Origin of the sequence: Amycolatopsis sp. lyj-90 (genome assembly GCF_046549035.1) — a bacterium.
Taxonomy (GTDB): Bacteria; Actinomycetota; Actinomycetes; order Mycobacteriales; family Pseudonocardiaceae; genus Amycolatopsis.
Map to the genome: position 1 here is coordinate 277,391 of NZ_JAJPWP010000012.1, position 83,686 is coordinate 361,076.

79 protein-coding genes and 4 pseudogenes (1 of these 83 only partly in view) are annotated in these 83,686 nt (G+C 68.4%); 55 read left to right on the forward strand and 28 right to left on the reverse strand.

Features of this window, described 5'->3' with window-relative positions:
* A protein-coding gene (locus ACLJPX_RS37335; protein WP_410605010.1) for a helix-turn-helix domain-containing protein crosses the window boundary here: on the reverse strand, window positions 1–109 show its 5' portion. The gene continues 164 nt to the left of window position 1, outside the view; the window shows 109 of its 273 coding nt (coding positions 1–109); its start codon is at window positions 107–109; its stop codon lies beyond the left edge, outside the window.
* A gap of 165 nt (window positions 110–274) precedes the next feature.
* Between ACLJPX_RS37335 and ACLJPX_RS37340 the strand changes: the two genes are divergently transcribed.
* The 3 genes from ACLJPX_RS37340 (at window position 275) to ACLJPX_RS37350 (ending at window position 1,891) form a co-directional block, all read left to right on the forward strand.
* On the forward strand, window positions 275–703 hold the full coding sequence (locus ACLJPX_RS37340) for a helix-turn-helix domain-containing protein (protein ID WP_410605011.1): 429 nt from the start codon (window positions 275–277) through the stop codon (window positions 701–703).
* Window positions 704–897: 194 nt separating this feature from the next.
* A complete protein-coding gene (locus tag ACLJPX_RS37345) occupies window positions 898–1,494 on the forward strand; it encodes an NUDIX hydrolase (RefSeq protein ID WP_410605012.1) in 597 nt (198 codons plus the stop codon).
* Entirely contained in the window at window positions 1,487–1,891 is a 405-nt protein-coding gene (locus ACLJPX_RS37350) for an NUDIX hydrolase (protein WP_410605013.1), read from the forward strand. Before ACLJPX_RS37345 ends, ACLJPX_RS37350 begins: the two co-directional genes overlap by 8 nt.
* Window positions 1,892–1,950: 59 nt before the next feature.
* Here the strand turns inward: ACLJPX_RS37350 and ACLJPX_RS37355 are convergent, their stop codons facing one another.
* The 5 genes from ACLJPX_RS37355 to ACLJPX_RS37375 form a co-directional block, all read right to left on the reverse strand.
* Entirely contained in the window at window positions 1,951–2,262 is a 312-nt protein-coding gene (locus tag ACLJPX_RS37355) for a hypothetical protein (protein WP_410605014.1), read from the reverse strand.
* 11 nt (window positions 2,263–2,273) lie between these two features.
* Window positions 2,274–2,783: a nucleoside-diphosphate kinase gene (locus ACLJPX_RS37360; RefSeq protein WP_410605015.1), complete on the reverse strand. Its 510-nt coding sequence runs from the start codon at window positions 2,781–2,783 to the stop codon at window positions 2,274–2,276.
* Window positions 2,776–4,119: a hypothetical protein gene (locus ACLJPX_RS37365; protein WP_410605016.1), complete on the reverse strand. Its 1,344-nt coding sequence runs from the start codon at window positions 4,117–4,119 to the stop codon at window positions 2,776–2,778. Before ACLJPX_RS37365 ends, ACLJPX_RS37360 begins: the two co-directional genes overlap by 8 nt.
* Window positions 4,120–4,639: 520 nt before the next feature.
* Window positions 4,640–5,146: a hypothetical protein gene (locus ACLJPX_RS37370; protein ID WP_410605017.1), complete on the reverse strand. Its 507-nt coding sequence runs from the start codon at window positions 5,144–5,146 to the stop codon at window positions 4,640–4,642.
* A gap of 67 nt (window positions 5,147–5,213) precedes the next feature.
* On the reverse strand, window positions 5,214–5,867 hold the full coding sequence (locus ACLJPX_RS37375; protein WP_410605018.1) for a TetR/AcrR family transcriptional regulator: 654 nt from the start codon (window positions 5,865–5,867) through the stop codon (window positions 5,214–5,216).
* A 44-nt stretch (window positions 5,868–5,911) separates the two neighbouring features.
* On the opposite strand from ACLJPX_RS37375, the gene ACLJPX_RS37380 reads away from it, so the two are divergent.
* The 6 genes from ACLJPX_RS37380 to ACLJPX_RS37405 all read left to right on the forward strand — a co-directional run bounded on the left by ACLJPX_RS37380 (window position 5,912) and on the right by ACLJPX_RS37405 (window position 12,166).
* Entirely contained in the window at window positions 5,912–6,838 is a 927-nt protein-coding gene (locus tag ACLJPX_RS37380) for an alpha/beta hydrolase (protein ID WP_410605019.1), read from the forward strand.
* The gene (locus tag ACLJPX_RS37385; RefSeq protein ID WP_410605020.1) at window positions 6,838–7,662 is read left to right on the forward strand and encodes an SDR family NAD(P)-dependent oxidoreductase; all 825 of its coding nucleotides are present in this window, start codon (window positions 6,838–6,840) and stop codon (window positions 7,660–7,662) included. Before ACLJPX_RS37380 ends, ACLJPX_RS37385 begins: the two co-directional genes overlap by 1 nt.
* Window positions 7,662–8,591 carry a ferritin-like domain-containing protein gene (locus ACLJPX_RS37390; RefSeq protein ID WP_410605021.1) on the forward strand — a complete coding sequence of 310 codons (930 nt, stop codon included), beginning with the start codon at window positions 7,662–7,664 and terminating at the stop codon, window positions 8,589–8,591. The genes ACLJPX_RS37385 and ACLJPX_RS37390 overlap by 1 nt, the downstream gene beginning before the upstream one ends.
* Complete coding sequence (locus tag ACLJPX_RS37395; protein WP_410605022.1) at window positions 8,588–9,073, forward strand: FAD-dependent oxidoreductase; 486 nt, start codon at window positions 8,588–8,590, stop codon at window positions 9,071–9,073. Before ACLJPX_RS37390 ends, ACLJPX_RS37395 begins: the two co-directional genes overlap by 4 nt.
* Window positions 9,070–10,557, forward strand: a complete 1,488-nt coding sequence (locus ACLJPX_RS37400) for a flavin-containing monooxygenase (protein WP_410605023.1) — start codon at window positions 9,070–9,072, stop codon at window positions 10,555–10,557. Before ACLJPX_RS37395 ends, ACLJPX_RS37400 begins: the two co-directional genes overlap by 4 nt.
* A gap of 76 nt (window positions 10,558–10,633) precedes the next feature.
* Window positions 10,634–12,166 carry a PstS family phosphate ABC transporter substrate-binding protein gene (locus ACLJPX_RS37405; protein WP_410605024.1) on the forward strand — a complete coding sequence of 511 codons (1,533 nt, stop codon included), beginning with the start codon at window positions 10,634–10,636 and terminating at the stop codon, window positions 12,164–12,166.
* A 42-nt stretch (window positions 12,167–12,208) separates the two neighbouring features.
* Here ACLJPX_RS37405 and ACLJPX_RS37410 read toward each other — a convergent pair whose 3' ends face one another.
* The gene (locus tag ACLJPX_RS37410) at window positions 12,209–12,673 is read right to left on the reverse strand and encodes a GreA/GreB family elongation factor (protein ID WP_101611087.1); all 465 of its coding nucleotides are present in this window, start codon (window positions 12,671–12,673) and stop codon (window positions 12,209–12,211) included.
* A gap of 123 nt (window positions 12,674–12,796) precedes the next feature.
* Here ACLJPX_RS37410 and ACLJPX_RS37415 point away from each other — a divergent pair, with 123 nt between their 5' ends.
* The 5 genes from ACLJPX_RS37415 (at window position 12,797) to glyA (ending at window position 17,106) form a co-directional block, all read left to right on the forward strand.
* Window positions 12,797–13,384, forward strand: a complete 588-nt coding sequence (locus tag ACLJPX_RS37415; RefSeq protein ID WP_101611086.1) for a TetR/AcrR family transcriptional regulator — start codon at window positions 12,797–12,799, stop codon at window positions 13,382–13,384.
* A gap of 116 nt (window positions 13,385–13,500) precedes the next feature.
* Window positions 13,501–14,727 (forward strand): M14 family metallopeptidase, encoded by a 1,227-nt coding sequence (locus ACLJPX_RS37420; protein WP_410605080.1) that lies wholly within the window; start codon window positions 13,501–13,503, stop codon window positions 14,725–14,727.
* 110 nt (window positions 14,728–14,837) lie between these two features.
* Window positions 14,838–15,359, forward strand: coding sequence for a gamma carbonic anhydrase family protein (locus tag ACLJPX_RS37425; RefSeq protein ID WP_410605025.1), 522 nt, complete (start codon window positions 14,838–14,840; stop codon window positions 15,357–15,359).
* 117 nt (window positions 15,360–15,476) lie between these two features.
* Window positions 15,477–15,728 carry a hypothetical protein gene (locus ACLJPX_RS37430; RefSeq protein WP_410605026.1) on the forward strand — a complete coding sequence of 84 codons (252 nt, stop codon included), beginning with the start codon at window positions 15,477–15,479 and terminating at the stop codon, window positions 15,726–15,728.
* 109 nt (window positions 15,729–15,837) lie between these two features.
* Entirely contained in the window at window positions 15,838–17,106 is a 1,269-nt protein-coding gene (glyA, locus tag ACLJPX_RS37435) for a serine hydroxymethyltransferase (RefSeq protein ID WP_101611082.1), read from the forward strand.
* A gap of 96 nt (window positions 17,107–17,202) precedes the next feature.
* Here the strand turns inward: glyA and ACLJPX_RS37440 are convergent, their stop codons facing one another.
* Window positions 17,203–17,721, reverse strand: coding sequence for an inorganic diphosphatase (locus ACLJPX_RS37440; RefSeq protein ID WP_101611081.1), 519 nt, complete (start codon window positions 17,719–17,721; stop codon window positions 17,203–17,205).
* Between the two features lie 151 nt (window positions 17,722–17,872).
* Here ACLJPX_RS37440 and dacB point away from each other — a divergent pair, with 151 nt between their 5' ends.
* The 14 genes and pseudogenes from dacB to folK all read left to right on the forward strand — a co-directional run bounded on the left by dacB (window position 17,873) and on the right by folK (window position 32,426).
* Window positions 17,873–19,987: a D-alanyl-D-alanine carboxypeptidase/D-alanyl-D-alanine-endopeptidase gene (gene dacB / locus ACLJPX_RS37445; protein WP_410605027.1), complete on the forward strand. Its 2,115-nt coding sequence runs from the start codon at window positions 17,873–17,875 to the stop codon at window positions 19,985–19,987.
* A gap of 109 nt (window positions 19,988–20,096) precedes the next feature.
* Window positions 20,097–21,125, forward strand: a complete 1,029-nt coding sequence (locus ACLJPX_RS37450; protein WP_410605081.1) for a zinc-dependent metalloprotease — start codon at window positions 20,097–20,099, stop codon at window positions 21,123–21,125.
* Window positions 21,122–22,096 carry a tRNA lysidine(34) synthetase TilS gene (gene tilS, locus ACLJPX_RS37455; RefSeq protein WP_410605028.1) on the forward strand — a complete coding sequence of 325 codons (975 nt, stop codon included), beginning with the start codon at window positions 21,122–21,124 and terminating at the stop codon, window positions 22,094–22,096. The genes ACLJPX_RS37450 and tilS overlap by 4 nt, the downstream gene beginning before the upstream one ends.
* A gap of 13 nt (window positions 22,097–22,109) precedes the next feature.
* Window positions 22,110–22,673 (forward strand): hypoxanthine phosphoribosyltransferase, encoded by a 564-nt coding sequence (gene hpt, locus ACLJPX_RS37460; protein WP_093933323.1) that lies wholly within the window; start codon window positions 22,110–22,112, stop codon window positions 22,671–22,673.
* A gap of 144 nt (window positions 22,674–22,817) precedes the next feature.
* The gene (locus ACLJPX_RS37465; protein WP_101611078.1) at window positions 22,818–23,183 is read left to right on the forward strand and encodes a hypothetical protein; all 366 of its coding nucleotides are present in this window, start codon (window positions 22,818–22,820) and stop codon (window positions 23,181–23,183) included.
* A gap of 17 nt (window positions 23,184–23,200) precedes the next feature.
* Window positions 23,201–24,580 (forward strand): WXG100 family type VII secretion target, encoded by a 1,380-nt coding sequence (locus ACLJPX_RS37470; protein WP_410605029.1) that lies wholly within the window; start codon window positions 23,201–23,203, stop codon window positions 24,578–24,580.
* Between the two features lie 65 nt (window positions 24,581–24,645).
* Entirely contained in the window at window positions 24,646–25,440 is a 795-nt protein-coding gene (locus tag ACLJPX_RS37475; RefSeq protein ID WP_410605030.1) for an ESX secretion-associated protein EspG, read from the forward strand.
* A 281-nt stretch (window positions 25,441–25,721) separates the two neighbouring features.
* Window positions 25,722–26,555, forward strand: a complete 834-nt coding sequence (locus ACLJPX_RS37480) for an ESX secretion-associated protein EspG (RefSeq protein WP_101611076.1) — start codon at window positions 25,722–25,724, stop codon at window positions 26,553–26,555.
* 201 nt (window positions 26,556–26,756) lie between these two features.
* On the forward strand, window positions 26,757–29,183 hold the full coding sequence (gene ftsH, locus ACLJPX_RS37485) for an ATP-dependent zinc metalloprotease FtsH (RefSeq protein ID WP_410605031.1): 2,427 nt from the start codon (window positions 26,757–26,759) through the stop codon (window positions 29,181–29,183).
* Window positions 29,152–29,424 (forward strand): annotated as a pseudogene (locus tag ACLJPX_RS37490) (GTP cyclohydrolase I); the annotation flags it as partial. The gene ftsH and the pseudogene ACLJPX_RS37490, both read left to right, overlap by 32 nt.
* A 972-nt stretch (window positions 29,425–30,396) precedes the next feature.
* Window positions 30,397–30,741, forward strand: a pseudogene (gene folE, locus ACLJPX_RS37495) (GTP cyclohydrolase I); the annotation flags it as partial.
* Window positions 30,738–31,580, forward strand: coding sequence for a dihydropteroate synthase (gene folP, locus ACLJPX_RS37500; RefSeq protein ID WP_410605032.1), 843 nt, complete (start codon window positions 30,738–30,740; stop codon window positions 31,578–31,580). The pseudogene folE and the gene folP, both read left to right, overlap by 4 nt.
* Window positions 31,573–31,932: a dihydroneopterin aldolase gene (gene folB / locus ACLJPX_RS37505; protein WP_410605033.1), complete on the forward strand. Its 360-nt coding sequence runs from the start codon at window positions 31,573–31,575 to the stop codon at window positions 31,930–31,932. The genes folP and folB overlap by 8 nt, the downstream gene beginning before the upstream one ends.
* A complete protein-coding gene (gene folK, locus ACLJPX_RS37510) occupies window positions 31,929–32,426 on the forward strand; it encodes a 2-amino-4-hydroxy-6-hydroxymethyldihydropteridine diphosphokinase (protein ID WP_410605034.1) in 498 nt (165 codons plus the stop codon). Before folB ends, folK begins: the two co-directional genes overlap by 4 nt.
* Before the next feature lie 101 nt (window positions 32,427–32,527).
* On the opposite strand, the gene ACLJPX_RS37515 is transcribed toward folK, so the two are convergent.
* Window positions 32,528–33,469 (reverse strand): MerR family transcriptional regulator, encoded by a 942-nt coding sequence (locus ACLJPX_RS37515; protein WP_410605035.1) that lies wholly within the window; start codon window positions 33,467–33,469, stop codon window positions 32,528–32,530.
* A 60-nt stretch (window positions 33,470–33,529) separates the two neighbouring features.
* On the opposite strand from ACLJPX_RS37515, the gene ACLJPX_RS37520 reads away from it, so the two are divergent.
* From ACLJPX_RS37520 to ACLJPX_RS37550, 7 genes and pseudogenes are all read left to right on the forward strand, one after another.
* Window positions 33,530–33,991 carry a DUF3180 domain-containing protein gene (locus ACLJPX_RS37520; RefSeq protein ID WP_101611072.1) on the forward strand — a complete coding sequence of 154 codons (462 nt, stop codon included), beginning with the start codon at window positions 33,530–33,532 and terminating at the stop codon, window positions 33,989–33,991.
* A 69-nt stretch (window positions 33,992–34,060) separates the two neighbouring features.
* Entirely contained in the window at window positions 34,061–36,106 is a 2,046-nt protein-coding gene (locus ACLJPX_RS37525) for a DUF6779 domain-containing protein (RefSeq protein WP_410605036.1), read from the forward strand.
* Between the two features lie 207 nt (window positions 36,107–36,313).
* Window positions 36,314–37,483, forward strand: coding sequence for a PrsW family intramembrane metalloprotease (locus tag ACLJPX_RS37530; protein ID WP_410605037.1), 1,170 nt, complete (start codon window positions 36,314–36,316; stop codon window positions 37,481–37,483).
* 135 nt (window positions 37,484–37,618) lie between these two features.
* A pseudogene (locus ACLJPX_RS37535) lies at window positions 37,619–38,554 on the forward strand (Rossmann-like and DUF2520 domain-containing protein); the annotation flags it as partial.
* A complete protein-coding gene (gene panC / locus ACLJPX_RS37540) occupies window positions 38,551–39,459 on the forward strand; it encodes a pantoate--beta-alanine ligase (RefSeq protein WP_410605038.1) in 909 nt (302 codons plus the stop codon). The pseudogene ACLJPX_RS37535 and the gene panC, both read left to right, overlap by 4 nt.
* Before the next feature lie 12 nt (window positions 39,460–39,471).
* Window positions 39,472–39,966, forward strand: a complete 495-nt coding sequence (gene panD, locus ACLJPX_RS37545; RefSeq protein WP_101611067.1) for an aspartate 1-decarboxylase — start codon at window positions 39,472–39,474, stop codon at window positions 39,964–39,966.
* A gap of 4 nt (window positions 39,967–39,970) precedes the next feature.
* Window positions 39,971–40,756 carry a type III pantothenate kinase gene (locus ACLJPX_RS37550; protein ID WP_101611066.1) on the forward strand — a complete coding sequence of 262 codons (786 nt, stop codon included), beginning with the start codon at window positions 39,971–39,973 and terminating at the stop codon, window positions 40,754–40,756.
* A 151-nt stretch (window positions 40,757–40,907) separates the two neighbouring features.
* On the opposite strand, the gene ACLJPX_RS37555 is transcribed toward ACLJPX_RS37550, so the two are convergent.
* A complete protein-coding gene (locus ACLJPX_RS37555) occupies window positions 40,908–41,681 on the reverse strand; it encodes a class I SAM-dependent methyltransferase (protein ID WP_410605039.1) in 774 nt (257 codons plus the stop codon).
* Complete coding sequence (locus tag ACLJPX_RS37560; protein WP_410605040.1) at window positions 41,678–42,451, reverse strand: class I SAM-dependent methyltransferase; 774 nt, start codon at window positions 42,449–42,451, stop codon at window positions 41,678–41,680. Before ACLJPX_RS37560 ends, ACLJPX_RS37555 begins: the two co-directional genes overlap by 4 nt.
* A 99-nt stretch (window positions 42,452–42,550) precedes the next feature.
* Between ACLJPX_RS37560 and lysS the strand changes: the two genes are divergently transcribed.
* Both lysS and ACLJPX_RS37570 read left to right on the forward strand, forming a co-directional pair.
* Entirely contained in the window at window positions 42,551–44,062 is a 1,512-nt protein-coding gene (gene lysS / locus ACLJPX_RS37565) for a lysine--tRNA ligase (RefSeq protein ID WP_101611063.1), read from the forward strand.
* Window positions 44,063–44,213: 151 nt separating this feature from the next.
* Window positions 44,214–44,567 (forward strand): histone-like nucleoid-structuring protein Lsr2, encoded by a 354-nt coding sequence (locus ACLJPX_RS37570; protein WP_005165380.1) that lies wholly within the window; start codon window positions 44,214–44,216, stop codon window positions 44,565–44,567.
* A gap of 6 nt (window positions 44,568–44,573) precedes the next feature.
* Here ACLJPX_RS37570 and ACLJPX_RS37575 read toward each other — a convergent pair whose 3' ends face one another.
* Complete coding sequence (locus tag ACLJPX_RS37575; protein ID WP_410605041.1) at window positions 44,574–45,419, reverse strand: DUF6597 domain-containing transcriptional factor; 846 nt, start codon at window positions 45,417–45,419, stop codon at window positions 44,574–44,576.
* Between the two features lie 78 nt (window positions 45,420–45,497).
* Between ACLJPX_RS37575 and ACLJPX_RS37580 the strand changes: the two genes are divergently transcribed.
* From ACLJPX_RS37580 to ACLJPX_RS37605, 6 genes are all read left to right on the forward strand, one after another.
* Window positions 45,498–46,079: a TIGR03086 family metal-binding protein gene (locus ACLJPX_RS37580; protein WP_410605042.1), complete on the forward strand. Its 582-nt coding sequence runs from the start codon at window positions 45,498–45,500 to the stop codon at window positions 46,077–46,079.
* 419 nt (window positions 46,080–46,498) lie between these two features.
* Window positions 46,499–49,057 (forward strand): ATP-dependent Clp protease ATP-binding subunit, encoded by a 2,559-nt coding sequence (locus tag ACLJPX_RS37585; RefSeq protein ID WP_101611060.1) that lies wholly within the window; start codon window positions 46,499–46,501, stop codon window positions 49,055–49,057.
* Window positions 49,058–49,416: 359 nt separating this feature from the next.
* The gene (locus tag ACLJPX_RS37590; RefSeq protein ID WP_410605043.1) at window positions 49,417–49,785 is read left to right on the forward strand and encodes a type II toxin-antitoxin system RelE/ParE family toxin; all 369 of its coding nucleotides are present in this window, start codon (window positions 49,417–49,419) and stop codon (window positions 49,783–49,785) included.
* Window positions 49,782–50,120 (forward strand): XRE family transcriptional regulator, encoded by a 339-nt coding sequence (locus tag ACLJPX_RS37595; protein ID WP_410605044.1) that lies wholly within the window; start codon window positions 49,782–49,784, stop codon window positions 50,118–50,120. Before ACLJPX_RS37590 ends, ACLJPX_RS37595 begins: the two co-directional genes overlap by 4 nt.
* 60 nt (window positions 50,121–50,180) lie before the next feature.
* The gene (locus ACLJPX_RS37600; protein WP_410605045.1) at window positions 50,181–51,953 is read left to right on the forward strand and encodes an Hsp70 family protein; all 1,773 of its coding nucleotides are present in this window, start codon (window positions 50,181–50,183) and stop codon (window positions 51,951–51,953) included.
* A gap of 18 nt (window positions 51,954–51,971) precedes the next feature.
* Window positions 51,972–52,976 carry a pyridoxamine 5'-phosphate oxidase family protein gene (locus ACLJPX_RS37605; protein WP_410605046.1) on the forward strand — a complete coding sequence of 335 codons (1,005 nt, stop codon included), beginning with the start codon at window positions 51,972–51,974 and terminating at the stop codon, window positions 52,974–52,976.
* Window position 52,977: 1 nt separating this feature from the next.
* On the opposite strand, the gene pcp is transcribed toward ACLJPX_RS37605, so the two are convergent.
* Complete coding sequence (gene pcp, locus ACLJPX_RS37610) at window positions 52,978–53,613, reverse strand: pyroglutamyl-peptidase I (protein ID WP_410605047.1); 636 nt, start codon at window positions 53,611–53,613, stop codon at window positions 52,978–52,980.
* A 458-nt stretch (window positions 53,614–54,071) separates the two neighbouring features.
* Window positions 54,072–55,487, reverse strand: coding sequence for a M1 family metallopeptidase (locus ACLJPX_RS37615; RefSeq protein ID WP_410605048.1), 1,416 nt, complete (start codon window positions 55,485–55,487; stop codon window positions 54,072–54,074).
* Between the two features lie 151 nt (window positions 55,488–55,638).
* Here ACLJPX_RS37615 and ACLJPX_RS37620 point away from each other — a divergent pair, with 151 nt between their 5' ends.
* Window positions 55,639–58,824, forward strand: coding sequence for a BTAD domain-containing putative transcriptional regulator (locus tag ACLJPX_RS37620; RefSeq protein ID WP_410605049.1), 3,186 nt, complete (start codon window positions 55,639–55,641; stop codon window positions 58,822–58,824).
* Window positions 58,825–58,882: 58 nt separating this feature from the next.
* Here ACLJPX_RS37620 and ACLJPX_RS37625 read toward each other — a convergent pair whose 3' ends face one another.
* Window positions 58,883–59,683, reverse strand: coding sequence for an ABC transporter permease (locus ACLJPX_RS37625; protein WP_410605050.1), 801 nt, complete (start codon window positions 59,681–59,683; stop codon window positions 58,883–58,885).
* Window positions 59,680–60,657 (reverse strand): ATP-binding cassette domain-containing protein, encoded by a 978-nt coding sequence (locus tag ACLJPX_RS37630; RefSeq protein WP_410605051.1) that lies wholly within the window; start codon window positions 60,655–60,657, stop codon window positions 59,680–59,682. Before ACLJPX_RS37630 ends, ACLJPX_RS37625 begins: the two co-directional genes overlap by 4 nt.
* A 181-nt stretch (window positions 60,658–60,838) precedes the next feature.
* On the opposite strand from ACLJPX_RS37630, the gene ACLJPX_RS37635 reads away from it, so the two are divergent.
* On the forward strand, window positions 60,839–61,819 hold the full coding sequence (locus tag ACLJPX_RS37635; protein WP_410605052.1) for an endonuclease/exonuclease/phosphatase family protein: 981 nt from the start codon (window positions 60,839–60,841) through the stop codon (window positions 61,817–61,819).
* A 25-nt stretch (window positions 61,820–61,844) separates the two neighbouring features.
* Complete coding sequence (locus ACLJPX_RS37640; RefSeq protein ID WP_410605053.1) at window positions 61,845–62,681, forward strand: hypothetical protein; 837 nt, start codon at window positions 61,845–61,847, stop codon at window positions 62,679–62,681.
* Here ACLJPX_RS37640 and ACLJPX_RS37645 read toward each other — a convergent pair.
* Window positions 62,674–63,486 carry an SIR2 family NAD-dependent protein deacylase gene (locus tag ACLJPX_RS37645; RefSeq protein WP_410605054.1) on the reverse strand — a complete coding sequence of 271 codons (813 nt, stop codon included), beginning with the start codon at window positions 63,484–63,486 and terminating at the stop codon, window positions 62,674–62,676. The genes ACLJPX_RS37640 and ACLJPX_RS37645 overlap by 8 nt on opposite strands.
* 139 nt (window positions 63,487–63,625) lie before the next feature.
* Window positions 63,626–63,787, reverse strand: a pseudogene (locus ACLJPX_RS37650) (antibiotic biosynthesis monooxygenase family protein); the annotation flags it as partial.
* A 62-nt stretch (window positions 63,788–63,849) separates the two neighbouring features.
* On the opposite strand from ACLJPX_RS37650, the gene ACLJPX_RS37655 reads away from it, so the two are divergent.
* Window positions 63,850–65,037 (forward strand): FAD-dependent monooxygenase, encoded by a 1,188-nt coding sequence (locus ACLJPX_RS37655; protein ID WP_410605055.1) that lies wholly within the window; start codon window positions 63,850–63,852, stop codon window positions 65,035–65,037.
* 21 nt (window positions 65,038–65,058) lie between these two features.
* Here ACLJPX_RS37655 and ACLJPX_RS37660 read toward each other — a convergent pair whose 3' ends face one another.
* On the reverse strand, window positions 65,059–66,501 hold the full coding sequence (locus ACLJPX_RS37660; protein WP_410605056.1) for a M1 family metallopeptidase: 1,443 nt from the start codon (window positions 66,499–66,501) through the stop codon (window positions 65,059–65,061).
* Between ACLJPX_RS37660 and ACLJPX_RS37665 the strand changes: the two genes are divergently transcribed.
* The gene (locus ACLJPX_RS37665; protein WP_410605057.1) at window positions 66,500–67,282 is read left to right on the forward strand and encodes an alpha/beta fold hydrolase; all 783 of its coding nucleotides are present in this window, start codon (window positions 66,500–66,502) and stop codon (window positions 67,280–67,282) included. The two genes, ACLJPX_RS37660 and ACLJPX_RS37665, sit on opposite strands and share 2 nt — an antisense overlap.
* A 17-nt stretch (window positions 67,283–67,299) precedes the next feature.
* On the opposite strand, the gene ACLJPX_RS37670 is transcribed toward ACLJPX_RS37665, so the two are convergent.
* The 3 genes from ACLJPX_RS37670 to ACLJPX_RS37680 form a co-directional block, all read right to left on the reverse strand.
* Window positions 67,300–67,740, reverse strand: coding sequence for a thioredoxin family protein (locus ACLJPX_RS37670; RefSeq protein ID WP_410605058.1), 441 nt, complete (start codon window positions 67,738–67,740; stop codon window positions 67,300–67,302).
* A gap of 31 nt (window positions 67,741–67,771) precedes the next feature.
* Window positions 67,772–68,122, reverse strand: coding sequence for a rhodanese-like domain-containing protein (locus ACLJPX_RS37675; RefSeq protein ID WP_101611046.1), 351 nt, complete (start codon window positions 68,120–68,122; stop codon window positions 67,772–67,774).
* Between the two features lie 416 nt (window positions 68,123–68,538).
* Window positions 68,539–69,465 carry a LysR family transcriptional regulator gene (locus ACLJPX_RS37680; protein ID WP_410605059.1) on the reverse strand — a complete coding sequence of 309 codons (927 nt, stop codon included), beginning with the start codon at window positions 69,463–69,465 and terminating at the stop codon, window positions 68,539–68,541.
* Between the two features lie 227 nt (window positions 69,466–69,692).
* On the opposite strand from ACLJPX_RS37680, the gene ACLJPX_RS37685 reads away from it, so the two are divergent.
* From ACLJPX_RS37685 to ACLJPX_RS37695, 3 genes are read left to right on the forward strand one after another with little or no spacing between them, the layout of a single operon-like run.
* Entirely contained in the window at window positions 69,693–70,379 is a 687-nt protein-coding gene (locus ACLJPX_RS37685) for a tRNA-dependent cyclodipeptide synthase (protein WP_410605060.1), read from the forward strand.
* 2 nt (window positions 70,380–70,381) lie between these two features.
* Window positions 70,382–71,695 (forward strand): purine-cytosine permease family protein, encoded by a 1,314-nt coding sequence (locus ACLJPX_RS37690; RefSeq protein ID WP_410605061.1) that lies wholly within the window; start codon window positions 70,382–70,384, stop codon window positions 71,693–71,695.
* Window positions 71,692–72,693, forward strand: a complete 1,002-nt coding sequence (locus tag ACLJPX_RS37695; protein WP_101611043.1) for a LysR family transcriptional regulator — start codon at window positions 71,692–71,694, stop codon at window positions 72,691–72,693. Before ACLJPX_RS37690 ends, ACLJPX_RS37695 begins: the two co-directional genes overlap by 4 nt.
* A gap of 27 nt (window positions 72,694–72,720) precedes the next feature.
* Here ACLJPX_RS37695 and ACLJPX_RS37700 read toward each other — a convergent pair whose 3' ends face one another.
* On the reverse strand, window positions 72,721–74,178 hold the full coding sequence (locus ACLJPX_RS37700) for a M1 family metallopeptidase (RefSeq protein ID WP_410605062.1): 1,458 nt from the start codon (window positions 74,176–74,178) through the stop codon (window positions 72,721–72,723).
* Window positions 74,179–74,346: 168 nt separating this feature from the next.
* Here ACLJPX_RS37700 and ACLJPX_RS37705 point away from each other — a divergent pair, with 168 nt between their 5' ends.
* Window positions 74,347–75,501, forward strand: a complete 1,155-nt coding sequence (locus tag ACLJPX_RS37705) for an MFS transporter (protein WP_410605063.1) — start codon at window positions 74,347–74,349, stop codon at window positions 75,499–75,501.
* Here the strand turns inward: ACLJPX_RS37705 and ACLJPX_RS37710 are convergent.
* From ACLJPX_RS37710 to ACLJPX_RS37725, 4 genes are all read right to left on the reverse strand, one after another.
* Window positions 75,446–76,411 carry an N-acetylmuramoyl-L-alanine amidase gene (locus tag ACLJPX_RS37710; protein ID WP_410605064.1) on the reverse strand — a complete coding sequence of 322 codons (966 nt, stop codon included), beginning with the start codon at window positions 76,409–76,411 and terminating at the stop codon, window positions 75,446–75,448. The two genes, ACLJPX_RS37705 and ACLJPX_RS37710, sit on opposite strands and share 56 nt — an antisense overlap.
* A gap of 88 nt (window positions 76,412–76,499) precedes the next feature.
* Complete coding sequence (locus tag ACLJPX_RS37715; protein WP_101611039.1) at window positions 76,500–77,375, reverse strand: A/G-specific adenine glycosylase; 876 nt, start codon at window positions 77,373–77,375, stop codon at window positions 76,500–76,502.
* Window positions 77,376–77,495: 120 nt separating this feature from the next.
* On the reverse strand, window positions 77,496–77,987 hold the full coding sequence (locus tag ACLJPX_RS37720) for a beta-class carbonic anhydrase (protein WP_410605065.1): 492 nt from the start codon (window positions 77,985–77,987) through the stop codon (window positions 77,496–77,498).
* 51 nt (window positions 77,988–78,038) lie between these two features.
* Window positions 78,039–79,139, reverse strand: coding sequence for a LacI family DNA-binding transcriptional regulator (locus tag ACLJPX_RS37725; RefSeq protein ID WP_101613561.1), 1,101 nt, complete (start codon window positions 79,137–79,139; stop codon window positions 78,039–78,041).
* A gap of 200 nt (window positions 79,140–79,339) precedes the next feature.
* On the opposite strand from ACLJPX_RS37725, the gene ACLJPX_RS37730 reads away from it, so the two are divergent.
* From ACLJPX_RS37730 to ACLJPX_RS37740, 3 genes are all read left to right on the forward strand, one after another.
* Window positions 79,340–80,272, forward strand: a complete 933-nt coding sequence (locus ACLJPX_RS37730; RefSeq protein WP_410605066.1) for a metal ABC transporter solute-binding protein, Zn/Mn family — start codon at window positions 79,340–79,342, stop codon at window positions 80,270–80,272.
* Window positions 80,272–81,105 (forward strand): metal ABC transporter ATP-binding protein, encoded by an 834-nt coding sequence (locus ACLJPX_RS37735; protein ID WP_410605067.1) that lies wholly within the window; start codon window positions 80,272–80,274, stop codon window positions 81,103–81,105. The genes ACLJPX_RS37730 and ACLJPX_RS37735 overlap by 1 nt, the downstream gene beginning before the upstream one ends.
* Before the next feature lie 175 nt (window positions 81,106–81,280).
* On the forward strand, window positions 81,281–82,162 hold the full coding sequence (locus ACLJPX_RS37740) for a metal ABC transporter permease (RefSeq protein ID WP_101611035.1): 882 nt from the start codon (window positions 81,281–81,283) through the stop codon (window positions 82,160–82,162).
* Here ACLJPX_RS37740 and ACLJPX_RS37745 read toward each other — a convergent pair.
* On the reverse strand, window positions 82,159–83,472 hold the full coding sequence (locus ACLJPX_RS37745; RefSeq protein WP_101611034.1) for an alginate O-acetyltransferase AlgX-related protein: 1,314 nt from the start codon (window positions 83,470–83,472) through the stop codon (window positions 82,159–82,161). The genes ACLJPX_RS37740 and ACLJPX_RS37745 overlap by 4 nt on opposite strands.
* Between the last annotated feature and the right edge of the window lie 214 nt (window positions 83,473–83,686).

The window sequence follows — 83,686 nt, forward strand, 5'->3', positions numbered from 1 at the left end:
AGGCGTCGTCTCGGATGGCGCGGTACAGCGTCACCGGATTCACACGGAGAATTTCCGCTGCTTCCCCGACTGTGTAGAACGCCGGAGCGACGTTCAGTTCGGTATCCATTGAGGTAATCCCTTGACAGAAGAACTATTTAAATCTCAATTTAGGGATGATTTCATCCCGAATGAGCACGGAAGTGTCCGAATGTGTCGGCACGGGCACGGAAGGCGGGCTGCGGAAACGCAAGCCGCGCTAGTCTCGTCGTTGAGGCGGAGCGCGGAGGGATACGTGTCGGAGGACTGGGCGGCAGTCGCGAGAGCGATCAATCAGCGCATGACTGAACTCGGTCTCAGTCAGCGCGAGCTCATCGCGCGATCGCAGGTCTCCAAGGCGACTGTCCGCGAAATCCAGCACAACCGGGCGCAACGCCGTCGCAGCGATCGCACCCTTGAGGCGCTTTCGCTTGCCCTTGACCTGCACGCCGGCCACCTTGCGGCCGTGCTCGCGGGTCGCCGTCCGCCGGAGCCAGGCGAACCGGCGCCGAAGGGGGATGACGACATTCCTGGTCGGCTTGCGGTCATTGAGCACCAGTTGCGCGAAATTACGGATCGGCTCCGCGGAATGGGTGCGCTTAACGATCGGCTCGACGAGGTCAACGCGAACGTTGAGTCGGTGCTCAAACACGTTTCCGACGACCGCGGAATTAACCGCCGCTGAGGGGTTCGGATGACTGTTTTTCATGCCTCTCAGTCAACGCCGAACCTTCGTCGCAAACGATGCACAAGCAGTGCAGTTCCAGCGCGCAACCAGTGCAGTAGCAGTGCACATCGGGGCCTTTGGGGGTGCGGTGAGTGGAGTTCGTAAGCAACTGGACCGGCCAGTCGGCGTGCGCACTTCAAGCTGCACTCCGCATGAGCAACGAAGCATTCGCCGACCATCTAGGTGTCGCCGTGCGGACCGTCGCAGGCTGGCACTCGAAGCCTGACGTCACGCCTAGGTCCGAGATGCAAGACGCTCTCGATACGGCGTTGGAACGAGCATCGGACCGAGCGAAGGCGCGATTTGCGCAGCTTGTCGTGCCACCGGTGGCGACCGAGGCTGATAGCGCGCAAGCCTTACGGGTCGCGATCGCCGTGGTTGTCAACGACTCCGACGAAGTGCTCATCGTCTGTCGCAGGGGCGAGGACGGGGCAGGGATCTCCTGGCAGTTCCCGGCCGGGATGGTCAAGCCGGGCGTCTCACCGGAGACGGTAGCTGTGCGAGAAACCCTTGGTGAGACAGGCGTTCACTGTGTGGTCACCCGCAGTCTCGGCAGTCGATTGCACCCGATCACCAAGGTCTTCTGTGAGTACGTCCTATGTGAGTACTTGACAGGAGAGGCACAGAACATGGACGTGGTCGAGAATGTTAGCGTGGTTTGGATCGACAAGACCAAATTGACGCGTTTCATCCCGGCTCAGCAGATTTTCCCGCCGATATTGGAAGCTTTGGAGGTTCCAGGTGAGTGACGAGGTGCGGCCGCCGATCGCCGCTGCGGTCATCGTGCGCGACGGCAAGGTGTTGCTCGTCAAGCGTCGCGTCAAGGAAGGAAGCCTGTCGTGGCAATTCCCGGCAGGCGAGGTCGAGGCAGGGGAGACCGGAAGTCAGGCAGCAGTCCGCGAGGCCAAGGAAGAAACTGGTCTGACGGTGGCCGAGGTCAAGGTCCTCGGTGAGCGGGTCCACCCGAACACTGGTCGCACGATGATCTACGTGGCGTGCGACGTCGTCGAAGGCGAAGCGAGCGTCGTTGACGACGAAGAGCTTGTCGAGGTCGCATGGTCGGACGGCAAGCAGATCACGGAGTATGTGCCGTACCCCTTCTACGGCCCGGTGCAAGAACACCTGGACGCGACGCTGTCTTCGTAACCTGAAACGAACGGGCCTCGATCGCTGGTCGGCGATCGAGGCCCGTTGTCGTCTATTCGCTAGATCAGCACGTCGGCGAGCCTCTCGCGCACAACGTCGGCATGCAGCAGCGTGGGCAGCTCGACGCCACCGACTGACGTCCGGGTGCTGGCCACCTGGTCAAGCGTGTCTGCGGGCAGCGCGTCGAGCAGTTCGATCGCTCGTGTTGCCCACAACTTGGCAGCGTCGAACCGTCGGGTCCCGTCGACGTCCTCGTTCCGGTAGCGGAACGCCAGGGCGTACGCCGTCTCAGCGGCGGCCCGTCTGTTGGTGCTGACCTCCAGCTCGAACACGGCGCGAAGCTCGTCGAGCGAGCCGTGACCTTCGGTCATGCTGGCTCCGCTCAGTAGGCGAGCTTCTCAGCCAGCGTCTCGTACTCGAACTGCTCGGTCCCGTCGAACCAGAGGCCGACTTCGTACTTGGCTTCCTCGGAGTTGCCGGAGGCGTGGACGAGGTTCATGACAGCCTTGCCGCTGACCTCGGACGACGCCTTCGTCTGGTGCGCGAAGTCGCCACGGACCGTGCCTGGCGCGGCTTCGTTCGGAAAGGTGGGGCCGATGATCTTCCTGACCTTGGCCACGGCGTCCACGCCTTCGAGCGCTAGCGCGATGACCGGGCCGGTCTGCATGAACGCGGCCGTCGTGTTGTAGATGTCGGCTCCGGCGCGTTCTTCCAGGTCGAAGTAGTGCTTCCTGGTGAACTCGGGGTCGAGCTGCTTCATCTTGACCCCCACAATTTTAAGTGCAGCGTCCTCGAATCGAGTGAGTATTCGTCCCGCTAGTCCACGAGCAACGGCGTCCGGCTTGAGCAGGATGAGAGTGCGCTCAACTCCCAGTTCAGATGAGTCACTCATAGTTTTCCCCTTCCGGTTGGTGGCTGCCGGATTCTATCGCGGGTGCATCGATCTGTTCCGAGCGTTGCGGATCCTGTTGACCGAGGGTTACTGTCGCAGCCACTAGACCCCTTGGAAGGTCATCGGCAGAGCGTGTCCATGTCTCTGGCCCGCCTAGTTCGAGGATTAACAGACGCCTACAAGCTCTACGTAAGACATTGACAATAGGGTCAAAATCTCCTTCCTTATCCGATGAAAGAATGGAAGTGATCATGACAGTGCCGGGGAACCTGTCGGTTCCAAACAGTGTGCCGTCGTGGGCGGTTCGCGAGCGATAATTGTATGCGTCGCCGATGTGGCTAATTTCTTTCTTGTGTAGAACTCGTGCTAGCGTCTTTCGAAACCTTCGTGCGTAACCGAATTCTTCCGTGCAGTGCTCGCAAGTCTTGCAGGACGTCAAGCTGACTGTGCGTGAACCGATAGCCTCAATAGCTGTAACAAGCGCCACTAAAGCTATTGATGGGTGGCGCTTCTGCAGGAGAAGCGCTTCATGGAAGGCGGTGAGTGCATCGCTAAGCTTCACGTCTTCATCAAGTCGATTAATGCTCTCCGATAACCATTCTGGAACCTCTAGTCTAGGCGATTCGCCAAAGGGGCCAAGGTTGGAATCGGATCTCATTATTTCTGGATCAGTAACGGGAAAACGCATTTCTGACGCGTACTCGCCCACCTCGGGGCCTTGTCGAACGATCCAGCAGTCTCGCGATATGACGGATAGTAGAGAACAGATTCGCCGAACCTTTAGGGCGGCATCGCGCCTGGCTTTCCTGTGGTCCGTTCCGGTAACGTGGCCAAAGGCGCGTGCTGGCCAGGTTACCGACAGCTCCCTATCGTGAACTTTTGGATATACCTGAACCCATTCTAAAAGTCTGTCGGTGCTAGGAAGCAGGTCGATTTCAGCAAGTCTGGCGGGTTCCGCAATTTTTGGACTAGTATAAGTGCTATTTTCTGGATCTGGGCCAATAATTGCTGACCAGGGAAGAGTCTTGGCTGGCTGGCTAAGCCTGGCGGTCGCGGTGGCTATCGCTGTCGTGTAGGTCTCTAGGTGACTCTCGTTCGCCAGTTCAATTATTTTTATTTTTGCAAAATCGCTGTTTCCTTTCTGAATTTGCAGAACTGTCGAAGATTCCGATCCGCGTACTCGTGATTCGAAGAGGCCTACCTCTTCGTCGACGCTATTGATCTCGTAGCCAGCTGCGCCGATCATCTGATAGAGGAATCGTAGCCATTCGTCAAGTCGCTCGATGGGGATCTGATATTCGACACTAGAAAGATTTTTATCGTCTTGATGCCTCATGTCGCCTATTCATGTCTGTGATGGCTGCAAGTTCTTTCCGGTTGGAATATTTCCAATAGCTCATAAGAGTGGTTCTAGTGTAAATTTTACGCGGATCCGCATGCGATACTGAACCGGCATTTGGGAAAGGATCTTGGCGCGGGTACGCGGATAGCTGGAAGCCTGCAAATCGGTGTGAGACGCGAGCTGACGGGTGTCACTCTCGGTAGTTGGCACGCGGTGACTTCTTGGGGGCGATACTCCGCCTTCGAGCGCGGGCGCATGTAGCTAGCTGTGTTGCGAACTGGGGTTGATTGGGGTTGTCAGAGTGCGTGTAGCTAGTGGCGATTGAAGCAAAGTGCCAGCTAGAAGCCATAGTGGCCAGCATCACAGACACTCGTAATGAATAGGTCAGGGGTTCGATTCCCCTAGGCGGCTCCGCAGGTCAGGGCCCCATTCGGACACTCCGGATGGGGCCCTGACCTTTTGGCGGGGTGACCGGCCGAGTGACGAGGCCGACGGAGCATCTGCTTGGTCAAGTTCACCCGATCCGGGGAACCGGCCGTGGCGCGTCCATCGCGGCCTGGAGGCCCGCTATCCGCGGGAACCAGCCGGTCTCGATCTCGCGTTCCGTCCTGGCGGACGCCTCATGGAGCGGCTCCAGGTATCCGTCCACCCAGTAGACGACATAGCGCTCGAAGAGCTTCTTGTACAACCTCAAATCGATGGCGCCGACTTCGAGAAGCGCGCCGCACTCTTCGAAGAAATGCAGAATTCTCGTCAGCGCGAACTGGTCGTCGGCCGCCAAGGGGGAATCGCCACCGTCATCCATCAGCGCCATGAATCCCAGTGGATTCGGTGCGGCCATGTTGTCGCGCAGGACATGGACCGCCTTGACGCGGTGGACCAGGCTTTCCGCGGATTGCCAGGTCTCGTACAGCCGATGTGTCCTGCTCACGCGGGTGACCCGGTGTGACTCCAGTCGTTGGACCGTGAACGAGATCGCGCCTCCGGCGATCACGCCGATCAGTGCCGAAATGACCTGCATTCAGTTCCCCCCTGAATGTTCACTGGCGCGCTCCCGCCCCTCAGTGAACACTCCGGGCCGAACTGCTTCAATCCGCCGGATTTTCCCCATCGGCGGAGCTTTTGAGGAACGTCCGCGACAGCGAAGTCCCCACTCCCGTGAGGTGATCGACGAGGGTGGCCGCGTCCGCGTCGAGTAGCCCGGAGCGCCACGCGAGCATGATCTCCACGAAGCCGCCGATCCCCAGCAGGACGTTGACCCGGAACTCCAGACCGTCCACACCGGGCTTCAGATGCGGCCGGGCCAGCTCGATGAGCAGGCCGGTGGTCTCCTGCACGGTCTGCCGCCGCAGCTGTTCCAGCACGGCGCTGCCCGAGTGGTCGCCGAACAGGATCTGCGCCCGCGCCGGCTCCTCCTGCACGTGGTGCACGACGACGTCGACAGCGGCCCGGAGCTGGTCCAGCGCGGGTTGCTCGATCCGGGAGGCGACGGCGTCCAGGACCATGCGAAGGGTTTCGTCGCGGACCTGTTCCCAGGCGGTGGCGAGCAGCGCGTCGCGGTTGGCGAAGTTCTCGTAGAAGTACCGGTCGGTCAGGTTCGCCCGCGCGCAGACGCCCCGCATGGTGACCGCCGCCCAGCCCTGTTCCTGCCAGATGTCCAAGGCGGCGCCGAGCAGGGCGAGCCGTCGTTCGGCTCGGCGCTCGTCGGCGGTTTTGCCGCTGTAGCGGCGGGACGCGGTCACCTCTCCATCTTGACAGCAGATGCCCTCGGATTCATTCTGAGGGCATGCGACCGCAGAATGGCCTGCGACCCGGTTTGGCCGCCGCGCTGACGTCCGCTTTCGTGCGGCCGATCGCCAACGCGATCCCCGCCACCCCGGCCGGGATCAGGTTCTCCCGCGCCTTCATCGCGAGCAGTCTGTGGCTGGCTTCCCCGCCGTTGAAGGGAAGTCGCGTCGAGCCCGGCATCCGCGGCGAGTGGGTCCGTGGTCCCGGGGTGACCGACGGCGACGGCGTCGTCCTCTACGTCCACGGCAGCGGGTACGCGCTTTGTTCGGCGCGGACGCATCGCGGGCTGACCACGCGGGTCTCCGACGGCACCGGCCTGCCGGTCTTCGCCTGCGAGTACCGGCTCGCGCCCCGGCATCGCTTCCCGAACGCCGCCGACGACGTACGCGCGGCATACGACCGGCTCGTCGGTCAGGGGTACCGCCGGATCCTCGTCGCGGGTGACTCCGCGGGCGGGCATCTCGCGGTCGACCTCGCCGCGCAGCTGATCCGGGAGAACCGCGAACCGCCCGCCGCGCTGGCGCTTTTCTCGCCGCTGTTCGACGTGACCTTTTCCTTGGCCTCCGAGCGGGAACGCATGCGGCGCGACCCGATGATCTCCGCTGCGGCGGCCGCGCGGCTGGTCGGTCTGTACACGGTGGACGCAGACCTCGCGTCCGCGCGGCTGCGGTTCGCCTTCGACGACATCAAGGGGTTCCCGCCGACGATCATCCAGGCCGGTGGCCTCGAAATGCTCGCCGCGGACGCCATCGAGCTGGCCAGGGCGCTGCGCCGCACCGGGGCGGACTGCGAACTGGACGTCGTCCCCGGTCAGATGCACGTCTTCCAGGCCTTGACCCGGTTCATCCCGGAAGCGCGGCCCGCGATGGAGCGGGCTTGCCGGTTCCTCACCGAGAATCTCCCGGCGATCGAGAAGGCGGCGTGATGACGAAGCGGACCCAAGGAGCGCACGCCGTCGTCACCGGGGCGGGCAGCGGCATCGGGAGGGCGATCGCCACCGAACTCGTCCGTCGCGGGAGCCGGGTCGTGTGTGCCGACATCGACCTCGAAGCGGCCGAAGAAACCGCCGCGATGCTCAAGAGCAAGGGCGAAGCGGTCGCCATCGCCTGTGACGTGTCCACTGTGGACGAAGTCGCCGAGCTCGCGAACCAGGCCCGTTCCTGGCTCGGCCGCGAGCCGGACCTCGTCGTCAACAACGCCGGGATCGGCGCCGGCGGCAAGGTCGTCGGGGAGAGCCCGCTGTCCGATTGGCAGCGGACCCTCGGTGTGAACCTCTGGGGAGTGATCCACGGTTGCCACACCTTCGTGCCCGCCATGCGGGCGGCGAGGGCGGGCGGCGTCATCAACGTCGCGTCGGCCGCGGGATTCACCGCCGCGCCGAGGATGGCCGCCTACAACGTCAGCAAGGCCGGGGTCGTCAGCCTTTCCGAGACCCTTTCCGCCGAGCTGTCCGGCACCGGCGTCGCGGTCACCGTGCTGTGCCCGACCTTCGTCCGCACCAACATCTTCGACGGCGAACTCATCGACGCCGAGGCGCGCGGCCTCGCCCGGCGGGTCTCCGACGTGGTCGGGTTCTCCGCCGAAAAGGTCGCGAGGATGACGCTCGACGCGCACGATCGCGGCCGCCTTTACGTGGTGCCGCAGCCCGACGCCCAGCTTCTTTGGCACGCCAAGCGTTTCGTGCCCGTCCCGTACACGCGGATCGCCGGTCTCCTCGGCCGGTTCCTGCCCGCCGAAAAGGAGAAGTGATGGCCTACGACTTCGCCGCGATGCTCCAGACCATCAAGGACAAGCAGTGGTCGCTGGCCGACATCGACTGGGACGCGCCCGGCGCGGACACGATGACCGACGAACTCCGCGCCAAGATGCGGCCGTTCATGGCCGACCTGGTGTGGATCGAGCACGTCGGCGCGCGCGGGTTCGCGTCGCTGGCCAAGAAGGCGCCGACGCCGGTGATCCAGGAGATCTACCGGTACTTCCACGCCGAGGAACAGAAACACGCCAACGCCGAACTGGCGCTGATGAAGCGCTGGGGCATGCTCGACGAGCACGGTTCGATGCCGGAGCCGAACATCAACGTCAAGCTGGCCATCAAGGTCCTCGACGACTACGGCGACTCGCTGCCGTTGACCGCGCTCGCCACGCTCATCCCGCTGCTGGAATGCGCGCTGGACGGCGCACTGGTGAAGTTCCTGCTGGAAGAGGTCTCCGATCCGGTGTGCCACCAGGTGTTCCGGCATATCAACTCCGACGAGTCCCGGCACATCGCGGCCGACTTCGAAGTACTGGAGCTGATCGGCGCCGGATCGACGACCAAGATCATCACGGAATCGGTCGGCTCGCTCAAACCGCAGATCGTCCTCGGCCTGATCGTGGTGTTCGTCCCGCTGATCAACAAGATGCGCGACAACATCGTCGCGATGGGCCTGCCGGAGAAGAAGCTGTACAACGCGGTGAAACGGTTCTCCACCATCGGCGGCCGTGGCGAGTACACCAAGCGCATCCCGGCGTACCACGTGCTCAAGGCGCAGGCGGCGATGATCGTCGACCGCTCGCACGTCTACCACCGGCTGCTGGCCGACCCGATGGTCAAGGCGACCCGCCTGATCCCCGCGCGGCTGCTCGGCAAACCGCAGTCGTGGACCGAGGAGATCACGCACGAACCGGTCGCCTCATGACCTTGGGCGAATTCCGGGGCGAGGTGCTGCGCGGTACCGAATGGTTCGGGCACGACTTCGCCGGGCAGCGGGTCGCCGTCGTCGCGCCCGGCCGTGAAGCGGCGCAGATCGTGCCCGAGGTGGTGGCCACCGCGCGGTCGGTGAAGGTGTTCCAGGAGGAACCCGACTGGGTGGTGCCGATGCCGGTGCCGGGGCCGAACGTCCTCGGGATCGCCGTCGCCCGCGTGTTCCTGCGCTGGCAGGTGAAAGACCCCTGGGTCCGCAGGCTCCTGACACCGGACCGCCGCTTCGGCTCGCGGCGGACGGCGCCGGGCCTCGGCTACTACGGAGCGCTGCGAAAGCCCGGCTGCAAGCTCATCACCTGGCCTGTCTACGCCTTCGTGCCCCACGGAATCCGTACCGCCGAAGGCATCGAGCACCAGGCCGACGTCGTCGTGCTCGGCGCCAGTTCACTTTTCGCCCTGGAAGGACGTCCCGCATGACCCCGGACCACGAGATCGCGATCATCGGCGGCGGCTTCTCCGGAATCGGCGCCGCGATCCTGCTGCACAAAGCGGGTTTCGAAGACTTCCTCATGCTGGAGGAGGGCGACGGCGTCGGCGGTGCCTGGCACTGGAACACCTATCCCGGTGTCGCCGTCGACATCCCGTCGTTCAGCTACCAGTTCTCGTTCGAGCAGATCTCCGGCTGGTCGCGGGTCTACGCGCCGGGCCGCGAACTCAAGGCCTACGCCGACTACTGCGTCGACAAGTACGACGTCCGCCGCCGCACCCGCCTCGGCAGCAAGGTCGTCTCGGCGACCTTCGACGACGAAACGCATTTGTGGCGCCTCGAAACCGCCGACGGCTGGTCGATGACGGCACGGTTCGTCGTCGGCGCCACCGGCGTGCTCACCCAGCCGAAGCCGCCGGAGATCGACGGGCTCGCCGATTTCCGCGGCACGGTGATGCACACCGCGCGCTGGGACCACACCGTCGACCTGCGCGGGAAACGCGTCGCGGTCGTCGGCACCGGGGCTTCGGCCGTGCAGGTGATCCCGTCCATCGCGCCGGAAGCCGGGCATCTGACGGTGTTCCAGCGGACGCCGATCTGGTGCCTGCCCAAGCCCGACGCCGCCCTGCCGGGGCCGGTGCGGCTCGCGATGCGACGGCTGCCCGGAGCCAAACGGCTGTCACGGCTGGCCAGCCAGGCACTCGTCGAACTGACCTTCCCGCTGGCCGCGCACTTCCACAAACTCCTGCCGACCGCCGGGGCGGGCGAGCGGATCGGGCTCGCGCACCTGCGCCGCGCGGTCAAGGATCCCGAGACCCGGGAGAAGCTCACTCCGCGCTATGCCTTGGGCTGCAAGCGCCCGAGCTTCTCCAACGAGTACCTCCAGACGTTCAACCGCGAAGACGTCACGCTGGAGACCACGGGCATCGACACGATCACCGAACACGGCGTGCGCACCGCGGACGGCACGGCGCATCCGGTCGACGTGCTGGTGCTGGCGACCGGGTTCAAGGTGTTCGAGAAGGGCAACATGCCCGCGTTCACCGTGCGCGGGGCGGGCGGCACCGATCTCGAGAAGTTCTGGGAGGAGAACCGGTTCCAGGCCTACCAGGGCGTCAGCGTGCCCGGTTTCCCGAACCTGTTCACCATTCTCGGGCCCTACGGCTACAACGGTTCCTCGTACTTCAACCTGATCGAGACGCAGACGGCGCACATCGTCCGGTGCCTGCGCAACGCCCGCAAGACCGGGGCGACCCGGGTGGAGGTCACGAACGAGGCCAACGACCGGTACTTCCAGAGCATGCTGGACCGCCGCAAACACCAGGTGTTCTTCCAGGACAGCTGTTCGCTCGCCAACAGCTACTACTTCGACGTGAACGGGGACGTGCCGTTCCGTGCCTCGCCGACGCTGGAAACGATGGTGACGAGCCGGTTCTTCGACCTCGACGACTACGCCTTCGCGGACGGCCGGTGAACACTGGCTGAAGTCCGCCGTCGCCGCCCTGGCTGAGCCTTAAGTTCGGTTCCCCGAACCGACCTGGAGGCTGGCCGTGGAAGGCTTTCCGTGGGACGTCCTGCTCGCGGTGGTCGGGATCGCCGTCCCGGCCGTCGCGTTCCTGTGGGAGTTCGTGCTCGTCGGCCGCAAACGGCTCGGCTACCGCGTGCAGATGGACACCCCGACGGCGTCCGAGCGCGGGTTCGCGCCGACGGCCGACGCGCTCGCGCAGTTGCAGCACGAGAACGGCGAGCGGCTCGTCGACCCGTCGTTCGTGCTGCTGCGCATCGAGAACAGCGGCACCACCGACATCGACACCGACGACTACGCGGTCAACGCGGACGACCGGGTCGGCGTCCGCGTGAAGTTCCCCGGCCGCACCGTGGCCGGGATGGTGGTGACCGAGCTCAGCTCGCCGCATCTGCACGAATGTTTCGGCGACGACTCCGGTTTCGGCGCGCGCGACGAGAATCCCGAGCGGCCGGTCGGCGTGATCGACCTGCCGAGGGTGCCGCTGAACCGCGGCGCGCACTACAAGATCCTCGCCGTGCTCGACCGGATCCCGAACGGTTCGACCGAGGACTTCGACGACCCCCAGGTCATCGGCGAGATCAAGGGCGGCAGCCTCCGCGAGACCAAGAGCCGCACCGGGCCGACCGGATCGGTGATGGCGCTGATCCTCTTCCTGGTGGTGGTCAGCATCTTCCAGCTCACCCGTTCGCTGGTCTTCGACGAGAAGCCGCCGCCGCTGGACTGCGCGTCCGGGAAGCTCACGGTCACCGGGTCGACGGCGTTCGCGCCGGTGTTGAAGGAAGCGACGGCGTCGTACGCGAAGACGTGCCCGGGAGCGTCCTTCGCCTTCGACAGCCGGGGGAGCGCGGAAGGGCTCGGCAGCCTGAACCAGGCCGGGAACGACAGCGTGCTGGCCTTCTCCGACGGCGCCAAGGGCGAGGGCTTCCCGCAACTGCTGCCGCGGCCGGTCGCCTTCTCGCTGTTCACGCTCGTGGCCAACAAGGAAGCCGGCGTCCAGGACCTCTCGCTCGCGCAGATCCGCGACGTCTACGACGGCAAGATCGCGAACTGGCGGGAGATCGGCGGCAAGGACCAGCCCGTCCGGCTCGTCGACCGGCATTCCGACTCCGGTACGCGGCGGACGTTCGAGCTCCAGGTCCTGGCGGGCAAACGGGAACCGGGCGACAACTCCGACGACTGCCTCAAACCGGCGCCGGGGGCCCAGCCGGGGGTGGTGCGCTGCGCGCGGCCGTCCACGAACGACGTCCTCGAGGCCGTCTCGCGCGTGCCCGGCGCGCTCGGCTACAGCGAACTGGGCGCGGCCACGAAACGCGAGGACGTGCTGCCGGTCCGGATCGACGGCCACCAGGCGACCCTGGAGGGCGCGATCCACGCGGCCTACCCGTTCTGGGAGACCGAGTACGCGTACACGTTCGGCGAGCCGAAGGCCGACTCGCTCGTCGCGAGCTTCCTGCGGTACCTGACCAACCAGGTCGGCAAGGACATCGTCCGGTCCCACGGGCACCGGCCGTGTGCCGAGCTGGTGAATCCGGTCCTCTGCCGTCCAGGCGCGTGAAGGCCCCCTTGCCGCGGCAAGGGGGCCTTCACGCGCGAAAGGTCAGGCAGGCGGCTTCAGGGTGACGACGGTGGCACTGGTCTCGCCGCGCGGCGTCCGGTACTTGATCTCGTCACCCTCCTTGGCGCCCACGAGCGCGAGGCCGAGCGGGCTGTCCGAGGTGACCGTGAAGGCGTCGGCGTCCTCGCCCGGGATCATGACGATGTGGAGCTCCTCCTCGTCACCGTCCGAGTACCTGATGGTGACGGTGGTGCCGTCGGGGAGCAGGCCCTTGCTGTTGCGGCCGCCGTGCTCGAGTTTCGCGGCGACATCCGAGATGCGCCGCTCGAGGTAGGCGGCGGCTTCCGCGCGGTCCAGCACCTCCGCTTGGTCGGCCGCGTCGCCGGTCCGTTCCTGTTCGCCGACGAGCGGCGCCATCGCGTCGCGCTGCGCACGCAGATCGGCGAGTTCCTTTTCCAGCTGCCGGCGTGCCGCCGGGCTGAACCCGTTGTCCCCTGTGGTCACCATGCCGCGCATTGTCCGCTACAGATCGGCCGCTAGCCACCTCGATTTTTCACCCGCTGTGATCGTCCGGGACGCTTGCCCTAAGCTTCAGGGCTCCCGTCCTGACTACTTGGTGTAAGGAACTTCGTGACCGCCGTTCCCGGCCGCAGCGTGCGGCTCTCCCCCAATCAGCTGCAGAAACAGGAGCAGATCGTCGAAGCGGCGCGTGTCGTGCTCGCCAGGGACGGGCTCGCGGGCTGCACCGTTCGCGCGATCGCGGAGGCCGGACCGCTCACGAAGAGTGCGATTCATTACTACTTCGCGGACATCGACGTCCTGATCGACCGCGCGATGGCGGCGCACATCACAACGTTCACCGCCGATTTGCGCAAAATTTCGGAGAAACACGATCACCCGGACGAGCGGCTCTTCGCCGCCCTCGAGGCCTTCCTGTCCGAGTTCTCCGGCCGCCCGAACGCGGCCTTCCTCTGGTTCGAGTACTGGATCGCCGCGGGCCGCGCGCAGCATCCGCAGGCGATCGACGTCATGCTCACGTCGATCACCGAACTGCTCGCCGAGTTGCTCGCCCCGCTCGACGTCGAAGACCCCCGCGCGCGGGCGCGGGCCCTACTGTCCTATCTGCTCGGTGCGATCGTCCAGCAGCGCGTCCGGCGGCGGCCGTTCGCCGCACTGCGTGGCGACATCGAAGCGCTCTGTTTCGCGAACTACGGGTAGAAATACGCATTAGATCCGTACCGTTACGGATTGTTCGGTCCTGTCGGCTCCCGCCATGGTGAGGTTCCCTTCCCTTGCCTGAGAGCTAGGAGACGACGATGCGCATAAGACGGTGCATGGCCGTGGCGATCGCGGCCGTCGCTGCGTTCACCATCCCGGTCGCCGCGAGTCCGGCGACCGCCGACCAGCAGGCCGAAGACGCGCAGGTCCAGATCTACGAGGTCTTCGGTACCGGTACTTCGCAGCAGCGCACCCAGATCTCCCGGCTGGGCGTCGACGTCCTCGGTTCCGCGGGCGGTACGACCACCTTCATCGGCGAGGCGCGCGACGCGGCGAAGGTGCGCTCACTCGGCTTCCGCGTCGAGCAGCGCGGCGTCGTCGACAGGTCGGAGAAGGTCGGCACGAACGCGATCAACGACTTCCCGCCGTCGGACTCCGGCTTCCACAACTACGCCGAGGTCACCACGGAACTGCGCAACGCGCAGGCGAACTACGGGTCGATCGCGCGGCTGAGCAGCGTCGGCAACTCGTTCCAGAACCGCGCGCTGAACATGCTCAAGATCAGCGACAACGTCGGCACCGACGAGAACGAGCCCGAAGTCCTCTTCACCTGCAACCAGCACGCGCGCGAGCACCTCACCACCGAGATGTGCCTGCGGATCGTGAACCGGTTCACCCAGGGCTACGCCTCCGACCCGGCGATCAAGCGCTTCGTCGACAGCACCGAGATCTACGTGATCCCGAACGTCAACCCGGACGGTTCGGAGTACGACATCTCCGGCGGCAGCTACAAGTACTGGCGCAAGAACCGCCAGGGCAACGGCACCGACCCCAACCGCAACTGGGGCTACAACTGGGGCTGCTGCGGCGGTTCGTCGGGTTCGACGACCAGCGAGACCTACCGCGGTCCCTCGGCGTTCTCCGCCCCGGAGACCAGGGCGGTGTCCAACTTCGTCAACTCGCGCAAGATCGGCGGCGTCCAGCAGATCAAGGCGAGCATCGACTTCCACACCTATTCGGAGCTCGTCCTGTGGCCGTTCGGCTTCACGTACAACGACACCGCGCCGGGTATGACGGCGGCCGAGGCGCAGCGTTTCCAGACGCTGGGCAGGCAGCTGGCGGCGACCAACGGCTACACGCCGCAGCAGTCGAGCGACCTGTACATCACGGACGGGACGATCGACGACTGGATGTGGGGCACCCACAAGATCCTGAGCTTCACCTTCGAGATGTACCCGCGGGGTTCCAACCCCGGTTTCTACCCGCCCGACGAGGTGATCGTCCGGGAGACCACGCGTAACGACAAGGCCGTGGACCTCCTGCTGAATACCGCCATCGGCTGACGGCGCTGAGCTGAAGGGGCCCTTCACCGCATCCCACGCGGTGAAGGGCCCCTTCGTCGCATCAGATGCGGGCATGGTCCCCTTCAGCTCCCGCGCATAGGGTGCGGGACATGCCGATGTTCGAATTCGAGGGGCAGCGTCCCCAGGTGGATCCCGAAGCGTGGATCGCCCCCACCGCCACCCTGATCGGCGACGTCGTCGTCGAAAAGGGCGCCTCCGTCTGGTACGGCGCCGTGCTGCGCGCCGACTTCGGGCGGATCCTCATCCGCGAGGGCGCCAACATCCAGGACAACTCGGTCATCCACGTCAACGGCGGCGTGACCGAGGTCGGCAAGAACGTCACCGTCGGGCACCAGTGCCTCGTGCACGACTGCACGATCGGCGAGCAGGCGCTGATCGGGAACGGCTCGATCGTGCTCGACAAGGCGCAGATCGGCGCGAAGGCCCTGGTCGCGGCCGGTGCCACGGTGACGCCCGGGATGGTCATCCCGCCGGAGACCGTCGCCATGGGCAGCCCGGCGAAGAAGCACGTCCCGCTCGACGGCACCGCCCGCGGCTGGGTCGAGCACAACGCGGCGATCTACCAGGAGCTGGCGCGCAGGCACTCGGAAGGCATCAAGCCGATCGATTGACTCTGTTCGTCTGTCGAGCGCTGACGGAAACCTTCCGCGGGGCACAAGGCCGTAGGTACGTCGCGCAGGTGCGAAGGGCGCCCCGCAAAAGGTTTCCGGTGTCGCGATCGAAGAACCGTGACCCGCGAACACGTGATCGTCCCGCCTTGCCGCGATCTCGACCCGGAACTCGGGATCGCGGAAAGGCTGCTGGCGCAAAGGAATCCGTGGCTCGCCGGGGCGGAACTGGTCGCGTTCGGCGGCCGGCGGCGGATCAAATGCTGCGCCGTCTGCGCGGAGGCGTTCTGCGATCGGACGGCAGGCTGCAGCCGCCGTTGGTGTGCCGGACATCGTCCGCATGCCGACTCCCGCCCCGGCGGAGTGCACTAGGCTCCGGAGGCACCAGCGACTGGCGCATTTGAGGTGGAGCACCACCGGGAAGCGAATCGGGCCGGCACCGCGCGCCTGGGTGAAGGCCACTCCTGAGCCGGAGTACGCCATGACACACCAGCCAGAACTGTCCGCGCTCGCCGCCGCGGACCCGCAGATCGCCGGGCTCGTCGAGGACGAGGCGAAGCGCCAGCACGACAAGATCCGCTTGATCGCCTCCGAGAACTACGTCTCCCAGGCGGTGCTCGAAGCGACCGGCACCGTCCTCACCAACAAGTACTCCGAGGGCTACGCCGGCAAGCGGTACTACGAGGGCCAGCAGCTCATCGACCAGGTCGAGAACCTCGCCATCGAGCGGGCCAAGGCCGTCTTCGGCGCCGACCACGCCAACGTCCAGCCGTACTCGGGTTCCCCGGCGAACCTGGCGGTGTACCTCGCCTTCGCGAAGCCCGGCGACACCGTGCTCGGCATGGCGCTGCCCGACGGCGGCCACCTCACGCACGGCTGGAGCGTGTCCGCGACCGGCAAGTGGTTCACCCCGGTGCGCTACGGCGTCCGCAAGGAGACCGGCCGCGTCGACCTCGACCAGGTGCGCGAACTCGCGCTGCAGCACCGGCCGAAGCTGATCTTCGCGGGCGGCACCGCGATCCCGCGCACCATCGACTTCCCGGCGTTCGCGGAGATCGCCCGCGAGGTCGACGCCGTCCTGGTCGCCGACATCGCGCACATCGCCGGTCTCGTCGCCGGTGGCGCGCATCCGTCGCCGGTCGGGCACGCGCAGGTCATCACCACGACCACGCACAAGACGCTGCGCGGCCCGCGTGGCGCGATGATCCTTTCCGACGCCGACCACGCGAAGGCCGTCGACAAGGCGGTGTTCCCCGGTCTGCAGGGCGGGCCGCACAACCACACGACCGCCGCGATCGCCGTCGCGCTGGGCGAAGCGCAGAAGCCGGAGTTCCGCGACTACGCGCACGCGATCGTCGCCAACGCCCGGGCGCTGGCGGAGGCGCTGGTGGAGCGCGGGTACGACCTCGTGTCCGGCGGCACCGACAACCACCTGCTGCTGATCGACCTGACGAACAAGAACGTGCCGGGCAAGCCTGCCGCGCAGGCGCTGGACCGGGCCGGGATCGAGCTGAACTACAACACCGTGCCGTTCGACCCGCGCAAGCCGTTCGACCCGTCCGGCATCCGGCTCGGCACCTCCGCGATCACCACCCGCGGGCTCCAGCCGGAGCACCAGGTCAAGGTGGCGGAGTGGATCGACCGCACGATCACCGCCGCGGCGGCCGAGGAACAGGCCGCGCTGGACACCATCGCCGCCGAGATCCGCGAGTTCCTGGCGCCGTTCCCGATCCCGGGTTACTCGGCCTAGCCGAGCTGAAGGACGCTTTCCCCGCATAAGACGCAGCGAAGGGGCCCTTCACCGCATGACATGCGGTGAAAGGCCCCTTCAGCTCTGCTCTGCGAACTAGTGAGCGGCCGGACCGTCGACGGCTTCCTTGGCCAGCCGGTCGGTCTCACGCTCGTACGAACGCTTGATCTCGGCCTCGGCTTCGGTACGCCCGACCCAGGACGAGCCCTCGACGCTCTTGCCCGGCTCCAGGTCCTTGTACACCTCGAAGAAGTGCTGGATCTCGAGCTTGTGGAACTCGTTCAGGTGGTGGATGTCGCGCAGGTGCTCGAGGCGCGGGTCGTTCGTCGGGACGGCGAGGACCTTGTCGTCCGGGCCCTTCTCGTCGGTCATCCGGAACATGCCGATCGCGCGGCAGCGGATCAGGCAGCCCGGGAAGGTCGGCTCCTGGACGAGCACCAGCACGTCGAGCGGGTCGCCGTCCTGGCCGAGGGTGTCGTCGATGAACCCGTAGTCAGCGGGGTACTGGGTGGCGGTGAACAGGGTCCGGTCGAGCTTGATCCGACCGGTCTTGTGGTCCACCTCGTACTTGTTGCGCTCCCCCTTGGGGATTTCGATAGTGACGTCGAATTCCACGCCGGCCTCGCTGCTCTCGTCTTTGGTACGCCCCGCCTCGCGGACGGCTCACCGAAATCATCGTCTTGTCTTCACTAGTGTGGACCACGGGGGCTCGGGCGGTCGCATCGATGTGGTCGTATGTGAGCTTGGCCCCTTCCCCGGACGGTGGATGAAGGAGCGTTACGTGCCGGAAAACGATGACCCGAGGTGGCCGTCGGACGACAAGGACACCTCATCCGCCGAGCCCAAGGGCACCAAGGGGGACGGTGAAGCCACCGTCTGGCTGCCCATGTCGGGTCTGGCGAACGGCAAGACCGAAGAGCTTTCAGTGCCGAAGGTCACACCCGAAAGTGGCTCGTGGTTCTCGCCGGTCGTCGAGGTCGAGGACGAACCCGAGATTCCGGAGACGCCCACCCCGCAGTGGTCCGCGTTCGCGCCGGTGACGCCGGTCGAGCCGGAGAAGCCCGAGGCGCCCAAGACGCTCTTCGTCCAGCCCGTCCAGCCGCGGCAGACGGACGAACCGGACTGGGACCAGTTCGACCGGGGCGCCGCCACTCCGACGCGTGAACACGAGCTCGCGAGACCCGAGCCCCGTCAAGAGCCCCAGCGCCCAGAACCCCAGCGTCAAGAGCCTCCGCGCCAGGAACGCCCGGAACCCTCGCTCCAGGAGCCGCCGCCGCAGGAGCCGTCGCGACGACCCGAGCAGAACCGGGTCGAGCCGCCGCGTCCCGCGGAGGTCCCGTCCGCGACCATGCACGCGCGCCCGGTCCGCATCGAGCCCGCCGAAGAGCGTTTCGACCCCGAAGCCACCGTCGGGATCCAGCAGCCCCAGCCGCCGTCCGAGGAACCTCCGGCCGCCGAGGCCGCGCCCGCGCCGAAGCCGAAGAAGCGCAAGCGCAAGGTCCTGCTGATCACGGGGCTGGTCGTCGTCCTGCTGCTCGCCGGGGTGGGCGGCGCCGCCGCGATGCCCAAGGTGTCGAACCGGCTCGGCCTGCCCTGGGCGCCGAACGCGCCGAAGGGCGACATCCCCCAGCCCGCCGGGGTCACCCGCGTCCTGCACGGGCCGGACATCAACGGCGTCGCGCCGACGAAAGCGGGTCTCACGGCCGCGCTGGCGGGCCCCGCCGGTGCCGCGGACCTCGGCACGCTCACCGGCACCGTGGTGGACGCGGCGACCGGCGACGTCCTCTGGGACAAGAACTCCGGCACCCCGCTGACCCCGGCGTCGACCACGAAGATCCTCGTCGTGGCGGCCGCGCTGCTGTCGCTGGACCACGGGACGCAGATCTCGACGAAGATCGTCCAGGGCGCCGATCCGGGCACGGTCATCCTCGTCGCGGGCGGCGATCCCTCGCTGACCTCGCTCCCGTTGGGCACGGACTCGCCGCTGTACCCGGGCGCCGCCCACGTCGACGATCTCGTCGCCCAGGTCAAGAAGGCGAGCGGCGGCAAGATCTCCAAGGTCCAGCTGGACGTCAGCCTGTTCAAGGGGCCGACGTCCGCGAAGGGCTGGGACCCGGAGGACACCATCGCCGGGAACACCTACATGGCCCCGGTCGTCCCCGTGATGGCCGACGGCGGCCGCAACGACCCGAAGAGCGACCACGCGCCCCGCATCGCCAATCCCGCGACCGCGCTGACCCAGAAGATCGCGGGGAAGCTCGAAGCCCAAGCGGGCGGCACGACGACGGCGCCGAAGGACGCGAAGGTGCTCGGCGAGGTCAAGTCGCAACCGCTGGCGGAGTTCGCCAACTCGCTGCTCCAGCTTTCGGACAACATGCTCGCCGACGTCCTCGCCCGCCAGATCGCGCTCGCCAAGGGCGCCGAGCCGTCGTTCACCGGCGGCGCGGCCGCGACGCTGGACGTGCTCAAGCAGGCCGGATTCGACCTGACCGGCGTCCAGATCAACGACGGCAGCGGGTTGTCCGACCAGAACAAGATCCCGGCCAAGGTGCTCAGCGAGATCCTCGCGGTCGCGGCGGCGCCGGACGGCAAGGATCCGAGGACGGCCAAACTGCGGCCGCTGCTGGCGGGCCTTCCCGTCGCGGGCGGCAGCGGGACGCTGGAGAAGCGCTACGGCGATCCGGCGTCGGCGGCCGGCCGGGGCTGGGTCCGGGGCAAGACCGGGACGCTGTCCGGGGTGAACACCCTGGCCGGCGTGGTGCTGGACACCGACGGCCGCATGCTGGTGTTCGCGCTCATGTCGTCCGGTTCGGACCAGAACAAGGGCCGGGCCGCACTCGACGTCGTCGCGGCGACCCTGCACAAATGCGGTTGTCGCTGAATCCGGTGAGCGACCGGAATCGGAGCGTGAGGAAGTCGAGGCGGAATTCGGTCTTCCAGCGGGTAGCGTCATAAGAGTGAGTGAGGAAACGCCGACCAAGACGCGTTCGATGGTCGACTGGTCCCTGGCCGCCTCGACGGGCGCGCTCCTGGTGCGCGGCGGACCGGTGGTCGACCGCGAAGTGGCCGATGAAGCCGTCGCCGATCTGCGCGAGCTGACCGGCGAGGCGGAGGGGCACGTCCGTGAGCTGACCGGGCTCGGCCTCGACCTGCCACTGCTGCCCGCCGAAGTCGTCGACAGGCCCGGCTGGGTCCGTTCGGCCGCCGCGGGGCTCGACGCGCTCACCGGCCGCGCGCTGCCGGAGGCCCAAGGCGGCCCGCTGGCGCCCGTGCTGGCCGGTGGCGCCGGTGTGCAGACCGGTCTGGTGCTCGCGTTCCTGGCGTCGCGGGTCCTCGGCCAGTACGACCCGTTCGGCGGGCCGGAACGCCGGGGCCAGCTGGTGCTCGTCGCGCCGAACGTGGTCGCCGCCCAGCGCGCGATGGACGTGCCCGGCCACGACTTCCGGCTGTGGGTCTGCCTGCACGAATGCACCCACCGGCTGCAGTTCACCGCGGTCACCTGGCTGCGCGACTACTTCGCCGACGAAGTCGAGCGCCTGATCGGCGGGCTCGCCGGCCGCGACGCGGACGGGCTGAGCGATCTGGTCGGCCGCCTGCCGGACACCATCAAGCAGATCGGCAAGGGCAAGGCGAGCGGCGCCGGTCTCGCCGAACTCCTGCAGTCGCCGGGCGAACGCGCGGTGTTCGACCGGCTGCTCGCGCTCTCCACCCTGCTGGAGGGGCACGCCGACTTCGTGATGGACGCCGTCGGGCCGCAGGTCGTGCCCAGTGTCGAGCTGATCCGGTCGCGGTTCACCGCGCGGCGCAAGGGCGGCGGCCTGATCGACCGCGTGCTGCGCGGCCTGCTCGGCGTGGACGCGAAGATGCGCCAGTACGAACAGGGCGCGAAGTTCACCAAGCACGTCGTCGACGCCGTCGGCATGGACGGCTTCAACGCGGTGTGGACGTCGCCGAACACGTTGCCGACCAGGGCCGAGATCACCGATCCGGCGGCCTGGGTGCGGCGCCTGCACGGGTGAGCGGGCCGGATCCGGCGATCGCGGCCGTGCGGGCGGCCGTGCGGGAGTTCCTCGCGTCGGCGAAGGTCACCGACGAGGTGTGCGTCGCCGTCTCCGGCGGCGCGGATTCGCTCGCGCTCGCCGAGGCGGCCGCGTTCACCGGTACCCGAGCGGGCCTGAAGGTGCGGGCGCTCGTCGTCGATCACGGGCTCCAGGACGGTTCCGCCGGGATCGCGGCGAAGGCGGCGGACACGGCCCGGAAACTGGGCGCCGACACCGCCGAGGTGCTGACGGTGAAGGTCGAGGGCCCGGGCGGACCGGAAGCGGCCGCCCGCCGGGCCCGTTACGGCGCCCTGCGCTCGGCACTTCCCGGCGGACACGGCCTCGTCCTCCTCGGCCACACCCTCGACGACCAGGCCGAAACCGTCCTGCTCGGCCTCGGCCGGGGTTCGGGACCGCGCTCGCTGGCCGGGATGCGGCCGCACGACCCGCCGTGGGGACGGCCGCTGCTCGGCGTCACCCGCGCCACCACCCGGCGGGCTTGCCGGGCGCTCGGCGTCGACCCGTGGCAGGACCCGCACAACGAGGACCCGAGGTTCACGCGTGTCCGATTACGAACGGAAGTAGTGCCCCTTCTGGAGGATGTGCTGTCCGGCGGTGTCGCGGCTTCGCTCGCCCGGACGGCGGCACAACTGCGCGAGGACACCGAGGCGTTGGACACACTCGCGGGTGAGGTCCACCTGCGCGCTTTCACCGAGGAGGGGCTCGACGTCGCGGTGCTCGCCACCGAGCCGCCCGCGCTGCGGCGGCGCGTCCTCCGCAGGTGGCTGCTGGACTCCGGGGTCCGCGAACTGACCGACGCCCATCTCCGTTCGGTCGATGCCCTGGTGGGTAATTGGCGGGGTCAGGGGGGCGTTTGGCTACCCGGCGACTTGGTGGCCACCCGGGCGCATGGCAGGCTCTCGGTCGAAGCACCCCAATCCACCACCTAGAGGGGATCGTCCTGTGTACGAAGGCGAGATCGCCTCCGTGCTCGTCACCGAGCAGCAGATCAACGACAAGATCGCCGAGCTGGCCGCGAAGGTCGCCGCGGACTATCCGGCCGACGGCCCCGGTTCGGGGCAGGGAGACCTCCTGCTCGTCGGGGTGCTCAAGGGCGCGGTGATGTTCATGACCGACTTCGCCAGGGCACTTCCTCTTCCTTCACAGCTCGAGTTCATGGCGGTCTCCTCCTACGGCTCGGCGACCTCGTCGTCCGGCGTGGTGCGGATCCTCAAGGACCTCGATCGCGACATCGCCGGCCGCGACGTGCTCATCGTCGAGGACATCGTCGACTCCGGGCTCACGCTGTCCTGGTTGCTGAAGAACCTCGCCAGCCGCAACCCGGCCTCGCTCGAGGTCGTCTCGCTCCTGCGCAAGCCGGAAGCGGTCAAGGTCGATGTACCGGTCAAGTACATCGGGTTCGACATTCCCAACGAATTCGTAGTCGGATACGGCCTCGACTACGCGGAGCGTTACCGGGACCTGCCCTACATCGGCACCCTGGATCCGCACGTTTACACGTCCTGAGAACCGCTTGCCCGCATCGGCGGAAATGCGGAACCCTGAGCACGGTGAACGCGTCATAGGCTGCGATCAAGTGCGTTAACCTATGCGAAGACCTTCGTCACGAATCGGTCGTGACCTGGCCCGGGGGAAACGGAGAGAGCTCAGATGGGGAACAGCAGCTTGGCGGACGCGAACGCGTTCAAGAACGCCGCGGCCCAGGGCCAGGTCGGGATCGACCCGGACGCGGCCCAGACCGCACTGAACAAGATCCGGACCGGCAAGGACGCCGTCGAGGCGCTGCTCCAGCGTGCCGGTGACCTCGGGCAGGCGCCGAAGCTGGGCAACAACCCGGTCGGCAACGCCATCGCCGCGAAGGTCGCGAACCGCGCCGACGGCGGCGGCGACTCGTACGCCGCCGCTCTCCAGAACCTGTACCAGCAGTACGAGGCTGCCGAGTCCGGCATCGTCACCGCGATGGCCCGCTACCACGAGATCGACCAGGCCGCGGCCGAGCCGTTCCGGAACGTCTGAGGGGGAGTCAGAAAGCCATGCCACCGAAGCACAGTGCCGACTCTTTCGGCGAGAACACCAGCAGCACCCCGGTCCAGCTCGGCGACAACTCGCAGGCCGCGGGCATCGTCTCGTCCGCTCGCGGGCGTTCGGACGGGTTCGACATCGGCGCCGACCGCGCCATCACCAACCCGCCGAACTGGGAGAGCGCCCCGACCAGCCAGGAGCTGTGGGACCAGGCCAACGTCGGCAACGACCCCAGCACCGCGACGTCGATCAGCCAGTCGTGGACCTCGCACGGCTCCAAGCTGAGCCAGGCGTCGAACGACCTCTACAACGCGATCTCCGAACTGGGCGCAGCCTGGATCGGACAGGGTGCGGCGAGCGCGCAGGGTTCGCTGGTCGCCATCGCGAACTCCGGCTCGCAGGCCTCCGAGGCCGCGCACACGATGTCGGACAGGCTGCAGAAGCAGGCCGACGCGGCCACCAAGGTCAAGCTCATGCCGAAGCCGACCAGCTACACCCCCGAGGGTGCGCTGGGCGCGGCTCTCGCGGCGGGCCCGGTCGGCATGATCACCGACCAGAAGCCCCTCGCCGACCAGGACAAGGAAGTGCGGGCGGAGCAGGCCAGGTTCCTCGAGGCCTACACCAAGGAGATGAGCGAGGTCGACAGCTCGACCCCGAGCTTCGGCCCCGAATCCCTCGGCATGAAGCCGACCGCCTCGCACAACAGCGCTTCGTTCAGCGGTGTCGGCAACGTCGGCGGCGGTGGCCTCAACTCGGGCGCCGTCTCCGGCACCCCCGTCCTCGCCGGCACGCACGGCTACGGCGGCGTGCAGGGCGGTTCGCCCGCGGCGGCCGTCCACGGCGGTCCGGACTCGGGTGTGTTCTCGCAGGCCGGCTACAACGCCGCCACCGGGAACCTTCCGGCTTCGGGTGTCGCTCCCGGCCCTGGCGCCGGTATGGCGTCCGGCGCCGGTGCGCCGATGGCCCCGCACGCCCCGGCGAACGGTGGCAACGGCCTCGGACAGGCGCTCACGGCGGCCGCGCTCGGTGGCGGCCTCGGTTACGCAGGTGCCAAGGCGCTCGGACAGGGCAACAAGTCCGGCGCGAAGGACACCGACAGCACCGACGCCGCGGCCACCGACAACGCGCCCGCGCAGAGCGCCGCGTCCCAGGCCGTGCCGCAGCAGGGCATCGTGTCCTCCAGCGGCACCATCGGTGGCGGTGCCACCCCGCCGATGCAGGGCATGGGCGGCGGCATGGGCATGGGCGCCCACGGTGCGCAGGCCGAGCAGGAAGAGGAGCACACGCACGCGTCGTTCCTCATCGAGCCGGACCCGGACGACGCCTTCGGCGCCAACGAGGCGACCCCGCCGCCGGTCATCGGTGCCTGGACCGAAGACGACGATCGCTAAAGCGGTTCTCACCGGGCGCGCGGCCGAACCGGCCGCGCGCCCGCTGACTTGTTTGGGGGCTGATGATGGCGAACGGTGAGCTGCTCACCACGGTCGAGCTGGACTTCCTGTGGGAGACCGCGAACGCCGGAGAGCTGCCGTACCCGCTACGGCTTCGTTCGCACGGGGCGACCGTGGACGAGCGGGCAGCCCTGCGGGCGCAGACGTTCCAGTCACTGAGCCAGCGCCGTCTCGCCGACGACCGGGGGCGTCCCGAACCCCACATCGAGGACTTCTTCGGTGTCCTCGCGAGGCCGGATCTGAGCCTGGACTGCGTCCAGCTCAACAATCCCAACACCGAACCGCTGCTCGCGGTCGCGTCGCTGCTCGGCGGGCAAGGCCTCCTGACGGTGCAGGACCCGCGCGGTTTCCACTTCCACCCCATCGCCCCGGACGGCCTCGCGAGCGCGATCGTCTCCCTCCTGCCGCCGGGATCGCGCGGCACGGAGAAGTCGATCACCCTCCCGCTGGACGGGCTCGTCGGCGCTTCGGGGGCGGACTTCCTCCAGCGCCGCCAGCCGCAGGTCGACGGTACGGCGACGTCCGACGAGGACCGCAAGGCACTCTCGCGACTCCAGGCGCAGCCGCGGCTGCGCGGGGGCCAGTTCGGCGCCAACGCGCGCAGCAAGCACGGCACGCGGAGCCGGTCTTCGGTGCTGAGCTGGTTCGACACGCAGTCGGGCCGCTACTTCACCCAGGCCACCCGCGGTTCCGACGGCCGCGACTGGATCACCATCGCACCCGCGGATCCGGCGACGCTGCGGCACCGGCTCACGGAAATGCTGGGGAAGATCGCGGCCGAGGCATCTGTCGCGCGCTGACGGAAACTCGCCGAAGGGGCGCCGAACCGCTGCCAACTCAGGTTGAGAGCGAAGGCGCCCCTTCATCGAGTTTCCGTGGGCCTTCGGCCCAAGAGAGGGCGCGCGACGGTGAAGTCTCCGCCGGGCGCGGGGCGCCCTTGGGGAGACTCGTCTCGGTCGCCTTGCAGTCTCGCGAGCGCCACTTGGCCGATCCGGCCGACGACTGTCGTACCCCTTCGCTATCGTGAACCCCCTGGGCGTCCCGAGGCCCAGGAGCCAAGGTGCCGGGAGGGCACGGAGCAATGCATCAGGAACACTTCACGCCGCTGGCGTTCGACTTCCTCTGGGAGTCCGCCGAACTCGGCGACCTGCCTTATCCGCTGCGCGTGCGTTCGCACGGCGCGACCGAGGCCGAGCGCCGGGCGCTGCGCAGCCGTGCCGAAGTCGAGCTCCAGGCCCGCGGCCTCCGCGACAACAGGGGAAGGCTCGAGTCGAAGATCGAGGACTGGCTGTACCTCCTCGCCCGCGGCTCGCTGACCATCGACGCGCTGCACATCCCCGAATTCCAGGCTCCGACGATCGCCGTCCTCGGCGCCACCGACGGCCGCGACGGGGTGCTCGCGATCCAGGACCAGTCCGGGATCTGGCTGCGCGAGGCGCCCGCGGACGGGCTTCCGACAGCGGTCGTCGACGTGCTGCCGCCGGGGCAGCGCGGCTCCGAGGCGTCCGTCACGCTGCCGATCGACGACGCCCGCCGCACCCAGCCGATCCGTGCCGCCGTCAACCCGACGAAGCAGGCCGAAGAGACCGAAGCCGCCAAGAACCGTCGTAAGGACAAGTCCCGCGTCTCACTCAGTGAACGCGTCACCGCGGACCCGCGCGAGGCGTTCGGCAAGCTCACCGGCCAGCCCCGGCTGCGCGGCGGTCAGCTCGCAGCGAACAGCCGGTCCCAGGTCGGCGCCAAACAGCGCTCCCGCGTCCTCGGCTGGTTCGACACCGTCAGCGGGCGCTACCTCAGCACGTCACAGGCCGGACCGGACGGCCGCGAATGGGTCACCGTCTCGCCCGCCGACGTCAAGACACTCCGCACGCGACTCGGTGAAATGGCCGCCGGTGTGGCGGTCGACACACGCTAGGGTGACTGGCGCGTTCACGCTCCGGGAACCCTCACGAGGCGTCCGCCGTTTACGTCCGAGAGGCTCACCACCCTCGTCCGTCCAGGCGGGCGGTATCCTGAGGGGCGGGTGTCGGAGCACCATGGGTCGTCAAGATCGTGATGGCGGGTATCACAGGAGCCGCCCAACCAGGAAGGGTCGAGGCCACCAGGGCCGAGTCGTATGAACCGGAAGAGCGTGCTCAAGAACCCAGTGCTCTGGATTCTCGCGGCGGTACTGGCGTTTCTCGCCTACAACACGATCTTCGACAGTGATCGTGGCTACACCCAGGTGCCGATCTCGATCGCGAATCAGCAGATCACCGCGAACAACGTCAAGGAAGCCTCGCAAGAGGACAAGGAGCAGCAGATCAAGCTGCTGCTGACCAAGAAGATCGAGGTCGAAGGCCAGCAGGTCGACCAGATCATCGCGCAGTACCCGGCGAACGTCGCGGGCAACATCTACGGCCAGCTCATCGGCCTCAAGAACGGCGACAACCCGGTCAAGTTCACCACCAAGGTCACCCAGCAGAACGTCCTCACCCAGATCCTGATCTTCGCCATTCCGCTGGCGCTGGTGCTGGGCCTGCTGATGTGGATGATGAACAACGCGCAGGGCGGCGGGAACCGCGTCCTCAACTTCGGCAAGTCGAAGGCCAAACAGCTCAACAAGGACATGCCCAAGACGACCTTCGGCGACGTCGCGGGCGCAGACGAGGCCGTCGAAGAGCTGTACGAGATCAAGGACTTCCTGCAGAACCCGGCGCGCTACCAGGCACTCGGCGCGAAGATCCCCAAGGGCGTGCTGCTCTACGGGCCGCCCGGCACCGGTAAGACGCTGCTCGCGCGAGCCGTCGCCGGCGAGGCGGGCGTGCCGTTCTACACGATCTCCGGTTCCGACTTCGTCGAGATGTTCGTCGGTGTCGGCGCCTCGCGGGTCCGCGACCTGTTCGAGCAGGCCAAGCAGAACGCGCCCTGCATCATCTTCGTCGACGAGATCGACGCGGTCGGCCGCCAGCGCGGCGCCGGCCTCGGCGGCGGCCACGACGAACGCGAGCAGACGCTGAACCAGCTCCTCGTCGAGATGGACGGCTTCGACGCGCGCGGCGGCATCATCCTGATCGCCGCGACCAACCGTCCCGACATCCTCGACCCGGCGCTCCTGCGCCCCGGCCGGTTCGACCGCCAGATCCCGGTGTCCGCACCGGACATGCGCGGCCGCAAGGCGATCCTCGAGGTGCACGCCAAGGGCAAGCCGATCGCGCAGGGCACCGACCTGAGCAGCCTCGCCAAGCGGACCGTCGGCATGTCCGGCGCCGACCTGGCGAACGTGCTCAACGAGGCCGCGCTGCTCACCGCCCGCCAGAACGGGCACGTGATCACCGACGAGGCACTGGAGGAGTCGGTCGACCGCGTCGTCGGCGGCCCCGCCCGCAAGAGCCGGATCATCTCCGAGAAGGAGAAGAAGATCACGGCCTACCACGAGGGCGGGCACGCGCTCGCCGCGTGGGCGATGCCGGACATCGAGCCGGTCTACAAGCTGACGATCCTGCCGCGCGGGCGCACCGGCGGTCACGCCCTGCTCGTCCCGGAGGATGACAAGGAGTTGATGACCCGTTCGGAGATGATCGGGCGCCTGGTCTTCGCGATGGGCGGCCGGACGGCGGAGGAGCTCGTCTTCCACGAGCCCACCACCGGTGCCTCCTCCGACATCGAGCAGGCGACCAAGATCGCCCGCGCGATGGTCACCGAATACGGCATGAGCGCCCGTCTCGGCGCCGTCAAGTACGGCCAGGAGCAGGGTGACCCGTTCCTCGGCCGCTCGGCGGGCCGCCAGGCGGACTACTCGCTCGAGGTCGCGCACGAGATCGACGAGGAGGTGCGCAAGCTCATCGAGACCGCGCACACCGAGGCGTGGCACGTGCTGAGCACCTACCGCGACGTGCTGGACGAGCTGGTCATCGAGCTCCTCGAGAAGGAGACGCTGACCCGCAAGGATCTCGAGCGGATCTTCGCGACCGTCGAGAAGCGCCCGCACATCACCATCTTCAACGAGTTCGGCGAGCGGAAGCCGTCGGACAAGCCGCCGATCAAGACCCCCGGCGAGCTGGCGATGGAGCGCGGCGAGCCGTGGCCCCCGCCGGAGGAGAAGAAGGAACAGGCGGTGCTGCAGCCGGCGCCGACCCCGGTCGGCACCGCGCAGGGTGGCGGCGACCTTCCCGGTGGCCCGCCGTACGCGGCCCCGGTCCCGCCGCCGGACCCGAACGCCAACCCCTACGCTCCGCCGCAGCCGGGCGCCTACCCCAACGGTGGCCGCCCGAACGGTGGGCCGAACGGCACCGGCCACTGGCCCCAGGCATATGGTGGGCAGCAGCCGGGCGGTCCGGCAGGCGGTTATCAGGGTGGGCCCGTTGGCGGTCCGCCGAACTACGGGGCTCCTCCCGGATGGACCCCGGCGACTCAGCCGGGCGGACAGCCGAACCAGCCCTGGCGTCCCGCCGAAGACCGTCCGCGCGACACCTGGTTCGGCGGCGAGCCGGGCCAGCCTGGCGGTCAGCAGGACGAAGGACAGCAACGGCGTGACGACGGACAGGACGACACCAAGCGTTAACGGCGAAAGCCCGGTCTTCGACCAAGAACGGGCCGAGAAAGCCGTACGCGAACTCCTGCTCGCCTGTGGTGAGGACCCGGACCGGGACGGTCTCTTGGAGACCCCGGCCCGGGTCGCTCGCGCTTACCGGGAAATGTTCGCCGGGCTCTACACCGAGCCGGACCACGTGCTGGACCGCACGTTCGACGAGGCGCACGAAGAACTCGTCCTGGTGACGGACATCCCGATGTTTTCGACCTGCGTGCCCAGCAAGCAGACGGTGAACGCTGTCGGTGGCCGTAAGCAGGCTGCCGAGGTCGAAGTCGGCGACAAGCTGTGGACTCTCGCAGGCGGCCAGGTCGAAGAGACCACGGTGACCGAGATCAGTTCGCACCAGACTCGCGAGCTGGTGGAGGTCAAGACCTCGGGCGGAAGCTTCAAGGTGACACCCGACCATCCTTTGGCGACGCCGAAGGGATGGATGGAAGCCAAGGACGTCGAAGGCTCGTTCATCGAGTGGACTCACGCGCGCAAGCTCAGCCGGGATCGGTGGAAGCCGGTGTTCGGGTACGACTTCGGCTATGTGATCGGCACCGTCTGTTCGGATGGGACTGTCGCTGAGCGGTATGTCTCGCTGGTGGTGAACGACCGCGACTTCGCGAAGAAGTACGCCGAGTCGCTCTACCGTGCCTTCGGAATCGAGGCGAAGCTCGAACCGGTCACACGGCCATCGGGCTACCTAGGTCGTGATGTGCCGGGATTCCGGGTGCGCGTCGTCTCGTCGTTCCTGGCGGACCTGATGCGCCAGTATGTCGGCGGCGACGCTCACCACCAGCGCCAGCGCTTCCCGATGGTCGTGCTCAACGACTTGAGCACGTTCAACGGATTTCTCGACGGGTACGTGGACGGGGACGGTTTCCGGCACAAGAAGATCGCCGGCCGTACCGTCGTCAGCGCGAATATCCCTTTCTTGGAAGATCTGGCCACGGTCATCGGGGCTCGTTTCACCCCCCGGAGCGGCGGGATCGCATCCCACCTCTATATCGCCGACAGCTGGTTCCGGCGACATGGCTTCCCTCAAGACGACTACACAACCGACCTGATCGAGTCGGAGTACGTCGAGGTCGAGTCCGTCCGGCCGGTGAAGGCGACAGGAACCAAGCCCTACACGGTGTACAGCTTCAAATGCGAGCCGCACCCGACCTTCCTGATCGCCGGGCACCTGACGCACAACTGTGAACACCATCTGGTCCCCTTCCATGGTGTCGCCCACGTCGGCTACATCCCGAACGGCCACGGCAAGGTCACCGGTCTGTCCAAACTGGCCAGGCTCGTCGACCTCTACGCCAAGCGCCCGCAGGTCCAGGAGCGTCTCACCTCGCAGGTGGCCGACGCGCTCATGCGCAAACTCGCCCCCCGCGGCGCGATCGTCGTGGTCGAGGCCGAGCATCTCTGCATGGCCATGCGCGGGATCCGCAAGCCCGGCGCCCGGACGACGACGTCGGCCGTGCGCGGTCTGCTGAAGTCTTCGGCGTCCTCGCGGGCGGAGGCGCTGGACCTCATCAAGGGCCGTCGATGACCGCCCTGCCCCGGCCCGGCCGCTGCGCGGTGATGGGCATCCTCAACGTCACCCCCGATTCCTTCTCCGACGGCGGCCGCTACCTCGGGGTCGAGCAGGCGCTGGAGCATGCGCACGAGATGTGGGCGCGCGGCGCGGACCTGATCGACGTCGGCGGCGAGTCGACCCGGCCCGGGGCGTCCCGAGTGGACGCCGAAACCGAGATTTCCCGGATCATGCCGGTGATCCGCACCCTCGCGGCCGACGGTGTCGCGATGTCCGTGGACACCACGCGGGCCGAGGTGGCCCTCGCCGCCGTCGACGCGGGCGCGTCGGTCATCAACGACGTCTCCGGTGGGCTGGCCGATCCGAACATGGCGAAGGTCGCCGCGGAGACCGGGGTCCCGTGGGTGCTCATGCACTGGCGCGGGCACAGCAAGGACATGAACGCGCTGGCGTCCTATGCGGACGTCGTCGCGGACGTGCGCGCCGAACTGCTGTCCCGAGTGGACGAAGCGGTCGCCGCGGGGGTCGACCAGAGTGCGATCGTGCTCGACCCGGGGCTCGGTTTCGCGAAGGACGCCGAACACGACTGGGCGCTGCTGAACGGTCTGGATTCCTTCCTGTCACTGGGTTTCCCGGTGCTCGTCGGCGCCTCGCGCAAACGGTTCCTCGGGCGCCTTTTGTCCGGAAAGGACGGAAAGCCCGCTCCGCCGGACGGCCGGGAGAACGCGACCGCGGCCGTGTCCGCGCTCGCCGCGGCGTCGGGCGCTTGGGGTGTGCGGGTGCACGAGGTCGGCGCGAGTATCGACGCCGTGACCGTCGCGGCGGCTTGGCGGAAGGGGAGTCCCGTTGTCTGACCGGATCACGTTGACCGGCTTGAGGGTCTTCGGCAGGCACGGGGTCTTCGACCACGAGAAGCGCGACGGGCAGGAGTTCGTCGTCGACATCGTGGTGTGGCTGGACCTCGGACCGGCCGCCGCGTCCGACGACCTGACCAAGACGCTGCACTACGGCGAACTGGCCGAACTCGCCGCCGGGATCGTGGCGGGCGAGCCGTACGACCTCATCGAGAGTGTCGCCGGGAAGATCGCCGACGAGGTCCTGCGCGACGAGCGGCCGACCGCCGTCGAGGTGACCGTGCACAAGCCGTCCGCGCCGATCCCGCTGAACTTCGACGACGTCGCCGTGAGTGTGCGGCGGGAGCGATGAGCCGCGCGCTACTTTCGCTCGGTTCGAATCTGGGGGACCGGCTCGCGTTCCTTCAGTCGGCCGTGGACGCGGTGCGGCCCGCGGTGGTCGCGGTTTCGTCGGTGTACGAGACGAAGGCGTGGGGTGTCGAGGACCAGCCGGACTTCCTCAACGCCCTCGTCCTGGTCGACGACCCGGCTCGCGACCACTGGGACTGGCTGCGTGCCGGGCAGGCGGCCGAGCGGGAGGCCGAGCGCGTGCGCGAGGTCCGCTGGGGGCCGCGCACGCTGGACGTCGACATCGTGACCGTGGACGGGGTGCGCTCCGACGACCCCCAGTTGCTGCTTCCTCATCCCGGCACGCCGGAGCGCGCGAGCGTGCTGATCCCCTGGCTGGAGATCGAGCCCGACGCGGTACTCCCCGGCCACGGTCCCGTCGCCGCCCTCCTCGCCGCCCGCCCCGCTTCCGACGTCGACTCGGTGCGCCGGACCCCGCTCACGCTCACCCTCGCCTGACCCCCGCGTTTCGTCCTCTAGTTGCGGTAGTGCGTGGTGCGAACCACCGCAACTAGAGGACGAAACGCGGGAGAGGGCAGGGCGATAGCAAAGGTCCCTTGCTATCCCAGGGCGGAGCGCATGGCGGCGATGATCCACTCGGCCTGAGGCATCTGCGAGGGGAACGACGGCCAGCCGTTCATCCTCCCCAGCAGCACCCAGTAGTGCTCGGCGCGCGGATCGGAGCTGACCGCCATCCCGTCGGTCAGCCGTTTCCGCCAAGCCGGGTCGGCCGCGTCCCGCCCGTTCCGCGAAGACTCCGCGAAGATCGTCTCCGCCAGTTCCCGGCCCTCGGCCGAGTCCGGCGCGAGGCCGGCTTCGAGCGCTTCGGACGCCTTCGCGCTCCAGGCCATCCACAGTTCTTGCTGCTGTGAGCCGAAGTCCGCCCCGTCCTGCTTCCGGAGCTTTGAGTGCCACTCGCTCATCCGGCGGATGGACGCGCGGAACTCGTCGTCCTGCACGAGTTCGGCGAACTCGATCCACGCCTCCAGCTGCTCGGGCGTCGGGTCGTCGGGCAGTTCCGGTTTCGCCGAGCGCATCCGCTCGTAGAACTGCGGATCCAGCTCCAGCCCCTCGACCATGTCCTGCCAGAACTCGTCGAGCAAGCGTTTGCGGTCTTCGTCCGACATCGACGCGAGTTTGTTCATCAGTTCGACCTCCTCCAGTGGTGAGTCCCGTTTGGCCACCGCTCGCAGGACCGCGCGGCGCAGCTCCAGCCGCCGGATCTGCTCGTCCAGGGCGGCGACGTGCTGGACCGCGAGGTCCCCGATGGTCGCTTCCCTGGTCAGCGCCCGCTCCACGTCCGCGAGACCCAGCCCGAGTTCCCGCAGCGTCCGGACCAGCTCCAGGCGCGCCATCGCGGTGGCGTCGTAGAGGCGGTAGCCGGAATCGGTGCGGTCGGTCGGCGGAAGGAGCCCTTCGTCGGAGTAGAAGCGGATGGTCTTCACCGGCAGGCCGGTCCGTTTGGCCAGCTCCCCGATGGTGAAAACCGCTGCGGTGCCCATGTGCTTCATCGTCGACTCTCCAGTTGGTGGAGAGTCAAGCCTCCCAGGTAGCGTTGGACCATGCACTTCACCCGGCCACGTGAGCTGGCAGTGGCCGGCCTCCTGGGTTTGGTCCTGGCCTATCTGCTCTTCCAGGTCGCCTACGGATCCTTCCCCGCGCTCCCGCTCTTCGCCGGGATCACGCTGCTCGTCCTCGCGCTCTGCGAGACCGTGCTCGCCTTCATCGTCCGTTCGCGGATCAAAGAAGGCCGGGTGCTGTCCGCGATCTCCGTCGCCCGATCGGTGGCTCTCGCCAAGGCGTCGTCACTCGCCGGATCCGTCATGACGGGGGTCTGGCTGGCGGCTTTCGCGTATCTTTTTCCGCGACGTGACGAACTCCTCGCGGCGAGCGGCGACCTCCGTTCGGCGACGGTCGGGATCGTCAGCTCGGTGGCGCTGGTAGCTGCGGCTTTGTGGCTCGAACACTGCTGCCGGACCCCCGAAGGCAGCGATCGGGAGCGCGATCCCGAGCCGACCGGTTAACGCTCGAGAGCCACCGCTCGAAGTACCGACTAGGTCTCGTTCGGATTACTAGAAGGTACGGTGTTGGGCATGACCGGGGTGGGTGACGACTCGCGCGGCCGCCTTGCGGGTAGGCCGTGGCTTGTCGTCGGCTTGGTTCTCGCCGTCGGCGCGACTCTCGCATTGGTGCTTTCCGACGACCTCCGCTACTTGCGGCTGGGAATCGTCGCGGCGCTGTGGGCCGCCTTGATCGGCGCGTTCCTGGCGGTCCGCTCGCGTAAGCACGTGTCACAGAGCGAAGAAGCCGTCGCCGAGGCGCAGGCCGTCTACGAGCTGGAGCTGGAACGCGAGATCGCCGCCCGCCGCGAGTTCGAGCTGGAGATGGAAGCGGAGACCCGGCAAGCCGCCGACAGCCGTTCCCAAGAGGAGCTCGAAGCGCTCAGGGCCGAGGTCACCGCCCTGCGTGAGAGCCTCCAGTCGCTCTTCGGCGGTGGCGAGGTCCTCCTCGAACGTGTCGCGCTCACCGCGCAGGCCACCCGGATGCGGTCCCTCGACAACAAGCAGCTGATGAGCGCGGGGTCCGAGAACGGCAACGGCAAACCCCAGCTCATGGCGGCCAAGAGCACCACGATCGACGTCGGCGAGCGTGAACACGGGCGGGAACGCCCGACAGAGATGATCGACCGCGTCCTCGAACCGGCGTCGGTGCGGGCCGGTGCGCCGCCCGCCGCCCGGCGAAAACCGGCGAACGGCCAGGTCAACGGTACCAACGGTGCCAACGGCTACGGCCAGAGCAATCAGGTCCCGCGGCCGAAACCGGTCGACGAGTCGACTCGCCGCAGCATGCGCAAGGCGGACGCCCGCGCGTCGAAGGCGGCCGAGGCGCTCGCCGCCGAAGCCGCCCGCCGCGAGCGGCTCGAAATGTCCAACCCCGGGATGTCGCCCGCCGAGGTCTCCCGGCCGATGCCGAGGGTCGACCCCAAGCGCAAGACCCCGCCGCCGGTGACCCCGGCCGAGGTGTCCCGCCCGTCCATGCCGGGGATCTCGCGTGCCGAGGTCTCGCAGCCGTCGATGCCCGCCGTCGCCCGGCAGCCCCAGCGCCCGGAGCCGCCGCGTCAGGAACCGCAGCGCCCGGAGCCCCAGCGCAACGAACCGCCCCGCCGTCCGCAGCAGCCTTCGCTGCAGCAGCGCCTCGACGCCGGCACCGTGCAGCGCCCGCCCGCGCCGCGGCCGGAGGAGCAGACCCGCAAGCAGACGCCGCCGGTGAAGCCCGCCGCGCAGGCGAAGCCGGTCAAGAAGGTCGAGCCGGACCGTCCCCGGCCGAACCGCGAGCTCGGCCTGACCCGGCCCGGGATGAAGCCGGTCGAACGGCCTCGTCCGGCCGGTGGCACGCCGCCGCCCGCGAACAAGCCCGCCGCCACGCCGGAGCCGATGGAGGCCACCGGCGAGTGGAAGCCGTCGTGGACGCAGGAGCGCCCGGTCTCCGACCTGAGCGCCGCGTTCCCCCGGAAGGACGACTTCCAGGACCGGCTGCGCCCCGCGCCGCCGTCGAAGCCCCAGCAGTCGGCCTCCCTGCCGCGGCCCCAGTCCAGCCCTCAGCCTCGTCGTGATCCGGAGCCCCCGACCCCGCTGTCGATCCCGGTCGTGTCCGAGCCTCCCCGCCGTGCCGAGCCCGTCCGGCCGCCGGAGCCCGAACCGGTGCGCCGTCCGGCCGCCGAGGCGCCGTCGCGGCACAGCCCGCCCGTCGAGGAGCCGCCCGCGGTGAACCCGACGCTGCCCGAAGAGGTCCGCATGACGCAGAACGGGAGCGGCGGACGCCGTCGCCGGGCGGCCGAGGACTCCTCGGTGTCGCTCACCCCGGCCCCCAACGTCCCGGAGCCCACCGGTGGCGGCCGTCGCCGCCGTCCGGACGGCGAGCCCCCGGCCTGGCAGAGCCAAGAGTCGTCAGGCGGCCGTCACGGCGGCAGGCGGGCGAAGCCGGAGGAAGAGGAACCGTCTCGCAACGGGTCGTCGCACAGCCGTCCGGAGACCCCCGCCGCCGGCTCCCACGCATCCGGCCGATCGGTGATGGACCTGCTCGCGGCCAACGGCGCGAACGAGTCCACTCCGCGGCGCAGGCGGCGTGCGGAGGATTGAGTCGCGTCCGACCAGGTGAACCCGCGACCGCGATCGACGTCGGCAGGGCGCTGGTGGGTTGATTCGGTCGCGTTCTCGAGGCTGGGCGCCCTGCCACCGCGATGGCGGGGCCTTCGGCCGGGCGGGTTCACACGTGTGGCCCGTCCTGTCCCGAACTTCAGCTCCACGTCCCGCTCCTGTCCCGTACCGACGGTAGGGTGACCCGCTGTGAGCGAGCCTTCCTCCCCGGCGCCCGGTCCCGACCGGGCCCGCCGGTCTCGGTCGATCACCGTGCTGCTGCCGGTGCTCGGGCTGATCGCCGTCGCGTTGTGCGGGCTGTTCGTCTTCGGCACGGTGACCGAGAAGGTCGGCCTGCCCGCGGTGACGATCGGCGTGCTCGCGGCCCTCGTGCCGGTCGGCGTGGTGGTCACCGCGTTCCTGTGGGTCGACCGCTGGGAACCGGAACCGCCCAAGCTCCTGCTGCTGTCGTTCGTCTGGGGCGCGTGCGTCGCGACGATCATCGCGCTGCTGCTCAACAGCGGTGCCGAGGCCGTCGGTGACCTGCTGCTCGGCAGTGGCGGCGGCGGCAAGATCAGCGGCCTGGTCTCCGCGCCGCTGGTCGAGGAGGCCGCGAAGGCCGCGTTCATCCTGCTGCTGTGGTGGCGCCGCCCGAGCGAGTTCGACGGCGTCGTGGACGGCATCGTCTACGCCGGGTTCACCGCGGCCGGGTTCGCGTTCACCGAGAACATCTACTACTTCGGCCGCGCCTTCGCCGAACACGGCTTCGGCGACGGCACCAGCGCCGGCGTGCTCGCGGCGTTCTTCCTCCGCGGAGTGCTTTCGCCGTTCACGCATCCGCTGTTCGCCGTGATGACCGGAATCGGGCTCGGCGTCGCCGCGAGCAGCAAAGTGCGCTCACTGCGGATCCTGGCGCCGATCGGCGGCTACGTCGTCGCCGTGCTGCTGCACGCGCTGTGGAACGGCGCCGCGCTGCTCGGCGGGGCCAAGACCTTCCTGAACGTCTACTTCCTGATCATGGTGCCGCTGTTCATCGGCGTCTTCTCGGTGGTGGTCATGCAGCGGCGCCGCGAGCAGCGGATCGTCGCGGCCGCGTTGCCGATGATGGTCGACGCGCGCTGGATCGCGCCGTCCGAGGTGACGCTGCTGGCCAGTCTGTCGGGGCGGCGCTCGTGGCGGAAACAGGCGCGGAAGCAGTCGGGACGGGATGCGGCGAAGGCCGTCGGCCGCTATCAGGCCAGCGTGACCGAGCTGGCCTTCCTGCGGCGCGGCAGGAAGCTCACCGACGAGGGAAAACAGCGGCAGCGTGAACTGCTGCACGTGCTCAAGACGTCGCGGGCCGACGCCGTGAGGCTGGCGGACGGTGCTCCGCGCGGGTGACCCGTATCAGGTGAAGCTGGTCACGAGGACCAGTTCGGACGCGCGCCCGAGGGTTACTCTCGCGCCGTCGTCCGGTACCCGCGACCACAGAGCGGGACTGGAACGAATTGAGGAGTTTTCGACCATGAGCGTCCACAGGCGCACGCCATGATGAGGCCCGCTCGCTTGGCCGTGGGCGTCGTTTCCGCCGGCCGGGTAGGCAGCGTCGTCGGCGCCGCACTCGCGAGGGCCGGGCACACGGTCGTCGCCGCTTCGGGCCTTTCCAACGCTTCGGTACGCCGGGCGGAGCAACTGCTCCCCGACGTGCCCCTCCTGCCGCCCGACGAAGTCGCCCGCCGCGCCGATCTGGTCCTGCTGGCCCTGCCGGACGACGCGCTCGCCGGGATGGTGCGCGGTTTCGTCGCGACCGGCTCCCTGCGACCGGGTCAGATCGTCGTGCACACCTCCGGGTCGCACGGCATCGACGTCCTCGCGCCCGCCGCCGAGGCGGGCGCCCTGCCGCTGGCCCTGCACCCCGTGATGACCTTCACCGGCCGCACGGAGGACCTCGACAGACTGGCCACCTGCAGCGTCGGCGTCACCGCCACAGAGGGTGACGAAGCGGCGTGGAACGTCGGCGAGGCGCTGACCGTGGAGATGGGCGCGGAGCCCGTCCGGGTCCCTGACGAGGCGCGAGCGCTCTATCACGCGGCGTTGGCACATGGCGCGAACCACCTGATGACACTGGTCGCCGACTGCGCGGAACTGTTGCGGGAAGCGGGAATCGGCCAGCCCGAACGCCTGGTGGCTCCGTTGCTGTCGGCGGCGTTGGATAATGTTCTGCGACACGGGGACCGGGCACTGACCGGGCCGGTGGCCCGTGGTGATCTCGGCACCGTGCGTAAGCACCTCGCGGTGCTGGCCGAACGTGGCCCCGACATCGCCCCGAGCTATCGCGCGCTGGCCAAGCGCACGCTGGCACGCGGCGACGCCGCCGGGCTCCTGGACCCCTCGGCCGCCGCCGAGCTCACCGAACTCCTCAGTGATCCCGCAGATCCCGCAGACCCCGCCGAAGGGCAGCAAAACCAGTGACCACACCCAAATTCGCCCGAGGCACGCTGCACACCTTCCAGCCGCCGGAGCAGGTGAGCCAGGTGACGCGTGCCCTGCACGGGGTCGGCCGCAAGGTCGCGCTGGTGCCCACCATGGGCGCCCTGCACGCGGGGCACCGCGAGCTGATCCGCCGGGCGAAGCGGCTGCCGAACACGGTCGTCGCGACGTCGATCTTCGTGAACCCCCTGCAGTTCGGGGAGGGCGAGGACTTCGAGGCGTACCCGCGTCCGCTGGACAAGGATCTCGAGGTGCTGAAGGAGGACGGCGTCGAACTGGGCTTCCTGCCCAAGGCGTCGGATCTGTACCCCGACGGGGCCACCGTCACGGTGCACCCCGGTCCGCTCGGCGACGAGCTCGAAGGCGCGGTGCGGCCGGGGCATTTCGCCGGCGTGCTCACCGTGGTGGCGAAACTGTTCAACATCGTGCGGCCGGACTACGCCTTCTTCGGGGAGAAGGACTACCAGCAGCTGGTGCTGATCAAGAAGATGGTGCGTGACCTGAACATCGAAACCCGGGTCATCGGGGTGCCGACGGTCAGGGAACGCGACGGGCTGGCGTTGTCCTCGCGCAACGTCTACCTGACTCCTGAACAGCGTGAGGACGCGATCGTGTTGTCGGCGGCACTCACCGCGGGTGCCTTCGTCGGGCGCGACGGCGCGGACGCCGTGCTGGCGACCGCCAGGAAGACCCTCGCCGCGCGGCCCGCGGTCGAGATCGACTATCTGGAGTTGAGGGGAACCGACCTCGGGCCCGCGCCCGTCGACGGTGAAGCGCGGTTGCTGATCGCGGCCAGGGTGGGGAGTACCCGGCTGATCGACAACGTGGGTGTGGTGCTCGGCGCTGCCGCGGACCATCCCCAGCACGCGCTGGACGCAGGGGAATAGGGAGAGTCCACGATGTACCGCACGATGCTGAAATCGAAGATCCACCGGGCCACCGTGACCCAGGCGGATCTGCACTACGTCGGTTCGGTGACGGTCGACGAAGATCTGATGGACGCGGCGGATCTGCTGCCGGGCGAACAGGTGTCCATTGTGGACGTCACCAACGGCGCGCGCCTCGAGACGTACGTGATCGCGGGCGAACGCGGCAGCGGGGTGCTCGGCATCAACGGCGCCGCCGCGCATCTGGTGCACCCCGGCGATCTGGTGATCCTGATTTCGTACGCGCAGATGGAGAACGCCGAAGCGGCCTCGTTCCGGCCGCGGGTCGTCTTCGTCGACGCGGACAACCGGATCGTCGAAAAGGGTGGCAACCCGGGGCACGCGCCGGAGGGCTCCGGGCTGATGAGCGGCACCGTGACACTGGCCGACGACGACACGATGACCTTCCCGGTCGCCGAAACCGCCGACGCCCGCCGTCTCGACGCGCTGCTGCACGCCGAAAGCTGAGCCCTTGCTGCTCACGGTCGACGTCGGCAACACCAACATCGTGCTCGGTCTCTACAACGGGCAACAGCTGGTGGGTGACTGGCGCATGCGCACCGACGCGCGGATCACCGCCGACGAGCTCGCGCTCACCATGCGCGGGCTCCTCGGCCCGCACGCGGACGCGATCACCGGGATCAGCGCGCTGTCCACGGTGCCCGCCGTCCTGCGGGAGCTGCGCGTCATGCTCACGCGGTATTACGGGCGGTTGCCGAAGATCGTCATCGAGCCGGGAGTGCGCACCGGGGTGCCGCTCCTGGTCGACAACCCCAAGGAGGTGGGCGCGGACAGGCTGGTGAACACCCTGGCCGCGCACCATCTGCACCCCACCACCGCCTGTGTGGTGGTGGATTTCGGGACTTCGACCAATGTGGACGCCATCTCCGCGAAGGGCGAGTTCCTCGGCGGCGCGTTCGCGCCAGGTATCGAGATCTCGGTCGACGCGCTGGCCGCGCGGGCCGCGGCGCTGCGCAAGGTCGAGCTGGTGCCGCCGCGGTCGGTGATCGGGAAGAACACCGTGGAATGCCTGCAATCCGGCATCCTCTACGGCTTCGCGGGCCAGGTCGACGGCCTGGTGAAGCGGATCAAACGCGAGCTTTCGCCGGGCGGGACGGATCCGGTCGCGGTGATCGCGACCGGCGGCCTCGCGCCCCTGGTGCTGGAGGAGTCGGAGACGATCACCGAGCACGCGCCGGATCTGACGCTGCTGGGCCTGCGGCTGGTCTACGAGCGCAACCACCACTCCCGCGTTTAGTCCTCTAAATGCGGTTTCTCCTCGGTGCGGCGTGCAATGAAAGGCCCGTTACTTGCAAATTTTGCAAGTAACGGGCCTTTCATTGCACGCGCGACACGGAGAAGGAGGCGGAGAAGGAGGCGGAGGCGGCTGGAGAGGGGAGCGCGGGGTGTTAGCGGCGCGAAGCGACCAGGAGTACCCGCCGCGTCATCAGGTCCTGGTTCCGCAGCGCCTGCTCAAGGCTCGCGCGCAGCCTGGACGGGTCGTCGCCCGACTCCGCCGCCAGGTCCTCCACACGCTCCAGCGACAGTTCCATGGTCCGCTGCTGCCGCGCCCGCCAGTCCGGCGTCTCTTCATAGGAGAGAACGTCGAATCCGGCCGATTCCAGCAGCGGCCGGTGGTCGGCGACCTGCGGCGGCCGGTTCTGGGGCTGCCCGTCGAAGTCCCAGGTCGTGACGACCAGCCGCCCGCCCGGCACGAGGATCCGCGCGAACTCCGCGCAGGCGAGTGCCTTGTCGGGCGCGAACAGCAACGCGTCGACGCTCATCACCGCCTCGGACGACGCGTCGTCCAGACCGGTGTCCGCGAAGGTGCCGACCCGGAAATCGGTCGCTTCGACGTCCGAGAGGGGCAGAGCCTCGGCGCGACGCCGCGCCGAAGCCAGCGCCGTCTCCGCGATGTCGATGCCGGTGAGCGTCGCGTAGGTGCGGGCGGCGACCCACAGGCCAGGCCCGCCGCGTCCGCAGCCGAGGTCGGCCAGCCGCTCGCCCGGCTCCAGCTGGGCTTCCTCCGCGATGCGGTGCAGGTCGGTGCGGGTCACGAAGCTGTAGGTGTCGAGCTCGGCGGGGTACTCGTCGCCGTACACCTCGGTCCAGATCCGCGCGGACACCGCGGAGGCCGGCGCGCCGAACGTCGCGGTGAACGTCGCCTTCCAGTCGGCGTTCACCGGCGGCGCGCCCGGAAGACGGTGGTGGTGATCGGCAGGTCGAATTCCCCCGAGGCGGTTTCCGGGTTCCGGTCGAGGAATTCCCGTGCCGTGCGAAGTTTGGCTTCGCGTTCCTCCGTGTCCGCCACCAGCATGTGCGAATGGGTGGCGAGAGTCGCCACCAGGGTTTCCGCCGTCCTGGGTTGTTTGTGACCGAAAGTCTTCTTCTCGAACGGTTCGAAGGCCTCGTGTTCCGGAAGCGATTCGTAGTCGCTCAGCCAGCGCCTGCTCGCCGAGGTCTTGATCAGCGCGTTGAGCTCCGCCAGCCAGCCCGTCGACTCGTCGTCGTGGTTCCACAGCGCGGCGACGATCCCGCCCGGCTTCAGCACCCTGGCCATCTCCGGATAGGCCCGGTCGAGGTCGAACCAGTGGAAGGCCTGGCCCGCGACCACGGCGTCCACGGAGGCGTCCGGCAGCGGGATCCGCTCGGCCGTCCCGATGAGCGGGGTCACGGAAGGGAAGGTCTTGGTGAGCTCTTCGAGCATCTTGGCGTCCGGTTCGACCGCGGTGACCGTGACGCCCAGCGCGAGGAGCCCTTCGCTGACCTTGCCGGTACCCGCGGCGAGATCGAGGACCTCCACCGGCCTTTCCTCGGCACCCGCCAGCCCCCAGGCCAGTGCCTTTTCCGGATAGTCCGGCCGATGTGCGGCATAGGCGGCGGCCTTGGCGCCGAACGAGGCGGCGCGGCGTGCGTGAAGTTCCGGTTCGATGCCAGGAGTGGATGCGTTCACGCGACCGGAGGTTAATGGAGAGAAAACCGGCCGGTCCCGAGTGCCGGAAAAGGTAATCCGGTTGGCGTAGGGAAGGAGCGGGTTCGTACGCTGTGCGCCATGACTGAAATCCCCGCATCCGAGGGCGCTGGCCCCGACGAAGACCTGCCGGAACAGATGCGGGTGCGCCGGGACAAGCGCGACCGGATAATCGCGGAGGGTATCGATCCGTATCCGGTCGAGGTTCCCCGGACGCACTCACTGGCCGAAGTGCGAGCGAAGCATTCCGGCCTTCCGGTCGACACCGCCACGGGCGACATCGTGGGCATCACCGGCCGGGTCATGTTCATGCGCAATACCGGCAAACTGTGTTTCGCGAGTCTCCGTGAAGGCGACGGCACCGAGTTGCAGGCGATGATCAGCCTCGCGAAGGTGGGTGAAGGCGCGCTCGCGGCGTGGAAGTCCGATGTCGATCTCGGTGATCACGTATTCGTCGAGGGCGAGGTCATCACCTCCAAGCGCGGTGAGCTTTCCGTGATGGCCGACTCTTGGCGGATCACGTCGAAAGCATTGCGCCCGTTGCCGGTGATGTACAAAGACCTCGCCGAGGAAACGCGGATCCGGCAGCGTTATGTCGATCTGATCGTGCGTCCCAAGGCCCGGGACGTGGTCCGTACCCGCGCCGGTGTGCTGCGTTCCCTGCGTGACTCGTTTCACGGCCGCGGATTCCTCGAGGTCGAGACCCCGATGCTGCAGACGCTCCACGGCGGCGCGGCGGCACGGCCATTCGTCACGCATTCGAATGCCTTCGACCTCGATCTGTACCTGAGGATCGCGCCTGAGCTGTACCTCAAGCGTTGCGTGGTCGGCGGTATCGAGAAGGTCTTCGAGATCAACCGGAACTTCCGGAACGAAGGCAGCGACTCGTCCCACTCGCCCGAGTTCGCCATGCTCGAGTACTACGAAGCGTATGCGACCTACGACTCCAACGCGGTGATGACGCGTCAGCTCATCCAGGAGGCGGCGCAGAACGTTCTCGGTACTCAGGTGGTCACTCTCGTCGACGGTTCGGAGTACGACCTGTCCGGCGAGTGGACCACACTCGGAATGTACGAGTCGTTGTCCGAGGCGTTGTCGGAAGAGGTCACTCCCGAGACATCGGCGGACAAGCTGCGTTCCTATGCCGAAGGGCGAGAGCTGGAGCTCGACCCAAAGTTAGGGCACGGCAAACTCATCGAAGAACTTTGGGAACACCTCGTCGGCGATCATCTCCACGAACCTACTTTTGTCCGTGATTTTCCGGTCGAGACATCCCCGCTGACCAGGCAACACCGCAGCAAGCCGGGGGTGGCCGAGAAGTGGGATCTGTACGTACGCGGATTCGAACTGGCCACCGGATACTCCGAGCTGGTGGATCCCGTGGTAGAGCGTCAGCGTCTGGTGGAACAGGCTCGGCTGGGTGCGCAGGGCGATAGTGAGGCCATGAACCTGGATGAGGATTTCCTCCGTGCGCTGGAGTACGGAATGCCGCCGAGCGGTGGTGTCGGAATGGGGATCGACCGGTTGCTGATGGCGCTGACCGGCCTTGGTATCCGGGAGACCATCCTGTTCCCGCTCGTCCGACCTGAATAACCCGTCCGCGTGACAGATACCTCGATCGTTCTCGTAAACAAGATTTGCGTTATGTCTCGGTTGCGGGTATTAATGTCGCTAGACAAAGTCTTCTGTCCGGGGCATGCCCCGTACCAGATCATTCGTGTAAGCCCCCAGCAGGAGGAAACAGATGGCACAGAAGGTGCTCGTCTCGCTCGTCGACGACCTCGACGGCACTGAGGCGGAAGAGACCGTCGAGTTCGGTTTGGACGGTGTCAGCTACCAGATCGACCTTTCCGCGGAAAACGCGGAAGAGCTTCGTGACGCGTTGGCCCAGTATGTGGAGCACGCCCGCCGCGCGGGTGGCCGTAAGCGCACCGCCATTCGTCCGGTCGCAGGCGTGAAGGCCGCCGCCCGCCCCGCGACCGTGGACCGCGAGCAGAACCAGGCCATTCGCGCCTGGGCCCGCAAGAACGGCTTCCAGGTTTCCGACCGTGGACGTATCCCGTCCGAGGTCGTGGAGGCCTACCACAAGAAGAACTGAGGTCTTTCAGACCTTCGAGCCGCCGGGAAACCTTTCCCGGCGGCTTTCTTGTTCTTGTACACGGTTCAAGCGGGCGTACTCGGTGGGCGCCCATCCGGTCACGGAGCGGAAATCCCGGATGAAGTGCGCTTGGTCGCTATAGCCCAGTGCCGTCGCCAGTTCCGCGTAGTCCGGTCGTTCCTCGGCCGCGATCCGTGCCGCCGCTTCGTTCAACCGGTATACCTGAATCGCCCATTTGGGGGCGGTGCCGACATGTTCGGCGAACAGGCGTTGCAGACTTCGCTGAGACAGGCCCGTTCGGCTTGACAGCTCCCCGACCCTGGTAATGGCCGGTTCGGCCGCGATTGTTTCCACCGCTTCGATGGCCGTCCTGGCCGCGGCGGTGAGCACGGGGTGTTTCGTGAGGAGCAGTTCCTCGCATCGGCGGACCATTTCGAAGTCGTCCGTCGCATTGCGTACCGATTCCGTCACTCCCGCGGCTTCCGGGAAGAGATCGGTGAGTGGAACGGAACGGCCGGAGATCATCGTGACCGGCCCGGTGAGGAATGTCCGGAAAGCCCCGGGCCTGAATCGAACGCCGATACCGTGGTCCTTGCCCTCGACGAGGTAGCGGAAAGGCCGTTTCCCGGGCCCGGACGCGCCCGCCGCGTCGCGGAAGAAGGTGACGTTGACCGCGAGATTGGGCAGTACCACTTGTTCGTGGGCCGGACGGCCGCTCAGATCCCAGCGCAGCACCCAGTGATGATCGACGAACGGCCGCAGTTCCGGCGACGGCCGATGCCGCACGAGGCCGAACTTCGCGCTCGCCTCACGCGCGTTGACGATCCCCGCGGGGATCCGGTGCCCACTCACCGGTTCAACTTAGCCCTGTCCTGAAACCTGTCGCGTTTCTTCAAGACGGCGCAACCGTTCCCGTGAACTCATGCCCCCATGTCCGAACACGCTGCCCTGATCGCCCCCGCCGCCGCGGAATTCGCCGGAATCCTGCGCGGGATCGGCGAGACCGAACTCGCCGCCCGCACCCCGTGCGCCGACTACGACGTCCGCGCGCTGCTGAACCACCTTCTCTACTGGGGCCCTTGGCTCGAAGCCGCCGGGCGCAAGACGCCGCCGCCCGAGGTGGCCACGGGCGAGGCGGAGGCGGGTCTCGTCGGCGCCGATTGGCTCGACGCCGTCGAGAAGCAGGCCGCACGGCTCGTGGACGTCTTCGGGGCGCCCGAAGCGTGGCAGGGCATGACGGCGCTCGGCACGGCGGAGATGCCCGCCTCGATCGTCGGCGACATGGTGCTCGGCGAGTTCGTCCTCCACGGCTGGGATCTGGCCCGCGCGACCGGCCGCACCGTCGACGTCGCGCCCGAAGCGGCCGAGGCCGTGTTCACGTCCGCCTCGGCGATGGGTGATCAGGCCCGGGCGATGAAGGTGTACGGCGAAGAAGTCGTCGTTGCGGACGGCGCAACGACTTTCGAGCGCGCCTTGGGTGCCACTGGAAGGAATCCGGACTGGCGTTCCTGACCCGCTCCGCGGTTTCTCGTCCACTCGCGACCCCGGCGCCCTCGGCCGCCGGGGTGCCGGCGAGCCCGGCCTGTCATTAGGTATGCCTAACCTTACACACGGTCCGTGACTACTCCGGACGGGTGTCCACCCTCTGGGCAGTCTCTGTCCGCGCGTCGTGTTCGCGCTCAGCGGACAACGCGCATCCGACGGAATCCGGACGGCCGTTCGCACGTTGGGCTTGACGTAAAGGTGCAGGGCAACCGGAAGATGAAACAGCGCACGGCCGGAGAACGGCACGGGCGCGAACGGGCCGCAATCAGCCGTAGTGGTACGCCAGCGCGACCGCATGGCTACTAGAGTGGTCTCACGGTGCTGAATCCATCGCGGTGAAAGCACGATGGAAACGGGCCGCCGTCGCAGCAGTCGAGGGAGTGCACATGTTTGAGAGGTTCACCGACCGCGCGAGGCGGGTGGTCGTCCTGGCCCAAGAAGAGGCCAGGATGCTCAACCACAACTACATCGGCACCGAGCACATCCTCCTGGGTCTGATCCACGAGGGTGAAGGTGTCGCCGCCAAGGCGCTGGAATCGCTGGGCATCGCGCTGGAGGGCGTCCGCCAGCAGGTCGAGGAGATCATCGGCCAGGGGCAGCAGGCCCCGAGCGGGCACATCCCCTTCACCCCGCGGGCCAAGAAGGTGCTTGAGCTGTCGCTGCGCGAAGCGCTGCAGCTCGGCCACAACTACATCGGCACCGAGCACATCCTGCTCGGGCTGATCCGCGAAGGAGAAGGCGTCGCCGCACAGGTGCTCGTCAAGCTCGGCGCGGACCTCAACCGGGTGCGTCAGCAGGTCCTGCAGCTGCTGTCGGGCTACCAGGGTGGCAAGGAGTCGACCGAGACCGGCTCCGGACGCGGTGAAGGCACCCCGTCGTCGTCGCTGGTGCTCGACCAGTTCGGCCGCAACCTGACCGTCCAGGCCCGCGAAGGCAAGCTCGACCCGGTCATCGGCCGTGGCAAGGAAATCGAGCGGGTCATGCAGGTGCTGTCGCGGCGCACCAAGAACAACCCGGTCCTGATCGGTGAGCCCGGCGTCGGCAAGACCGCCGTCGTCGAGGGGCTCGCGCAGAACATCGTCAAGGGCGAGGTGCCCGAGACGCTGAAGGACAAGCAGCTCTACACCCTCGACCTCGGCTCCCTGGTCGCCGGTTCCCGGTACCGCGGTGACTTCGAAGAGCGCCTCAAGAAGGTGCTCAAGGAGATCAAGACCCGCGGCGACATCATCCTGTTCATCGACGAGCTGCACACGCTCGTCGGCGCGGGTGCCGCCGAGGGCGCGATCGACGCCGCGTCGATCCTGAAGCCGATGCTGGCCCGTGGCGAGCTGCAGACGATCGGCGCGACCACGCTCGAGGAGTACCGCAAGTACATCGAGAAGGACGCCGCGCTGGAACGCCGGTTCCAGCCGATCCAGGTCGGCGAGCCGTCGCTCGAGCACACGATCGAGATCCTCAAGGGTCTGCGCGACCGGTACGAGGCGCACCACCGCGTCTCGATCACCGACGGCGCGCTGGTGCAGGCTGCCACCCTGGCGGACCGCTACATCAACGACCGGTTCCTGCCGGACAAGGCGATCGACCTGATCGACGAGGCAGGCGCCCGGATGCGTATCCGCCGGATGACCGCGCCGCCGGACCTGCGCGAGTTCGACGAGAAGATCGCCGACGTGCGCAGGGACAAGGAGTCCGCGATAGACGCGCAGGACTTCGAGCGCGCCGCCCGCCTCCGTGACGAGGAGAAGACCCTCCTCGGCCAGAAGGGTGAGCGGGAGAAGCAGTGGAAGGACGGCGACCTCGACGTCGTCGCCGAGGTCGACGAGGAGCAGATCGCCGAGGTCCTCGCCAACTGGACCGGTATCCCGGTGTTCAAGCTCACCGAGGAGGAGACCACGCGTCTGCTCCGCATGGAGGACGAGCTGCACAAGCGGATCATCGGCCAGGAGGACGCGGTCAAGGCCGTCTCCCAGGCGATCCGCCGTACCCGCGCCGGTCTGAAGGACCCGAAGCGCCCCTCCGGCTCGTTCATCTTCGCCGGCCCGTCCGGTGTCGGTAAGACCGAGCTGTCCAAGGCGCTGGCGGCGTTCCTCTTCGGCGAGGACGACGCGCTCATCCAGATCGACATGGGCGAGTTCCACGACCGCTACACCGCTTCGCGGCTCTTCGGTGCCCCTCCGGGCTACGTCGGCTACGAAGAGGGCGGTCAGCTGACCGAGAAGGTGCGGCGCAAGCCGTTCTCGGTGGTGCTGTTCGACGAGATCGAGAAGGCCCACCAGGAGATCTACAACACGCTCCTGCAGGTCCTCGAAGACGGCCGTCTCACCGACGGTCAGGGTCGTACGGTCGACTTCAAGAACACCGTGCTCATCTTCACCTCGAACCTGGGTACCTCGGACATCTCCAAGTCCGTCTCGCTCGGTTTCTCCCAGGGCGGGGACACCGCGAACCGGTACGAGAAGATGAAGCAAAAGGTCAACGAGGAAATGAAGAAGCATTTCCGGCCTGAGTTCCTGAACCGGATCGACGACATCATCGTCTTCCACCAGCTGACCAAGGACCAGATCATCCAGATGGTCGATCTGATGATCGCCCGGGTGGAGAAGCAGCTCAAGGCCAAGGACATGGAGCTCGAGCTCACGCCCAAGGCCAAGGCGCTGCTCGCCAAGCGCGGCTTCGACCCGGTGCTGGGCGCGCGGCCGCTGCGTCGCACGATCCAGCGCGAGATCGAGGACCAGCTGTCGGAGAAGATCCTGTTCGGCGAGGTCCAGGCCGGCCAGATCATCCTGGTCGACGTCGAAGGCTGGAACGACGAAGAGGGCGAGAAGGACGACAAGGCGCACTTCGTCTTCCGTGGCGAAGCCCGTCCCTCGTCGGTCCCGGACGCCCCGCCGGTCAGCATCGGTGCCGGTACGAGCGAAGAGAACGGTGAAGCCGAGGCGGAGTAAGTTCTCGGTGGTTCCGGAAGTGCCCGTCGCGGGTTTGCCGCGGCGGGCACTTTCGCGTGTGGGGGCGACCAGAGTGCCGGAGCTTCCAGACCGGAGCACTCCTCGACGATGAACGAATTGGGACACTCAACGTCCCGATTCCTTCACGCTCGACGGTGCCGCCGCTGCCACGTCACGTTCACGCTGGTCAGGCGTAGTTAGGCGAATGCTGGCCCGATCTGACCCGAATCGCCACTCACGACCACCTGGACCGATACCTCGTGAACCACCCGTTGGTGTCCGGCGACGGAAAGCGCGCTTTCGTGGGAACCCTGGCCTTGGCGCACCAATCGATATAAGGTCTACATTATGGTCGCCTGATGAAGTGGGAGATCGAACTTCACGACGAAGTGGATCGCTGGTTCGGAGCGCTGTGCCGGGAAGATCCGGGTTCGGCCGATCGCGTCGAGGAGGCGATCGACATGCTGGCGAGTGAGGGGCCGCAGCTCGGTCGGCCGTTGGTCGACCGGATCAGCGGTTCGCGGAGACACAACTTGAAAGAGCTGCGTCCGGCGTCGGCCGGGCGTTCCGAGATCAGGATCTTGTTCGTCTTCGATCCGGCGCGGAAAGCCGTGCTCCTGGTGGCCGGTGACAAAGCCGGGAACTGGAAACGGTGGTATGACGTCAACATCCCGATCGCGGAGGAGCGATACCGGCGGCATCTGGACGCGATGGAGGAGCTGAAATGAGTCGGTCCTGGAAAGAGGTCAAGGCCGAAAAGCTCGCTGCTGATCGCGAGGCAGGCCGAGATGTCGAAGCCGCTCGGGTCGAGGCGAAGGAAGCCACGCAGGCTTACATTCTCGGCTTTCGGCTGTCGAAACTTCGCGAGGACGTCGGGCTGAGTCAGGCCGAGGTCGCCAAGCGAATGGGAGTGAGCCAGCCGCGGATCAGCCAGCTCGAGCAGGGCGATCCGAGCCAGATGGAATTGGACACCCTCCGCAGGTACATCGTCGCCTTGGGCGGCCGCATGCGAGTGGTCGCCGATTTCGACGATCATGACGTGATCATCTCCACCGCCGTCTGACCGCTCCCGGCCGCGCGATCTCCGCGTGAGACGATGCCCTCGGGTCCGGGAGGGGGTCAGGTGGACGTTCTGGCGATCGATTTCGGTACCTCCAGCACGGTCGGGGTGCTCTCGATCCACGGCAGGGGGACGCAGGTCGTCGAGATCGACGGGTCGGTGACGATGTCGTCCGCGATCTACGTCGACAAGGACGGAACCGTCTTCGTCGGCCGCGACGCCGAACGCCGGGCCAGGCTGGATCCGAGCCGGTTCGAAGCGAATCCGAAGCGGCGCATCGACGAGGGCGCCCTCCAACTCGGCGACGTCACGCTGCCCATCGCGGACGCCTTCGCCGCGGTCCTGCGCCGCGTCGGCGAGGAGGCGGAGCTGCTGCTCCAGCGCCCGCCCGCGCAGGTGCGCATCTCCCATCCCGCGGGCTGGGGTCCCGATCGCAAGCAGGTCCTCCGCGACGCCGCGCTCAAGGCCGGTTTCGGCACGACGCTGCTCATCCCCGAGCCGGTCGCCGCCGCGGCGCATTACGCCTCCCTGAACCACGGTCACCGGCCGCCGGGTCCGATCGCGGTGTACGACCTCGGGGCGGGCACTTTCGATTGCGCCGTCGTCGGTGTCAGCGCCCACGGGTTCGCCGTGCTGGCCGAGGACGGCCTGCCCGATCTCGGCAGTCTCGACATCGATCAGGCGCTGCTGGTGCACATCGGCCGCGAGGTTTCGCATTCCGATCCCGCGCAGTGGCAGCGAATCCTGCGCCCGCAGGCGGTCAGCGACCGCCGGACGCGCCGTTCGTTGCTGCAGGATGTCCGTGACGCCAAGGAAAGCCTGTCCCGGCACCAGCAGACCGAGATCCCGATGCCGGAGCCGTTCGGCGACGTGCGGGTGTCGCGGATGGAGCTCGAGGCGCTCGTCCGGCCGAGTTTCCTGCGCAGTGCCGAACTGCTGGCCGCCACCATCCATCGCGCCGGACTCGGCCCGGCCCATCTCGGCGGGGTTTACCTCGTCGGCGGGCCGAGCCGGATGCCGTTGCTGGCGAGCCTGCTGGCGAACCAGCTCAGGATCACGCCGACGACGCAGGACCAGCCGGAGACGGCGGTCGCGTTCGGGCTGCACCACGTGCCCGCGGGCGGCGAGGACTCGCAGCTGACCGTGCCCGCGTTCGCGCCGGTCGCGGCGCCGGTGCGGCAGCCGCCCGTCCAGCAGCCGGTTCAGCAGCAGCCACCTCGGCGCCCGCAGCCTCCGCGCTGGACGCCGCCCCCGCCTCCGCCGGGCCGGAGCTGGCAGAAGCCCACGACGTACGGCGTCATCGTGCTCGCCCTCGCGGCGATCGTGACGACGATCGTCCTGCTCAGCGGCGGTAAGGACGAACCGGTCGCTGCCCCGGCCCCGGCGCCGAAGCCGGCTTGCGATCAGCCGGGAGTGAAGGACGCGCAGGGATTCACGGACTGCCTCCGCCGGATCGCGGCCGTCATCCCGCAGCGGGACGAGTGCCGGGACGCCCCGGACGCGGCCGCCGCGATGAGGGCGGCCTCCGCGGTCACCTGCGTGTTCAAGAACGACGAGGCGTCGAACGCGATCAACTACTACCAGGGCGTCGCGATGACCGGCCTGGAGGGCGACGCCCGGCGGCAGATGACCAAGGGCAAGCCCGTCGAGGGCACCTGGGCGACCGACGGCCTGCGCGGGCGCTACCTGGCGGGCGTGGGCAAGCGAAGCGGCATCGTGCTCTTCGGGACCGAGGACGCGCCGTTGAGCGCGATGCTCGTGTCGACCCGTCGCGACGGTACGGCGCGGACGACCCAGGAGATGGTCGACTTCTTCACCGCGCAGCTCAAACCCTGATTTAGGTAGCCTGACCCCATGGAAGCCATCTGTGACCTGGCCGAACTGGAGCGGGTCGTGGGGAGCAGGCAGCTGCCGGTGATGATGAAATCCATCGACAGGCTCGACCCTCACTGCGTCGCGCTGCTCGGCCGTGCTCCCGTGGCCGTCCTCGGCTACACCGGAGCCGGGCCGAGGGCTGCGGTGGTCGGTGGCGCTCCCGGGTTCGCGGTCCCGGAAGACCCCCGGCGCCTGCGGCTGCCGATTCCGCCGGACGCCGTGTCCGGCACCGGCGCCGCGTTGCTCGTCCTGCTTCCAGGCTGGCGCGAGACGCTGCGGATCAACGGAACGGTGGACGACGGCGCCCTCGTCGTCGAGGAGGCTTTCCTGCACTGCGGCAAGGCCGTGATCCGCTCCGGCGTCTGGGGCCCGGCGACGGCGTCCGAGATCACCGACACCGAGGACGGTCCCGGACTCGGCCCCGCGGCGGCCGCCTTCCTGGGCACCGCGCCGCTCGCGGTGATCACCTCACGGGACGGCGACGGCCAGGCCGACGCCAGTCCCAAGGGCGATCCGCCCGGCGTCATCCGGCAGGTCGGGCCGAAGACCGTCGCGATCGCCGACCGGCCCGGAAACCGGCGCACCGACACGTTCCACAACGTGCTCGAACGGCCGCACGTGGCGATCGTGGCCCTCGCCCCCGGCGACGACCGCGTCCTCGAACTCACCGGCACCGCGAGCATCAGTGCCGACGCCGAGCTTCGCGAGCCGATGGCCGAACGCGGCCGCACTCCCAAGGCGGTGTTGCTGGTCGAGGTGGAACACACGCGGCTCACGCACAGCGCGGCTGTCCGCGACGCCCGTCTCTGGGACGCCGAGCAGCACGTCGACCCGGAAGAACTGCCCAAACCCGCCGTGATCTGGACCGACCACGTCAAGCTCAACGAGACCGCGGGCATCGCCGCGAAACTCCTGCGGAAGGCGGCGGGCGAGCGGATGATGCGCGCCGCGATCTCCGTGGACTACCGGCAGAACCTGTACTGACTCAGTGCAGCGTGCCCGCGGGTGTCGAAAGATCCTCGGTCACCGAAAGCGCGGTGTCCACGATGATCCCCAGCGCTTCCGCCGCCCGGTGCACGGCCAGGCTCGGCGCCGTCGTCCGCGCGGCCTGCTCCGGCGTGTAGGGAACGTGCACGAAACCGCCCCGCACGCCGGGAAAGTCGTTGTCCAGCAAGTGCATCAGCCCGTAGAAGACCTGGTTGCACACGTAGGTCCCGGCCGAATACGAGACCGACGCCGGAAGTCCCGCGTCCTTGATCCCCGCGACACACGCCTTCACCGGCAGGGTCGTGAAGTACGCGTTGGGACCGCCGGGGATCACCGGGACGTCTACGGGCTGCGAGCCCGCGTTGTCCGGGATGCGGGCGTCGATCAGGTTGATCGCGACCCGCTCCGGGGTCACACCGGCGCGGCCGCCCGCCTGGCCGACACAGATCACCAGTTCCGGCCGGTACTCGTCGATCGCGTCGCGCAAGGTGACCAGCGACCGCGAGAACACACACGGCAGTTCGACGGCCACCGCGTCACGCCGTCGGCCGGTGAGCAGGGAAACCGCCTGCCACGACGGGTTCACCCGCTCACCGCCGAACGGTTCGAAACCGGTGAGGAGCACTGACGTCATGCCACTCACCCTAACGTGTGACGCGAGGCGACCCATGCGGTCCGGAAGTACGTGAAGGCCTTCTTCCCTGCGCTAGGCGCCAGGGTTCCGGCAAAGTCGGCTAACCGCTGGTCGCAGGGGTGACGGAGTGGGCTCGTCACTTGTGGCCTGACACGCTCCTCGAATGTCCACTGAGGACGGTCTTGGCGCATTTTTGCCGATTTGGGTGGTTTGCAGGGCGGTCGTGAGTGGTAAGTGTCGTTCTAACGCTTCTTATCGCTCACGACCCCGCTGAAAACCCTCGAAACCTGACACATGCGGATAGCCGACTTTGCCGAGACTCTGGCGCTAGACGCGATGAGGGGGGCCTTCACGTACTGGGGAAGGTGTGAAGGCCTCCTTCCCTACCTTGAGAGTAGGGAAGGAGGCCTTCACGGACCTGCGATCCGATGTTGCCTAGCCGCTCACGAGCGGTGAGGTCAGGCGGCCGGCTTGAGGTCCCCCGGGTACAGGAACTCGGGCGCCGGTTTGGTGTTGCCGTAGAACCACGCGTCGAAGAAGCCCTGGAGGTTCCGGTGCGCGATGCGCTCGGCGAACTTCTGGAACTCCGGCAGGCTCGCGTTGCCGTCGCGGTGCAGGGCCGGCCACGTCCGCAGGACGCGGTCGAAGGGCGCCGCGCCGATGTAGTTCTTCAGCGCGTGCAGTGCCACCGGGCCCTTCGAGTACACGTACGTGAACTCGTTGCCGGGTCCCATGTCGTACAGCTTTCCCGCCCAGAACCGGTCCGTCGCCTTCTGTACGGCGGTCAGGTAGCGCGCCTTGAGGTCCTGGCCCGACTTCGCCTCGGACCACAGCCACTCCGCGTAGGAGGCGAAGCATTCGTTGAGGCAGACGTCCTTCCACTTGTCGACGGCGACCGAGTCGCCCCACCACTGGTGGGCGTTCTCGTGCACGATCGTCGGGACGTTGCCCGCGGCGCCCGAGTAGATCGGCCTGCTCAGCGTCTCCAGCGAGAACCCGATCGGCTCGGCGAGGAAGATGCCGCCCGCCGCGTCCACCGGGTACCGCCCGAACTTCGACGCCAGGAAGTCGATGATCTCCGGCAGCCGCGCTTCGGCCTGCTTGGTCGAGGCGGGCGTACCGGGGGCGTAGGCGTTGACGACCGGGGTGCCGTCGGACAGCTTCGTCCGCTCGAACTCCCATTTGTCGATCGCGACCGTCGTCATGTACGGCACGGCCGGGGTCTCTTCGGCCCAGGTGTAGGTGGTCTTCCCGCCGTTCTCGACCTGCCCGCGCTCCTGGCCGACCGCGATGACGCTCCATTCCGACGGCACGGTGACCGCGAGGTGGAAGGTCGCCTTGTCCCGCGGGGTGTCGTTGACCGGATACCAGGTCGTGGCGGACTTCGGCTCGCCCGCGACGAACGCGCCGCCGGATTTCGCGTACTGCCAGCCGTTCTCGCCCAGCAGCGGATCCTCGATCGGCTGCGGGACGCCGTGGTAGGCGACCTCGGTGGTGAACCGCTCGTGGTTCCGCAGCGAACGGGCCGGGGTGATCACCAGTTCGTGGTCACCGGTCCGTGTGAACGCCGCCTTCCGCCCGTTGACCTTGACCGAGTCGACGGTCAGCCCGCGCAGGTCGAGGTTGAACGAGCTCAGCGCCTGTGTCGCCCGGCCGGTGATCGTCTGCAGGCCGGTGAGCTGCTTGGTGGCGGGCTCGTAGCCGATTTTCAGGTTGTAGTCGCCGACCTCGTAGCCGCCGTTGCCGTCCTGCGGGTAGTAGCTGTCGCCTGCCCCGTCGGCACCGGGTTTCCCGATGTCGGCGACGGCGGTCCCGCCGCCGAGGACACTCGCGGCCAGAACGGCGGCGATGACGGCCGCACTCCGGTACCTCATTCACGCTCCCAGTCGATCGGCTGTCACTTGGCCAAGAACGTAACGCCGTGACCTCGGCCGTCCGCCCGGAAAGCTCCCCGGTGCCCGGATAATCCCCACTTCCGTCGCCTGGTAGAGCTAAGCGTTTGCGGGTTCTGGAAAGCTGGGGTCCGTGCGTGTGACGCTGCTGGGCCCGGTCGGAGCGGAGGCCGCTGACGGCACCCCGGTCGACATCGGCGGTGTCCGCCTCCGCATGCTCTTGGCCAGGCTCGCGCTGGACCCCGGCCGCGGTGTCCCGGCGACGGCCCTCATCGACGGTCTCTGGGGCGCGGAACCGCCCGCCGACGCGGCGAACGCGCTGCAATCCCTGGTCTCGCGCCTGCGCAAGGTCCTGCGTGCCGACGACGTCGGTCTCGACTCGGGCCCGGGCGGCTACCGGCTGGACGTCGCCCGCGAGGACGTCGACGTGTTCCGCTTCGAGCGGCTGGCCGCCCAAGGGCGTGCCGAGTTGGCGGCGGGCCGGGACGCCGGTGCGGCGGCCGTCCTCGCCGAAGCGCTCGGCCTCTGGCGTGGTCAAGCGCTGTCCGACGTGCTCGAGGCCCCTTTCGCACAGGCGCCGGCGACCCGGCTGGAGGATCTGCGTCTCGAGGCCGCCGAAGATCGCTTCGAGGCGGAGATCCGGCTCGGCGGGCACGACGAGGTCCTCGCGGACCTCAAGGAGGCGGCCGCGCGGAATCCGCTGCGCGAACGGCTCGCCGGGCTGTGGATCCGGGCGTTGTGCGCCGCGGACCGGCAGTCCGACGCCCTCGCCGTCTACGAGGAGGTCCGGGCGGCCCTGGCCGATCAGCTGGGGGTCGACCCCTCGGCCGAACTCCGGGAGCTCCACCTCGCCGCGCTGCGCGGCGAACTCGGCCCGCCGCCCGCGGCCGCCGACCGGCTCCCGGTCCGGCTCACCAGCTTCGTCGGCCGTGACGACGAGTTGAAACTGGTCGCCGAGCTCCTGTCCGGCGCGCGGCTGGTGACGCTGGTCGGTCCCGGTGGTGCCGGGAAGACGCGGCTGGCCACCGAGGTCGCGACGCGGCATCCGGCGCACGCGCGGGGGCGGGTCTGGTTCGTGCCGCTCGCCGGTGTCCGCGATCCGGGTGACCTGCCCGGCGCGGTCTTCGCGGCGCTGGAGCTGTGGGACCTCGGTCTCTCGCACGGCGCAGACCCGATGCGCCGCCCGGTGGACGCGCTGGCCCGCGTCGTGGAAACGCTCGGCGCCGGCGAATCGGTGCTGGTGCTGGACAACTGCGAGCATCTGGTCGACACGGCCGCGGAGCTGACGAACACCCTGCTGCGCCGCGTGCCGACCCTGCGGATCCTCGCGACGAGCCGCGAGGCGCTGGCCATCGACGGCGAGACGTTGTGCCCGCTCGGCCCGTTGTCCGTCCCGGACGGGAGGCCGACCGTTCCGGAGGCCGCCGAGGCGGGTGCGATCCGGCTGTTCGTCGACCGTGCGCTGGCCGTGCGCCCGGACTTCGTCCTGGACGAGTCCACCGTGGACGAAGTCGCGCAGATCTGCCGTCGGCTGGACGGGATGCCGCTGGCGCTGGAACTGGCCGCCGCACGGCTGCGTTCGATGACCGTCGCGCAGATCTCGCAACGCCTCGACGACCGGTTCCGCCTGCTGACCTCGGGCAGCCGGACGGCCTTGCCCAGGCAGCGGACGCTGCGCGCCGTCGTCGAGTGGAGCTGGGATCTGCTCGACGACGCCGAACACGTTCTCGCCAGGCGGCTCTCGGTGTTCGGGGCCGGTGCCGAGGTCGAAGCGATCGAAAGTGTCTGTGCCGGGGAAGGCTTGCCCGTCGAAGACGTCCTGTACGTCCTCGGTTCGCTGGTCGAGAAGTCCATTGTGGACGCGATCGCGGGCGATCACGGCGAGCCGCGCTACCGCATGCTGGAGACGATCCGGGCGTACGCGGCGGAACGTCTCGACGAGGCCGAAGAACGAGAACGGCTGACGAAGGCGTATCACCGCTACTACGCCGAACTCGCCGAGCGGCTGGAGCCGTTGCTGCGGACGCGGGACCAGCTCGTCGCCATCTCGCGGTACGACGCCGAGCACGGCAACATCGTGACGGCGCTCCGTCAGGCCATCGACGTCGGTGACGCGGAGATGGCGATGCACCTGTTCGGCGGCGTCTTCTGGTACTGGCTGATCAAGGGGGACAGCAACCGGGTCGAATCCTTCGTCTCCGAGGTCCTCGCGTTCGGCGATCGCCTGCGGGAGGACTTCGCGGCCGCCTTCCAGGCGATGCGGGAGATCACCACGATGGTGCCGGGCGTCGGCGACCCCGAAGCCGTGCGGGCGCTCATCGACGAATGCGTGCGGACCGACGCGTACACCCGGTTCGCAGGGCTGGCCATCGGCCTGCCCATGCTGGCCTTCTTCAGCCAGGACAAGGAACTCGCGCACCGCGAGGTGGAAAGGTCGCTGTCGAGCCAGGACCCGTGGGCCAAGGCGGCGGGATCTTGGGCGCACAGCTTCGTTCTCACCGACGATGGTGACACCGACGGCGCCGAACGGGCCAGGGACCAGGCCTATGAAGGATTTCTGGCGCTGGGCGACCGGTGGGGCATCGCGATGGCGGTGGGCATGAAGGCGAGCGACATCTCGATGACGGGCGATCACGAAGCCGCGCTCGCGCTGTACCGGAGAGGGCTCGCGCTCGCGCTCGAACTGGGTTCGCAGGACGACGTGATCCAGCAGCGCTGGCGGCTCGCGACGGAGTACGCACGGGCAGGCGATCCGGACACGGCGATGCGCGAGATACTCGACGCCGAGCGCTACGCGGCCGAAACGGGCAACGATCAGCTCGCGGTGATGGTCCTGGTGGGGAAGGCCGATCTGCTCTGCCGCTCCGGGCGCGTGGACGAGGCGCGCGAGGTCGCCGCGCGATTCCGGGAGAAAATGGCCTCGGTCGCGGCTCCGGGCATGTTCGGCGAGGAGTTCGGCGGGTACATCGACACCGAGATCGCGCTGGCCGCCGGGGATCTGGACGCGGCCGGACGTGGGGCCGCAGTTGTCGTGAAGTCCACCGCGGACCGCGGCGACATCGCAGACCTCGGGCGGATCGTCGAGGTCACGGGCCTGATCCGGTTCCGGCAGAGGCGCCCCGAAATCGCCATCCGCCTGCTCGGCGCGGCGAAGCTCCTGCGCGGCAGGCTGGATCTCGGCGAGCCCGGTATCCGGGGCCTGATCGTCGACCTCCGCGAGCACTTCGGCGAGGAGCGCTACGAAGCGCTGCTCGTCCAGGACGCAGGCCTGTCCCGAGCCGAACTGATCTCCTGGATCATCCAGGAAGTGGGCACATGAAGAACTCCTCCTCCCGGCGGGAGAAGGAGTCCTTCACGCGCGTTCCCCCTGACCCCCGTCAGACGCGCTTGCGGTAAGCCCAGGTGGCGAGCGGGAAGAAGACCGCGATCGCGGCCGCCATCCAGATCAGCGAGCCGGTCAGCGGCCCGGCGATCGGCCCGCCGTTCATCAGGCCGCGGAGGACGTCGGACATCTGCGTCACCGGGCTGATGTCGGCCCACGCCTTCAGCCAGCCGGGCATGGTGCCGGTCGGGACGAAGACGTTGCTGCCGAAGGTCAGCGGCATGAGCACCACGAACATCAGGCCCTGCACCGCGCCGGGGCTCTTCACCAGCATCCCGACGAACACCGACGCCCAGCAGAACGCCAGCGCGAACGCGATCGCCAGCACGACGGCCAGCGCGAACTCCGCCGGACCGGTCTGGATCCGGTAGCCCATGATCGTCGCGACGATCATCAGCACGGTGATGCACACCAGGTACCGCACGACGTCGGCCAGCACGGCGCCGATCAGTGGCGCGGACCGGGCGATCGGCATCGCCCGGAACCGGTCGAACACGCCCTTCGTGACGTCGGTGTTGAGCTGGACGCCGACGGTCATGCTGGCCTGCAGGATGTTGAACACCATGATGCCGGGCACGATCATCTGGAGGTAGCCCTCGGTGCTGCCCATGATCGCGCCACCGAACAGGTAGACGAACATGACCAGGAAGATGATCGGCGCGATGGTGACGTCGGCCAGTTGTTCCGGGTTCTTGCGGATCTTCAGGATGCCGCGCCAGGCAAGGGAAAGCCCGTGCTGGACGCTGCTGGAGAGGGAAACGTGCCGTGGTGCCGCGGGCACTGCGATGGTCGTCATACCAGGCTCCCTTCCGGAGTCGTGTCCTTTGTGGACTCTTCGGGCCGCTTGCCGGTGAGCGCGAGGAACACCTCGTCGAGGCTGGGCAGCCGCAGTGCCAGTTCGTCCGCGGTGATCCCGGCTTCGTCCAGCTTGCGGACCAAGGTGGACAGCAGGACGGGGTCGGCGACGGGCGCGGTGAGCAGCCCCGTGTCGTCGTCCCGGTTCGGCTTGACCCCGGTGAGCCCGGCCAGGATGCGCTCGACGGCGTCGAGATCGGCGAGCGCGGTCGGCCGGACCTGCAGCGTCTGGCCGCCGGTCCGGCGCTTGAGCTCGTCGGCCCGCCCGTTCGCCACGACCAGCCCGCGGTCGAACACGGTGATCGTGTCGGCCAGTTGGTCGGCCTCCTCCAGGTACTGCGTGGTGAGCAGCACCGTCGTCCCGTCCGCGACCAGCGTCCGGACCACGGCCCAGACCTCGTTGCGGGCGTGCGGGTCGAGTCCGGTGGTCGGCTCGTCCAGGTAGAGCACCTTCGGACGGCCGACCAGGCTCGCGGCGAGGTCGAGCCGCCGCCGCATGCCGCCCGAGTAGGTCTTGATCGCGCGTCCGGCGGCGTCGGTCAGCTCGAACCGCTCCAGCAGGTCGGCCGCGCGCTTCTTCGCGTCGGCCCTGGAGAACTCCAGCAGCCTGCCGATCAGCACGAGGTTCTCCGTGCCGGAGAGGTCCTCGTCGACCGACGCGTACTGCCCGGTCAGCCCGATCATGCCGCGGACCGCCATCGGGTTCTTGACGACGTCGTACCCGAAGACGCTCGCGTGGCCGCGGTCCGGCCGGATCAAGGTGGCCAGGATCCGGACGGCGGTCGTCTTCCCCGCGCCGTTCGGCCCCAGCACCCCGACCACCTTGCCCGCCGGGACCTCCAGATCGACCCCGTCGAGCGCCTTCGTCTCCCCATAGTGCTTGACCAGGCCCTCGGCCCTGATCGCGTGCGTCATGTTTCCTCCTGTGGATCTCGCCCCGCGGACAAAGGTGCCCGCTGCGCCTGGCAGGCCGCGCACAGCGGGCTGACAGCGGCTGGCAAAACCTGATAAGCGCTGGTAGCCGCGGCGTGAGGAGGTTGTGGAGGTGTTGTGGAGACCGCCGCCACATCGGGCGTCGATCGGCATACTCGATGTCATGGTGATCGAAGAACGGGCGGTTCCCCGGACCCGCGGGAGTGCCCGGGGGAAGCTGGTCAGCGGGCTGCTCATCGGGGCGGTCGTGCCGTTCGCGGTGCTGACGGCGATGCGGCTGGTGGGCTACGACGGCAACACGTACACGATCGCGGCGCTCGCGCTGACGCCGTACGCCGGGATCGCGACGCTGGTGCTCGCCGTTCTCGCGCTGGGACTCCGCCGCTGGTGGGTCGCGGCCGTCGCCCTGGTCCTGACCTTCACGATCGCCGCCCTGGTGCTGCCGCGCGCGTTCGCGAACGAGCAGAAGGCGCTCGGCGGGAAGCACGTCCGCGTGCTGGCGTCGAACATGCTCGGCGGACAGGCGGATCCGGCCAGGATCGTCGGCTATGTGAAGGAACACCAGGTCGACGTCCTGAGCCTGACCGAGCTGACGCCCGAGGCGATCACCGGGCTCGACCGGGCCGGGTTGTTCCGGCTCCTGCCGTTCCACGTGCTGCATCCGGCGGAGTGGGCGTCCGGTTCCGGGCTGGTGTCGAAGTACCCGCTGACGCCGCTGACGCTGAGCGGCGACTCGACCTACAAACAGCCGAGCGCGGGTGTGGACCTCGGCGACGGTGTCCGGATCGAGGTCGTCGCGGTCCATCCCGCCGCGCCGATGTGGGACAGGCACGCGTGGGTCGACGAGGCCAAGGACCTGCCGTACGCCGACGCGGAGCACTACATCCGGATCCTGGCGGGCGACTTCAACGCCAGCCTCGACCACTCGGTCTTCCGTGAGCTGCTGACCAGGGGATACGTGGACGCGGCCGATCAGCTGGGGAAGGCGCTGCAGGGGACCTGGACGAACGGGGCGGTGCCGCCGGTGCCGATCGACCACGTGCTGGCGGACAAACGGGCGGCCATCGCGGACTTCAAGGTGCTGGAGACGCCCGGCAGCGATCACGATGCCGTGTACGCCGAGGTCGTGCTGCCCGGAAAGTGACCTCCCGCTGGAAAGCTCCCCGCTCATGAGGAAGCTCTGGGGACTTCTCGCGCTGCTGCCGGTCGCGGCCTGTGTGCCGGGACAGCTGCCGCCGGGTGATCCGGCCGGCGCGCTGGGCTTCGCCGCCCGGCCCGGCGAGGGACAGTCCCTCGCCCGTCAGGACCCCGCCGTCGAGATCGAGCGGCTGTTCCCGCTGGGACCCGACCGTCGGGCGGCGGCGCTGGCCCGGACGGGCCGGAACGTGATCGGTGTCGGGTACCGGGAGTACACCGGCGAGGAACGGTCGGTTCCGGTCGCCTGGGTGTCCGAGAACGAAGGGCGCGGCGCGCGCGAGATCGTGTTGCCGCAGGACAGGCCGGGGTACTGGGCGCCGAGGGCGATCGCGGCCGACGGTGATCAGGTCCTCGTCGCCGGTGCCCTCGGCGCGGATGTGCGGGTGTGGGCTTCCGGTGACGCGGGCGCGACCTGGACGGTGTCGCCGGTTCCGGTGCGATCGGGCGACCCCTGGCTCTCCACCGTGCTCCGGGTGGACGAGAAATGGCTGCTGGCCGGGGGTTCCTCGGCCGGAGCGCTGGTCATGACCGGTGGACCCGGCGCCTGGGAGCTCGTTTCGCTCGGCGAGGGCCGGATCCTCGGCGGGACGGCCGACAAGGCGGGCAAGGCGGTGCTCTTCGGGGACCGGACCGAGTGGAACCGGTCCCAGACCTCGAACCGGTCCTGTGCGGTGGTGTGGGCGTCCGGCGGCGGCTGGCAGCGAGGTGAGCTGGGCTGCCCGGCCGAGGGGATCACCACCGCGGTGACCCTCGAAGACGGGCGGGTGCTGCTGGCGAGCAACCGGGATCTGTGGGTCCGGCCTAGCTGAGCAGGGCGTCCAGCGCCTTGAGGGTTTCGAGGCCGTTGCTCGCCAGTGAGACGCCGCGGTCGTGCCGGATCTGCGGTTCGCGCGGGTTGATCCGGACCAGGGCGCCGGTCGCGGCACTGGCCAGCTCCGAGTAGCGCCGCACGGTCGGCACGGCCTGCCCGGCGCCGAGTTCCACCACCACGAGATCGCGATGCGCGCGGCGCCACGCGGTCAGCTCGTCGAGCTGGGCCTGGCCGCGCTGCCCGAGCCAGTCGTAGTCGCCGAACATCAGGATGTTGGGGCGCGCGAGGCCGCCGCAGCGCGGGCACGACGGCAGCGGGTCCAGCGCGCGCATCGTGTCCTCGTCGACCGGGACCTCGACGTCGTCCGACGGCCAGATCTCGGTGGTGCACCGGGAAAGGCACTGCAGGTGGTGGATCGACCCGTGCGCCTCGGCGACGTGCCGATAGCCGGCCTTCTGGAACTGACCGTCCACATTGGACGTGAACGCGCGCACGCCGCCGGGTTTGCGCGAGCCCCAGGACAGCAGGAGCCGGAACCCCTCGTGCGGGACGGTGGCGCGGTACAACGCGAGCCGGTGCCCGTAGAAACCCCAGGCCAGCTCGGGATCTTCGGCGAAATGCCGCGGGTCGGCGAGTTCGACGAAGCTGATGCCCAGCCGCTCGTACGGGGGATACGCCTTCCAGAAACCTTCGTCGCCCCGGAAATCGGGCAGGCCGGAGTCGACGCCCATCCCGGCGCCGGCGCAGACGAGCAGCGCGCCGGCGCCGTCGATCAGTTCCGCGGCTCGTTCGAGCTCACTCACCCGGCTTCGAAGCCTGGACGACCTCGAATTCCAGCAGGTTGGCCCCGCTGGAGACCGGCTTCGCGCGCTCGCCCGCGTGCGCCTCACGCGCCGGGCCGGACGCCCACGCCTGGTACGCCTCTTCGGACTCCCACTTCGTGTAGACGAAGTAGCGGCTTTCGCCGGAGACCGGGCGGAGCAGTTCGAAGCCGAGGAAGCCGGGCTGGTTGTCGACGGCGTGCAGCCGTGCGGCGAACCGCTTCTCCAGCTCGGGGCCTGCGCCCTCGGGGACCTCGATCGCGTTGATCTTCACGACAGCCATGCCGTCCACCCTACGGTGAAACTCTTTTGCGCCGCGATGTGATGCGTGGGACCTTCCGGGGAATGGCTGACACGAAGATCCTCATCTCCGGTGCGAGCGTCGCGGGCCCCGCGCTGGCGTTCTGGCTGACGCGGTACGGATTCGACGTGACCATCGTGGAGCGCGCGCCTTCGCCGCGCCCCGGCGGTCAGGCCGTCGACCTGCGCGGAACGGCCAGGGAGGTCGCCCGCCGCATGGGCCTGGAGGACCGCATCCGCGCGGCGTGCACGGACACCGTTGGCGAGACGCTCGTCGACCGGAAGAACCGGACGAAGGCCACCCTCCGCGCCGACGACTTCGGCGGCGACGGGGTCCTCGCCGAGATCGAGATCCTCCGCGGCGACCTGACCGAAGTGCTGTACGAGGCGACCAGGGAGCAGACGGAATACGTCTTCGGCGACCGGATCACCGCGCTGGACGAGCGGGCCGACGGCGTCGACGTCACCTTCGCCAGTGGCACGCGGAGGACGTTCGACGTGGTCATCGGGGCGGACGGGCTGCACTCCGGAGTGCGGGCGCTGGCCTTCGGTGAAGAGTCCCGGTTCGTCCGGCATCTGGGCTCGTACCTGGCGTTCTTCACCGTGCCGAACCGGCTGGGGCTGCGGAACTGGGCGATCGGCTTCGACGACGTCGGCCGGTCCGCCGGGATCCGCGCGATTCGCGACGGTGACGAGGCGATGGCCTACTTCGGGTTCGCCTCGGACAAGGTCGACTACGACCACCGCGACATCGAGGCGCAGAAGGCGCTGGTCCGCGGGTTCGCCGCCGGGATGGAATGGGAGGCGCCCTGGCTGCTGGAACGGCTGGACGACGCCCCCGACTTCTACTTCGACTCGTGCTCCCAGGTGATCATGGAATCGTGGTCGCGCGGCCGGATCGGGCTGCTGGGCGACGCCGCGTTCTGCCCGTCGCCGCTCTCCGGACAGGGCACGAGCCTGGCGTTCGTCGGCGCGTACGTCCTCGCCGGGGAACTCGCCGCCGACCTCGACACCGGCCTCAAGCGGTACGAGACGGTGATGCGCGAGTTCGTCGAAAACACGCAGGCGATGGGACGGGCCAACGCCGAGACGATCTTCGCGAAGTCGCGGACGGCCCTGCGGACGAGGTACCTGATGATGCGGGCGATGCGGCTCAAACCGGTCGCCGCGCTGGCGTCACGGAAGATGCGGGACGTGGTGAACGGGATCGACCTGCCCGACTACCGCAACTAGAGGACTACTCGCGACAGGCACCTAGCCCCGCAGGGTGCCTGGCAGCAGTTCGGCGTCCGGGGGGATCACCGTGTCGTGGAACCAGGCGTCGAAGAACGGCCGCAGATCCTGCTCCGAGAGCTTGATCGTGAACGCCTCGAAATCCGCCCAGGACGCGTTGGCGTTCCGATACGCCGCCGGCCATTCCTTCAGCAGCCGTGCGAACGCGCCTTCGCCGATCTTGCGCCGGAGCGCGTGGATGGCGAGGATCCCCTTGTCGTAGACGCCGTGGAATTCCTTTCCCACCCCCATGCCGACCAGCTTCGGCGTCCAGAAATCCGGGCTGCCCCGCATGATCTCGAGGGCGGCGCGATAGCGGTCGTCGAGGTTCTGGCCGTCCCGCGATTCCTGCCACAGCCATTGCGCGTACGACGCGAGACATTCGTTGAGGCAGATGTCGGACCACGAATTCAGCGTCACCGAATCGCCGAACCACTGGTGTGCGGTTTCGTGCACCACGGTGATCAGGTCGGCCCATTTCGCGTAGGTCGGCCTGGTCTGGGTCTCCAACGAGAAGTGGATGTCCTCGTCGAGATAGATCCCGCCCGCCGCGTCCACCGGATACGGCCCGAACTTCGAGGTCAGGAAGCCGATGATCTCCGGCAGCCGCCTGCCGGTGTCGCGCCTGTCTTCCGCGCCCGGCGCGTACGCGTTGACCAGCGGCGTGCCGTCCGGGAGCGACATCCGGTCGACGGTGAACTTGTCGATCGCCACCGTGGTCAGGTAGGCCGCCACGGGCGTGCGCTCCTGCCAGGACGTCGTGGACCAGCCGTTCGCCGAGGTCTTCTGGATCTCGCGGCCGTTCGAGATGACGGTCCAGCCGTCCGGCACCCGGGCGGTGAGGTTGAACATCGCCTTGTCGCGCGGGGTTTCGTTGACGGGATACCAGAACGACGCCGAATGCGGCTCGCCGACGATGAACGCGCCGCCGTCCTTCGACTTCTGCCAGCCGTTCTCGCTGCCGCCCGCCTTGGGGGTCGCCGACGGGTCGCCGCCGTAGACGACCTTCGTGCGGAAAGCGGTCCCGTTCCGGATCGGTTCGGCGGGCGTCACCACCAGCTCGAATTCGCCCTCCCTGGCGAACTTCGCCGGTTTTCCCTCCACTTCAACGGATTGGACCGTCAAGCCGCGTAAGTCCAAGTTGTACCGATTGAGGTCTTGGGTCGCTTTCGCGGTCACCGTGGTGTCGCCGTCGAGACGCCCTTTCGCGGGGTCGTAAGTGATCCCGACCTGGTATTCGACCGCGTCGTAGCCGCCGTTTCCGTCCATCGGGTAATACGGATCGCCCGCGCCCGCGGCACCCGGCGCCGGGTTCATCGGCGGCGGCGGTGGGGGCGCCGCCGGGGGAGGATCGGCACTGCACCCGATAATCAGGGCGCAGATGACCCCCAGGACCAGACCGGCGGCGGGGACACGGCTGCGCATGGAGGGGAGCTTAGTGGTGATTCAGCGCGACGGGTTGATCACTTTCGGCGGTGACGGGCCGCCGATCGTCCTCCTGCACGGGCTGATGGGCAGGGCCACGACGTGGTGGCGGGTCGCGCGAAGGCTCGAACCGTACGGGCGTGTCCACGGTCTCGACGCGCGCGGGCACGGACGCGGACCACGTGGCGGCCCCTGGCACACCGAGCGGTTCGCCGACGACGTCGCCGCGGTCCTGAAGACCTTCGACGAGCCCGCGGTCCTGATCGGACATTCGATGGGCGGCCTGCACGCGTGGGTCACCGCGGCGACGCATCCCGGGCTCGTCCGCGCGGTGGTCTGCGAGGACTTCGCGCCGGACCAGCGCGGGCGGACCGTCGACGACTGGCGCGGCCACTTCGAATCCTGGCCGGTCCCGTTCCGGTCACTGGCTCACGTGCGCGAATTCTTCGGCGACACCGGCGACTATTTCATCGAATGCGTCGAGGAACGCGAAGACGGCTATCACCTGATCGCCGCGCTCCCCGATCTTTACGAGATCGCGGCGGAATGGGGACGGCGGGACTTCTGGGAGTACGTCGAACGCCTCCGATGCCCGCTGCTGGCGATCGAAGGCGAACGGACGGCGATGCCGCACGGGCAGCAGGCCGAACTCGCGGCCCGCGTACCCGGCGGCCTCGGCCGGCACATCGTCGTCGAGGGCGCCGGGCACGTCGTGCACGAAGAGGCCCCGGAGACCTACCTCGGTGCCGTCGAAGCGTTTCTCTCCGACGTCATCGGGTAGGCCCCGGAGCCGCACGCTCAGCCCTTCGCCAACTGAGCGTCGATCCAGGCGCGCAGCTTCGTCTCGCCGGGGTAGCCGATGTTCCGGGAGGACGGCAGCTCCGCGCTGTTGCGGACCCCGACCAGCGTCGGGAGGTAGCGGATGTTGTAGCGGCTGGAGAGGTCCCGGCTCTGGTCGACGTCGACCTCGCCGAGCAGGAACTTGCCGCCGTACTCACCGGCGAGCCGTTCGATGACCGGCTTCATCTGGCGGCACGGCGGGCACCAGGTCGCGCCGAAGTCCATGATGACCAGCTTCTGCTTCGAGATGTTCATGACCTCGGCGTAGTTGGCGGACGTCACCACCATCACGTTCTCGGCCATCGGTGACGGCGCGGCCGAAGCGACGCCGGAACCGAAACCGGTGATGAGCGCCAGCACGCCGGCCAGCACGCAGACGAACCGTTTGCATTTGGACAAGACGTTCTCCTTAGATGCGGGGTGTGTCCACTCAGGACGAAGAACCGGTCGGCAAACCGTTCGAGACCCAGTCTTCGATGCCTTCGCGGTACTTGCGGACGTTCGTGTACCCGAGCTCCAGCAGCCGCCGTCCGACGAATTCACTGTTGCGGCACGGCGTGTTCGCGCAATAGACGACGATCGCGGCGGTCTTGTCCGGGAGCACCGTCGGTGCCAGGTGATCGGTGAATTCGGCGGCCTGTTCGTACGGGAATCCCGGAATGTTGCGCGCTTCCGGGAGATGCTCCTTTTCGAAATAGGCGGCCGGCATCGTGTCGACCACCACCACAGACCCGGCCTCCATTCGGGAGAGCAGTTCCGTACGAGAGATCAACGGCAGCATGGTGCCCCTTCTCTTCACGACCGTGATTGACGATTCCCATCGTCGGCCGTCTTCCGGGACGCGCTCTAGTGCCGCCTCGACATGCCGGAGGGTTATCGACCGGAGGGACCTGCGCGATGGGGCGGGCCGCCGCGGTCCCTCAGCCCCCGCCCTCGGTGGCCGCGACAGTCCGTGAAGGCCTCCTTGAGGGACCCTGGGTCCCTCAAAGTTCCCTTCACACCGCCCCTAAGTACATGAAGGCCCCCTTCACGGCGCTAGGCGCAATGAAGGGGACCTTCATGTACTTGGGGGCGGCCAGCCACGCCACCCGCGACCGCAGCCCGGCTGTCCTGAGGCTGCCCCGCCCCTGGTAGCGAAAGTCCGTGAAGGCCTCCTTCCCTACCCTCAAGGTAGGCAAGGAGGCCTTCACGGACCGGTCAGCCGGCGGCCAGCCGCCCGTGCCGGTGCAGCCAGGTCCGGTACGGCGCCGTCCGTTCGGCCAGCTGCCAGTACCCCGCCGTCGCCTCGCCCGCGAGTTCCTGGACGCGGGGCGCGCACGGGCCGTCCTCCCGCCAGGCCAGCACGTGCCGCACGCACATCGGCGCCCCCGCCAGCGGCCGGATGACCAGGCCGTCCGACGGCGGCCGGGTCGGCTGGACCAGCCCGACGCCGTATCCGCCGCTGACCAGGTCTTCCCGCGCGGTGTCGATGTCCACGTCGTGGGTGATCCTGGGGTCGAAACCGTGCGCGAGACACATTTCGCGGAACACCACCCGGCAGCCGTCGCCCCCGCTCGACACGATCCAGTCCTCGCCCGCCAGTTCGGTGAGTTCGATCTCCTCGGCGTCGGCGAGCGGATGCCCGGACGGGACCGCGACGAACGACGGTTCCCTGACCAGGGTCATGGTCCGCACCTCCGGCGGCACCGGCAGCCCGCGTCCGCCGCAGATCATGATCAGCGCGAGGTCGATGCCGCGGTTCGCGACCTGCGCGAGCAGCCGGGTGCGGGAGGTGTCCGCGCGCGTGCGGAACGGTTCGCCCGGACGCAGGTCGCGCAGCCCGCCGAGCAGCGAACCCGTGATGGCGCTGTCGTTCCAGCCGATTCTGACCGATTCGCCGACCTCCGGTTCCTGGCGGTGGAAGTCGAGCTCCAGTTCGTCGAAGGTGAGCACGATCGCGCGCGCCCGCCGCAGGATCAGGGAGCCGAGTTCGGTGGGCCGCACCCCGTGCTGGTCGCGGTGGAACAGTGAGCCGCCGACCATCCGCTCGATCCGGCGCAACTGGTGGCTGAGCGCGGGCTGCCCGAGGCCCAGCCCGGCCGCGGCACGGTTGAGACTGCCCGAGGAAGCGATTTCACAGATCACGCGAAGATGCCGAACCTGAATCTCCATGACTTCGTATACCGCGCTCCGCCCGCGTCCGGCACCCCCGAAGGTCGCGCCGATTCAACCGTTGTCCCGCAGGCACGAAAGATCGTCGAATTCCTATAACGCGATGACAGCCACGATCGGCAATACCGCGGATTACCCGCCGTGGCTACGTTCGGTCGACGCCTCAACTCCGGCGCATATCACGCGAATCAGGAGCCGTCTTGCTGCGACCACAGCCGCTCACCGAGCATTGTACCGATCCGCTGGCGCGCGCCGAGCACGTTTGCATCGGCGTCAGCCCGTTCAACAGCTATTTCACGGTGGACCGGATCGCCGATCTCGCCCGCTGGGCCATGTCGGCCTTTCAGGGCTTTCATTTCTTCGTGCCGGACGGGCCGTCCGCGTTCACCCTCGAAGCCCTCGGCTACGACCCGGTTCGCGCGGCGCAGAAGGCGCAGCGTCAAGGCAACTACACGCGTAACAAGATCGTCCGGGCGTTGCAGCAGGTCTGCCCGTCGGATCCGCACACCCTGATCCTGGACGCCGAGGTGCTCGAAACCGATCGCGCGTACCTCGGCCTGCTTTCCGAGGCACACCAGCGGTTCGCGACCGACCCGGAGTTCTCCGAGCAGTGCCTCGGCGCCACCGGCTGGGTGCTGGACCGGCGGCTGCCCGAAGGCGAACACCCCAGCCGTGACCAGCTGCGCAGCGCGGTCCGGTACTTCCTGGCCGAGTTGCCGATGTTCGTCGGCACCGTCGCGGTCGCCGGGGTCGAAAGCTCCGTTTTCGCCTATCACCAGCGGGTCGGGTTCCTCGAACGGCTGTACCGCGGCGAACTCTCCTGGCGGCCACTGCCGGGTCAGGGATTCGTCGTCCTCGAACAAGCCGTCCCGGAACGGGCGGAGTGACCGTGGAACACGACGACTTCTCCCTGCGCCGGGTACCCGCCGAACGCCGCTACTCCTGGGTTTCCGTCGCGCTGCAACGGTTCGGGCAGGTCTCCTCGTTCCACCAGTTCCTGCTCGGGGCGGTACTCGGGTTCGGCATGACCTTCTGGAACGCGGTACTGGCCATCACGATCGGTTCGGTACTGCTGGAGATCATCACCATCCTGATGGGCATCGCCGGCACCCGGGAAGGGCTGTCCACGTCGGTGCTCGCGCGCTGGACCGGATTCGGCACCGGCGGATCCTCGCTGGTCGGGCTGCTCATGACGCTGAGCCTGGCAGGCTGGTTCGGGGTGCAGAACGACGTGTTCGCCCACGGTCTCCACGCCTTGATGGGCGGCCCGCCGGTCTGGGTGTGGGCGCTCGCGGGCGGCGCGCTGGTCACCGCGATCGTCGTGTTCGGCTTCCACGCGATGGCCTGGACGGCGTACCTGACGGTGCCCGCTTTCCTCGCGCTGGCAGGGTATTCGATCGTCACCGCGCTCGACGACCATTCGCTGCCCGCGTTGATGGCCGAGCCGCCGCCGGGGCCCGCCATGTCGCTGGCGCAGGGCACCACGCTGGTGGCGGGCGCGTTCATCATGGGCGCGATCATGACCCCGGACATGACCCGGTTCAACCGGACCGCGTCCGACGTGGTGAAACAGACCTTGGTCAGCATCACCCTCGGCCAGTACCTGATCGGCCTGATCGGGGTTCTGCTCGCGCACGCGGCGAAAAGCGCCGACGTGGTCGGGATCATCACCTCGTCGTCCGGGGTGCTCGGCACGCTGATCCTGGTCACCGCGATCCTGAAGATCAACGACTGGAACCTCTACTCCTCCTCGCTCGGGCTGGTGAACACCGTGCAGGTGCTGCTGTCCCGGCGGCTCGACCGCACCACCGCGACCCTGCTGCTCGGCGGTCTCGGCACGGTGCTCTCCGCGATCGGCATCCTCGACCATTTCACCACTTTCCTGACCTGGGTCGGCGTGCTCACGCCACCGGTGGCCGGAGTGGTGATCGCCGAGTACTACGTGGTCCGGCGCTGGAAACCGGATCTGGACGCCACCCGCGCGTCCGGGGAACTGCCGTCGTCTTGCCCGTCCTGGGTTCCCGTCGCGCTGATCTGCTGGGTGGCCGGGGCCGCGGTGGGTGCCTGGCTGCCGTGGGGAATTCCCACGGTGAATTCCGTTTTCGGCGCCTTTCTCCTGTATATTCTTCTGGGCAGACGGACCAGGGCCACGGGTGATTCCGTGGCGATGACTTCTTCCGGCGGGGCGAAATCCCGTACGTGACAAAGGAGTTCGACGTCGTACAGCTTGATGTTCACCACCTGCGGGTGATCCGGGCGATCGCGGACACGGGCAGCCTTTCCCGTGCCGCGATCGCGCTCGGCGTCACCCAGCCCGCCGTGTCCGCGCAGCTCAAACGTTTGGAGAACATGCTGGGCTACCAGTTGTTCGATCGGCGGGAAGGCAGCGTGACACCGACGCCGATGGGCGAGCTGCTGTTGCGGCGGACCGCCGCTTTGCTGCCACAGCTGGACAAACTGCTCGAAGACATCGAGCAGCGCGTCTGTCCCAGCGGCCCGCCCGACGTCGTCCGGGTGGCGTCCGTTGCCAGCGCGCTGGTCGCGCATCTGCCGTCGCTGGTGCACCGGTTGTGGCCCGAGGTCTCCGAGGTGCAGGTCGTGCACGACGACCATCCCGAGCGGCTGCTGCCGTTGCTGGCCCAGCGGCGCGCGGAATTGGGGCTGGTCAAGGAATATCCGGGATACGAGCTCGAAATCCCCGCGAGTGTGGACACCGCGGTGGTGGTGACCGAGCCGACCTTCGTCCTGCTGCCGGAAGGACATCCACTGGCCCGCGAGGAGGTCGTCGACCTGCGTGCGCTGCGGGACGAATCCTGGGTGATGGTGTCGGATTCCTCGGCGGCCACGTTCACCAAGTACTTCGCCGACACCTGCGCCCGGTACGGCTTCAGCCCGTCGGTCGCCCATCAGGTGACTTCGCAGCAGGTGGCGCTCATGGTCGTCCGGGCGGGCGCGATCGGCCTGTCACAGCCGATCTGCGATCCGCGGAACCTCGGCGTCGTGACCCGGCCTCTGCTCGGGGATGTGTTGCCGCGCAGGCATGTTCTCGCTTGGAACCGGGAGACCTTCGTGGCGGGGCGCCGGGAGGAACTGCTCGCCGCCGTGGTCGAAACGTACTGGGCCGAGGCGAGGACGGCCCCGGTGTACGCCGGATATCTGGAGTCCCACGGTGACTTGGGGACCCGCCCGGACGACGGATGATCGGGTCACGTCGTCCGGGCGGGGTTCTCATCGCGAGGGGCGCAGCGGCCCGGGATAGAGGAGCTCGTCCGGCGGCCGCACCGTGCCGTCCAGCCACGCGTGGTTGAACGCGCCGAGATCGAGCTGGGTCATCGCGGAGACATAGAGCTCGAAGTCGTGCCAGTTCTGGTTGCCCTGCGGGTTGATCATCGGGAAGCCCGCCATGATCTGGAAGAACCCGTCGTCGCCGATCGTGCGGCGCAGCGCGTGCACCATCAGCACGGCCTTGGTGGTGGGCGCGAATTCGGCTCCCTTGCCGGGATCGGTGATCTTGGGCGTCCAGAAACCGGTGTCACCGCTCACCTTGGCGACCATTTCGCGGTAGCGCCGGTCGAGGTCGACGCCGTTCTTGGCCTCGTCCCACAGCCACACCGCGTACTGCGCGATCGACTCGGGCATCAGCGCGTCGCGCCACATCTTGCCGCTCACCCCGGCTCCCCACCACTGGTACGCGGTGGCGTACACCAGGTCGGCGATGGTGGCCGTGCGGCCGTACACCGGCCGGGTCTGGGCGCCGTGCGTGTAACCGAGAGAGCGGTCGAGGAACAGTCCGCCCGCCGCCGATTGCAGGTAGTCGCCGAACTTCCCGGTGAGGAACTCCAGCACCTCGGGCAGCTGTCCGCCGATCTTCCGCTTGTCGACGGCGCACGGGTGGTAGGCGTTGATCGCGGTCCGGCCACCGGGAAGCGTGATCCGCTCGACCTCCCAGCGCCCGATGCCGAGCATCGCCGTGCTCGGCGCCAGTGCGGTGTCCTCCGACCAGGTGACGGTGTGCCGTCCGAAGCCGGCGGGCACGTCCGAGACCGGTAAACCGTTGCCCAGCACGGAGAATTCGTCCAGGACGGTGACGGAGACACGCAGGGTCGCTTTGTCGACCTCGGTGCCGTTGACGGGGAACCAGGTCATCGCCGAACGCGGCTGGCCGGTGGCGACGGCGGAATCGCCGGGAGTACCCAGCCAGCCGACGCGGCCACGCGCCGTGCCGATCGGCTCCGGGCGCCCGTCGTAACCGACCACCACGGTGAACCGCGCGCCTTCGGCCAGCGGTGTCCGCGGGGTGATCACCAATTCGTGTTCACCCGCCCGCCGGAACGTGGCGGGCACCCCGTCGACGGTCACCGACCGCACGGTGAGGCCGCGCAGGTCGAGGTCGAACCGGCTGAGGTCCTGGGTGGCCGTCGCGGTGATCGTCGCCTTGCCGTTCAACAGCATCGAGTACGGTGAGTAGTCCAGCGCGAGCGCGTACTTGTCGACGTCGTAACCGCCGTTGCCGTCCTTCGGGTAGTAAGGATCGGCGCCGAGGACGGTACCGTCGGGTGAAACGTGCACGTACCCGTCACTGCCGGGTGCCGGCTGAGCCGTGGCCGGAGCCTGGCAGGTGCCGATCATCGTGGTGGCGAGCAGCGCGGTGCACAAGGGCTCCTGCCACCGAATCCGCACGGTCATGAACGAGCCTTCTCTCTACGGGGGAGGATGCCCGGCCATCGTGCGTGCGCCCGCGCCGCGCGCGGCACTGTCAGCCGGTCATGCCGTGGGGTTATCCCCGGCCGATAACCCCACGGCATATCCGCCCGGGACTACCCCGCGCCGCACCGGGGAAGAGATCGTCGGGGCATGCTGCCCATCCCCGCGCTGCTCGCGCTGACGACGACGGTCTTCCTCGGCTGCCTCACCGAAGTGCTGCCCGCCGGGCTGCTGCTGGGCATGTCCGAGGACCTGGGCGTTTCCCCGTCGGCGACCGGGCAGCTGGTGACGGTGTACGCGATCACCACCGCGCTGACCGCCATCCCACTCACCAGCGCGACACTCCGGGTCCCGCGCAAACGGTTGCTCCTGCTGTTGATCGCCGGTTTCCTGGTGACCAACCTGCTGATCGCGGTGTCCTCGTCGTATCCGCTGATCCTGGCCGCGAGGATCGTCTCCGGCGCGCTGACCGGGGTGATGTGGTCTCTCGTCGCCGGTTACGCGATGCGCCTCGCCCCGCCGGGACTCACCGGGCGCGCGCTGGCGGTGGCCATGTCCGGCACTCCGATCGGTTTCGCGCTCGGCGTGCCCGCCGGTACCGCGCTCGGCGAACTGGCCGACTGGCGCTGGGCCTTCGCCGCGATGGCGCTGATCACCGTGCTGCTGCTGGCGTGGGTGATCGCCGTGGTGCCCGCCGTCCCCGCGGATCCGGCGGCGTCCACCCGGCCGCTGGCCGCGTCCAGACTGCCCGGGATGCGGCCCGTGCTGGCGACGGTCGCGCTGTTCTCCTTGGGGCACAACGTGGCCTACACCTACATCGGTCCGGTTCTCGCCGGGCTGGACGTGGCGGGGATGCTGGGCGTGGCGCTGCTGGTGTTCGGCTGCGCGACGGTCGGCGGGCTGGTCGTGGTGGGTACCGCGCTCGACCGCCATCCACGGGCCGTGCTGATGTTCTGCACCGGCGTGACGGCCGCGGCCATCGTCCTGCTGGGGATCAGCGACGGTGTCCACGGCCTGGTGCTGACCGCCGCCGCGTTGTGGGGGCTGGCGTTCGGCGGCGCGCCCACCGCGTTCCAGGCGGTGACCGCGCTGATCGCGGGCCCCACGGCCGACGCCGCCCAGTCGCTCACCATCGCGGCCTGGAACGGCGCCGTCGCCGGGGGTGCGCTCATCGGCGGTCTGCTGCTGCCGCTGGGAACGTCCTCGCTCCCTTGGGTCGCCGCCTTCGTGATCCTCTTGCCGCTGGCGTTCAGCCGGCGAGTCGTGCTTTCAGCGCCCGCAGATCGGTCCCGGGCCCTACGATGAGCGGCCAGACGTCGGAGCCGAGGAACCCGGTCTCGTCGGTCGCCGCTGTCGCGCCGCAGAGGTCGCGCTCCAGCCCGTGCTTCGCCGCCAGCGTGCTGACCGCGTCCTTTGTGGACTGTCCGAACAGGCCGTCGGTGGGGACGGCGAAACCGCGTGCCCGCAGGAGTTCCTGGGCCACCCGCACCCGCGGTCCGGTATCGCCGGGTTTGAGCAGCGGCCACTCGGGCAGGTCGGCCTTCGGCGACGCCGAGCCCAGCAGGTTCCCGACGGCGGTGCGCAGCTCCGGAAGCCGGTTGTACAGCACGGTTCCCGGGCATTCGGTCGAGTTGAAGTCCCGGTGCCCCTTGATGAACTGCGGCGAGATCCCGTACTGCGACGCGATGTACGCGACCATCTTCACCAGCGAGTCCCAGAGCGCCGGTGTGACGTTCTCGGTGCTGTAGAGGCCTTCGTTCTCGATCCCGATGCAGGTGCTGTTGTTGTTGCCCACGTTCGCGCCCAGCACGTGCTTCGTGCCGCCGCGCAGCACTTCCAGGCTGCGGTGGCGGCCTTCGGTGATGTGCCCGCCGCGGCTGTTCGTGAACTGCTGGCCGCTGTCCACCCACCCGCGGGTGTCCATGTGGAAGTTCTGGATCGCCCGCGACGCCCAGAAGGCGTGTTCGAGCGAATAGTCGGTGACGTTGCCGGGATCGACGGTGTGGTGCACGACGATGTACGTCGGCTTGTGGTTCTGCACCTCGATCGTCCCGTTCGGCGGCCGGGCGCCCCAGGCCGCCGTGTCATGGATCTTCGGTTCTGGTGCCCCAGGCGCCGCGACGGCGGCGGCGGAAAACGTTGTCGTCCCCAGTAGCCCGACGGCACTTACCGTCAGGCCGCCCTTGAGCGCGGTACGTCGGTCGAAGTCGGCCACGGGCGTAGCTCCCATCATGCGCGTTGGCCGGAAAACTAACCCGCCATCGCGTCGTTGACAACCATTGACCAACTTTTGTCGTAATGCGTTAGTGTTCCCCGGGGAGGGCGAACAGACCGTCGCCGGTCTGTTCGAGCAGGCCGTCGACCAGCAGGGAGTCGAGGCAACGGTCGCGCTGCCCGGATTCGTCCCAGACGAGATCGAGCCGCGCCTTCTCGACCGGGCCTTCGGTTCCGCGCAGGACGTCGAGCAACAGCCCCCGCACCTGGCGATCGGTCCCCGCGAACTTCTGGACCTGCTTCGCGGGCCCGGCGTAGGCGGGTTTGCCCGCGTGCTGCCAGGCGCAGTCGTCGTAGATCGGGCAGTCCGCGCAGCGCGGCGAGCGGGCGGTGCAGACGAGCGCGCCGAGTTCCATCAGCGCCGCCGAGAGTTTCGCGGCGGGCGCGTCTTCCTTCGGCAGCAGGGCCTCGACGTCGGCCATGTCGCGGGTGTTCGACGGCGGCCCGGCGTCACCCGCGCCGTGCACCGCCCTGGCCACCACGCGCCGGACGTTCGTGTCCACCACCGGTGCCCGCTTGCCGTAGGCGAAGGCCGCGACCGCGCGCGCGGTGTACGCGCCGATACCGGGCAACGCGAGCAGAGTGTCCACATCGGACGGAACGACGTCGCCGTGTTCGGCGGCGATGACGGCCGCCGCCGCGTGCAGCCGCAACGCGCGGCGCGGATAGCCGAGTTTGCCCCAGGCGCGCACGACCTCGCCCTGGGACGACGCCGCCAGCGCCGACGGCACCGGCCAGCGCGCCATCCATTCGAGCCAGATCGGCTGGACCCGCGCGACCGGCGTCTGCTGCAACATGATCTCGCTGACGAGCACGCCCCAGGCGGTGCATTCCGGCTCACGCCAGGGCAGATCGCGCCCCACTTCGTCGAACCATCCGGTCAGCACATCCGCGTCGACGCCCACGGGGCCAGCTTAAAAGGTGAGCCCGCGCGGCCACCCTTGGGGCTGAAGGGGCCATTCCCCTCGTCTCACGTGGTGAAGGGCGCTTTCGCCGCGTCGCATGCGGTGAAAGTCCCCTTCAGCTCACGCGACCTCGGACAACTGCCCTGTCTTCACGTCGTAGACGAAACCGCGGACGTTGTCCCGGTGCGGCAGGAAGTCGCTGCGCCGGACGCGCTGCACCGACCGGCGCACGCTGTCCTCGACCTCGCGGAACGCCTCGACGGCCCAGGTCGGGCGCAGTCCGGTGCTCTCTTCGAGCTCGTCCTTGAAGTCGTCTTCGGTGACCATGGACAGGCCGCATTCGGTGTGCTGGACGATCAGCACCTCGCGCGTGCCCAGTTTCCGCTGGCTCAGCGCGAGCGAACGGATCATGTCGTCGGTGACGACACCGCCGGCGTTGCGCAGGACGTGGGATTCGCCCTGGAGCAGGCCGAAGATCTCGAACACCCGGATACGGGCGTCCATGCAGGTCAGAACCGCCACCTGGAGTGAGGGCCTCGGGGACGAACGGTCACCAGGAGTGACGTCGCCCAGCTCCTGGTTTCGCTTGAGAAGTACGTCTATTGAGGTCACACGACCATTTGAACGGACACGCTCGGTGAGAGCAACGCTTTACGGGCTACATCACGGCCCGAACCAGCGTTCTTCGGCCGTTCGTGGCGGCGCCGACGTGCGGCCGACCCGCAGTTCGGTCTGCAGGGTGATCACCTTCGGCCCGACCCGGTCGGCCGAGCTGAGCAGCAGCTTGCCCGCCGCCTTGCCCTTCTCGAGTACCGGCTGGTGGACCGTGGTGAGCCCGGATCGCTCGGCCTCGGTGATGCCGTCGAAACCGGTGACCGTCAGATCCTGCGGCACCCGCAGCCCACGGCGTTCCGCTTCGGCCAGCGCCCCGAGCGCGAGGATGTCCGAAGTGCAGATCACGGCGGTGACCTGCGGATACGCGTCCAGCAGCTGTCGCGCGGCCGACGCGCCGTCGTCCACGGTGTGGTCGAAGCGTTCGACCACCGGCACGGTCGACCAGTCGACACCGGCCGCGGAGAACGCGGCGGCCAGCGCCTCCAGCCGGATTCGCTGCACGTGGAAGTGCGCGGCGCTCTGCCGCTGGATGGAGACGAAGTCGTCGTTGCGCTCGCGGCCCAGCCGCATGCACAGCACGCCGATCTGCCGGTGGCCCAGCGAGATGAGGTGCTGCGCCATGGCGGTGACCGCGGCCGCGTCGTCCGGGCCGACCCGGTCGACGCCGTCCACGCGCGGCTGGTCGACGATCACCGTCGGCACCGGGCGCTCCAGCACGGCGCCCAGATGCGGGTCGTCGTCGGGCACGGAATAGACGACGAAGCCGTCGACGCCCGCGCGGTGCACGGCCGCGACGTCCTCGCGGCCCGGGCTGGCCGGGACCAGGTGCAGGCCGACGCCCGCGTCCTCGCACGCCAGCGCGAGCCCTTCGAGCACGCCGATGGCTGCCGGGTCGCGGAAGGCGTAGGAGAGGTTCTCGGTGAGTAAAAGACCGACAGCGCCCGCCTTGCGCGTTCGCAGTGATCGGGCCACCGGGTCCGGGCCCGGGTAGCCGAGGCGGCGCGCGGTCTCGAGGACGCGTCGGCGCAGCTCAGGGGACAACTGGTCCGGTCGGTTGTAGGCATTGGAGACGGTGGTCCTCGACACACCGAGCTCTGCGGCCAACGACGCCAGTGTCGCCTGCCTCCTGGTGCGGATAGGACGGCCCATCCGCAAACCGTAACGGTTCAGAACGTTTTGCAGAAGCATCACCCGACGTGTGGCAGGTCTCGATTCAGAGTGACCCTGGGTACAGCTCGTACCTGGACAGGGGGTGGTATCAGCCGGATGGGGTACAGTTGAATCTGACAACGGTTTCCATTACCCGGCATCTGGGACACCTGGCCTGGGCATCCGCAGGAGTGCAGTAAATGAATTCCCGCCGTACTAAGAGTGTTTTCGCGGCCGTGTCGGCCCTGGCCGTCCTCGCGCTCGGCGCGACGGCTTGCGCGTCCGGCGACAAGGCGTCGACGGCGTCCGGTTCGCAGAACGCCGCCGCCGCGAACCCGGGTGGCGGCGAGAAGATCAAGGTCGTCGCTTCGACCGACGTCTGGGGCAGCGTCGTGACCGCCGTCGGCGGCGACAAGGTCGAGGTCACCTCGATCATCCACGACCCCTCGGCCGACCCGCACTCCTACGAGACCACCGCGAGCGACGCCATCGCCGCGAAGAACGCGAAGCTGACCTTGTCCAACGGCGGCGGCTACGACGAGTTCTTCTCGAAGCTCGCGGACCAGGCCGCCGGCGCGCAGAAGCTCGTCGCCGTCGACATCGCCGCGACCGGCAACGAGAACGAGCACGTCTGGTACAGCCTGCCCGGCGTCGAGAAGATCGCCGACCAGGTCGCCGCGAAGCTCGGCGAGATCCAGCCCGCGTCGAAGGACGCCTTCACCGCCAACGCGACCGCGTTCAAGGGCAAGACCCAGGAACTGCTGAAGAAGGTCACCGGGCTGGGTGCCTCGGGCGGCAAGGTCGTCGCGACCGAGCCCGTCGCGCACTACCTGCTCGACAGCGCGAAGGTCGCCGACGCGACGCCGCCCGCCTTCGCCGAGGCCGTGGAAGCCGAGCAGGACGTGCCCGCCGCCGCGCTCAACCAGGTCAAGCAGCTGATTTCCGGCAAGCAGGTCAAGGCGCTGATCAACAACGCGCAGACCACCACCCCGGTCACCGAGCAGGTCGTCGGCGACGCCAAGAGCGCCGGGATCGCGGTCGTCGATGTCACCGAAACACTTCCCCAGGGTGTGACCGACTACATTGCATGGATGACGAAGTCGGTGGACGCGCTGGCGGGGGCACTGAAGTAGTGACCTCCGTACCTGCCGAGGCGCGTCCTGCGGTCCGTGTCCGCGGGGCGAGCCTCGCGTTCGGCACCAGGACCCTCTGGTCCGGGCTCGACCTCGACGTCGAGCCCGGTGAGTTCCTCGCGATCCTGGGGCCGAACGGTTCCGGGAAGAGCAGCCTGCTCAAGGTGCTGCTCGGTCAGCAGGGACTGCCCGAGGGCACGGTCGAGATCGCGGGGCGGCGCCCCGGCGGGCAGAACCGGCGGATCGGTTACATCCCGCAGCAGCGCGCCCTCGACGAGGGCCTGACGATGCGCGGGGTGGACCTGGTCGGCCTCGGCCTGGACGGGCACCGGTGGGGGACCGGGCTCTTCGGGATCGCGAAACGGCGGCAGCTGGTGGCGCGGGCGATCGAGTCCGTCGGCGCCCAGGCGTACGCGAAACAGCCGGTGGGACGGCTTTCCGGCGGCGAGCAGCAGCGGCTCCGCGTCGCGCAGTCGCTCGTCGGCGACCCCGAGGTCCTGCTGTGCGACGAGCCGCTGCTCTCGCTCGACCTCGCCCACCAGCGCGCGGTCAGCGAACTGATCGACGAGCGACGGCGTTCGGCCGACACCGCCGTCCTGTTCGTCACCCACGAGATCAACCCGATCCTGTCCTATGTGGACAGGGTGCTCTATCTGGTGAACGGCCAGTTCCGGGTCGGCAAGCCGGACGAGGTGATGAACTCGGAGACACTGTCCGAGCTGTACGGCACGCGGATCGAGGTGCTCAAGGTCGGCGGGCAGATCCACGTCGCCGGGGCGCAGAGCTCGCTGTGCGAGGACGAACCGCACCACATCGACGAACAGGTCAGCTAGCGCAAGTGGCAGACGAAGTGAGGTTATTCGTGCGGCTTGGACCACACACGGAACCCGCCCCGGCCGGAGGCCCCGCGATCGGGGCGGCAGGGCGCCTGGGTGAATCAACGCGAGCGATGACGCGGAATCGCGCCCTGGCGACGCGATCACGGCCGCGGGTTCTCGGGTAAGCACCGTGGACAAGATGTTCGACTTCGCCCTCACCGGCGAACTTCTCGGTCTCGACTTCGTGCAGACGGCGCTGCTCGCGGCCGCCGTCCTCGGGCTGGTGGCGGGCGTACTCGGCCCGCTGGTCGTCATGCGGCGGATGTCGTTCGCCGTGCACGGCACCGCCGAACTGGCCTTCACCGGCGCGGCGGGCGCGCTGCTGCTCGGCGTCGGCGTCGAACTCGGCGGCCTCGCGGGCGCGGTCATCGCGGCCCTGCTGATCGGGATCCTCGGCGGCCGCGAGTCCGAACGCGACTCCGTGATCGGCGTGATCCTCGCCTTCGGACTCGGCATGGGCGTCCTGCTGCTGTCGTTCTACGAAGGCCGCAGCGCCAACAAGTTCGGCATCCTCGTCGGGCAGATCATCACCATCGACTCCACCAACCTGAACCTGCTCGTCGGCGCGTCGGTCGTCGTCCTGGTGGTGCTCGCGGTGATCTACCGGCCGCTGCTGTTCGCCACGGTCGACCCCGCGGTCGCGACGGCGCGCGGCGTGCCGGTGAAGCTCCTGTCGCTGATCTTCGCGGTGCTGGTCGGGATTTCGAGTGCGCTCGGCGTCCAGATCGTCGGCGCGCTGCTGGTGGTCTCGCTCATGGTGACCCCGGCCGCGGCGGCGGCGCGGGTCACGGCGAGCCCGTGGAAGGCGACCGTGCTGTCGATCGTGTTCGCGGAGGTCGCGGCGCTCGGCGGGATCATCCTTTCGCTCGCGCCCGGGAAGCCGGTGAGCGCGTTCGTCACGACGATCTCGTTCGTGATCTACCTGGTCTGCCGCCTCATCGCGTGGCTGCGCGGCAGGAGCTCGCGGGTCCGCGTCGAACCGACGGCGGCGCCGCAGCCCGCCTTGCGCTAGCGGATCGGGTGCTCGGCGAGCGCCTTCTTGACCGCCGTGAGGAAACCGGGGTCGATGAACGCGAGCTGACCACCGGCCACACTGCGCTCGACCGCCTCCAGGACCACGACGTTCGCGTTGACGAAAGCGTCGACGGCCTCGGCCTGCGACGTCTTCTGGGTGAAGTGCGCCAGCATCGTCAGGTTCGTGAACGCGCCCGAGAGATACCGCGAAGACGCCTTCGTGAACGAGTCGCCGTAGATCAGGATCTTCTCGTCCACGGTCCCGATCAGCGGACTCGCGGTGCGGTAGACCGGCCTGTCGATGTCGCCGTTCGGCTCGCCCGCGCGCTCGACCAAGCCGTCCGGGCGGAGGCTGTAGAGCGTGTTCGTCTTCGTGCCCTGCTTGCTGATCAGCGGCGGCAAGTCGGCGACCGTGTCGTACTGGCCGACGGGAACGCTGACCCAGGTCTGCGTGACACCCGGTTTGATCGCGTTCGCGATGGCGCGCGTCATCACCAGCGCGCCCTCGTCGGCCCAGTGGGTGTCGTTCGGCGGGTAGACCGGCCGCTGCACCCGGCCCTCGGACGCGCGCAGCTCGGGCCGCAGGTCGATCGCGCGGGCGTCCTTGAGCATCCGGTGCCAGGTGGCCGCCTCGGCCGACTGCGAGCAGTCCTTGCCGGGGTAGGTGTCAGGCAGGAATTGCGGCACCATCGTCGACTTGTCCGGCGCGACGACGAGCTCGAACCGCCTCCCGGACTGTTCGACCGCGCGCCGCAGCTCGTTGATCTTGTCGATGGTCTCGGGCAGCGGACGGGACGGATCGCATTTCGCGTCGGCGTCGTAGCCGTAGTACAGCCAGCCGTCCCGGCCCTGCACGACGCGGCGATAGCCGGACGCGGCGTTCGGCGTCGGGCCCTGCGTGGGCGCGGTCTTGGACGGGCTGGGCGCGGGCGGCGCGGGGATCGGGCCCGCCTGCTGCTGCGGTGGCGGCTGGTCGAGCGGGGCGCCCTCGCCGAAGACCCCGCGGCTGATCGCGTCCGCGGCGGCGATCGCGCCCGGCCGGAAGGACAGCTGGTCGATGGCCCAGGTCGGCAGATCGGTGAAGAAGGCCCAGCCCTTGTCCAGGCCGGGGAAGCTCGCGAGCTTGTGGTTCTCGATCTCGCCGGGCCGCACGCCGAACACCCACAGCAGGGCGGGGGTGGTGAAGAACAGAAGCGCGCTGATCAGCGCGGTCAGCTGCCTGCCACCGTGGCGAGGGCGGTGCAGCGCGTGCTCACGCGGAAGCCACGCCTCGTGGACGGCTGGCAGTTGCTGGGGTTCGGACGCCACCCCACCACCGTAATCACCCCGTGTCTCGCGCAGGTGAGAACCGCCCCCAAAGCGCGTTTAGCCCGCTAAACGCGCTCCGACCACCCCGGGCTGGTGCCCCCAATGTGGCATTGGAGACGCTCAGTGTCTCCAATGCCACATTGGGGGCACGCTTCTCCGCCGGGGCGCGCCCCGGCGGGGCGGGGCGCGGTTTGCGGGCTGAACGCGCCCCGGC

Bases quoted from the DNA above. Each gene is read 5' to 3' on its own strand.
- ACLJPX_RS37345 (WP_410605012.1), top strand. From the start codon at position 898: ATGAGCAACGAAGCATTCGCCGACCATCTAGGTGTCGCCGTGCGGACC.
- ACLJPX_RS37355 (WP_410605014.1), bottom strand. From the start codon at position 2,262: ATGACCGAAGGTCACGGCTCGCTCGACGAGCTTCGCGCCGTGTTCGAG.
- ACLJPX_RS37360 (WP_410605015.1), bottom strand. From the start codon at position 2,783: ATGAGTGACTCATCTGAACTGGGAGTTGAGCGCACTCTCATCCTGCTC.
- ACLJPX_RS37365 (WP_410605016.1), bottom strand. From the start codon at position 4,119: ATGAGGCATCAAGACGATAAAAATCTTTCTAGTGTCGAATATCAGATC.
- ACLJPX_RS37370 (WP_410605017.1), bottom strand. From the start codon at position 5,146: ATGCAGGTCATTTCGGCACTGATCGGCGTGATCGCCGGAGGCGCGATC.
- ACLJPX_RS37380 (WP_410605019.1), top strand. From the start codon at position 5,912: ATGCGACCGCAGAATGGCCTGCGACCCGGTTTGGCCGCCGCGCTGACG.
- ACLJPX_RS37385 (WP_410605020.1), top strand. From the start codon at position 6,838: ATGACGAAGCGGACCCAAGGAGCGCACGCCGTCGTCACCGGGGCGGGC.
- ACLJPX_RS37390 (WP_410605021.1), top strand. From the start codon at position 7,662: ATGGCCTACGACTTCGCCGCGATGCTCCAGACCATCAAGGACAAGCAG.
- ACLJPX_RS37395 (WP_410605022.1), top strand. From the start codon at position 8,588: ATGACCTTGGGCGAATTCCGGGGCGAGGTGCTGCGCGGTACCGAATGG.
- ACLJPX_RS37400 (WP_410605023.1), top strand. From the start codon at position 9,070: ATGACCCCGGACCACGAGATCGCGATCATCGGCGGCGGCTTCTCCGGA.
- ACLJPX_RS37410 (WP_101611087.1), bottom strand. From the start codon at position 12,673: ATGGTGACCACAGGGGACAACGGGTTCAGCCCGGCGGCACGCCGGCAG.
- ACLJPX_RS37420 (WP_410605080.1), top strand. From the start codon at position 13,501: ATGGCCGTGGCGATCGCGGCCGTCGCTGCGTTCACCATCCCGGTCGCC.
- ACLJPX_RS37425 (WP_410605025.1), top strand. From the start codon at position 14,838: ATGCCGATGTTCGAATTCGAGGGGCAGCGTCCCCAGGTGGATCCCGAA.
- glyA (WP_101611082.1), top strand. From the start codon at position 15,838: ATGACACACCAGCCAGAACTGTCCGCGCTCGCCGCCGCGGACCCGCAG.
- dacB (WP_410605027.1), top strand. From the start codon at position 17,873: ATGAAGGAGCGTTACGTGCCGGAAAACGATGACCCGAGGTGGCCGTCG.
- ACLJPX_RS37450 (WP_410605081.1), top strand. From the start codon at position 20,097: ATGGTCGACTGGTCCCTGGCCGCCTCGACGGGCGCGCTCCTGGTGCGC.
- ACLJPX_RS37465 (WP_101611078.1), top strand. From the start codon at position 22,818: ATGGGGAACAGCAGCTTGGCGGACGCGAACGCGTTCAAGAACGCCGCG.
- ACLJPX_RS37470 (WP_410605029.1), top strand. From the start codon at position 23,201: ATGCCACCGAAGCACAGTGCCGACTCTTTCGGCGAGAACACCAGCAGC.
- ACLJPX_RS37475 (WP_410605030.1), top strand. From the start codon at position 24,646: ATGGCGAACGGTGAGCTGCTCACCACGGTCGAGCTGGACTTCCTGTGG.
- ACLJPX_RS37480 (WP_101611076.1), top strand. From the start codon at position 25,722: ATGCATCAGGAACACTTCACGCCGCTGGCGTTCGACTTCCTCTGGGAG.
- ftsH (WP_410605031.1), top strand. From the start codon at position 26,757: ATGAACCGGAAGAGCGTGCTCAAGAACCCAGTGCTCTGGATTCTCGCG.
- folP (WP_410605032.1), top strand. From the start codon at position 30,738: ATGACCGCCCTGCCCCGGCCCGGCCGCTGCGCGGTGATGGGCATCCTC.
- folK (WP_410605034.1), top strand. From the start codon at position 31,929: ATGAGCCGCGCGCTACTTTCGCTCGGTTCGAATCTGGGGGACCGGCTC.
- ACLJPX_RS37515 (WP_410605035.1), bottom strand. From the start codon at position 33,469: ATGGGCACCGCAGCGGTTTTCACCATCGGGGAGCTGGCCAAACGGACC.
- ACLJPX_RS37520 (WP_101611072.1), top strand. From the start codon at position 33,530: ATGCACTTCACCCGGCCACGTGAGCTGGCAGTGGCCGGCCTCCTGGGT.
- ACLJPX_RS37525 (WP_410605036.1), top strand. From the start codon at position 34,061: ATGACCGGGGTGGGTGACGACTCGCGCGGCCGCCTTGCGGGTAGGCCG.
- panD (WP_101611067.1), top strand. From the start codon at position 39,472: ATGTACCGCACGATGCTGAAATCGAAGATCCACCGGGCCACCGTGACC.
- lysS (WP_101611063.1), top strand. From the start codon at position 42,551: ATGACTGAAATCCCCGCATCCGAGGGCGCTGGCCCCGACGAAGACCTG.
- ACLJPX_RS37570 (WP_005165380.1), top strand. From the start codon at position 44,214: ATGGCACAGAAGGTGCTCGTCTCGCTCGTCGACGACCTCGACGGCACT.
- ACLJPX_RS37580 (WP_410605042.1), top strand. From the start codon at position 45,498: ATGTCCGAACACGCTGCCCTGATCGCCCCCGCCGCCGCGGAATTCGCC.
- ACLJPX_RS37585 (WP_101611060.1), top strand. From the start codon at position 46,499: ATGTTTGAGAGGTTCACCGACCGCGCGAGGCGGGTGGTCGTCCTGGCC.
- ACLJPX_RS37590 (WP_410605043.1), top strand. From the start codon at position 49,417: ATGAAGTGGGAGATCGAACTTCACGACGAAGTGGATCGCTGGTTCGGA.
- ACLJPX_RS37595 (WP_410605044.1), top strand. From the start codon at position 49,782: ATGAGTCGGTCCTGGAAAGAGGTCAAGGCCGAAAAGCTCGCTGCTGAT.
- ACLJPX_RS37605 (WP_410605046.1), top strand. From the start codon at position 51,972: ATGGAAGCCATCTGTGACCTGGCCGAACTGGAGCGGGTCGTGGGGAGC.
- pcp (WP_410605047.1), bottom strand. From the start codon at position 53,613: ATGACGTCAGTGCTCCTCACCGGTTTCGAACCGTTCGGCGGTGAGCGG.
- ACLJPX_RS37615 (WP_410605048.1), bottom strand. From the start codon at position 55,487: ATGAGGTACCGGAGTGCGGCCGTCATCGCCGCCGTTCTGGCCGCGAGT.
- ACLJPX_RS37625 (WP_410605050.1), bottom strand. From the start codon at position 59,683: ATGACGACCATCGCAGTGCCCGCGGCACCACGGCACGTTTCCCTCTCC.
- ACLJPX_RS37630 (WP_410605051.1), bottom strand. From the start codon at position 60,657: ATGACGCACGCGATCAGGGCCGAGGGCCTGGTCAAGCACTATGGGGAG.
- ACLJPX_RS37635 (WP_410605052.1), top strand. From the start codon at position 60,839: ATGGTGATCGAAGAACGGGCGGTTCCCCGGACCCGCGGGAGTGCCCGG.
- ACLJPX_RS37640 (WP_410605053.1), top strand. From the start codon at position 61,845: ATGAGGAAGCTCTGGGGACTTCTCGCGCTGCTGCCGGTCGCGGCCTGT.
- ACLJPX_RS37655 (WP_410605055.1), top strand. From the start codon at position 63,850: ATGGCTGACACGAAGATCCTCATCTCCGGTGCGAGCGTCGCGGGCCCC.
- ACLJPX_RS37665 (WP_410605057.1), top strand. From the start codon at position 66,500: ATGGAGGGGAGCTTAGTGGTGATTCAGCGCGACGGGTTGATCACTTTC.
- ACLJPX_RS37660 (WP_410605056.1), bottom strand. From the start codon at position 66,501: ATGCGCAGCCGTGTCCCCGCCGCCGGTCTGGTCCTGGGGGTCATCTGC.
- ACLJPX_RS37675 (WP_101611046.1), bottom strand. From the start codon at position 68,122: ATGCTGCCGTTGATCTCTCGTACGGAACTGCTCTCCCGAATGGAGGCC.
- ACLJPX_RS37700 (WP_410605062.1), bottom strand. From the start codon at position 74,178: ATGACCGTGCGGATTCGGTGGCAGGAGCCCTTGTGCACCGCGCTGCTC.
- ACLJPX_RS37705 (WP_410605063.1), top strand. From the start codon at position 74,347: ATGCTGCCCATCCCCGCGCTGCTCGCGCTGACGACGACGGTCTTCCTC.
- ACLJPX_RS37725 (WP_101613561.1), bottom strand. From the start codon at position 79,139: ATGGGCCGTCCTATCCGCACCAGGAGGCAGGCGACACTGGCGTCGTTG.
- ACLJPX_RS37730 (WP_410605066.1), top strand. From the start codon at position 79,340: ATGAATTCCCGCCGTACTAAGAGTGTTTTCGCGGCCGTGTCGGCCCTG.